Source organism: Blastococcus colisei (assembly GCF_006717095.1).
GTDB lineage: Bacteria > Actinomycetota > Actinomycetes > Mycobacteriales > Geodermatophilaceae > Blastococcus_B > Blastococcus_B colisei.
In genome coordinates this window covers 1-112,128 of the sequence record NZ_VFQE01000002.1, presented here as the reverse complement: position 1 = coordinate 112,128, position 112,128 = coordinate 1, and the positions used below count along the sequence as shown (strand labels likewise).

113 protein-coding genes and 4 pseudogenes (1 of these 117 only partly in view) are annotated in these 112,128 nt (G+C 72.3%); 72 read left to right on the top strand and 45 right to left on the bottom strand.

Translation table 11 applies throughout. The features are described 5' to 3' along the window. From FHU33_RS19975 to FHU33_RS19955, 5 genes are all read right to left on the bottom strand, one after another. Positions 1-238: the 5' portion of a 4a-hydroxytetrahydrobiopterin dehydratase gene (locus tag FHU33_RS19975; RefSeq protein ID WP_142027373.1), read on the bottom strand. It extends 56 nt beyond the left edge of the window; only the first 238 of its 294 coding nucleotides appear in the window; the start codon lies at positions 236-238; the stop codon falls past the left edge of the window. 85 nt (positions 239-323) lie between these two features. After that, positions 324-1,034, bottom strand: coding sequence for a phosphoadenylyl-sulfate reductase (locus FHU33_RS19970; protein WP_211355290.1), 711 nt, complete (start codon positions 1,032-1,034; stop codon positions 324-326). Further along, positions 1,031-1,201, bottom strand: coding sequence for a hypothetical protein (locus FHU33_RS19965; RefSeq protein WP_211355289.1), 171 nt, complete (start codon positions 1,199-1,201; stop codon positions 1,031-1,033). The genes FHU33_RS19970 and FHU33_RS19965 overlap by 4 nt, the downstream gene beginning before the upstream one ends. 10 nt (positions 1,202-1,211) lie before the next feature. Continuing rightward, complete coding sequence (locus FHU33_RS19960; RefSeq protein WP_142027372.1) at positions 1,212-2,885, bottom strand: nitrite/sulfite reductase; 1,674 nt, start codon at positions 2,883-2,885, stop codon at positions 1,212-1,214. Between the two features lie 252 nt (positions 2,886-3,137). After that, positions 3,138-3,611 (bottom strand): RrF2 family transcriptional regulator, encoded by a 474-nt coding sequence (locus FHU33_RS19955; RefSeq protein ID WP_142027371.1) that lies wholly within the window; start codon positions 3,609-3,611, stop codon positions 3,138-3,140. 80 nt (positions 3,612-3,691) lie between these two features. On the opposite strand from FHU33_RS19955, the gene FHU33_RS19950 reads away from it, so the two are divergent. Further along, positions 3,692-4,441 carry a (deoxy)nucleoside triphosphate pyrophosphohydrolase gene (locus FHU33_RS19950; protein WP_142027370.1) on the top strand — a complete coding sequence of 250 codons (750 nt, stop codon included), beginning with the start codon at positions 3,692-3,694 and terminating at the stop codon, positions 4,439-4,441. 129 nt (positions 4,442-4,570) lie between these two features. On the opposite strand, the gene FHU33_RS19945 is transcribed toward FHU33_RS19950, so the two are convergent. After that, positions 4,571-4,744 (bottom strand): CsbD family protein, encoded by a 174-nt coding sequence (locus FHU33_RS19945; RefSeq protein WP_142027369.1) that lies wholly within the window; start codon positions 4,742-4,744, stop codon positions 4,571-4,573. A 375-nt stretch (positions 4,745-5,119) separates the two neighbouring features. Here FHU33_RS19945 and FHU33_RS19940 point away from each other — a divergent pair, with 375 nt between their 5' ends. The 7 genes from FHU33_RS19940 to FHU33_RS19910 all read left to right on the top strand — a co-directional run bounded on the left by FHU33_RS19940 (position 5,120) and on the right by FHU33_RS19910 (position 12,499). After that, the gene (locus FHU33_RS19940; protein WP_142027368.1) at positions 5,120-6,772 is read left to right on the top strand and encodes a peptide ABC transporter substrate-binding protein; all 1,653 of its coding nucleotides are present in this window, start codon (positions 5,120-5,122) and stop codon (positions 6,770-6,772) included. Between the two features lie 157 nt (positions 6,773-6,929). Continuing rightward, positions 6,930-7,853 carry an ABC transporter permease gene (locus tag FHU33_RS19935; protein WP_142027367.1) on the top strand — a complete coding sequence of 308 codons (924 nt, stop codon included), beginning with the start codon at positions 6,930-6,932 and terminating at the stop codon, positions 7,851-7,853. Continuing rightward, positions 7,846-8,820 (top strand): ABC transporter permease, encoded by a 975-nt coding sequence (locus FHU33_RS19930; protein WP_142027366.1) that lies wholly within the window; start codon positions 7,846-7,848, stop codon positions 8,818-8,820. Before FHU33_RS19935 ends, FHU33_RS19930 begins: the two co-directional genes overlap by 8 nt. Further along, complete coding sequence (locus tag FHU33_RS19925) at positions 8,817-9,869, top strand: ABC transporter ATP-binding protein (RefSeq protein WP_142027365.1); 1,053 nt, start codon at positions 8,817-8,819, stop codon at positions 9,867-9,869. Before FHU33_RS19930 ends, FHU33_RS19925 begins: the two co-directional genes overlap by 4 nt. Before the next feature lie 172 nt (positions 9,870-10,041). Continuing rightward, positions 10,042-11,109, top strand: coding sequence for an ABC transporter ATP-binding protein (locus FHU33_RS19920; protein WP_246064020.1), 1,068 nt, complete (start codon positions 10,042-10,044; stop codon positions 11,107-11,109). A 47-nt stretch (positions 11,110-11,156) separates the two neighbouring features. Then, positions 11,157-12,053 carry an N-acetyl-1-D-myo-inositol-2-amino-2-deoxy-alpha-D-glucopyranoside deacetylase gene (gene mshB, locus FHU33_RS19915; RefSeq protein WP_142027363.1) on the top strand — a complete coding sequence of 299 codons (897 nt, stop codon included), beginning with the start codon at positions 11,157-11,159 and terminating at the stop codon, positions 12,051-12,053. An 11-nt stretch (positions 12,054-12,064) separates the two neighbouring features. Beyond that, a complete protein-coding gene (locus tag FHU33_RS19910) occupies positions 12,065-12,499 on the top strand; it encodes a hypothetical protein (protein ID WP_142027362.1) in 435 nt (144 codons plus the stop codon). On the opposite strand, the gene FHU33_RS19905 is transcribed toward FHU33_RS19910, so the two are convergent. Further along, entirely contained in the window at positions 12,496-15,348 is a 2,853-nt protein-coding gene (locus FHU33_RS19905; RefSeq protein ID WP_170182616.1) for a bifunctional diguanylate cyclase/phosphodiesterase, read from the bottom strand. The genes FHU33_RS19910 and FHU33_RS19905 overlap by 4 nt on opposite strands. Positions 15,349-15,541: 193 nt before the next feature. On the opposite strand from FHU33_RS19905, the gene fdxA reads away from it, so the two are divergent. Both fdxA and dapC read left to right on the top strand, forming a co-directional pair. After that, complete coding sequence (gene fdxA / locus FHU33_RS19900; protein WP_142027360.1) at positions 15,542-15,868, top strand: ferredoxin; 327 nt, start codon at positions 15,542-15,544, stop codon at positions 15,866-15,868. Further along, complete coding sequence (gene dapC, locus FHU33_RS19895; protein ID WP_142027359.1) at positions 15,865-16,980, top strand: succinyldiaminopimelate transaminase; 1,116 nt, start codon at positions 15,865-15,867, stop codon at positions 16,978-16,980. The genes fdxA and dapC overlap by 4 nt, the downstream gene beginning before the upstream one ends. A gap of 13 nt (positions 16,981-16,993) precedes the next feature. Here the strand turns inward: dapC and FHU33_RS19890 are convergent, their stop codons facing one another. After that, a complete protein-coding gene (locus tag FHU33_RS19890) occupies positions 16,994-17,503 on the bottom strand; it encodes a GGDEF domain-containing protein (protein WP_142027358.1) in 510 nt (169 codons plus the stop codon). A gap of 65 nt (positions 17,504-17,568) precedes the next feature. Continuing rightward, on the bottom strand, positions 17,569-18,255 hold the full coding sequence (locus tag FHU33_RS26310) for a hypothetical protein (RefSeq protein ID WP_211355288.1): 687 nt from the start codon (positions 18,253-18,255) through the stop codon (positions 17,569-17,571). A gap of 130 nt (positions 18,256-18,385) precedes the next feature. On the opposite strand from FHU33_RS26310, the gene FHU33_RS19880 reads away from it, so the two are divergent. After that, entirely contained in the window at positions 18,386-19,492 is a 1,107-nt protein-coding gene (locus FHU33_RS19880) for an alpha/beta hydrolase (protein WP_142027357.1), read from the top strand. 89 nt (positions 19,493-19,581) lie between these two features. Here FHU33_RS19880 and dapD read toward each other — a convergent pair whose 3' ends face one another. Then, the gene (gene dapD, locus FHU33_RS19875; protein WP_281281686.1) at positions 19,582-20,550 is read right to left on the bottom strand and encodes a 2,3,4,5-tetrahydropyridine-2,6-dicarboxylate N-succinyltransferase; all 969 of its coding nucleotides are present in this window, start codon (positions 20,548-20,550) and stop codon (positions 19,582-19,584) included. A gap of 83 nt (positions 20,551-20,633) precedes the next feature. On the opposite strand from dapD, the gene dapE reads away from it, so the two are divergent. The 8 genes from dapE (at position 20,634) to FHU33_RS19835 (ending at position 26,937) form a co-directional block, all read left to right on the top strand. Beyond that, complete coding sequence (gene dapE, locus FHU33_RS19870) at positions 20,634-21,767, top strand: succinyl-diaminopimelate desuccinylase (protein ID WP_142027355.1); 1,134 nt, start codon at positions 20,634-20,636, stop codon at positions 21,765-21,767. Then, on the top strand, positions 21,764-22,606 hold the full coding sequence (locus FHU33_RS19865; protein ID WP_142027354.1) for an LOG family protein: 843 nt from the start codon (positions 21,764-21,766) through the stop codon (positions 22,604-22,606). The genes dapE and FHU33_RS19865 overlap by 4 nt, the downstream gene beginning before the upstream one ends. Next, on the top strand, positions 22,606-22,995 hold the full coding sequence (locus FHU33_RS19860; protein ID WP_142027353.1) for a DivIVA domain-containing protein: 390 nt from the start codon (positions 22,606-22,608) through the stop codon (positions 22,993-22,995). Before FHU33_RS19865 ends, FHU33_RS19860 begins: the two co-directional genes overlap by 1 nt. Continuing rightward, positions 22,988-23,440 (top strand): SRPBCC family protein, encoded by a 453-nt coding sequence (locus FHU33_RS19855; protein WP_142027352.1) that lies wholly within the window; start codon positions 22,988-22,990, stop codon positions 23,438-23,440. Before FHU33_RS19860 ends, FHU33_RS19855 begins: the two co-directional genes overlap by 8 nt. A 65-nt stretch (positions 23,441-23,505) precedes the next feature. Further along, positions 23,506-24,411 carry a DMT family transporter gene (locus FHU33_RS19850; protein WP_142027351.1) on the top strand — a complete coding sequence of 302 codons (906 nt, stop codon included), beginning with the start codon at positions 23,506-23,508 and terminating at the stop codon, positions 24,409-24,411. Between the two features lie 46 nt (positions 24,412-24,457). Beyond that, positions 24,458-25,018: a DNA-3-methyladenine glycosylase I gene (locus tag FHU33_RS19845; RefSeq protein WP_211355287.1), complete on the top strand. Its 561-nt coding sequence runs from the start codon at positions 24,458-24,460 to the stop codon at positions 25,016-25,018. A gap of 126 nt (positions 25,019-25,144) precedes the next feature. Further along, positions 25,145-25,312: a DUF3117 domain-containing protein gene (locus FHU33_RS19840; protein ID WP_012947303.1), complete on the top strand. Its 168-nt coding sequence runs from the start codon at positions 25,145-25,147 to the stop codon at positions 25,310-25,312. A gap of 86 nt (positions 25,313-25,398) precedes the next feature. Next, on the top strand, positions 25,399-26,937 hold the full coding sequence (locus tag FHU33_RS19835) for a leucyl aminopeptidase family protein (RefSeq protein ID WP_142027349.1): 1,539 nt from the start codon (positions 25,399-25,401) through the stop codon (positions 26,935-26,937). Positions 26,938-26,956: 19 nt separating this feature from the next. Here the strand turns inward: FHU33_RS19835 and FHU33_RS19830 are convergent. After that, positions 26,957-27,403, bottom strand: a pseudogene (locus tag FHU33_RS19830) (DinB family protein); the annotation flags it as partial. 140 nt (positions 27,404-27,543) lie between these two features. Between FHU33_RS19830 and FHU33_RS19825 the strand changes: the two are divergent. After that, the gene (locus tag FHU33_RS19825) at positions 27,544-28,581 is read left to right on the top strand and encodes a class I SAM-dependent methyltransferase (RefSeq protein ID WP_142027347.1); all 1,038 of its coding nucleotides are present in this window, start codon (positions 27,544-27,546) and stop codon (positions 28,579-28,581) included. A gap of 6 nt (positions 28,582-28,587) precedes the next feature. Here the strand turns inward: FHU33_RS19825 and FHU33_RS19820 are convergent, their stop codons facing one another. After that, a complete protein-coding gene (locus FHU33_RS19820; protein ID WP_142027346.1) occupies positions 28,588-30,090 on the bottom strand; it encodes a phytoene desaturase family protein in 1,503 nt (500 codons plus the stop codon). Positions 30,091-30,203: 113 nt separating this feature from the next. On the opposite strand from FHU33_RS19820, the gene FHU33_RS19815 reads away from it, so the two are divergent. Together FHU33_RS19815 and FHU33_RS19810 are read left to right on the top strand one after the other, a co-directional pair. Continuing rightward, positions 30,204-30,590: a hypothetical protein gene (locus FHU33_RS19815; RefSeq protein ID WP_142027345.1), complete on the top strand. Its 387-nt coding sequence runs from the start codon at positions 30,204-30,206 to the stop codon at positions 30,588-30,590. Between the two features lie 94 nt (positions 30,591-30,684). Continuing rightward, positions 30,685-31,359, top strand: a complete 675-nt coding sequence (locus FHU33_RS19810; RefSeq protein ID WP_142027344.1) for a DUF6766 family protein — start codon at positions 30,685-30,687, stop codon at positions 31,357-31,359. On the opposite strand, the gene FHU33_RS19805 is transcribed toward FHU33_RS19810, so the two are convergent. Together FHU33_RS19805 and FHU33_RS19800 are read right to left on the bottom strand one after the other, a co-directional pair. Beyond that, positions 31,347-33,017, bottom strand: a complete 1,671-nt coding sequence (locus tag FHU33_RS19805) for a SpoIIE family protein phosphatase (protein WP_142027343.1) — start codon at positions 33,015-33,017, stop codon at positions 31,347-31,349. The two genes, FHU33_RS19810 and FHU33_RS19805, sit on opposite strands and share 13 nt — an antisense overlap. A gap of 111 nt (positions 33,018-33,128) precedes the next feature. Continuing rightward, entirely contained in the window at positions 33,129-33,551 is a 423-nt protein-coding gene (locus FHU33_RS19800; RefSeq protein WP_211355286.1) for a hypothetical protein, read from the bottom strand. Between the two features lie 59 nt (positions 33,552-33,610). On the opposite strand from FHU33_RS19800, the gene FHU33_RS19795 reads away from it, so the two are divergent. From FHU33_RS19795 to FHU33_RS19780, 4 genes are all read left to right on the top strand, one after another. Then, entirely contained in the window at positions 33,611-35,032 is a 1,422-nt protein-coding gene (locus FHU33_RS19795) for a recombinase family protein (RefSeq protein WP_142027342.1), read from the top strand. A gap of 152 nt (positions 35,033-35,184) precedes the next feature. Next, entirely contained in the window at positions 35,185-35,667 is a 483-nt protein-coding gene (locus FHU33_RS19790; protein WP_142027341.1) for a hypothetical protein, read from the top strand. A gap of 237 nt (positions 35,668-35,904) precedes the next feature. After that, entirely contained in the window at positions 35,905-36,780 is an 876-nt protein-coding gene (locus FHU33_RS19785) for a nucleotidyltransferase family protein (protein WP_170182614.1), read from the top strand. Position 36,781: 1 nt separating this feature from the next. Then, the gene (locus FHU33_RS19780) at positions 36,782-37,072 is read left to right on the top strand and encodes a hypothetical protein (RefSeq protein WP_142027339.1); all 291 of its coding nucleotides are present in this window, start codon (positions 36,782-36,784) and stop codon (positions 37,070-37,072) included. A gap of 522 nt (positions 37,073-37,594) precedes the next feature. Here the strand turns inward: FHU33_RS19780 and FHU33_RS19775 are convergent. Further along, complete coding sequence (locus FHU33_RS19775) at positions 37,595-37,984, bottom strand: spore photoproduct lyase family protein (protein ID WP_342778701.1); 390 nt, start codon at positions 37,982-37,984, stop codon at positions 37,595-37,597. 137 nt (positions 37,985-38,121) lie between these two features. On the opposite strand from FHU33_RS19775, the gene FHU33_RS19770 reads away from it, so the two are divergent. Continuing rightward, positions 38,122-39,309, top strand: a complete 1,188-nt coding sequence (locus FHU33_RS19770) for a zinc-dependent alcohol dehydrogenase (RefSeq protein WP_142027338.1) — start codon at positions 38,122-38,124, stop codon at positions 39,307-39,309. A gap of 83 nt (positions 39,310-39,392) precedes the next feature. Here the strand turns inward: FHU33_RS19770 and FHU33_RS19765 are convergent, their stop codons facing one another. The 5 genes from FHU33_RS19765 to glgA all read right to left on the bottom strand — a co-directional run bounded on the left by FHU33_RS19765 (position 39,393) and on the right by glgA (position 44,557). Continuing rightward, positions 39,393-40,124 (bottom strand): GAF domain-containing protein, encoded by a 732-nt coding sequence (locus FHU33_RS19765; protein ID WP_246064017.1) that lies wholly within the window; start codon positions 40,122-40,124, stop codon positions 39,393-39,395. A gap of 144 nt (positions 40,125-40,268) precedes the next feature. Then, a complete protein-coding gene (locus FHU33_RS19760; protein ID WP_142027337.1) occupies positions 40,269-41,078 on the bottom strand; it encodes an ABC transporter ATP-binding protein in 810 nt (269 codons plus the stop codon). Between the two features lie 8 nt (positions 41,079-41,086). Further along, positions 41,087-42,175 carry a FecCD family ABC transporter permease gene (locus FHU33_RS19755; RefSeq protein ID WP_246064015.1) on the bottom strand — a complete coding sequence of 363 codons (1,089 nt, stop codon included), beginning with the start codon at positions 42,173-42,175 and terminating at the stop codon, positions 41,087-41,089. 14 nt (positions 42,176-42,189) lie between these two features. Then, the gene (locus tag FHU33_RS19750; RefSeq protein WP_246064013.1) at positions 42,190-43,146 is read right to left on the bottom strand and encodes an ABC transporter substrate-binding protein; all 957 of its coding nucleotides are present in this window, start codon (positions 43,144-43,146) and stop codon (positions 42,190-42,192) included. Positions 43,147-43,366: 220 nt separating this feature from the next. Then, complete coding sequence (glgA, locus tag FHU33_RS19745) at positions 43,367-44,557, bottom strand: glycogen synthase (protein WP_142027336.1); 1,191 nt, start codon at positions 44,555-44,557, stop codon at positions 43,367-43,369. A 72-nt stretch (positions 44,558-44,629) separates the two neighbouring features. Between glgA and glgC the strand changes: the two genes are divergently transcribed. Continuing rightward, the gene (gene glgC, locus FHU33_RS19740; RefSeq protein ID WP_142027335.1) at positions 44,630-45,850 is read left to right on the top strand and encodes a glucose-1-phosphate adenylyltransferase; all 1,221 of its coding nucleotides are present in this window, start codon (positions 44,630-44,632) and stop codon (positions 45,848-45,850) included. 76 nt (positions 45,851-45,926) lie between these two features. After that, the gene (locus FHU33_RS19735; protein ID WP_246064011.1) at positions 45,927-46,409 is read left to right on the top strand and encodes a 2'-5' RNA ligase family protein; all 483 of its coding nucleotides are present in this window, start codon (positions 45,927-45,929) and stop codon (positions 46,407-46,409) included. A 114-nt stretch (positions 46,410-46,523) separates the two neighbouring features. Here FHU33_RS19735 and FHU33_RS19730 read toward each other — a convergent pair whose 3' ends face one another. Next, positions 46,524-47,180, bottom strand: coding sequence for an O-methyltransferase (locus tag FHU33_RS19730; RefSeq protein WP_142027333.1), 657 nt, complete (start codon positions 47,178-47,180; stop codon positions 46,524-46,526). Positions 47,181-47,414: 234 nt separating this feature from the next. Between FHU33_RS19730 and sigE the strand changes: the two genes are divergently transcribed. The 4 genes from sigE (at position 47,415) to FHU33_RS19710 (ending at position 50,610) form a co-directional block, all read left to right on the top strand. After that, positions 47,415-47,990, top strand: a complete 576-nt coding sequence (gene sigE / locus FHU33_RS19725) for an RNA polymerase sigma factor SigE (RefSeq protein ID WP_142027332.1) — start codon at positions 47,415-47,417, stop codon at positions 47,988-47,990. Further along, positions 47,987-48,574 carry an anti-sigma factor family protein gene (locus tag FHU33_RS19720; protein WP_142027331.1) on the top strand — a complete coding sequence of 196 codons (588 nt, stop codon included), beginning with the start codon at positions 47,987-47,989 and terminating at the stop codon, positions 48,572-48,574. The genes sigE and FHU33_RS19720 overlap by 4 nt, the downstream gene beginning before the upstream one ends. Positions 48,575-48,612: 38 nt before the next feature. Continuing rightward, the gene (locus FHU33_RS19715) at positions 48,613-50,151 is read left to right on the top strand and encodes a S1C family serine protease (protein WP_142027330.1); all 1,539 of its coding nucleotides are present in this window, start codon (positions 48,613-48,615) and stop codon (positions 50,149-50,151) included. A 90-nt stretch (positions 50,152-50,241) separates the two neighbouring features. After that, entirely contained in the window at positions 50,242-50,610 is a 369-nt protein-coding gene (locus FHU33_RS19710) for a twin-arginine translocase TatA/TatE family subunit (protein ID WP_142027329.1), read from the top strand. Positions 50,611-50,768: 158 nt separating this feature from the next. On the opposite strand, the gene FHU33_RS19705 is transcribed toward FHU33_RS19710, so the two are convergent. Further along, positions 50,769-51,920 (bottom strand): Mrp/NBP35 family ATP-binding protein, encoded by a 1,152-nt coding sequence (locus FHU33_RS19705; RefSeq protein ID WP_142027328.1) that lies wholly within the window; start codon positions 51,918-51,920, stop codon positions 50,769-50,771. Between the two features lie 154 nt (positions 51,921-52,074). Here FHU33_RS19705 and FHU33_RS19700 point away from each other — a divergent pair, with 154 nt between their 5' ends. Together FHU33_RS19700 and FHU33_RS19695 are read left to right on the top strand one after the other, a co-directional pair. Continuing rightward, the gene (locus tag FHU33_RS19700; protein WP_142027327.1) at positions 52,075-52,800 is read left to right on the top strand and encodes an AzlC family ABC transporter permease; all 726 of its coding nucleotides are present in this window, start codon (positions 52,075-52,077) and stop codon (positions 52,798-52,800) included. Next, positions 52,797-53,114, top strand: a complete 318-nt coding sequence (locus FHU33_RS19695) for an AzlD domain-containing protein (protein WP_142027326.1) — start codon at positions 52,797-52,799, stop codon at positions 53,112-53,114. Before FHU33_RS19700 ends, FHU33_RS19695 begins: the two co-directional genes overlap by 4 nt. A 72-nt stretch (positions 53,115-53,186) precedes the next feature. On the opposite strand, the gene FHU33_RS19690 is transcribed toward FHU33_RS19695, so the two are convergent. Continuing rightward, on the bottom strand, positions 53,187-53,705 hold the full coding sequence (locus tag FHU33_RS19690) for a DUF1003 domain-containing protein (protein WP_142027325.1): 519 nt from the start codon (positions 53,703-53,705) through the stop codon (positions 53,187-53,189). Continuing rightward, positions 53,698-55,005: a magnesium transporter MgtE N-terminal domain-containing protein gene (locus FHU33_RS19685; RefSeq protein ID WP_246064009.1), complete on the bottom strand. Its 1,308-nt coding sequence runs from the start codon at positions 55,003-55,005 to the stop codon at positions 53,698-53,700. Before FHU33_RS19685 ends, FHU33_RS19690 begins: the two co-directional genes overlap by 8 nt. A 129-nt stretch (positions 55,006-55,134) precedes the next feature. Between FHU33_RS19685 and FHU33_RS19680 the strand changes: the two genes are divergently transcribed. From FHU33_RS19680 to FHU33_RS26305, 6 genes and pseudogenes are all read left to right on the top strand, one after another. Further along, complete coding sequence (locus FHU33_RS19680; RefSeq protein WP_142027323.1) at positions 55,135-55,524, top strand: VOC family protein; 390 nt, start codon at positions 55,135-55,137, stop codon at positions 55,522-55,524. Positions 55,525-55,893: 369 nt separating this feature from the next. After that, on the top strand, positions 55,894-56,394 hold the full coding sequence (locus FHU33_RS19675) for a hypothetical protein (protein ID WP_142027322.1): 501 nt from the start codon (positions 55,894-55,896) through the stop codon (positions 56,392-56,394). Positions 56,395-56,418: 24 nt separating this feature from the next. Then, positions 56,419-59,010, top strand: coding sequence for a M48 family metalloprotease (locus FHU33_RS19670; RefSeq protein ID WP_142027321.1), 2,592 nt, complete (start codon positions 56,419-56,421; stop codon positions 59,008-59,010). 168 nt (positions 59,011-59,178) lie between these two features. Continuing rightward, positions 59,179-60,063, top strand: a complete 885-nt coding sequence (locus FHU33_RS19665) for a serpin family protein (RefSeq protein ID WP_142027320.1) — start codon at positions 59,179-59,181, stop codon at positions 60,061-60,063. Continuing rightward, a pseudogene (locus tag FHU33_RS26525) lies at positions 60,060-60,314 on the top strand (serpin family protein); the annotation flags it as partial. The gene FHU33_RS19665 and the pseudogene FHU33_RS26525, both read left to right, overlap by 4 nt. A 37-nt stretch (positions 60,315-60,351) precedes the next feature. Beyond that, the gene (locus tag FHU33_RS26305) at positions 60,352-60,444 is read left to right on the top strand and encodes a serpin family protein (RefSeq protein ID WP_281281685.1); all 93 of its coding nucleotides are present in this window, start codon (positions 60,352-60,354) and stop codon (positions 60,442-60,444) included. Positions 60,445-60,613: 169 nt separating this feature from the next. Here the strand turns inward: FHU33_RS26305 and FHU33_RS19655 are convergent, their stop codons facing one another. Continuing rightward, positions 60,614-61,015, bottom strand: a complete 402-nt coding sequence (locus FHU33_RS19655; protein ID WP_142027318.1) for a PIN domain-containing protein — start codon at positions 61,013-61,015, stop codon at positions 60,614-60,616. After that, entirely contained in the window at positions 61,012-61,269 is a 258-nt protein-coding gene (locus tag FHU33_RS19650) for a type II toxin-antitoxin system Phd/YefM family antitoxin (RefSeq protein ID WP_142027317.1), read from the bottom strand. Before FHU33_RS19650 ends, FHU33_RS19655 begins: the two co-directional genes overlap by 4 nt. 247 nt (positions 61,270-61,516) lie before the next feature. On the opposite strand from FHU33_RS19650, the gene FHU33_RS19645 reads away from it, so the two are divergent. The 3 genes from FHU33_RS19645 to FHU33_RS19635 all read left to right on the top strand — a co-directional run bounded on the left by FHU33_RS19645 (position 61,517) and on the right by FHU33_RS19635 (position 64,355). Beyond that, positions 61,517-62,389: a PhzF family phenazine biosynthesis protein gene (locus tag FHU33_RS19645; RefSeq protein WP_211355283.1), complete on the top strand. Its 873-nt coding sequence runs from the start codon at positions 61,517-61,519 to the stop codon at positions 62,387-62,389. 62 nt (positions 62,390-62,451) lie between these two features. Beyond that, positions 62,452-63,312: a DMT family transporter gene (locus FHU33_RS19640; protein WP_142027316.1), complete on the top strand. Its 861-nt coding sequence runs from the start codon at positions 62,452-62,454 to the stop codon at positions 63,310-63,312. Positions 63,313-63,401: 89 nt separating this feature from the next. After that, complete coding sequence (locus tag FHU33_RS19635; RefSeq protein WP_142027315.1) at positions 63,402-64,355, top strand: HpcH/HpaI aldolase/citrate lyase family protein; 954 nt, start codon at positions 63,402-63,404, stop codon at positions 64,353-64,355. A 48-nt stretch (positions 64,356-64,403) separates the two neighbouring features. On the opposite strand, the gene FHU33_RS19630 is transcribed toward FHU33_RS19635, so the two are convergent. From FHU33_RS19630 to FHU33_RS19620, 3 genes are all read right to left on the bottom strand, one after another. After that, a complete protein-coding gene (locus FHU33_RS19630; protein ID WP_211355014.1) occupies positions 64,404-65,672 on the bottom strand; it encodes an IS30 family transposase in 1,269 nt (422 codons plus the stop codon). A gap of 112 nt (positions 65,673-65,784) precedes the next feature. Continuing rightward, entirely contained in the window at positions 65,785-66,429 is a 645-nt protein-coding gene (locus FHU33_RS19625; protein ID WP_142027314.1) for a dihydrofolate reductase family protein, read from the bottom strand. Between the two features lie 83 nt (positions 66,430-66,512). Then, the gene (locus FHU33_RS19620) at positions 66,513-66,944 is read right to left on the bottom strand and encodes a DUF4190 domain-containing protein (RefSeq protein WP_142027313.1); all 432 of its coding nucleotides are present in this window, start codon (positions 66,942-66,944) and stop codon (positions 66,513-66,515) included. A gap of 143 nt (positions 66,945-67,087) precedes the next feature. Here FHU33_RS19620 and FHU33_RS19615 point away from each other — a divergent pair, with 143 nt between their 5' ends. After that, positions 67,088-68,287 (top strand): acyl-CoA dehydrogenase family protein, encoded by a 1,200-nt coding sequence (locus FHU33_RS19615; protein ID WP_142027312.1) that lies wholly within the window; start codon positions 67,088-67,090, stop codon positions 68,285-68,287. 59 nt (positions 68,288-68,346) lie between these two features. On the opposite strand, the gene FHU33_RS19610 is transcribed toward FHU33_RS19615, so the two are convergent. Continuing rightward, positions 68,347-69,048, bottom strand: a complete 702-nt coding sequence (locus FHU33_RS19610) for a DUF4230 domain-containing protein (RefSeq protein ID WP_142028057.1) — start codon at positions 69,046-69,048, stop codon at positions 68,347-68,349. Positions 69,049-69,202: 154 nt separating this feature from the next. On the opposite strand from FHU33_RS19610, the gene FHU33_RS19605 reads away from it, so the two are divergent. After that, complete coding sequence (locus FHU33_RS19605; protein WP_142027311.1) at positions 69,203-70,138, top strand: quinone oxidoreductase family protein; 936 nt, start codon at positions 69,203-69,205, stop codon at positions 70,136-70,138. On the opposite strand, the gene FHU33_RS26520 is transcribed toward FHU33_RS19605, so the two are convergent. Then, positions 70,128-70,535, bottom strand: coding sequence for a DNA alkylation repair protein (locus FHU33_RS26520; RefSeq protein ID WP_211355282.1), 408 nt, complete (start codon positions 70,533-70,535; stop codon positions 70,128-70,130). The genes FHU33_RS19605 and FHU33_RS26520 overlap by 11 nt on opposite strands. 103 nt (positions 70,536-70,638) lie before the next feature. On the opposite strand from FHU33_RS26520, the gene FHU33_RS19595 reads away from it, so the two are divergent. Together FHU33_RS19595 and FHU33_RS19590 are read left to right on the top strand one after the other, a co-directional pair. Further along, positions 70,639-70,959 (top strand): EthD family reductase, encoded by a 321-nt coding sequence (locus FHU33_RS19595; protein ID WP_142027309.1) that lies wholly within the window; start codon positions 70,639-70,641, stop codon positions 70,957-70,959. Continuing rightward, on the top strand, positions 70,956-72,503 hold the full coding sequence (locus FHU33_RS19590; protein WP_142027308.1) for an acetolactate synthase large subunit: 1,548 nt from the start codon (positions 70,956-70,958) through the stop codon (positions 72,501-72,503). Before FHU33_RS19595 ends, FHU33_RS19590 begins: the two co-directional genes overlap by 4 nt. Positions 72,504-72,572: 69 nt before the next feature. Here the strand turns inward: FHU33_RS19590 and FHU33_RS25160 are convergent, their stop codons facing one another. After that, the gene (locus FHU33_RS25160; RefSeq protein WP_170182613.1) at positions 72,573-72,710 is read right to left on the bottom strand and encodes a hypothetical protein; all 138 of its coding nucleotides are present in this window, start codon (positions 72,708-72,710) and stop codon (positions 72,573-72,575) included. A 145-nt stretch (positions 72,711-72,855) separates the two neighbouring features. Between FHU33_RS25160 and FHU33_RS19585 the strand changes: the two genes are divergently transcribed. Together FHU33_RS19585 and FHU33_RS19580 are read left to right on the top strand one after the other, a co-directional pair. Then, the gene (locus tag FHU33_RS19585; RefSeq protein ID WP_170182612.1) at positions 72,856-73,326 is read left to right on the top strand and encodes a YeeE/YedE family protein; all 471 of its coding nucleotides are present in this window, start codon (positions 72,856-72,858) and stop codon (positions 73,324-73,326) included. After that, positions 73,323-73,784: a DUF6691 family protein gene (locus FHU33_RS19580; RefSeq protein WP_142027306.1), complete on the top strand. Its 462-nt coding sequence runs from the start codon at positions 73,323-73,325 to the stop codon at positions 73,782-73,784. Before FHU33_RS19585 ends, FHU33_RS19580 begins: the two co-directional genes overlap by 4 nt. Positions 73,785-73,809: 25 nt before the next feature. Here FHU33_RS19580 and FHU33_RS25155 read toward each other — a convergent pair whose 3' ends face one another. Further along, positions 73,810-73,956 (bottom strand): hypothetical protein, encoded by a 147-nt coding sequence (locus tag FHU33_RS25155; RefSeq protein WP_170182611.1) that lies wholly within the window; start codon positions 73,954-73,956, stop codon positions 73,810-73,812. A 367-nt stretch (positions 73,957-74,323) separates the two neighbouring features. On the opposite strand from FHU33_RS25155, the gene FHU33_RS19575 reads away from it, so the two are divergent. Genes FHU33_RS19575 through FHU33_RS19555 form a run of 4 tightly spaced genes read left to right on the top strand, consistent with a single transcriptional unit; the run spans position 74,324 to position 77,724 of the window. Next, complete coding sequence (locus tag FHU33_RS19575; RefSeq protein WP_142027305.1) at positions 74,324-75,082, top strand: hypothetical protein; 759 nt, start codon at positions 74,324-74,326, stop codon at positions 75,080-75,082. A 20-nt stretch (positions 75,083-75,102) separates the two neighbouring features. Continuing rightward, positions 75,103-76,239, top strand: coding sequence for a sensor histidine kinase (locus FHU33_RS25150; RefSeq protein ID WP_170182610.1), 1,137 nt, complete (start codon positions 75,103-75,105; stop codon positions 76,237-76,239). Beyond that, on the top strand, positions 76,236-76,901 hold the full coding sequence (locus FHU33_RS19560; protein ID WP_142027303.1) for a response regulator: 666 nt from the start codon (positions 76,236-76,238) through the stop codon (positions 76,899-76,901). The genes FHU33_RS25150 and FHU33_RS19560 overlap by 4 nt, the downstream gene beginning before the upstream one ends. Positions 76,902-76,920: 19 nt before the next feature. Further along, positions 76,921-77,724 carry an alpha/beta hydrolase gene (locus tag FHU33_RS19555; protein WP_142027302.1) on the top strand — a complete coding sequence of 268 codons (804 nt, stop codon included), beginning with the start codon at positions 76,921-76,923 and terminating at the stop codon, positions 77,722-77,724. A gap of 3 nt (positions 77,725-77,727) precedes the next feature. On the opposite strand, the gene codB is transcribed toward FHU33_RS19555, so the two are convergent. Next, the gene (gene codB / locus FHU33_RS19550; protein WP_142027301.1) at positions 77,728-79,032 is read right to left on the bottom strand and encodes a cytosine permease; all 1,305 of its coding nucleotides are present in this window, start codon (positions 79,030-79,032) and stop codon (positions 77,728-77,730) included. Further along, positions 79,029-79,517, bottom strand: a complete 489-nt coding sequence (locus tag FHU33_RS19545) for a nucleoside deaminase (protein ID WP_142027300.1) — start codon at positions 79,515-79,517, stop codon at positions 79,029-79,031. Before FHU33_RS19545 ends, codB begins: the two co-directional genes overlap by 4 nt. Before the next feature lie 335 nt (positions 79,518-79,852). Here FHU33_RS19545 and FHU33_RS19540 point away from each other — a divergent pair, with 335 nt between their 5' ends. From FHU33_RS19540 to FHU33_RS19525, 4 genes are all read left to right on the top strand, one after another. Continuing rightward, positions 79,853-80,167 (top strand): hypothetical protein, encoded by a 315-nt coding sequence (locus tag FHU33_RS19540; RefSeq protein WP_142027299.1) that lies wholly within the window; start codon positions 79,853-79,855, stop codon positions 80,165-80,167. Between the two features lie 189 nt (positions 80,168-80,356). Next, positions 80,357-81,046: an alpha/beta hydrolase gene (locus FHU33_RS19535; protein WP_142027298.1), complete on the top strand. Its 690-nt coding sequence runs from the start codon at positions 80,357-80,359 to the stop codon at positions 81,044-81,046. A 138-nt stretch (positions 81,047-81,184) separates the two neighbouring features. Further along, the gene (locus tag FHU33_RS19530; protein ID WP_142027297.1) at positions 81,185-81,406 is read left to right on the top strand and encodes a hypothetical protein; all 222 of its coding nucleotides are present in this window, start codon (positions 81,185-81,187) and stop codon (positions 81,404-81,406) included. Between the two features lie 234 nt (positions 81,407-81,640). Continuing rightward, a complete protein-coding gene (locus tag FHU33_RS19525) occupies positions 81,641-81,964 on the top strand; it encodes a hypothetical protein (protein WP_246064007.1) in 324 nt (107 codons plus the stop codon). On the opposite strand, the gene FHU33_RS19520 is transcribed toward FHU33_RS19525, so the two are convergent. From FHU33_RS19520 to FHU33_RS19505, 4 genes are all read right to left on the bottom strand, one after another. After that, positions 81,938-82,924 carry a tyrosine-type recombinase/integrase gene (locus tag FHU33_RS19520; protein ID WP_246064005.1) on the bottom strand — a complete coding sequence of 329 codons (987 nt, stop codon included), beginning with the start codon at positions 82,922-82,924 and terminating at the stop codon, positions 81,938-81,940. The two genes, FHU33_RS19525 and FHU33_RS19520, sit on opposite strands and share 27 nt — an antisense overlap. Before the next feature lie 309 nt (positions 82,925-83,233). Next, entirely contained in the window at positions 83,234-83,923 is a 690-nt protein-coding gene (locus FHU33_RS19515; RefSeq protein ID WP_142027295.1) for a LuxR family transcriptional regulator, read from the bottom strand. Further along, positions 83,916-84,575, bottom strand: a complete 660-nt coding sequence (locus tag FHU33_RS19510) for a hypothetical protein (RefSeq protein ID WP_142027294.1) — start codon at positions 84,573-84,575, stop codon at positions 83,916-83,918. Before FHU33_RS19510 ends, FHU33_RS19515 begins: the two co-directional genes overlap by 8 nt. Positions 84,576-84,758: 183 nt before the next feature. Continuing rightward, positions 84,759-84,968: a helix-turn-helix transcriptional regulator gene (locus FHU33_RS19505; protein WP_142027293.1), complete on the bottom strand. Its 210-nt coding sequence runs from the start codon at positions 84,966-84,968 to the stop codon at positions 84,759-84,761. 1,045 nt (positions 84,969-86,013) lie between these two features. Between FHU33_RS19505 and FHU33_RS19500 the strand changes: the two genes are divergently transcribed. The 10 genes and pseudogenes from FHU33_RS19500 (at position 86,014) to FHU33_RS19460 (ending at position 99,686) form a co-directional block, all read left to right on the top strand. Further along, on the top strand, positions 86,014-87,138 hold the full coding sequence (locus FHU33_RS19500) for an ArdC-like ssDNA-binding domain-containing protein (protein ID WP_142027292.1): 1,125 nt from the start codon (positions 86,014-86,016) through the stop codon (positions 87,136-87,138). A 16-nt stretch (positions 87,139-87,154) separates the two neighbouring features. Next, positions 87,155-88,882 carry a ParB/RepB/Spo0J family partition protein gene (locus FHU33_RS19495; protein WP_142027291.1) on the top strand — a complete coding sequence of 576 codons (1,728 nt, stop codon included), beginning with the start codon at positions 87,155-87,157 and terminating at the stop codon, positions 88,880-88,882. A gap of 264 nt (positions 88,883-89,146) precedes the next feature. After that, entirely contained in the window at positions 89,147-89,635 is a 489-nt protein-coding gene (locus FHU33_RS19490; protein WP_142027290.1) for a hypothetical protein, read from the top strand. A gap of 514 nt (positions 89,636-90,149) precedes the next feature. Beyond that, positions 90,150-90,380, top strand: coding sequence for a hypothetical protein (locus FHU33_RS19485; protein WP_142027289.1), 231 nt, complete (start codon positions 90,150-90,152; stop codon positions 90,378-90,380). Positions 90,381-91,711: 1,331 nt separating this feature from the next. Next, positions 91,712-92,197: pseudogene (locus FHU33_RS26515) on the top strand (diguanylate cyclase domain-containing protein); the annotation flags it as partial. Positions 92,198-92,268: 71 nt separating this feature from the next. Then, positions 92,269-93,384 (top strand): putative bifunctional diguanylate cyclase/phosphodiesterase, encoded by a 1,116-nt coding sequence (locus tag FHU33_RS25140; protein WP_425456789.1) that lies wholly within the window; start codon positions 92,269-92,271, stop codon positions 93,382-93,384. A 58-nt stretch (positions 93,385-93,442) separates the two neighbouring features. Next, positions 93,443-94,393 (top strand): hypothetical protein, encoded by a 951-nt coding sequence (locus FHU33_RS19475; protein ID WP_142027287.1) that lies wholly within the window; start codon positions 93,443-93,445, stop codon positions 94,391-94,393. 394 nt (positions 94,394-94,787) lie between these two features. Further along, complete coding sequence (locus FHU33_RS19470) at positions 94,788-95,075, top strand: hypothetical protein (protein ID WP_246064003.1); 288 nt, start codon at positions 94,788-94,790, stop codon at positions 95,073-95,075. Positions 95,076-95,423: 348 nt separating this feature from the next. Continuing rightward, a complete protein-coding gene (gene mobF / locus FHU33_RS19465) occupies positions 95,424-99,095 on the top strand; it encodes a MobF family relaxase (protein WP_142027286.1) in 3,672 nt (1,223 codons plus the stop codon). 360 nt (positions 99,096-99,455) lie between these two features. Beyond that, positions 99,456-99,686 (top strand): hypothetical protein, encoded by a 231-nt coding sequence (locus FHU33_RS19460; RefSeq protein ID WP_246064001.1) that lies wholly within the window; start codon positions 99,456-99,458, stop codon positions 99,684-99,686. Between the two features lie 499 nt (positions 99,687-100,185). Here FHU33_RS19460 and FHU33_RS19455 read toward each other — a convergent pair whose 3' ends face one another. The 6 genes and pseudogenes from FHU33_RS19455 to FHU33_RS19430 form a co-directional block, all read right to left on the bottom strand. Then, positions 100,186-101,430 (bottom strand): McrC family protein, encoded by a 1,245-nt coding sequence (locus FHU33_RS19455; RefSeq protein WP_211355281.1) that lies wholly within the window; start codon positions 101,428-101,430, stop codon positions 100,186-100,188. After that, complete coding sequence (locus FHU33_RS26300) at positions 101,420-102,100, bottom strand: McrB family protein (protein WP_142027284.1); 681 nt, start codon at positions 102,098-102,100, stop codon at positions 101,420-101,422. Before FHU33_RS26300 ends, FHU33_RS19455 begins: the two co-directional genes overlap by 11 nt. A gap of 10 nt (positions 102,101-102,110) precedes the next feature. Further along, positions 102,111-102,620: pseudogene (locus FHU33_RS26295) on the bottom strand (AAA family ATPase); the annotation flags it as partial. A gap of 1,257 nt (positions 102,621-103,877) precedes the next feature. Beyond that, positions 103,878-104,558 (bottom strand): LuxR family transcriptional regulator, encoded by a 681-nt coding sequence (locus FHU33_RS19440; protein ID WP_142027282.1) that lies wholly within the window; start codon positions 104,556-104,558, stop codon positions 103,878-103,880. Next, entirely contained in the window at positions 104,551-105,207 is a 657-nt protein-coding gene (locus FHU33_RS19435) for a helix-turn-helix domain-containing protein (protein ID WP_142027281.1), read from the bottom strand. The genes FHU33_RS19440 and FHU33_RS19435 overlap by 8 nt, the downstream gene beginning before the upstream one ends. A gap of 172 nt (positions 105,208-105,379) precedes the next feature. Beyond that, positions 105,380-105,589: a helix-turn-helix transcriptional regulator gene (locus tag FHU33_RS19430; protein WP_142027280.1), complete on the bottom strand. Its 210-nt coding sequence runs from the start codon at positions 105,587-105,589 to the stop codon at positions 105,380-105,382. A 1,402-nt stretch (positions 105,590-106,991) separates the two neighbouring features. Here FHU33_RS19430 and FHU33_RS19425 point away from each other — a divergent pair. From FHU33_RS19425 to FHU33_RS19410, 4 genes are all read left to right on the top strand, one after another. After that, positions 106,992-107,747, top strand: coding sequence for an ImmA/IrrE family metallo-endopeptidase (locus FHU33_RS19425; RefSeq protein ID WP_142027279.1), 756 nt, complete (start codon positions 106,992-106,994; stop codon positions 107,745-107,747). A 16-nt stretch (positions 107,748-107,763) separates the two neighbouring features. After that, the gene (locus tag FHU33_RS19420) at positions 107,764-109,488 is read left to right on the top strand and encodes a ParB/RepB/Spo0J family partition protein (protein WP_142027278.1); all 1,725 of its coding nucleotides are present in this window, start codon (positions 107,764-107,766) and stop codon (positions 109,486-109,488) included. Positions 109,489-109,755: 267 nt separating this feature from the next. Next, positions 109,756-110,244: a hypothetical protein gene (locus tag FHU33_RS19415; RefSeq protein WP_142027277.1), complete on the top strand. Its 489-nt coding sequence runs from the start codon at positions 109,756-109,758 to the stop codon at positions 110,242-110,244. 513 nt (positions 110,245-110,757) lie between these two features. Further along, positions 110,758-111,009, top strand: a complete 252-nt coding sequence (locus FHU33_RS19410; RefSeq protein ID WP_142027276.1) for a hypothetical protein — start codon at positions 110,758-110,760, stop codon at positions 111,007-111,009. Positions 111,010-112,128 lie beyond the last annotated feature (1,119 nt).

The window sequence follows — 112,128 nt, the reverse complement described above, 5'->3', positions numbered from 1 at the left end:
CCCCGCCGGCGGAGTGGCTGACCAGCGTCAGGTGGAGGGTGCGCCAGCGCAGGTCGACGTCCGGGTGGTGGTCCATCTCCTCGGCGACGTCGGCGATCGACACGATCGCTGCGACCGCGTCCCGGAAGCTGGGCAGCTCGACGCTGCGGCGCAGACCGTCCGCATCGCCGGACCACAGGGGCAGGCCGCGCAGGGCGGCGGACAGTTCGTCGGGGGAGAGGCGCGGCGGTCGGGGCATCGCCCCATGGTGCCGTGCTGGAACGGCCTCGTCCCAGGGGCCCGCGGCGCGCGAAGCGTGCCGTGGAGTGGGACGAGGTCCTTCATCAGGTGTGGAGGCCGCACTCGGTCTTGCCACGCCCGGCCCAGCGCCCGGCCCGCGAATCCTCGCCCGGTGCGACCGGACGGGTGCAGGGCGCGCAGCCGATCGAGCCGTAGCCCAGCTCGAACAGCGGATTCACCGGCACCTGGTGCTCGGCGACGTAGGCGTCGACGACGTCCTGCGTCCAGGCCGCCATCGGGTTGATCTTCACCATGCCGCGCTTGGCGTCCCAGTCGACCAGCCTGGTGCCCGCACGGGTCGGCGACTCGTCGCGGCGGATCCCCGAGCCCCAGGCCACGAAACCGGCCAGCGCCTGGGCCAGGGGCTTCACCTTGCGCAGCTCGCAGCACAGGTCCGGGTCCCGCTCGTACAGCTTCGGGCCGAACGAGAGGTCCTGCTCGGCGACGGTCTGCGGCGGGGTCACGTTCACCAGCGTGATGGGGAGGACGCCGGTGATCCAGTCCCGGGTGCCGATCGTCTCGGCGAAGTGGTAGCCGGTGTCGAGGAAGACGACGTTGACCCCGGGGACGACGCGGCTGGCCAGGTGGGCGAGCAGACCGTCGGCCATGGACGACGTGACGGCGAACTCCGCGCCGAACGTCTCCCCGGCCCAGCGCAGGACGGCGAGCGCCTGCTCGACCGGGTCGGCGATGCCCTCGAACTGCGCATCGGCCGCGGCAGCCAGTTCCGGCGTCGGCCGGATGGCGATCGTCACTCGTTCACTCCCGTCGCGATCAGGCGGACCGTGAAGGCCCGCAGGCAGGCGCCGCAGCGCCACCCGTCGGAGCCGTCCCCGTAGGGGGTCAGCTCCTCGTCCCCGCAGTACGGGCAGTGGAACACCGGCAGTTGCCGGGACCTTCCACCGCCCGACTCCTCGGTCACAGGTGCCTCGTCACAGCAACCAGGCCTCCTCGGCGCGCGCGACGTACGCGGCGAAGGACTCGCCTGGCGTCCGGCGCTCCTGGAAGCCGAGCAGCACGCGCTCGCAGTAGTCGGCGGTCTCGGCCTTGGTCACCTTGTGGCCGCGGAACTTGCGTCCGAAGGTGGCCTCGACGCCGAGGTGCCCGCCCAGGTGTACCTGGAAGCCCTCGACCATCTCGCCGTTCGCGTCGCGGACCATCGAGCCCTTGAACCCGATGTCGGCGGTCTGGAACCGGGCGCAGCTGTTCGGGCAGCCGTTGACGTTGATGCCGATCGGCTCGTCGAAGTCGGGCAGTCGCTTCTCGAGTTCGGCGTAGAGGTCCTGCGCGTGCTGCTTGGTCTCGACGATCGCCAGCTTGCAGAACTCCAGGCCCGTGCACGCCATGGTGCCGCGGCGGAAGGCGCTGGGCCGCACCTGCAGGTCGTGCTCGGCCAGCGCCGCGACGAGGTCCTCGACCCGCTCGTCGGGGACGTCGAGGATGACCAGCTTCTGCTGCGTCGTGGTGCGGATCCGGCCCTGCCCGTACTGGTCGGCCAGGTTCGCGATCGTGGTGAGCAGCGAGCCGCTGATCCGGCCGGTGCGCAGCGCGAAGCCGACGGCGTTGCGACCGTCCTTCTGCTTGCTGACGCCGACGTGGTCGCGCTGGTCGTGCTTCGCCGGGGCGGGGGCCGGGCCGTCGGGGAGCTGCTCCTCCAGGTACTCGTCCTGCAGCACCTGCCGGAACTTCTCCGGGCCCCAGTCGGCCATGAGGAACTTGATCCGGGCGCGGTTGCGCTGCCGGCGGTAGCCGTAGTCGCGGAAGACGGCGGTGCAAGCAGCCCAGACGTCGGTCACCTGGTCGGGCCGGACGAAGACGCCGATCCGCTGGGCGAACATCGGGTTGGTCGACAGCCCGCCGCCGACCCACAGGTCGTAACCGGCCTCGCCCGCCTCGTTCACGACGCCCACGAAGGAGACGTCGTCGATCTCCGGCTCGGTGCAGTGGTCGACGCAGCCGGACATCGACGTCTTCCACTTGCGGGGCAGGTTGCTGAACTCGGGGCTGCCCACGTACTTCGCGACGGTCTCGGCGATGACGTCGGTGGCATCGAGCACCTCGTCCTCGAGGATCCCCGCCAGCGGGCAACCGAGCATCACGCGCGGCACGTCCCCGCAGGCCTCCATCGTGCTCAGGCCGACCGACTCGAGCCGCCGCCAGATCTCGGGCACGTCCTCGATGCGGATCCAGTGGTACTGCACGTTCTGCCGGTCGGTGACGTCGGCGACGTCCCGGCCGAACTCGGTGCTGATGCCGCCGAGGACCCGAAGGGCGTCGCTGGTGAGCTGCCCGCCGTCGATGCGGGCGCGCATCATGAAGTAGGAGTCCTCGAGCTCCTCCGGCTCCAGGACGGCGGTCTTGCCGCCCGGGATGCCCTGGGCGCGCTGGGTGTAGAGGCCCATCCAGCGCATCCGGCCACGCAGGTCACCGGGGTCGATGCCGTCGAAGCCCGTCTTCGAGTAGATGTCGAGGATGCGCTGCCGCACCTCGAGGCCGTCGGAGTCCTTCTTCATCCGCTCGTTGGGGTTGAGCGGCTCGCGATAGCCGAGGGCCCACTGGCCTTCCCCACGCTGGGGACGGCTGCTGACGCGGGTGGGGGTGGTCACGACGTACTTCTTCCTGCGCTCGCCATCCCCGCGGCGCCCGGCCGGTCAGGGAGGAGCGCCGATGATCGGAGGCGCAGCCGTGGCCGCGCGAGGTGGACCGAGCTCAGCGCTGAGCGCGACAGACGGCGCTGGAGACGAGCGCCAGGTCGATGTGCAGACGCGCGACGAGGAGGCTGCCGCGGTCGGTCATGCCGTCCATGGTCGCACAAGCCGACCGGAAGAGTGGTGTGAGCCGGGATACGCCGGACCCGGTCACGTGCCGGGGTCGTCGCCGAAGGAGCGCCAGGCGTTCTCGAGCGCGATCAGCTCGGCGGCGTGGGCGGGGAGCTCGCCGGAGATCACGTCGGCCAGCGTCACGCCTTCCAGCACCCGCCGGTAGCCCTCGCGGGCGGCCACCCAGACCGACGCCAGCGCACCGGCGGCACCCGGGTACACGACGTCTTCCGGGCGCTTGCCGTGCACCTCGGCGAGGAAGCCCTGCTCCACCCGCATGATGCGGGCGATGGAGATCTCCGACGGCGGGAGGGCGAGCCGGTAGCCGCCCTCGCGACCGCGCTGGCTGGTGACCAGGCGCGCGTGCTGGAGGTCGCCGAGGATCGTCTGCAGGAAGCGGGCCGGGATGCCCTGCGCCGTCGCGATGCGCTCGGCGGTCAGGGCCTCGGGCGCCACCGCGGCCAGCTCGAGGGCTGCGCGGACGGCGTAGTCCACGCGGGCGGTGATGCGCACTCTTCTCCTCCGCCGGGTCCTGCGGGTCCCCTCTGCCGGGTCCTGCGGGCCCATCCTGCCTGCTCTGGAAGGGTGGATCCGTGTTCCAGCTGCGATTCACCACCTTGGTGGAGGCGCCCCTCACCGTCGCCTTCGACGTGGCGAGGGCGCTCGGCCGCCCGTGGGGGACTCCGCTGGACGAGGTCGTGTCCCAGCGGCCCTGGCGGGACGTCTACGCCGCGGCACCCGCACCGGGCCGGCGCTGGCTCACGCACTCCCGCCGCTTCTCGGCCACCGGTGCGGGGACGCTCGTCGAGGAGCAGCTGGCATGGGACACCGGCGTCCTGGGCACCCTCCTCGGCCATGTGCTGCGCCGGCGGATCGTCCGCGCGATGCAGTCCCACCTGGACGCCTACGCCGCGGCGGCCGCCCGCCGCGCCCTCGACGTGCTGCAGGTGGTCGGCGCGGCCATCGTCGACGACGGCCGAGTCCTGGTCGCCCAGCGGTCGGGCGGTCCCTACGACGCGCTCTGGGAGTTCCCGGGAGGCAAGGTCGAGCCGGGGGAATCCGACCTGTCGGCGCTGGTGCGCGAGATCGGGGAGGAGCTCGGCGTCGCGATCGTGCCCCGGGCGTTCCTCGGCGAGGTGCTGCTCGACGGGGTGGTGGGCGGCGGTGCTCCCGGCAGCTCGACGTTGCGGGTCTGGGAAGCGCGGCTGACGGAGGGGACCCCGGTGGCCCATGAGCACGCCGCGCTCCGCTGGGTCCAGGAGGACGAACTGGAAGCCCTGGACTGGATACCTGCCGACCGTCCCCTCCTGCCCGCCGTCCGGGCCTCACTCCGACGCCACTGATCGTCCGCACCGGCGCCGGACAGAAAGACGACGGACGCCGCGGCTCGGGGGAGCGCAGCGTCCGTCGTCTCAGACCTCTCCCGAGCCCGCGCCGTGCGTGCGGGGGTGGGAGGGAAGGGGCCCCTTCCGCTACTTCTTGAAGGCGTCCTTGATGTTCTCGACGCCCTGCTTGAGGTTGCCCTTCGACTCCTCCTTCTGGCCCTCGGCCTGGAGGTCGCGGTTGTCGGTGGCGTCACCGACGGTCTGCTTGCCCTTGCCCGAGAGCTCTTCGATCTTGTTCGTCAGCTTGTCCGTGCCGCTCATGGTCTGCACTCCTCTGGTCGGCGGTGGTGCCTGTCCGGGCGGTACCCGGGCCGTCGAGCCCTGAACCCGCAGTGTCCATCCACCGCAAGCTGTCCGGCCGAGGGGCCCGATGAGAGGAAAGGCACGCCTGCTGACGGGCGGAAGAGGTGTCGAAGTTACGGTTGGGGCGCAGATCGCGAGTCCAGGTCACAACTCGATGACGTCCGTGGACACCCTCTTCGGGGCGTGCCTAGGGTCCATCCGTCGTACTGGGGAGGTCTGTACCGCCCGGGTGCGTTTCGCTCGTGACCAATCAGTCGTCCGACGGCCCAACTGCTGGCCGCGGACCGACCTGTCCGTTCCCCCCGCGCACGCGGGCTGAGGGAGGCCTTGCACGTGAAGTTGAGCAAGCGCAACAGTTCGCTCGTCGCGACGGCCATCGCCGCCGCGCTGGTGCTGTCCGCCTGTGGTGGCGACGACGCCGACAGCGGCGAGGCTGAAGGTGCCGCCACCGGCGGCAGCTACAGCGTCGCGCTCTACAGCGACCCGGAGAACCCGCTCGTCCCGAGCAACACCTCGGAGAGCGAAGGCGCGCAGGTGCTCGAGGCCCTGTGGACCGGCCTGATCCAGTACGCCGCCGACGGCTCCGTCGAGTACACCGGTATCGCGGAGTCCATCGAGTCGGAGGACAGCCAGACCTGGACGATCACGCTGAACGACGGGTGGACCTTCCACGACGGCACGCCGGTGACCGCCAACTCGTTCGTCGACGCGTGGAACTGGGCGGCCTACAGCGAGAACGCCCAGGGTGCCTCGTACTTCTTCTCGAACATCGAGGGGTACGGCGACCTGCAGGCCGAGACCGACGACGCCGGCAACGTCGTCTCCCCGGCGATCGCCACGGAGATGAGCGGGCTCGAGGTCGTCGACGACCAGACCTTCGAGGTCACGCTGTCCGCGCCGTTCGCCCAGTTCCCCGTCACCGTGGGATACAACGCCTTCCACCCGCTGCCGGAGGGATTCTTCGGCGACCCGGAGGCCTACGGTCGCCTGCCGATCGGGACCGGCCCGTTCAAGGCCGACGGCGAGTTCGAGCCGGGCCAGGGCATCACCCTGTCCCGCTACGAGGACTACGCCGGTCCGAATCCGGCACAGGCCGAGACGGTCGAATTCCGGGTCTACAGCGATGTCGACACCGCCTACCTCGACGTGCAGGGCGGGAACCTGGACGTCGCCCCGGACCTGCCGCCGGACGCCATCGCCTCGGCGCAGGACGTGTTCGGTGACGCCTACCTGGAGGCGCCGTCGTCGGGCTTCCAGTACCTGGGCTACCCCCTGTACGACGAGCGCTTCTCCGACCCGCGCGTGCGGCAGGCCTTCTCCATGGCCATCGACCGGGACGCCATCTCGGAGGCCATCTTCCAGGGCACGAAGCAGGCGGCGGACGCCTTCGTCGCGCCGATCGTCGACGGGTACCGCGAGGGGGCCTGCGAGTACTGCGTCCTCGACCCCGAGGCGGCCAACGCGCTGCTCGACGAGGCAGGGTTCGACCGCACCCAACCGATCGAGCTGTGGTTCAACTCGGGCGCCGGCCACGACGCCTGGGTCCAGGCGGCGGGCAACCAGATCCGGGACAACCTGGGTGTCGACTACGTCCTCCGCGGCGACCTCGACTTCGCCCAGTACCTGCCGCTCCTGGCCGAGCAGGGCGCGACCGGCCCGTTCCGGTTGGGCTGGTCGATGGACTACCCGAGCCCGCAGAACTACCTGGAGCCGCTCTACAGCCAGGCTGCTATCCCGCCGAACGGCTCGAACCGGGTCTTCTACACGAATCAGGAGTTCGACGCGCTCGTCCAGCAGGGGAACTCGGCCGAGAGCAACGAGGAGGCCATCGAGTTCTACAACCAGGCCGAGGACATCCTCAGTGAGGACATGCCGAGCATCCCGATGTTCTTCGACGTCGAGCAGGCCGTGCACGCCGACACCGTCTCGGACGTCGTGATCGACGTGTTCGGCCACATCCGCACCGCCGAGGTCACCGTCAACTGACGGTTCCCCACCGCACGAATCGCACCACCTGCCGCCGCCGGGGGTGCTGTCCCCGCGACAGCCACCTCCGGCGGCGCCCCATGTGTGGCACTGACAGCATGAGACACGGTGTCGCGGGACCGTCCGGTCACGCCGACCCGACGAACTGAGGGGGGACATGGGCCGCTACGTGGCGCGCCGCCTCTTGCTCACGATCCCGGTCATGCTGGGCGCATCGTTCTTGATCTTCGCGATGGTGTTCGCGCTACCGGGCGACCCGATCGCCGCCCTCGCGGGCGACCGGCCGCTCGCGCCCGCCGTGGCCGCGCAGCTGCGCGCGGAGTTCAACCTCAACGACCCGCTGTGGCTGCAGTACGTGAAGTACGTGGGCGACCTGTTCCAGGGCGACTTCGGCACCGACTTCGCGGGCCGGCCCGTCCTCGACACCATCCTCGATCGGCTGCCGGTGACCGCGAAGCTCGCCCTGGTCGCGATCCTGTTCGAGATCGTGATCGGCATCGTGGCCGGCGTCCTGGCCGGCATCCGGCGGAACAGCTTCTTCGACAACCTGGTGCTGGTGTCGACGACCATCGTCGTCTCGGTGCCGATCCTGGTGCTCGCCTTCCTCGCCCAGTTCGTGCTCGGCCTGAAGTTGGAGCTGTTCCCGATCGCCGGCGTCCGCGAGGGTTGGTACAGCTACCTGCTGCCCGGCCTGGTGCTGGCCGCCGGCTCGGTGGCGTACGTGGCGCGACTGACCCGGACGAGCATGGCCGAGAATCTCCGTGCCGATTACGTGCGGACCGCGCGCGCCAAGGGTCTCAAGCCCAGCACGGTGGTGGTCCGCCACACGCTGCGCAACAGCCTCATCCCGGTGGTCACCTTCATCGGGGCCGACATCGGCACCCTGATGGGCGGGGCCATCGTGACCGAGACGGTGTTCAACATCCCGGGCATCGGCCGCGCCGTGTTCGAGTCGATCCAGCGGCAGGAGGGGGCGGTCGTCGTCGGCATCGTCACGCTCCTGGTCTTCTTCTTCATCTTCTTCAACCTGGTCGTCGACGTGCTGTACGCCGTCCTCGACCCGAGGATCCGCTATGACTGACCGCCAGCTGAGCGACGTGGGCCACGACGAGGTCGGTGCCGGCCGGGTCACCGACGTCGCGGAGCCGACCGAGGTCGAGACGACCATCGGAACGCAGGGCAGCCTGTGGGGCGATGCGTGGAAGGCCCTCCGGAGGAGCGTGCTCTTCTGGCTGGGGGCGCTTCTCGGCGTGGTGTTCATCCTGATGGCCGTGTTCCCGCAACTGTTCGCCCGTGGCGCGAGCCCGCGCAACTGCGACCTGGCCAACTCGTCGAACCCGCCGTCGGCGGAGCACTGGTTCGGCTTCGACCAGCAGGGTTGCGACTACCTCGCCCAGGTGGTGTACGGGGCGCGCAACTCGCTGATCATCGGCGTCCTGGCAGTGCTGTTCATCCTGCTGCTGGGCGTGGTCGTCGGGGCGATCGCCGGGTTCTACGGCGGTTTCACCGACAGCGTGCTCTCGCGGCTCGCCGACGTCTTCTATGCGATGCCGCTGATCCTCGGGGCGCTCGTGCTGCTGCGGGTGGGGCCGTCCACGGACATCCCGGTCATCAGCGACCGTGGGGCGGGGGCGGTGGCCATCGCGCTCGCGGCCTTCGGCTGGATGACCGCCATGCGACTGGTTCGCTCGCAGGTCATCTCGGTGAAGAGTTCCGACTACGTTGCCGCGGCCCGGGCGATGGGTACCGGGGACGCCCGCATCCTGGTGCGGCACATCCTGCCCAATGCGGTGGCCCCGGTACTGGTCTACGCGACGATCACCGTCGGCATCCTGATCGCGGCCGAGGCGACGCTGACCTTCCTCGGCGTGGGCCTGCAGCGGCCGGCGATCTCCTGGGGTCTGCAGATCAACGAGGGTCAGAACCTGCTGCGTACGGCGCCGCACATCGTGCTGTTCCCGAGCGCCGTCCTGACCCTGACGGTGATGGCCTTCATCCTCATGGGCGACGCTCTGCGCGACGCCCTCGACCCGAGGCAGCGTTCATGAGCATCCTTCCCACCCCGGAGACGGCGCCACGGGGCAGCGCCGTCGGGTCGCCGTTGCTCGCCGTCGAGGATCTGCACGTGGAGTTCCGGACCGGCTCCGGCGTGGTCAACGCCGTCAACGGGATCAGCTATACCCTGGCGGAGCGGGAGACGCTCGCAATCCTCGGCGAGTCGGGTTCGGGCAAGTCGGTCTCCGCCCAGGCGATCATGGGCATCCTCGACACTCCGCCCGCCCACATCACCGGCGGCAAGGTCCTGTTCGACGGCCGCGAGCTGCTCACCCTGGAGCCCGAGGAGCAGCGGCAGGTCCGTGGCCCCGGCATCTCCATGATCTTCCAGGACGCGCTGTCGGCGCTGAACCCCGTGTACAGCGTCGGCTTCCAGATCGGCGAGATGTTCCGCGCGCACCGGGGCCTGTCCAAGAAGGAAGCCAAGCAGCAGGCCGTCGAGCTGATGGACCGCGTGCGCATCCCCGGCGCGGCCCAGCGGGTGAACGACTACCCCCACCAGTTCTCCGGAGGCATGCGGCAGCGCGTGATGATCGCGATGGCGATCGCCCTGGACCCGAAGATCCTCATCGCCGACGAGCCCACCACCGCGCTCGACGTCACGGTGCAGGCGCAGGTGATGGACCTGCTCAAGGACCTGCAGCGCGACACCGGGATGGGTCTGATCCTGATCACGCACGACCTGGGCGTGGTCAACGAGGTCGCCGACAACGTTGCCGTCATGTACGCCGGGCGCATCGTCGAGCGGGGCACCGTCGACGACGTCTTCGGCGACCCGGCGATGCCCTACACCGACGGGCTCATGACGTCGATCCCCCAGCTGGAGGCGAAGGGAGGCCGGCTCGTACCGATCGCCGGGCAGCCGCCGAACCTGGCCCGCATCCCGTCCGGCTGCCCGTTCCACCCGCGCTGTCCCCGCCGCCGGATCGGTGCCGAGGCGCCTCCCGGTCGCGACTGCGCGATCGACGTCCCGCCGCTGCGCCTGGTCGTCCCCGGGCGCGAGGCCGCGTGCCACTACAGCGAGGAGGTGCTCGGTGTCTGACGACAGCTCCGGGAGCATCGCAGGGAGGCCGGCACCGACAGGGAGTGAGCATCGCAGCGAGCGCCAGCGAGCGAGGAGCGGAGCGACCGCGGAGGGGGCGTTGGGCATGGAGCGAGGAGCGGACCGGGGCGCGGAGTCGGACCGGAGGACGCGGTCTGACCGGGACGACGAGGTGGCTCGCGCCACCCGGGCGGCGCGCACCGGCGTCGGCGGATCCGAGCACGGCGGCACGACGGCGTCCGAGCCCTTGCTGCAGCTCCGCGACCTCCAGAAGCACTTCCCCCTCAGCCAGGGAATCGTCTTCAAGAAGACGATCGGGCACGTCCGCGCCGTCGACGGCGTCACCCTGACCCTCGGACGCGGGGAGACGCTGGGCCTGGTCGGCGAGTCCGGCTGCGGCAAGTCGACGGTGGCGAAGCTGCTCGTCGCCCTGGAGAAGCCCAGCGACGGGCAGATCCTCTACAAGGGCCGGGACGTCGCACGCATGGGTCGACGGGAACTCAAGCAGTACCGCCGCGAGGTCCAGATCATCTTCCAGGACCCGTACGCGTCCCTGAACCCGCGGATGACCGCAGGCGACATCGTCGCCGAGGGCTGGTCCGTGCACAGCGACATCGCGCCGAAGAAGGGCCGGCTGAAGCGCACCCAGGAGCTGCTCGACCGCGTCGGCCTCAACCCCGACTTCGTCAACCGCTACCCGCACCAGTTCTCCGGAGGTCAGCGACAGCGCATCGGCATCGCGCGTGCCCTGGCGCTGCAACCCGAGGTCATCGTCTGCGACGAGCCGGTGTCGGCACTGGACGTGTCGGTCCAGGCGCAGGTCGTCAACCTGCTCGAGGACCTGCAGGCCGACTTCGGGCTCTCCTACCTCTTCATCGCCCACGACTTGTCGGTGGTGCGCCACATCTCCGACCGCGTCGCCGTCATGTACCTCGGCAGCATCGTCGAGGAGGGCACGGACGCCGACGTCTACGGCTCTCCGTCGCATCCCTACACCCAGGCGCTGCTGTCGTCGGTGCCCCTGCACGAGCCGCACCTGCGGGGGCAGAAGGAACGCATCCTGCTGGAGGGGGACGTGCCGAGCCCGGCCAACCCGCCCTCGGGATGCCGTTTCCGCACCCGGTGCTGGAAGGCGCAGGACATCTGCGCCGTCGAGCCCCCGGCGCTCGTCGACCGTGGCCAGGGCCACCCGGCCGCCTGCCACTTCGCCGAGGCCCGCCATGTGGTGCCCGCGGAGTGAGGGACTGCACCTGACGGCGCGGTCCGGACGACCGCGATGATGGAGCTGTGATCCCTTCCCGGCGACTGCTGCTGGTCCACGCCCACCCCGACGACGAGACGATCAACAACGGCGCCACGATGGCGCGGTACGTCGCCGAGGGGGCTCAGGTCACCCTGCTCACCTGCACGCTGGGTGAGGAGGGCGAGATCCTCGTGCCGGAGCTCGCCCAGCTGGCGGCCGACCAGACCGACCAGCTGGGCGGCTACCGGATCTGGGAGCTGCGCGGGGCGATGGACGCCCTCGGGGTCAGCGACATCCGCTTCCTCGGCGGCCCGGGCCGGTACCGCGACTCCGGGATGATGGGTGTGCCGGCCAACACCCACGCCCGTGCGTTCTGGAACGCCGATCCGGGCGAGGCGGTCGCGCACGCCGTCGCGGTGGTACGGGACGTCCGGCCGCAGGTGGTGGTCACCTACGACGAGAACGGCGGCTACGGGCACCCCGACCACATCCAGGCCCACCGGGTCGCGATGGGGGCAGTCGCTGCCGCGGCCGACCCCGCGTACCGGCCCGACCTCGGCGAACCCTGGTCGGTGGCGAAGGTCTACTGGTGCTGCGTGCCCCGGTCGGTCCTCCAGCAGGGCATCGACGCGATGGCTGCCGCGGGTGACGACTCGTTCTTCGAGGGCGTCACCAGCGCCGACGACATCCCCTTCGCCGTGCCGGACGAGGACGTGACCGCGGCCGTGGACGGCCGGGCGTTCGGGGGACGGAAGGACGCCGCCATGCGAGCGCACCCCACGCAGATCCTGGTCGACGGCCCCTTCTTCGCCCTCTCCAACAACCTCGGCCAGGAGGTGCTCGGCGTCGAGTACTACCGGCTCGTCCAGGGCGAGCGCGGGCCGGCCGGACCGGGTCCCGAGGGCTGGGAGGACGACCTCTTCGCGGGTCTGTCCGGATGAGGCCGCTGCCGATGAGGGCGGGCGGTGGACGGGTCGGCTGGGGCCTGGCCGCTGTCGTCGTCGCCGGCTGGCTGGCCCTGGTCGAGGTCTTCTGGCTGCCCCTGCGCGTGGGGGGGCTGGTGGTCCCGCTGTCCGTCGTCGCCGCGGTCGTCGGGAACCTGATGCTCCCCGCAGCGGCCCTGCGCCTCTCCGGGAGCCGGCTGGTCGCGGTGCTCCCCGCGGTCGTCTGGCTGGTGGTGGCCATCGGCGCGATGACCCGCCGCCCGGAGGGCGACCTGGTCATGACCGGGGGCGGGGCCACCGGGGTCGTCAACCTGGCGTTCCTGATGCTCGGCGTCCTCGCAGCCGCGTTCTCCGTCGGCCGGGTCCTCGGCGGGCCCCGCCGCCCGCCCGTGGACCCGCAGGCCGTACCGGCTCCCGACCCGGCAAGGAGTCCTGCTGCCTAGGACCGCTGGGGAATCCCGCCGCGCGGGACGAACGCCGGCTGGTCGGCCAGCCAGCTGAGGAACCGCTCGGCGGGCATCGGCCGCGCGATGTGGTAGCCCTGCGCGTAGTCGCAGCCCCAGGCGCGCAGCGCGGCGAGCGTGGCGGCATCCTCGACGCCCTCCACGACCATGCTCATCCCGAGGTCCAGGCTGAGCTGCAGCGTGCTGCGCACGATGGCGGCCGCCCGCTCGTCCGACGTCAGGTTGCTGGCGAAGCTCCGGTCGAGCTTGAGCTCGTCCACGGGGAGGGCCCGGAGGTAGGACAACGACGAGTACCCGGTGCCGTAGTCGTCGACGGAGAGCCGGACCCCGAGCTGGCGGAGCCCGGCCATCACCTGCTGGCTGCGGGCGGCGTCGGCCATGAGGACGTCCTCGGTGATCTCCAGGATGAGCGAGGGGGCCGGCACGTGGAAGGCGTCGAGCAGCATCTCCACCTGCTCGGGCAGGGCGACGTCCTGGAGGTTGGAGACCGACAGGTTGACGGCCATCGACAGGTCGAGTCCGCCGGCGCGCCACCCCTGCAGGTCGCGCAGCGACCGCTCCAGGACCCGCAGCGCCAACCGGCGCATCAGTCCGGCCTGCTCGGCGAGGGGCAGGAAGACGTCGGGGTAGAGCAGCCCGCGCTCGGCGTGGTTCCAGCGGACGAGGGATTCCACCCCGATGACGCCGCCGGTCCGCAGGTCCAGCTTCGGCTGGTAGTGCACGTCGAGCTCGTCGCCGTCCAGGGCGCTGCGCAGTTGCTCCAGCGTCTCCAGCCGGTCACGCGAGTCCGGCGTGCCGTCGGGCGCCCAGACCTCGAAGCCGCGCCGGCCGCGCTTGGCGACGTACATGGCGGTGTCGGCGCGGGCCAGCAGCAGGGAGCGGTCCCGGCCGTGGTCGGGGCACAGCGCGATGCCGATGCTGGCATCGACGTGCAGCGGCATGCCGTCGAGCACGAAGGCGTCGCGCAGTGCCGCGCCGAGGTGCCCGGCGACGTCGTTCGCGCGGGAGGCGTCGGCACCGGGCAGCAGGACGGCGAACTCGTCGCCACCCATGCGCGCCAGCAGGTCGCCGGGCTGCAGCGCCCGCTCCAGGCGGGGACCGACGAGGCAGAGCAGGTCGTCGCCGACGCTGTGCCCGAAGCTGTCGTTGATCTCCTTGAAGCGGTCGAGGTCGATCATCAGCACCGCGCAGTCGGCGTCTCCGGCGCGGTAGACGGTGGCCTCGAGCTCTTCGATGAACCTGCGGCGGTTGGCCAGTCCGGTCAGCGGGTCGTGGTGCGCCTCGGTCGCCAGCTGCTGGAGGCGCAGCTTCTCGACCGCGCGCAGTGCGGCGTTCTCGACGACCAGCGAGCCCTCGAGGGTCACCTGGCGCACGGCCTCCCGGACGTCGGGCGACCACGCACGCGCCTCGGAGGTCGAGCCGGTCACGACGAGACCGAGCAGCCGGTCGCCGGAGAACAGCGGCACCGAGACGTAGGACGCGAGGTCGAGGGCCTTCGCCAGCCGAGGGTCGAGCAGGTCGCTGCTCATGGTGTCCTCGACGAAGACGGGCAGTTTCTGCTCCGCGGTGAGCCGCCACAGGGCGACGTCGCCGGCCGGGCGGCCGATCAGCTGCGTCTGGATGACTTCCTTGTGCGCGTCGGCCCAGTCGACGTGGCGCACCTCGCCGATCCTGCCGTCGTCGTCGACGAGGTAGGCGGCGCTGCGGTCGGTGCCGGCCAGGCACTGGACGGCGCGGGAGAGCACCTCCGCGGCCTCGGCCACCCCGGTCGCTCCGGCGCCGTCCACCAGCATCTGCCGGACGACCCGCGCGGTGGCCAGGGAGGCCGCCCGTGCCTGGCTGGTCCGGGCCTGCTCGATGACACCGCCGAGGTGGGCGCCTGCGGCGGCGGCGAGCCGGCGGACGTTCTCCGAGAACGGGCGGACGACGGTGCTGTCGAGGGTGAGGACACCGGCCAGGTCGGGACTGCGCCCGATGGGCACCGCCATCCCGGAGGCGATGTGGAACGAGTCGACCCACCAGCCCGACAGCAGTCCGGAGTCCTTGTCGGCAGTCATCGGCTCGCCGGTGCGCAGCACCGTCTCGGCCAGCTGCAGGCCGACGGGCGCGTTGCGGAACTGCTCCCAGGTGGCGAGGTCGCGGCGCCCGTCGGCGTAGGCGGCCATCCGCGGCACGAGGCGGCCGTCCTCCAGCAGGAAGATGCAGGCTCGCTCCACCTCGCCGAGCTCGGCGAGCTGGCGGCACGCCGACCCGAGCAGGTGGTCCATCGACTGGGCCTTCGATGCGGACTCGATGAGTCCGAGCAGGACCTCGGCCTGCGCGGTGCGGCGCTTCTCCGACCGCCGGGTCCACGTCTCGGCGAGAGCGAGGGCGAGCTTGGGGGCCACCTGCCGGAGCAGGTGGGGAGCCGCTGCGGCGGCGGGCTCGACGGTGAGGACGCCGACGACCTCGCCGTCGACGAGCAGCGGCTCCCCGTGGGCGGACCTGATGCCGCGCTCGGCCAGTTCCTTGTCCGAGGCGCGGTGTCCGTCGGCCTTGGCGACGAGCGGCCGCCGACTGCGGATCACGGCGGCGAGGAACGGCGAGCGGCTGAGGGAGAGGGCAGTACGCGGGCTGGCCTCGGGCGCCTCGCGCGGGTCGGCCATCGACACCCGGAAGGGGACGGCCATGGCGGTCGACGCCTCGTGCACCCAGACCGAGACCCGGGTGGCGCCGGCGGATGCGCGCAGACGGGCGAGCTGGTTCTCCAGCGCCGCCTGGGCGTCGTACGGCGACGCCGGCGGCGGGGGCCGCAGCGTCGTCCCGTGGTGCGTCCACTCCTCTGACACGGGATCAAGATCGGCAATCGCTGTCGATGCTTGAGCCGCCACCTCCCACCACCCTCTTCGGGGGGAGCCGGGTTTCGCCGTCCGGGCACCCGTCGCGCCCGGGCCCCCGGGGGCGCGTCATACTGGGCGGGCATGATCGCCCCCTGGCTCCGGCCAGCGGTTACTGCTCCGCGTCCCCCGGGAGGGAACCACCGTGACCTACGTCATCACCCAGGACTGCGTCGACGTCCTCGACAAGGCGTGCATCGACGAGTGTCCGGTGGACTGCATCTACGAGGGCGAGCGGATGCTCTACATCCACCCCGACGAGTGCGTCGACTGCGGTGCGTGCGAGCCGGTGTGCCCGGTGGAGGCCATCTACTACGAGGACGACGTCCCGGACAAGTGGAAGGACTTCTACAACGCCAACGTGGAGTTCTTCTCCGACCTGGGCAGCCCGGGCGGCGCGGCCAAGACCGGGAAGATCAACAAGGACCACCCGCTGGTGGCGGCCCTCCCGCCGCAGGGTGAAGGTCACTGACGACCACGGCTGCGGGTTCGGCGCCCTCGCTGCCGGACTTCCCCTGGGATGCCCTGACCGGTGCACGCGCCCGCGCGGCGCAGCACCCCGGCGGGGTGGTCGACCTGTCGATCGGCACGCCGGTCGACGACACCCCCGCCGTCCTCACCGAGGCGCTGGCCGCTGCCGGTAATGCCCCCGGCTACCCGACGGCGCTGGGGACGACGGCGCTGCGCACGGCGGCTGCGGCGTGGCTGCGGCGCCGGCTCGGGGTGGTCGTGGCCGATCCGCTGGGTGCCGAGCCCTCGCTCGTCCCCACGGTCGGCTCCAAGGAACTCGTCGCCCTGCTGCCGACCCTGCTGGGTCTGCGCAGCGGCACGGTGATCGTCCCGGAGGTCGCGTATCCGACCTACGAGGTCGGGGCGGTACTGGCGGGGCTGGCCGTCCGCCGCACCGACGTGCCGCCGCCGGACGCCGCCGGGGTCGTGCTGGTCTGGCTGAACTCACCCGGCAACCCGCACGGCCGCGTCCTGGGCGACGACCGGCTGCGCGAGTGGGTCGCCTGGGGCCGGGCGCACGGCATCCCGGTCGTCGCCGACGAGTGCTACGTGACGCTGGGCTGGGACGTCGAGCCCCGCTCCGTGCTGCACCCGGCGATCGCGGGGGAGGACCACACCGGACTGCTCGCCGTGCACTCGCTGTCGAAGCAGTCCACCGCGGCCGGCTACCGCGCCGGTCTGCTGTCCGGTGACCCCGCACTGGTCCGCCCGGTCTGGGAGGTCCGGAGGCACCTGGGGTTGCTGGTTCCCGGCCCGGTGCAGGCAGCCATGGCGGCCGCCCTCGACGACGACGCGCACGTGGATGCCCAGCGCGAGCGGTACCGGGCCCGCCGGGAGACGCTGGCCGCCGCCGTCCGCGCGGCGGGCCTGCGCATCGACCACTCCGAGGCGGGGCTCTACCTGTGGGCCACCCGCGACGAGGACTGCTGGACGACCATCGACTGGCTCGCCGGCCTCGGCATCGTGGCGGCACCGGGCAGCTTCTACGGCCCGGCAGGGGCCCGGCACGTGCGGATGGCGCTGACGGCCACCGACGAGCGGATCGCCGCGGCCGCGGAGCGACTCGGGGCCTGAGCCGGACGGTGCCTCAGTAGGGCTTCCGGTGCTGGATGACCGTGCCGGCGCCGGCCCGTCGGGCGGCCGTCAGGCTCACGAGTCCACGGCGCAGCACCTCCGCGGCGTCGGCGTCACCGGTGAGGGCGGCGATCCCGGCAGCGGCGGTGAGGTCGGGGATGCCCAGCGCCGGGATGGTGCCCACGAGACGGGTGGCGGCAGTCCCCGCTGCGGTTGCCGGGCCCGCCAGGAGCACCACGAACTCCCCGGGGCCGGACTTGCCCAGCCAGTCGTCGCCGCGCAGCGAGCCGGCCAGCAGCATCGTGACCGCGGACAGGGTGCTCTGGGCGGTCGGCCAGCCGTCGTCGCGACGGAGCAGGCCGATGACCATCAGCGCGGCCGGTGCGGCCGCGGGCGTGGCCAGGTGCTCGGCGATGCGGTCGAGGACGGCTGCCCGCGAGGGCAGCAGGGTCGTCACGTCGGCGACCACGGCCTCGGCGGCGGGCGCAGCCGCGAGGGCAGGAGTGTTCGGCGCGATCGTCATGAGGACGTCGTCGGCCCGTGCCGGTCGATCGTTGAGCGAGTTCCCTCCGCAGAGGGACGGCGCCGCTAACCGCAGGCCGGGGTGCCCTGCCCGTCCGGTCCCAGGGCAGCCGTGAGCTCCACCGCCATCGCCTCGTGCTGCTGGTAGAGCTCGGGGTGTCCTGATCTCTGCACGGCCTGGGCGACATCGGTGAGCCGGCCGGTCTCCCAGGCCGGAACCTGCACGAGTCCGTCGTAGAACTTCCCGGCGGCGTAGACGGGGTCCTGCACCTGCGCCTCGGTGCCCCAGCCCTGCGAGGGCCGCTGCTGGAAGAGGCCGAGTGAGTCGCGGTCGCCGTAGTCGAGATTGCGCAGGCTGGACTCCTGCTGGGCGGTGGCCAGCGCGATGACGACGGCCCGGTCGGGCAGCCCCCGGTCGCGCCCCACCTGCGCGATGATCCGCGCGTTGTCGATCTGCTCGGCGGTCACGGCGACTCCGGACGCGGGCAACGCGCAGGCCTCCGACGGCGCGCCCTCCTGGTGATTCCACGCCACCCCGACCAGCACCGCGACGGCCACGAGCAGGGCGGGCCACCACCGTCCGGCGGTGGCGCGAATGGGGCGCTTCCGCTGTGCAGGCCGCCGCCGTCGGGGCGCGCTCCTCTTCGGTGCAGGTCGGCGGTTGGGGCGGGTGCGTCGTGCTCCGGTGGTCGCGCGGCGCGGGGCACTGCTGGCGACCCGGACCAGCACGGTGCGAGGGGGAGCGGTGGCCATCGCCCTCGACTGTAGGTGGGCGGTGCGACGTCGCCGCGGTGCCCGACGACCCGTCGGCGCGGCGCACGCCGTCCCACCGCTCTCCGACCTCGCTAGCCTGGGCGGCCCGTCCCCGCCCGGAAGGACCACCATGGCCGACGTCGCGCTGCCCGGCATCGCTGCCGGCCGGGTGCCGACCCACCGGCTCACCCAGTCGGTGCTGCATCTCGACGGCGTCGACCCCGCCGGGCCGGGTGAGGCCGTGGTCTTCGTGCACGGCAACGCGAGCTCCGCACTGTTCTGGCAGCAGGCCCTGCTCGACGTGGCCCGGACCGGCCGGCACCGCGCCCTCGCCGTCGACCTCCGTGGCTACGGCGACACCGACCCGTTGCCGATCGACGCGACGCGCGGTGTCCGCGACTGGGCGGACGACCTCGCGGCGCTGATCGGAACGCTGCAACTGGACCGCGTCCACCTCGTGGGCTGGAGCATGGGCGCCGGCGTCGTGCTGCAGTACCTGCTCGACGCCCCGGAGCGGGTGGCGTCGGTGGCGCTGGTCGCGCCGATCTCGCCGTACGGGTTCGGCGGGACGGCGGGACCCGACGGCGCTCGTCTCCACCAGGACGGGACCGGTTCGGGGGCCGGGGCGGCCAATCCGGACTTCGTGGCGGCCCTGGCCGCCGGCGACACCACGGCGGACAGCCCGACCAGCCCGCGGTCGATCCTGCGGGCCTTCTACGTCGCGCCCGGCTCGCTCCCCTTGGACCCGTGGCCGGAAGACGTCTTCGTGGCGTCGATGCTGAGCACCCGCACCGGGGTCGACCACTACCCGGGGGAGTCCGCCACCTCCGACGCCTGGCCGGGCGTCGCCCCGGGGACGTGCGGCGTGCTGAACACGATGGCCCCGACGGTCTTCGACGTGTCGGGGATCGTCGATCTGCCGACCAAGCCGCCGGTGCTGTGGATCCGCGGGGGCCTCGACCAGATCGTCTCCGACACCTCGGTGTTCGACCTGGCGTTCCTCGGTTCGGTGGGGGCCGTGCCGGGCTGGCCCGGCGCGGAAGCCTGCCCGCCCCAGCCGATGGTCACCCAGACCCGTGCGGTGCTCGACCGCTACGCCGCCACCGGGGGTGCCTACCGCGAGGTCGTCCTCCCCGATGTGGGCCACTCGCCGCACGTCGAACGGCCGCAGGAGTTCGCCGTCGCGCTGCTGGAGCACCTCGACGTCCCAGCCGAGGCCCCCGCCAACCTCACCTGAGTCGCCCAGGCATAGGAGGCTTTACCTACGTCTCGCCGGCCCAGAACGCATGTATAGCTTCCTATGCCTGTACGGGTCGGTGGGTTGGATCAGTTCGCGTGGAGCTCGGCGTTCAGGGCGCCCCAGTTGCCGTCGCGAGGAAGCGCCTCGAGCGCGCCGCTGACGCTGTTGCGGCGGAACAGCAGGCCGTCGCGGCCCGAGAGGTCCCGCGCCTTGACCACCGAGCCGTCGGGCAGCGTGACGCGCGAGCCGCCGGTGACGTAGCAGCCGGCCTCGACGACGCAGCCGTTGCCGAGGGAGATGCCGATGCCCGCGTTGGCGCCGAGCAGGCAGCCGGTGCCGATCGTGATGGTCTCCGTGCCGCCGCCGGACAGCGTCCCCATGATCGAGGCGCCGCCGCCGATGTCGCTGTCGGCTCCGACGACCACGCCGGCGCTGATCCGCCCCTCCACCATCGAGGGGCCGAGCGTCCCGGCGTTGAAGTTGACGAAGCCCTCGTGCATGACGGTCGTGCCTTCGGCCAGGTGCGCGCCGAGGCGCACGCGGTCGCCGTCGGCGACCCGGACGCCCGAGGGGATGACGTAGTCGAGCATCCGCGGGAACTTGTCGACGCCGTACACCGTCACGTGCCCGACGGCCGCACGCAGCCGGTGGGCGTTGAACCCGGCCGCCTCGACCGGCCCGGCGCTGGTCCAGGCCACGTTGGTCAGCAGCCCGAAGACGCCGGTCATGTCGGCGCCGTGCGGCCGGATCAGCCGGTGGGAGAGCAGGTGCAGCCGCAGCCAGACGTCGTGCGTGTCGACCGGCGGCTCCGACAGGTCGGGGATCACCGTGCGGACGGCGATGATCTCCACCCCGCGCGCCTCGTCGCGGCGCACGAGGCCGCCGTAGTCGGGCCCGAGTTCGCCGGAGAGCTCCAGCGCGCCGAGCCGGGTGGTGCCCGGCTTCGCGTCCTCGGGGGCACCGAGCCGGGGCTCGGGGTACCAGGTGTCCAGCACCGTCCCGGAGGGGGTGACGGTGGCCAGACCGGCGGCTACGGCGGAGACAGGGGCAGTCACGGGGACCAAGCTACCGAGGGACCACCGAGCGCCGTCCGTGCCGGGGCGGGCCGGGCCGCTGTCGCCCCCTAGGCTCGGCAGTCGTGACGGACCTCCCGCAGCTCGACCTGTCCGCCGACGTCCTCACCCTCACCCGGGCACTGGTGGATGCGCCCTCGGTGTCCGGCTCCGAGGGGCCGCTCGCCGACGCCGTCGAGGCAGCCCTTCGTGGTCTCGGGGGGCTCGAGGTCGAGCGGATCGGCGACAGCGTGCTGGCCCGGACGAACCTCGACCGGCCCTCCCGCGTCGTGCTCGCGGGGCACCTCGACACCGTGCCGATCGCCGACAACGTGCCGTCTGACCTGCGGCAAGTCGACGGAGTGCAGCGGCTGTACGGATGTGGCGCCAGTGACATGAAGTCCGGTGACGCGGTCATGCTGCGGCTGGCCGGCCGGTTCGGCGTCCCCGGCGGCGAGCCCGCGCACGACCTGACGTTCGTCTTCTACGACAACGAGGAGGTCGAGGCGGTCAAGAACGGCCTCGGCCGGGTCGCGCGCGAGCGGCGGGGCTGGCTGTACGGCGATCTCGCCATCCTGCTCGAGCCGACGGACGGCGAGATCGAGGGCGGCTGCCAGGGCACCCTGCGAGCCCGGCTGGAGACCACGGGCCGCAGGGCCCACAGCGCGCGCAGCTGGCTCGGGGTCAACGCCGTCCACGGACTGGCCGGGGCCCTGGCGACGCTGGCCGCCTACCAGCCGCGCGAGGTCGAGATCGACGGGCTCACCTACCGGGAGGGGCTCAACGCGGTGGGCATCTCCGGAGGCGTCGCCGGCAACGTGATTCCCGACGAGGCGTCGTTGACCGTCAACTTCCGCTACGCCCCCGACCGGGACGAGGACGCTGCCGAGGCGCACGTGCGCGAGGTCTTCGCCGACGCGATCGCCGCCGGGGTCACGTTCACCGTCACCGACAACGCGGGTGGCGCGATGCCGGGGCTCTCCGAGCCGGCCGCCGCCGCCTTCGTCGCCGCTGTCGGCCGGCCTGCGCGGGCCAAGCTCGGCTGGACCGACGTCGCCCGCTTCGCCGCCTTCGGCATCCCGGCCGTCAACTACGGTCCGGGCGATCCGCAGCTCGCGCACACCCGGGACGAACACGTCCTCGTCGACCGGCTCCAGCCGGCCGAGGACGCCCTGACCGCCTACCTGTCCGGCAGCCCAGTCGTGAGGAACCAGACATGACCCTTCCGCCGAGCTCCCAGCCCGACGGCCGCAGTTCCCGCCCCACCCGGCACCGGGGCCCGATCATGCTGCGCGGAGGCGAGCCGGACCCGCAGACGGTGGGCACGACGACCGACCAGCGGCTGCTCGACCGCCGGGGCCCCAGCGACTGGGTGCACACCGATCCGTGGCGCGTGCTCCGGATCCAGAGCGAGTTCGTCGAGGGGTTCGGGCTGCTGGCCGAGCTGCCCCGCGCGGTGAGCGTCTTCGGCAGCGCCCGCACCCCGCGCGACCACCCGCACTACGCCGCGGGCGTGGCCATCGGCGCCGCCCTCTCCCAGGCCGGGTACGCCGTCATCACCGGCGGCGGTCCGGGGGCGATGGAGGCGGCCAACCGCGGGGCCAGCGAGGCGGGCGGTCTCTCGGTCGGCCTGGGCATCGAGCTGCCGTTCGAGCAGGAGCTCAACGAGTGGGTCGACGTGGGCATCTCGTTCCGCTACTTCTTCGTGCGCAAGACCATGTTCGTGAAGTACGCCCAGGCCCTCGTCATCCTGCCGGGCGGCTTCGGCACGCTGGACGAGCTCTTCGAGGCGCTCACCCTGGTGCAGACCCGCAAGGTCACCCGCTTCCCGGTGATCCTCTTCGGCACCGAGTACTGGTCGGGGCTGATCCACTGGGTCCGCACGACGCTCGCCGGGACCGGCACCATCAACGCCGCCGATCTGGACCTGATCACGGTCACCGACGACATCGGCGAGGTCATGGCGGTGATCCAGGCGGCCGACCAGGCGCGGCGCACCGGCGACGGCGGTGGCGGCATGCAGCACGTGCCGGTCGAGCAGGGACCGCTCGAGGCCTGATGCTCTCGTTCGTCGCCTTCGTCGTCGGGGTCCTCGTCGTCGGGGCGCTGCTGTTCCTCGGTGCCTCGCTGCTCCTGGGCCGCGGGGAGACCCAGCCGCCGGCGGAGCCGGACCGCTCGCCGGTGGCGCTGCCCGGCGACCGGCCGGTCACCGCGGACGACGTCCGCGCGCTCCAGCTGTCGGTCGCTGCGCGCGGCTACCGCATGACCGAGGTGGACTGGCTGATCGACCAGTTCGCGCTGGTGCTCGAGGAGCGCGACGCCGAGATCAGCGCCCTCCGTGCGCAGCTGCCGGCGCATCCGGCGCCCCGGCCCGCGCCGAAGGGGGAGCAGGACCCGGGGTCGGACGACGCCCGGACCCCTGACGACGAGGAGTCGCCACGTGCCTGAGCTGGTCGAACGCATCGACATCGACGCCCCGCCCGAGCGGGTGTGGGCGGCTCTCACCGACTGGGAGAGCCAGGGGGAGTGGATGCTGGCCACCGACGTCGAGACCGTGGGCGGCCCGGCGCAGGGCCTGCACGGCCGGCTGGCCGCCCGCACCGGGTTGCCACTGCCGGGCGGACGGCGGATCGGCGTCCTCGACACCATGATCATCACCAAGTGGGAGCCGCCCCGGCTGGTCGAGGTGCAGCACACGGGCCGGCTGATCCGCGGCCCGGGGATCTTCGAGATCCACCCGCGCGGTGACGGATCGACCTTCGTGTGGACCGAGCGGCTCTACCTGCCCTACGGCTACCTCGGGGTCGTGGGCTGGTTCCTGGTGCGGCCGTTCGCCCTGCTCGGGATCCGGCGCTCGCTGAAGCGCTTCGCAGCGGTCGCCGCCCGCGGCTGACACCTCGCGGGTGTGCACGGGGCCGTGCGTCAGGATGCACCGGTGACGACGGAGAGGCCCCGGCCGTGAGCCGGCGCGGGTGGGCGCTGTTCCTGGCCATGTCGGTCATCTGGGGCATCCCGTACCTGCTCATCAAAGTGGCCGTCGACGAGGTCTCGCCCGTCGTGGTCGTGTTCGCCCGCTGCGTCGTGGGCGCCGCGCTGCTGCTGCCCTGGACGATCGCCAGGGGGCAGCTGCGGCCCGCGCTGCGCCACTGGAAGCCGCTGCTGGGATTCACCGTCCTGGAGATGACCGGACCCTGGCTGCTGCTGTCCTACGCGGAGCAGTCGTTGTCGAGCTCGCTCACCGGCCTCCTCGTCGCGGGCGTGCCGTTCGTCGCCGCGCTCGCCGCCCGCCTGGCGGGGGAGGAGGAGCGGTTCACGCCGGTCCGCATCGCCGGCATGTGCCTCGGGGTCGTCGGCATCGTGGCGCTGCTCGGCCTGGACGTCGAGGGTGCGCAGCTGCTGCCGCTGGTGGCCGTGGCCCTGGTGGTCGTGGGCTACGCGACCGCGCCGCTGATCGTCAGCCGCAAGCTGCCCGACGTGCCCGGCGTCGCGGCCAGTTCGATCGCGCTCTTCGTCACCGCCGTCGTCTACGCGCCCTTCGCCCTGCCGCGGGCCGGTCAGCTCGGGGACGCGTCGGCCGAGGCAGCGGTGTCACTGGCGACGCTCGGTGTGCTCTGCACGGCCGTGGCTCTGGCGCTGTTCTTCGCGCTGATCCGCGAGGTGGGCCCGCAGCGCGCCCTGGTGATCACCTTCGTCAATCCCGTCGTCGCCGTGCTCCTGGGGGTGGCGTTGCTGGACGAGCCCTTCACCCTGGGCATCGCCGTCGGGCTGCCGCTGGTGCTGGTCGGCTGCGTGCTGGCCACCCGGCGCAGCCCCGTGCGCACCCGGCCGTCGGAGCTGTCGGACGTCGACGCCGCCGTTCCCTGACCCGACCGGCCGTGAGGTGTCGGACGCACGCGTTAGCGTCCCCGCCGTGGAAGCCGAGCGGTCCCGCTGCGCGTGGGCCAACAGCGCACCGGAGTACGTCGCCTACCACGACGAGGAGTGGGGGAGGCCCCTCCGCGGGGACGACGCGCTGTTCGAACGGCTCTGCCTCGAGGCGTTCCAGTCCGGGCTCTCCTGGATCACCATCCTGCGCAAGCGGCCCGCCTTCCGTGCCGCCTTCGCGGGGTTCGACATCGCCACCGTCGCGGAGTTCACCGGGGACGACGAGGCCCGGCTCATGGCCGACGCCTCGATCGTCCGCAACCGGGCGAAGATCGCGGCCTCCGTGCGCAACGCCCGAGCGGCGCAGGAGCTGCCGGAGGGGCTCTCGGCACTCCTGTGGTCCTTCGTACCGACCGGTCCGCGGGCCCGCCCGGCGACGCTCGCCGACGTGCCGGCCACGAGCGCGGAGTCGGTGGCGATGGCCAAGGAGCTCAAGCGTCGAGGCTTCGTCTTCGTGGGCCCGACGACCGCCTACGCGCTCATGCAGGCCACCGGGATGGTCGACGACCACGTCGTCGACTGCTTCCGGGTGGGCGCGTCGGAGTGACCCGCGGGGACCTCATGTTGGACGGAAGCGGCTCATACGGGATCATTGGCGCAGAGCGCACAGCAGCGACGGACGCCGCACCACTTCTGCCCCGGCGGGAGTGGTGGGCCGATGAAGGAGGCACGCATGGCGGCCATGAAGCCGCGCACGGGTGAAGGTCCCCTCGAAGTGACCAAGGAGGGGCGCGGCCTGGTCATGCGCGTACCGCTCGAGGGGGGCGGTCGCCTGGTCGTCGAGTTGTCGCCCGACGAGGCGGCGGCGCTCTCGGAGGCACTGAAGGGCGCGACCAGCTGAACACGTTCGCGAGCCTGCCCCCGGGCAGCCCCGCGAACGACACGGCCCCGGCCGCCGGCAGCTCGCCGGCGTCCGGGGCCGCGCCGTTGCCGCGGGTCGAGATCCTGTCCGAGATCCCCACCCTGGGCCCGGACGACGTCCTCGCCGTGCCGGTGGGCAGCGGGGGCGCTCTGCCGCCCTGGCTGGACGGGGCGTCCGCGCCCCCGGTCAGCCCCGAGCTGCTCACCGGCGCCCTGGCCGACACCGGGAACAAGGGGTCGGCCGGTACGCACACCTCCATCCCGGTCGCGGGGCGGCGGCCGCGCAGCGTCGTCGCCGTGGGCGTCGGGGCGGGCACCCTCCCCGATCTCCGGAACTACGTCGCCACCGCGGTCCGCCGCGCGCAGGCGCTGGCCGAGCACGGTGCGCGGCGGCTGGTCCTGCCCCTGGACAGCACCGTCGCCCCGGCCGGTGCGGTCGAGGTGCGCGCCGCGGTCGAGGCCGCCCTGCTGTCCGGCTACCGGTTCCGAAAGCTGTCCAGACCGCACCCCCCACGGCTGGAGACGGTCACCGTGGTCGCCGCCGATGCCACCGACCCGGCCGTCGTCGCCGCGGGAGAGGCCGGCCGGATCTCCGCGGACGCGGTGGCCTGGGCGCGAGACCTGGTCAACACCCCGAGCAACGAGAAGAACCCGGCCTGGCTGGCGGCGCAGGCGGTCGACCGGCTCGGGTCCCGGCCGCACGTCACGGTGGACGTCCTCGGCCCGGAGGAGCTGCGCGCGGGCGGGTTCGGCGGCGTCCTGGCCGTCGGGGGCGGCTCGGCGTCCCCACCGCGGGTCGTGGTGGCGAGCTACCGCCACCCGGAGGCACCGCCTGCGCACCCGGTCCTGGTCGGCAAGGGGATCACCTTCGACACCGGCGGGCTCTCGATCAAGCCCAACGCCGGCATGCGCGAGATGAAGACCGACATGGCCGGCGGTGCCGCTGTACTGGCGGTCGTCGACGCCGTCGCCCGGCTGGAGCTGCCCATCGCGGTGACGGCGGTGGTCCCCGCGGCGGAGAACGCCGTCTCCGGCTCCTCCTACCGGCCGGCCGACGTCGTCCGGCACGTCGGCGGGCGGACCACCGAGGTGCTCAACACCGACGCCGAGGGCCGCATGGTCCTGGCCGACGGGCTCGCGTACGCGCGCCTGGAACTCGGTGCGACGGTGCTCGTCGACATCGCGACGCTGACCGGGGCGATGAAGGTCGCCCTCGGCGTGAAGACGGCCGGGCTGTTCGCCACGACCGACGGGCTCGCGGACGCGCTGCGCACGGCGGGGGCGCAGGCGGGTGAGCCCGCGTGGCGGATGCCGCTGCTCGAGGAGCACACCGACCTGCTCGACAGCGCGGTGGCCGACGCCAACAACGCCCCCGGCGGTCCGGGCGGCACCACGGCCGCACTGTTCCTGCGACCGTTCGCCGGCGACCTGCCGTGGGCGCACCTGGACGTGGCGGGGCCGGCGCGGGCCGGCTCCGACGACGCCGAGGTGGTCAAGGGCGGCACGGGTTTCGGCGCGCGCACCCTCCTGCACTGGCTGGAGGCAGGGGCACCGGTCGACCGGGTCGAGACGGTCCTGGACTCATCGGTGGAGGGCGGCCGGTAGCCGGCCGCCCTCACCGCGGCTACTCGCCGGTCGTCCCGTCGATGGCCTCGCGCAGCAGGTCGGCGTGGCCGGCGTGGCGCGCCGTCTCCTCGATCATGTGCAGCAGGACCCACCGCAGGTCCCAGCGCCGGCCGGTGTGCCGGGACATCCCGGCGGACAGCTGATCCATGCTCTCCGCGCCTCCGACGACCACCCGGCTGCGGGCGCACGCATCCGCGTACCGGACCCGGAGCTCTTCGGGAGCGAGGTCGTGCGCGGTGCGGAACTCCATGTCCCGATCGGCATTCCAGTCGTGCCCAGCCCAGAGCTCGTGCGCGGGGAGGCCGGCGAAGCGCACGCGAAACCAGGTGTCCTCGACCAGCGCCAGGTGGTTGAGCAGCCCGGCCAGGGTCAGGGACGACGACGAAATCGTCCGGACGAGCTGCTCGGCGGTCAGGCCGTCGGTCTTGAGCAGGACCGTCTCGCGCTGGTAGTCGAGTTAGGCGGCCAGCAGGTCGCGTTCGGGGCCGGAGTCCGGCGGATCGGTGCGCACGCGCCCGACCCTGGCATCCACGAAGCCGAGCCGCCACAGTGTCGGAAGGAACGGCCGCTGCAGGGAGTCCGCACATGTCGATGGTCAACGCCGGAGCCCTGTGGAAGGTGGCGTCGGGGGGCAACCCGCTGGCGCGGATCCGGGCGACCCGGGACGGACTGGCCGCGGTCCGCGTCAACGTGGGCGCGGCCGCGGTGCACACCGGCCTGCTCGATGTCCTGGCCGGCGGCGACGCGACCACCGAAGAGCTCGCCCGTGAGCTCGGCGCCGTCGACGAGGCCCTGCTCCTCGCCTTCCTGCGCGTCACGGTCTCGGTCGGGCTGTTGAGCCGCGGCGAGGACCGGCCGTGGCACCTCACTGCCCGCGGGCGGGCGCTCGTCGACGACGACGTGGTCCGCGCGGGCTACGAGGCTTTCGCCGGGCTGCACACCGCTCCCTACCGGCAGACGGCCGCGATGCTCGGCGGCGGCCCGCGTTGCCGGGACATGGCCGACCAGGGACCGCTCATCGCGCGGCTGTCGGCCGCCATGGAGCCGCTCGTCATGCACGAGCTCACGCGCACTGTCCGGGAGCGCCGTCCCCTCCGGGTGCTCGACATCGGCTGCGGGGCCGGGCTGGAGCTCGCGGCCATGCTGGACGCTGCCCCGGAGGCCCAGGGCGTCGGTGTCGACCTCGACGAGGGTGCCGCCGCACTGGCCGGGCGGACGCTGCACGAGCGCGGTCTCACCGGGCGGGCCACCGTTCTGCAGGCCGACGTGCGGCAACCTGCCGGTGGCCGGACCGGCCCGCTCGCCGACACGTTCGACTTCGCGCTCCTGGCGAACGTCATCTACTACCTGCCGATGGCTGAGCGTGTTCCGCTGCTGCGCGAGATCGCCGGCCTGCTGGCCCCTGAAGGAGTGCTGTTCCTGGTCTCGACCGTGGCCACCCGGCAGTTCTTCAGCCGGCACCTCGACCTGCTCCTGCGCTGCCAGGGGGACGGACACATGGCGATCACCGACGTCGCTGGGCTCGTCGGGCAGCTGACGGAGGCAGGCTTCCGCGCGGACACGCCCCGTGCGGTCGCGCCGGGCGCTCCGGTGGTCACCGTCACGGCTACCGTCCCCGGCTGAGGGTCGTCAGGCCGGACCGACGAGATCCGCGACGATCTCCGCGGAGAGCGCCACGAGGGGGAGGCCGCCCCCCGGGTGGGACGAGCCGCCGACCAGGAACAGGCCCGGCACCGGGGAGGCGTTCGCCGGACGCAGGAAGGCCGCCCGGGTGCCGTTGCTCGAGGAGCCGTAGATGGCCCCGCCCACGCTGCCGGTCTCGCGGGCGAGGTCGGCCGGCGTCCGTACCTCGCACCAGCGCAGCCGGTCGCGGACGTCGAGGCCGCGCCGGGCGAGCACGTCGAGGAGCTCCGCGGCGTAGCGGGCGGCGAGGCCGGGCTGGTCCCAGTCGACGCCGCCGGAGGGGTCGTGCCGCGGCGCGTTCACCAGCACGAACCACGACTCGCTGTCCTCGTCCGGCCGCAGGTCCGGGTCGTCCGGGGCGCTCACGTAGACGGTCGGGTCGGCCACCGGGCGGGGGGCGCCTTGAAAGCGACCGGTGCCGAACACGGCGTCGAACTCCGCGTCGTAGTCCTCGGGGAACAGCACGGTGTGGTGGGCCAGGCCCGGGGTCCGGCCCCGCAGCGCGAGCAGGAGGACCACGCCGGAGAGCGACGGCGTGACCCGGGCCAGGTCGCGGCGGATCCCGCGGGTGCGCCGGTCGGGGGGCAGCAGGTCGGCGTAAAGCGCGGCGGCGTCGACGCCGGAGACGACGACGTCGGCGGGCAGGCGCTCACCACCGGCGAGCTCGACCCCGGCGGCGCGGCCGCCCTCGACGAGCACCCGGTGGACACGGGTTCCGGTACGGAGCACGGCGCCGTTCCTCGTGGCCCGCTCGGCGACCGCCGACGCCAGCCGGTGCAACCCGCCCCGGACGTACCAGGAGCCGAACGCCTGCTCGGCGTACGGGACGGTGGCCAGCACCGCGGGAGCCCGCCGGGGGTCGGAGCCGGAGTAGGTGGCGTAGCGGTCCAGCAGCATCCGCAGGCGGGCGTCGTCCAGCTGCCGCTGCCCCAGCCCACGCAGCGTCTGCCACGGGGCGATGGTCGCGACGTCGGCGGGGTTGCGCGCGAGGCGGGCGAGCGTCGCCGCACCCTGCAGCGGTCGGCGGAGGAAGGGTTCTTCGCTGGCCCGCCACATCGCCGCCGCGCGGTCCAGCAGTGCCGACCACTGCGCACCGGCCCCCTGGCCGAGGGCATCGGTGAGGGCCTGCGGGATCTCCGACGGGGCGCCGGGCACGGTGAGCCGGACGCCGTCAGCGAACCGGTAGGCGACGGCGGGGTCCAGGCGGACGAGGTCGACGGCCTCCTCGAGGGGCCCGCCGGTCGAGTCGAACAGGTCGCGGTAGACCTGCGGCATGGTCACCAGGCTCGGGCCGGTGTCGAACACGTGGCCGTCGCGTGCGTACCGGCCGAGCTTTCCGCCCACTTCCTGCCCCTGCTCGAGCACGGTGACGGAGTGGCCGCCCGCGGCCAGCCGCGCCGCGGCCGACAGCCCGCCCACACCTGCGCCGACCACCGCCACCCGAGCCACGCCGCCACGGTAGCCGCGACGGGTCCGCCGTTCGGGGGATGATCGTTTGTCCGTCGCTCCGAGCTGGGTAGTCGGCCGACCACGCATTGCGACGGGATGGAGAGGAGTCAACGGTGACCACTCGCTTCGGACTTGCAACCGTGGCCCTGGCGGTCGCGGTGCTGACCGGCTGCGGCGACCTGTCCGCCGACGAGGTGGAGGACCTCGCGACCACCTTCGCGCGAGCCGACGACGATCCGGGGACCCGCTGCGAACTCCTGGCGAGCACCACGCTGGCCGCGGTGCAGCAGGACGGGCCCTGCGACGACGTGCTCGCCGAGTTGCCCCTCGGGTCCGGCGACGTGACCGCGATCGAGGTCTGGGGCGAGGAGGCACAGGTGAAGCTCTCCGACGACACCCTCTTCCTGACCCGGACCTCGGACGGCTGGCGGGTCAGCGCCGCGGCCTGCACACCGCAGGGCGCCGACCTGCCCTACGACTGCGACGTGGAGGCGTCGTGAGGGGCGTGCGGGCCGTCTACGTGGTCTACCTGGCCGTCATCCTCGCCGGGATCGCGTTCTTCACCCTCATCGGCCTCCTGGGGCGGTGACGGGCGTGCGCCGCTTCCTGTTCCTCAACGGGTTGAGCCTCGCCTTCGGCGGGCTGTTCCTGGCCAGCCTCGTCGGCCAGGCCTTCGCCGGCGTGGCCGACGTCAACGACCACCGGCTGTCGGAGGGGCTGGAACCGATCTCGCTGGCCCGGTTCGTCACCTCGTCGTCGTTCGCCGTCGACGTGATGGAGAACTGGCAGTCGGAGTACCTGCAGTTCTTCCTCTACGTCTTCGCGACCGTCTGGCTGGTCCAGCTGGGTTCCGCGGAGTCCAAGGAGCCGCACAAGGTCGGCCGGGAGTCCGACGAGCAGCAGAGCCTGGGCAAGCACCTGCGGAAGGATTCCCCGGCATGGGCCCGTGCCGGTGGGGTGCGGACGGCGCTCTTCTCCCGCTCGCTCGGCGTCGTCATGGGCACCCTGTTCCTGCTCACCTGGGCGGCCTCCTCGGTGGCGGGCTGGTCGGCCTTCAACAACGAGCAGCTGATGGGTCGCGAGGACCCGGTGAGCTGGGTCGGCTACCTGGGGCAGGCCGAGTTCTGGAACCGGACACTGCAGAACTGGCAGTCGGAGATGCTCGCCGTGGGGTCGATGGCCATCTTCAGCGTCTACCTCCGCCAGCGGGGTTCGCCGGAGTCCAAGCCTGTGGGGGCCGCCCACCACGACACCGGTCAGACCGGCTGAGCCGACGGCACTGCCAGTGCGAGGACGGCGAGGTCGTCGGCCTCGTGCCGGGACCCGAGCAGCTGCCGTTCGACGGCGGCGGCGACCGTGTCGACGGTGGTCTCGGCGTCTCCCGACGGCAGCCCCTCGAGCAGGCGGATCAGGCCGTCCTCGCCGAACTGGACTCCGGAGTCGTCGCGCGCCTCGGTGACGCCGTCGGTGTAGAGCACCAGCGTCGCCCCGCGCGGCACGACGACGAGCGCCTCGTCGACGTCGACGTCGGCATCGATGCCGAGCGGCCGGCCGGGCGCACCGACCTCGGTCACCGAGCCGTCGGGCGAACGCAGCAGGGGGAGCGGATGGCCGGCGACGCTGACCCGCACCCGGTATCCCCGCTCTGCGGGTTCCAGCACGAGGCAGCAGGCGGTGACGAAGCGGAGCGGGCCGGTGGACTGCTGCTGCAGCAGAGCGGTGTTGACCGCACCCAGCACCTCTCCAGGGCTGCCCGCCGACGCTGCTGCCCGCGCCGTGTGCCGGGTCAGCGCCGTGACCGCCGCCGCCTCGGCCCCGGTGCCGCACACGTCGGCGATCAGCACCATCCACCGGCCGTCGGGCAGCGGCATGACGTCGTAGGTGTCGCCACCCACGAGGCCCGAGCCGCCGCCGGGGCGGTAACGGGCCGCCAGCCGGACGCCCGGGATCGTGGGCAGGTGCGAGGGCAGGAGGCTCCGCTGGAGCGTGTCGGCCAATCCCCGCACCTCCGACTCGGCGCGCAGGCGGGCGAGGAACTGGCCGATCTGCCGGCCGGCGTGGGCCAGCACGTCCAGGAGCTCGAACGGGACCGCCCGCTGCTCGTGCGAGAAGAGCTCGCAGACCGCGAGCAGGGTGTCTCCGCTCATGACGGGGAACGCCACGCCGGTGCGGAGGATGTCGGCCCGGGCGGCGTCCGGACGGAGGAAGCGTGGATCGGTCCAGAGGTCGTCGATGACGACGGGTGCGCGTTCCTGCCAGGCCAGGCCCGGCAGGCCCTCGCCCCGGGCGAACGTGCGCCCCAGCGCGGCGGCGGCCAGGGCGGGGACGGACTCGCCGAGGGCGGTCCAGGTGCCGGCGTGCACCAGACGGCCGCCTTCGCTCACGGGCTCCCAGAGCGCCGCGGCGTCCCAGTCGAGCTCGGTGCAGAGCGTCGGCAGGAGCTGCTGGAAGGCCACGTCGGAGTCCGGCGCCTGGGTGAGGGCCGCGGTGACGCGGAGCGTCGCGGTCAGGTACCGGCTGACCTGCAGCTGCCGCTCCAGCAGGATCGTCGTGGCGGCGTCGCGGAGGACCGCGACCACCACCGCCGCGTCCGCCCCGCTCCCGGGTGCCGGGTCGAGCCTGGCGAGGGTGAGGTCGATCGCGATCTCCCGGCCGCTGGCGTGCAGGGCGGGGACCTGGGTGGTGGCGCCGACCAGCTCGCCCTGCCCGGTGAGCCGGAATCGGGAGAAGCCGGCGCCGTGGGCGCCGCGGAAGCGCTCGGGCATCAGGACCGTCAACGGCCGGCCGAGGAGGTCCGCCGGATCGTGACCGAGCAGGGTGGAGACCGCCGGGTTGATGTAGGAGATGCGGCCGGCGGCGTCGGCGACGACGACCGTGTCGGGCAGGGCCTCGAGCAGCGCGTGTGCGGGCAAGGCGGGGTTCAGCATGGGTGCCGGTCTCCCCCCGCTGGTCGGCCTGGGCTGGAGGAACAGGGTCGCATACGGTTCGTCAGCGGGCGGCGACGAAGTGTCGACATGTCGCCATGTCAACGAGGCGACTCAGAAGGCGTAACGCACGGTGAGCCACGGCGCGTGGGCCGCGATCAGCAACTGCAGCCGCGCGACGCCGGCCCGCTTGACGTCGTTCCGGTAGCGGACGTTCTCCTGGCCGTTCCCGCTGCGCTTCGGCTGCTGGATCTCCGGGCGCCAGAGCAGCTCCTCGGCCCGGGGATGCCAGCCGAGGTTCACCTCGTGCAGGTCGCGGTTGTGCGTGAGCAGGATGACCTCCGCGGCGGCCTGCCGCTTGGCAACGGGGGAGAGCACGTCGTCGAGCTGCCGCAGCAGCGCCGTCCAGTCCGCCTCCCACCCGTCCCGCAGGACGACGGGGGAGAGGTTCAGGTGCACCTCGTACCCGGCCGCGACGAAGTCGTCGACGTTGGTGAACACCGTGATGGGATTGGCGTACCCCTTGCGACGCGGCACGTAGCAGTCGGCACACCAGACTTCCTATAAGTGCACGTATTCGAGGTAGTCTTGTCGGCATGGGGACACGGAACGCGCAGGTCAGGGCGGTTATCTACGCCCGGCAGAGCAAGGACAACGCGGACGGCATCGACCGCCAGATCGAGGACTGCCGCCGCCTCCTCGTCCGGGAGGGCATCAACCCGGACGCGGCACGGGTGATCGTGGACAACGACACCTCCGCCAGCAGCAAGAAGCCGCGCCCCGGCTACAACGGTGAGTTGCTGCCCGAACTCGAGGCCGGCGGCCGGTCGGTCCTCGTCGTCGCACAGACCCAGGACCGCCTGCTCCGGCAGCTCGGCGAGATGGTCGAGTTGGTGGACCTCGTGGAGCGCACCGGCGCCCGGGTCATGCTGGTGCGCGCCATGTTCGACCTCACCACGGCGATGGGCCGCGCCGCCGCGTGGCAGGCCGCCGTGTGGTCCCGTCTGGAGGTCGAGCAGAAGGCCGAGCGGCAGCGCCGCCAGGCGGTGCAGGCCGCCGAGCGGGGCGAGTGCCCCTCCCGCCGGGCGTTCGGCTACCGGCCGGGCGGGAAGATCGACCCTGAGGAGTCGGCGGTCGTCCGCGACGCCTTCGACCGCCTGTTCCGGGGCGAGTCGCTGGTGCGGATCACCGAGGCGATGAACGCCGCCGGGCTCCCCAGCGTCCGGGGCAACCGCTGGTCACGGAAGGGTGTGGCCTACCTGCTGCGGTCGCCGCGCTACGCGGGCTGGCGGGTGTACCACGCCGGGGCCGACGACGAGCTCCGTGTGCGGGGCGAGTGGCCGCGCATCGTCTCCGACGCCGAGCATGAGAAGGCCGTGGCCCTGTTGACTGACCCGGTGCGGAAAGTCAACACACTCGGCACCGCCCGGCGCTGGCTGGGGTCCGGACTGTTCGTCTGCGGCCGATGCGACGCCGCCGGGGAGGTGGACGAGCACGGGCAGCCGGTGACCATGCGGACCGGCCGCCGGACGCAGGGCAACGTCCGCACCTACATCTGCCGCCAGCACGGGCACCTGTCCCGGGCGGCCGAGCCGGTGGACCGGTACGTGGCCGACGTGATCGAGGAGCGGCTCGCCCAGCCAGACGTGGCCAGCCTCCTTGCCGGTGCCACCCCCGAGGTGTCCGAGCTGCGGCAGGAGGCCGACGTGATCCGGGGCAAGATCGACCGGGCTGTCCGCGACTACGACGACGAGGTGATCGACGGGGCCACGCTGAAGGCGGTCAAGGCCCGGCGCACCGCCGAGCTGGCCGTCGTCGAGCGGAAGATCACCGCCGCCGCCCGATCCTCCCGGCTGGCGACGATGGCCGCCGCGCCGGACCCGGCCGCGGCGTTCCGGGCCGCCGACCTGGCGGTGCAGCGGGAGGTCGTGGACGCCCTGTGCGCCGTCGTGCTGCTGCCGTCGCCTCGGGGCGCGTCGTCCTTCGACCCGTCGACGGTGGACATCCGCAGGCGATAGGTCCCCCACCCCTTCACGGGGCCTACTGCGCCGCCGCCACCATCGGCACGGCAAACGGGAACCTGCACGAAAGTATGACTCCGAACACAACTTCGGAATATCTACCCGCCCGGTACACCGCAAGCGTTGTCCTTCTCCCTCAGGCTTATGACGTGACGGTCGAGCTAGAGGAACGACAGCAGTCGCCCGGCGCCGTGCCGCGGCTCAAGAAGAAGCTCACAGACCCTTGGGTGATCGCGATTGTGGCACCGCTGCTGATCGGTTGGGCCATGGCCATGACCCCGGCCGATTGGCCCGCGGTAGTGCGTAACACCGTGGCGGGTGCGCTCCTTCTCGGGATCTGGGGGATCTGGAACGCGGCGAAGGCGACCTTCGTGTACAGCGCCGCTCTTCGGGCCGCTCCTCGGCCCCGGCACAGCTGGTCTCGAATACCGCGCCCGCAGTCGCGGCGACGGCGACCGCCGTACACGGGGCATCGCTCGGCCTACGCACTAGGGATCGCAACTATCGCGACTATGGCCATCGTGGACCTCATGGCACCGTCGCAGGACCAGGCACCGGAGCAGGAACCCCGGCCGGTGAAGGAGATGACGACCCCCGGCGATTTCTGGACCCCGTTCTATGCCGGGTACTAGGGACCGCTGTTGGTCCATCGGGGGTCGCCACGTCCTGATGCCCACTTTGTTCCTTTCGGCCTTCGGCCAGCCGAAGGCCCCTGCCGACGATGACCAGCAATGTGCAGGGAAGGATCTAGAATTGCCAGCCAGGAAGGTTGCAGCCAGGACGGGAACTGCCAGCAAGTTAGGCGTGGGCAGAGCCGTTGGCGGACACGTGTGCGTCCCCCCTTGGTCATGCCTGGCAGGGTTTGTCGTGTGGAGCACCCGGGGATCAAGCTGCCCGCCAGCCGAAGCCAGTTAGCGCGGCTGGGTGAACGTCTTGCCCGTGACGAGGAACGGTCCGGCGATCTCGACCTGTATGAGGAGACCCTTGACGCTTACGACCAGGCCCAAGTATTTGTTAAAGAAATCCTGGATAACACTGACTGGTCAGCGGCTGTCGGTGGGCTCGCTGTAACGGGCCGAACGAAGTCTATCGACACGCTCCTGCAGAAGCTGCAGCGCACTCCAGGTCTGCGGCTTCCTTACATACACGACATCGCCGGAGTCCGCGTCGTCGCTGACTTCACCCTGACGACTCAGGGAGTATTCGCACGGGGGCTCTGCGGCTCGTTCGACGTCGAGGACAAACTAATCGACCGCATCAGGAGTCCTCAGTCGGGTTACAGGGCCCTCCACTTAGTCACCTTCGTGTCCGGCATTCCAGTTGAGATCCAGCTCCGCACCCGACTTCAGAGCCTGTGGGCTGACGTGTTTGAGAGATTGGCGGATAGTGTCGGTCGCCAAATTCGATACGGCGAGCCGCCGGACCATGACGCTGACGACGATGCGGACAAGACCGTCGAAATCGTGGAGGGGCTCGAGCTGCTCTCGACCGGGGTGATCGCCGAGGTTGAGAAGTTGGACGACCAGTTGGCCCCCCTTCGTCCGCTCTTGGAGCAAGAGCGACTGGGACCCCTGCTGGAAGCTGTCGACTTCGAGGATGCGGGGATACCGCCAGGAACCGATGTCCTTGCATGGGTCGCCGACCTGGAGCTCCGCGCACGTGAGGCCAAGGAGGAACTGGAGCGGCAACTCCTTAGGGTCGCTGAGGTCCTTCAGAGGCCCTCGGCCGAAGGCGAAGGTGCGTAGGGTGTTCGGCATGGCGTCCCCGCCCCGGAGCTTCCTACTCCTCTACAACCGACGCTCAGGCGCGCTCGCGGTGCAGGAGTTCTCTGGCCCGGACAGTCGTGCGAGGGCGCTCAGGGAGCGGTTCCGTGAAGAGCGCGCCAGAACGGACAAGGATCTTGAGGTCGTTGTGGTGACGGCGGAGACGCTTGACGAAGTCAAGAACACCCACGGCCGCTACTTCATGACGACCGAGGACCTGACCCAACGAGCGATCAAGTCAGGATTCATCCGAGGTCAAGGTTCTCTGGCCTGAGCAGGACTAAGGATCGGGCGCGACGACCCCTTCGGGGTCCTTGTGGGGGACCGAAGGCCCTGCTGTGTTGTGCTTGCCTCGGATGGGCCGCGCCAGTTGCCTAGGCTCCGTTGCGACGGACGGATCGATCCGTAGACCTCCTCCCGCAATTCGGCCAGCAAGTCTGCCGGCAGGTGGGCCAGTCCGTCGCCGGCGGGTCCGATCACGGTCCTGTCGGCGATCAAGGCGAGCAGGCGAAGTCGCCGGGCTGCGTCCGCTTCCAGCCGGGTCACGGCGGCGATGATCTCGGCGGCTCCCGGGGTTAGGTCGCCGCTGTCAGTAGGTCGATCATGGTCCTCACCTCTTGCGCAGGTCGGGGTCGAATCGGTCGTCGGTGTTCGCGCAACCCGGCGGCGTCGGCGTGCCCGTTGTTCGGGCCGTTCCGGCGGTGGCCGGTGGTTCACGATGGGGTCCCGGGTTTTGTCGCCGCAAGAAATGGGGCCGACTGAATTGCCTCGTCAGCTGGTCGACTTGTTCAGACGGCTAGGTCAACCGGGTGCGACACGGATACCTGCACATCCGGGAAGTAAGGGCCATCGCGCACCCGTTGGCCGTCGACGGCGCGATCCAGTTCGCCGAGCGCTCGTTGGGCCGGGCGGAGAGCGACTTCTTCACCCCGAGGACGAGGGTCTCGGTCTTCACCCGCACCCAGCGGTCGACGTTGCCGGCGCTGCCGTGCAGCTCGGGGATCTGCCAGTGCGAGGGGACCTCGACGACCTCGGCGTCCGGGAAGCGGGCGATGACCTGCCGGCCTCGCGGCGAGGAGGCGGCGGCCGGTTCGGCGTAGATCTGCCGCACCCGCAGCAGCCGGTCGTCGACCGGCACATGCGGCGGCTCGGGCTCGTCGAAGAGGGTGAGCGCGTCGCCGGCCATCACGACAGGCGCAGCGTCCGGACCCGGCCGGCCATTCCGTCCGCTCGGCCGGGTCACGAGCCGTTTCGGCTCCGCGGCCACGGGCACTTCGCCGGGGAGCCGTGCTCAGCGAGGGCGCGCACGATGATGGGAGCCCCATGAAGGCAGTGACCTGGCACGGACAGCGCGACGTACGCGTCGAGGAGGTGCCCGACCCCTTCGTGCAGGAGCCGACCGACGCGGTCATCCGCGTGACGACGACGAACATCTGCGGCTCGGACCTGCACCTCTACGAGCCGCTGGCGCCGTTCATGGGCGTGGGCGACGTCCTCGGTCACGAGCCGATGGGCCAGGTCGTGGAGGTGGGTTCGGAGTGCGGCGACCTGAAGGTCGGCGACCGGGTCGCCATCCCGTTCCAGATCTCGTGCGGGCACTGCTGGATGTGCAACCAGGGCCTCTACACGCAGTGCGAGACGACCCAGATGCGGGACACGGGCATGGGCGCACAGATCTTCGGCTACTCGAAGCTCTACGGCCAGGTGCCCGGCGGGCAGGCGGAGTACCTGCGGGTGCCGCAGGCCCAGTTCACCCACATCAGGTTGCCGGAGGGACCGTCGGACGACCGGTTCGCCTACCTCTCCGACATCCTGCCCACCGCCTGGCAGGGCGTCGAGTACGCGAATGTGCCGGAGGGCGGCACCCTCGTGGTCCTGGGACTCGGGCCTGTCGGCGACTTCGCCTGCCGGATCGCCCAGCACAAGGGCTATCGGGTGATCGGCGTGGACATGGTGCCCGAACGCCTCGAGCGGGTACGCGCGCGCGGGATCGAGGTGGTCGACCTGCGCGAGCACGAGAAGGACCTCGGCGACGCCATCCGGGACATGACCAGCGGCCGTGGGCCGGACTCCGTGCTCGAGGCAGTCGGCATGGAGGCGCACGGATCCCCCGCGACGACGTTCGTCCAGAAGGCGGCCGGTCTCCTGCCCTCGGCGGTTGCCGCCCCGATCCAGAAGGCAGCCGGTGTGGACCGGCTCAACGCGCTGTACTCGGCGATCGACATCGTTCGTCGCGGCGGCACCATCTCGCTGTCCGGCGTGTACGGCGGCGCGGCCGATCCCATCCCGATGCTCACGCTGTTCGACAAGCAGATCGCGCTCCAGATGGGGCAGTGCAACGTCAAGCGCTGGATCCCCGACATCATGCCGCTGCTCGGCGACGACGACCCGCTGGGTTGTGACACGTTCGCCACCCACCGGGTGCCGCTGTCGGAGGCTCCCGAGATGTACAGCAAGTTCCAGCAGAAGCAGGACGGCGTCGTGAAGGTGCAGCTCAAGCCGGAGCTGTGACCTCCCGGGTGCGGGCGGCGCTGGCGACGCGGGAGTGGCGCTCCGCCCGCTCGCCCGCTCGCCCGCTGAGCAGGGGGGCGGGGTCAGCCGTCGCCCGGGGCCAGGTCGACCGCCCGGACGGCGCCGGCGAGCAGGTCGGCGGCGACGTCGTCGATCGCCGTGCCCCTGCTGTACGCCGACGCCCGCATCAGGTCGAGCGCCGCCGGGGTGTCGACCTCCAGTTCCACGCTCACCTTGCCCATGGCCTCCCACACCGCTGCCCGGCGCCGAGGCGCTGGACCCTGGAGCCAGTTCGGCCCCTCGGCGGGCGACCATGACGACCAGACCGCGGCCTCGCTGAGTGCCGAGGTCACCAGCTCGCCCACCGCCAGGGCCTCGAAGACGTCGAGGTCGGGGACGTCGTCGGATCTCCGGAAGTACAGGTCGATCGCCCCGGCCCCGGCCAGCGCCGGCTGCAGCGGAAAAGCGACCACGGCCTGGAACGGCGTGGAGCCGAGCAGCAGCTCGGTGAAGACGGGCCACCGCCGCCGCAGGTCGTCCTCGACGGCGAACACCGGCTGGCGGATCTCCTGGGCGGTCATGCACGGCCCGGCGCCGACGGTGAACTGGAGTCGTTCGGCGATCGCGGCCTCGTCGGAGCTCGCACCCAGCGGTACGCGTTGCTGTGCCGCGTCGACGACGCTGATCCCCGCGCCGTCGACCCGGAGCGTCCGGGCGCACGCGCGCGCCAGCCGGACCGGCAGCAGTTCCGGCCCGCGCAGGTCGGGTTCCTCCACGTCGTCCAGCGCGGCCTCGAACCGGCCGGCGATGGTCACGGCTCCATGATCGGCCGTCGGGCCGCGGTCCGCCTGACGTGCGGCCCAGTCGCGCGCGGCCGTGCGGGGGAATCACCATGTCCTCGTCCCACGGCGGCGACTGTCCCCGGGGGATCCGGTGCGCTTCCGGCCGGCGCGCTGCGCTCAGTCGGCGGAACGGACCGGCAGCACCGCCGGCCCGGACGGCCCGTGGACCACCTCGGCGCGCGCGCCGTAGTGCGTGCTCAGCGCCTGGGCGGTGAGGACCTCGGCGGGGGCTCCTTGCGCGGCGACGCGGCCGTCGGAGAGCAGCGCCAGCCGGTCGGCGTACTGGCCGGCCAACGTCAGGTCGTGCAGCGTGCTCACCACGGTGAGCCCGTCCTGCCGGCGCAGCCGGTCGACGAGGTCCAGCACCTGCTGCGCATGTCCCAGGTCCAGCGCGGCGGTCGGCTCGTCGAGCAGCAGCACCCGCGGCTGCTGTGCCAGCGCCCGGGCCAGGACGGCGCGCTGCTGCTCACCGCCGGAGAGGGTGGTCAGCTGCCGGTCGGCCATCGGGGCGAGACCGAGACGGTCCATGACGTCGGCGACGACCTGGCGGTCCACGCCACGCGGCGCGGCGAGCAGCGGTCGGTGCGGGGTGCGGCCGAGGGTGACGTAGTCGCGGGCGGTCACGCCCTCGGGCAGGACCGGGGTCTGCGGGGCGTAGGCCATCGACCGGGCCCGTTCCCGGCGTGGCATGCCGGTGGTGGGGACGCCGTCGATGCGCACCTGGCCGTCGTGCGGGTGGAAGCCGAGCACCGAGCGGAGGAGCGTGGACTTCCCCGAGCCGTTGGGTCCGATGACCGCCAGCCACCCGCCCGGCTCGACGGTCAGGCGCACCGAGTCGAGGACCCGCGTGCGGCCGTAGCCCGCGGAGAGGCCGACGACCTCCACGCGGGCACCGCCCCCGGCAGGGGGCGCGGGGTGTCCGGGCATCCGCGGGCTCATCGGCGTCGCGCTCCGACCCAGAGCAGGCCGGCGAAGAAGGGCGCCCCGATGAAGGCGGTGACCACGCCGATCGGCAGCTCGGCGGGGGCCAGGACGACGCGGGCGACCAGGTCGGCGAGGACCAGGAACGCGCCGCCGACCAGCAGGGACATCGGCAGCACGCGGGCGTGCGAGCCGCCGACCAGCTTGCGGACGATGTGCGGCACGACCAGCCCGACGAACCCGATGAGGCCGCTGACGGCCACCGCGGCGGCGGTCACGAGGGAGGCGGCGAGGATGACCACGAGCCGCAGCCGGCCGGGGTGGACGCCGAGCGAGCTCGCCTCGTCGTCCCCGACCGCCAGGACGTCCAGCGCCCGCCCGCAGAGGAGCAGCACGAGGCCGGCGACCCCGAGGTAGGGCAGGACGAGCACGATGTCGGACCACTGCGAGCTGCCGAGCTGGCCGAGCAGCCAGCCGTAGATCTCGCGCAGGTCCTCGGTGTTCTGCTGCTGGACCAGGGTCTGGGCCGCGGCCAGGAAGGCGGCGACGGCGATCCCGGCGAGCAGCAGCGTGGGGCTGTGCGAGCCGCCGGCCGCCGTCCCGAGGACCAGCGCGCAGCCCACCCCGACGAGCGCCCCGGCGAACGCCGCGAGGGGCACGATGCCGACCGGGCCCACCGACTGCACCGGTGAGTAGGCGATGACCAGCGTCGCACCGAGGCCGGCGCCGGCGGCCGCGCCCAGCAGGTAGGGGTCGGCCAGTGGGTTGCGGAAGACGCCCTGGTACGCCGCGCCGGAGATGGCCAGGCCGGCCCCCACGAGGGAGGCGAGCAGCACCCGCGGGAGGCGCAGCTCCAGGAGGACCGCGGCCTGCGTGCCCTCGAGAGCGCCGGGGACACCGATCCCCAGCGGCGAGAGCAGCCGGTCGAGCAGCGTGACGACGACGGCGCCGGGCGGGAGGGGCAGCGCGCCCACCCACACCCCCGCGAGCATGGCGAGCACCAGGGCGAGGAACGCCCCGCCCAGCGCCAGCCCGGGACGGCGCCGGGCGCGCGGAACGGCCACGGCCGTCCGCGCGGCCCCGCCGCGCGCCGTCGTCGTCATCGGTGTGCCCTTTCTCAGCCCTGCAGGGCGGCGGCCACGGACTCCGCGAAGTCCGCGATCCGCGGACCCCAGCGCGACGCGATGTCGTCGTCGGCCTCCAGGATCCGGCCCTCCTGGACGGCCGGCAGGGTGCCGAAGGCGGGGCGCTGGGCGACGGTCTCGGCGGACTGCTCGCAGCACACCGTGTCGGCGAGGACGATCAGCTCCGGGGCCTGCCCGGCGATGTACTCCGCCGACAGCTGCGGGTAGCCGCCGGCCGCGTCCGGGGCGCCGTCGGCGATGTTCTCCAGCCCGAACATGCTGTAGATGCTGCCGATGAAGGTGTCGCTCGTCGCCGAGTACAACTCCGGCCCGAGCTCGTGGTAGACGCTCATCCCCTCGACGTCGGTCGACACCGACTCCACCGCGGCCGCGATCCGGTCCTGCACATCAGAGATCACCTCGTCGGCCTCCTCGGCGTGTCCGGTCGCGTCGCCGAGCGTCTCCAGCTGCTCGTAGGTGTCGTCCAGGGTCTCGGCGGCCGGGAGGAGCAGCGTCGGGATGGAGAGGGCGTCGAGGGCGTCGACGATGCCGTTCTGGTCGTTGCTCAGGACCACCAGGTCCGGGGCGTACTCGGCGATGGCCTCGGCGTTCGGGGTGAAGGCCGACAGGTCGGTGGTCGGCGCGTCCTCCGGGTAGTTCGAGTTGTCGTCGACGGCCTCGACCTGGTCGCCCGCGCCGATGGCGAAGAGCATCTCGGTGGACGACGGCGACATGGACACGATGTTCTCGGGCTGCTCCTCGAGGGTGAGCTCGCCGTCGGCTCCGGTCACGGTGACGGGGAAGGCGCCGTCGGCCGACGACGAGGGCGCGGCCTGCTCGTCATCGGAGGCCGAGTCGCCGCACCCGGTCAGGACCAGGGCCAGGGCCGCCGGTAGGGCCAGGAGGGCGGGCGACGTCGACCGCGTCGCGCAGTGAGAAGAGCCGAACACGGAGTGCCTCCAGCGGAGGCGGCGAGCGTCGCCCACGAGCTGACCCGACGCTCGATGCGCGACCCTTACCGCGAGGGTCGGTTGCATGGCGCAGGGCAGGCGATCTGGCTCAGGCCGCGAGCGGCCATCACAGTTACGGGATAGCGCCGGCATCTCACCGGACTTCGCTGCCGTTGCGTCGCCGGCGCACGGGCCGGCGCGCCGAAGGTACCAGCGGCTCCTACGGGCGGGCAGCGAGCACGGTCGAGTACACCTCGACGGTCTGCTGCGCGATGGCCGGCCAGCCGAACTCCGCGAGCACCCGCTCCCGGCCGGCTGCGCCCATGGTCGCCGCCCGCGCCGGGTCGGCGAGCAGCTCGGTGATCCGCGCGGCGAGCCCGTCCCGGAAGGCCGCGACGTCAGCGGGGTCGTAGGGCACCAGGAGGCCCGTGCGGCCGTCGTCGACGACCTCGGGGATCCCGCCCACGGCGCTGGCCACCACCGCCGTCCCACACGCCGCGGCCTCGAGGTTCACGATGCCGAGCGGCTCGTAGACCGAGGGGACGACGAACACGGTCGCGCCGGTGATCAGCGGCACCAGCTGGTCGCGGGGCAGCATCGCCTCGATCCAGACCACGCCCCGCCGGAGCCGCTGCAGGGCCTCGACCGCCTCGGCCACCTGCTGCCGCTCGGCGGGGGTGTCGGCGGCGCCGGCGCACAGCACCACCCCGACGCCGGCCGGCAGCTGCTCGGCCGCGGCCAGCAGGTGCAGAACCCCCTTCTGCCGGGTGATGCGCCCGACGAACAGCGCGTACGGCCGGTCGGGGTCCACCCCGAGCCCACGGACGACGTCGGGCGCGTGGACGGGGCGATAGGCCTCGGCGTCGACCCCGTTGCCGACGACGTGCACGCGGTCGGGGTCGAGTTCGGGGTAGGCGTCGAGCACGTCGGTCCGCATCCCGTGGCTGACGGCGATCACCGCGTCGGCCGCGAGGTACGCGCTGCGCTCGACCCACGACGAGAGGCGGTAACCGCCGCCGAGCTGGTCGGCCTTCCACGGCCGGCGGGGTTCGAGCGAGTGCGCGGTGACCACGTGCGGGATCCCGTGCACCAGTGCGGCCAGCATCCCCGCGCCGTTGGCGTACCAGGTGTGGCTGTGCACGAGGTCCGCGCCGCCGAGGGCTGCGGCGATCTCGACGTCGACGCCGACCGCCTGCAGGGCCCCGTTGGCGTTGCGCAGTCCCGGGGGGACGGCGTACGCCGTCGCTCCGTATCCCGCCATGCCTGGGCCCCGGGGCTCCCCGAAGCAGTGCACATCGATGTCGGGGCCACCCGGGAGTGACCGCAGCGCCGCGACGAGATGCTCGATGTGGACGCCGGCGCCTCCGTAGACGTCCGGCGGCCACTCCCGGGTCACGATGCCGATGCGCACGCCGCTCACCCTAGGGGGCGGTTCGGGCGGCGGCAGGGCGCGGAAGCACAGCTCAGCGGCTACCTTCCACCCATGCGCGGCGGTCCACGGGTTCTCGGCATCGTCCTCGCGGGCGGCGAGGGCAAGCGGCTCTCGCCCCTGACGGCGGACCGCGCGAAGCCGGCCGTGCCCTTCGGCGGCAACTACCGCCTGATCGACTTCGTCCTCTCCAACCTGGTGAACGCCGAGATCCGGCAGATCGCCGTCCTCACCCAGTACAAGAGCCACAGCCTGGACCGGCACATCACGCAGACCTGGCGGATGTCGCAGCTGCTCGGCAACTACATCACCCCGGTGCCGGCCCAGCAGCGGCTCGGGCCGCGCTGGTACACCGGCAGCGCCGACGCGATCTTCCAGAGCCTGAACCTGATCTACGACGAGCGGCCGGAGATCGTCGTCGTCTTCGGTGCCGACCACGTGTACCGGATGGACCCGGGGCAGATGGTCGACCAGCACCTGCAGACCGGCGCGGGCGTCACCATCGCCGGGTTGCGGGTGTCGCGTCGGGAGGCGACGGAGTTCGGCGTCATCGATGCCGATTCCGACGGGAAGGTGCGGGGATTCCTGGAGAAGCCCGCCGACCCGCCCGGCCTGCCGGACTCGCCCGAGGAGAGCTTCGCCTCCATGGGCAACTACGTGTTCACCACCGACGCCCTGCTCGAGGCACTGCGGGCCGACGCCGAGGACGAGAACTCCGTCCACGACATGGGCGGCTCGATCATGCCCATGCTCGCCGACGCGGGAGAGGCGTGGGTCTACGACTTCTCCACCAACATCGTGCCGGGCGCGACCGAGCGCGACCACGGCTACTGGCGCGATGTCGGGACGATCGACGCCTACTACGACGCGCACATGGATCTCGTGTCGGTGACGCCGGTGTTCAACCTCTACAACGACCGCTGGCCCATCTACACCCTGCCGCCGCAACTGCCCCCGGCGAAGTTCGTCCTCGGCGGCCGCGCGGAGGAGTCGATGGTCAGCGCCGGCGCCATCATCGGCGGCGGGTCGGTGCACAACTCGGTCGTCTCGCCCGGCGTCCGGGTCGAGCGCGGCGCGCGGGTCGAGGACAGCGTGCTCATGGACGGCGTGCACATCGGCGAGGGCGCCTACGTGCGCCGGACGATCCTGGACAAGAACGTCGTCGTGCCACCCTGGGCCCGGATCGGGGTGGACACGGTCACCGACCGCGAGCGCTACCACGTGAGCGACGGCGGCGTGACCGTCCTGGGCAAGGGTGCCCGCGCGATCGTCTGAAAGAGGACCCCGTCGCCCCCCACCGCTCGCAAGCTCGCGGCGGGCCCCTGCGACGGGGCCGTTCCAGCCGCTCGTGGTGACGCTGCTGCTGGACGACGGCGCCCAGCAGTTCTTCGACTGGCTGCGAACCGAGCACTTCCCACCGGAGCGCAATCACCTGGCAGCCCACGTCACGCTCTTCCACGCGCTCCCGGGGGAGCGCCTGGAGGAGGTGTCCGCCGACATCGGGGCCGCCGCTGAGCGGAGCCCGTTCGACGTCCGCGTCACCGGCGTGCGGTTCCTCGGCAGGGGCGTGGCCTACGCGCTCGACGCCCCGGAACTGACGGTGCTGCGCGACCGGCTGGCGGCAACGTGGGGGCCGTGGCTCACGCGCCAGGACCAGCAGCGGCACTCCCCACACGTGACGGTGCAGAACAAGGTGGACCCTGCCGTCGCCCGGGCGCTGTACGACCGGCTGAGTGCGGACTTCGTGCCGTACGCCGTCCGGGCCCGCGGTCTGGGACTGTGGCGCTACCTCGGTGGCCCCTGGGCGCTCGTCGCGGAGTCGCCGTTCCGCTGACCGGCAGCCGCGCCCGGTCAGCGATGTCCTCCGGGCGGACATTCTCCCGGTCGGAATGTCCTGCCGGAGGACATCGTTCGGCGCCGCCCCCCGGAAGCCGCTGCGGAATCCGGGTCAGCCGCGCTTGCTGGCGACGAGCAGGCCGTCGCCGATGGGCAGCACGGCCGGGAGCAGCGTCTCGTCCTCGCGGACCATGCGGGCGATCTCCCGCGCGGCGACGATCTGCGGATCCCGGGCGGTGCGGTCGGCGATCCGGCCACCTGCCAGGAGGCCGTGGCAGGTCAGCGTGCCGCCGACGCGAACCAGATCGAGCAGCGCCGGCAGGTGCTCGGCGTACTCCCGCGGCGGTCCGTCGCAGACCACCATGTCGTAGGCGCCAGGGGAGAGGCGGGGGAGCACCTCCGCCGGCGTGCCGAAGATCAACCGCGCCCGGCTGGCTGCGACGCCGGCGTCGGCGAACGCCTGACGGGCGGCGCGCAGCTGCTCCGGGTCGCCGTCCAGGGCGGTGAGGACGCCGTCCTTCCGCATCCCGCGGAGCAGCCACAACCCGGCGAGCCCGCCGCCGCTGCCGATCGACACGACCGAACGCGCCTCGACGCCGGCCGCCAGCACGGCGAGGGTCGCACCGACCGCGGGGCCGACCGGCGGGGCACCCGGCAAGTGGCCAGTGCGGGCGCGGGCCGCGACCATCTCGGGGGTCTCGACGGCGAACCGGTCGGCGTAGGCGGCGCCCTCGGGGCCGCCTCCCGGCGGCGGCTGCTCGGCGCTCATCACCGGCCGAGGGTAGTGGTCCGGGCGTCGGCCGCGGGTCGCGCGCCCGGTCGGGGGTGTCGGGCGGACCCGCCGTCGGGCCCCGACCTGTGGGTTTCCTGCGAGCCGGTGTGGGCGGGAACACCGGCACCACCGTCGTCCGTTGATCATCATGTGCGCCTGAAGCGACCCGCGACCGCCGATCCCACCCACGCCGGGGAGGTGCCGAACCGCCCGGTCTGCGATCCTGAGGGCGTGTCCGAGCCCGCCGTCCGCCCCGAGACAGATGTCTGGGTGGCCCCCACCTGGGAGCAGGTCGTCCGCGACCACTCCGCCCGGGTCTACCGGCTGGCCTATCGGCTCTCGGGCAATCCGCAGGACGCCGAGGACCTGACCCAGGAGACGTTCGTCCGGGTCTTCCGCTCGCTGGCCGACTTCTCGCCGGGCACCTTCGAGGGCTGGCTGCACCGCATCACCACCAACCTCTTCCTGGACATGGTGCGTCGCCGCCAGCGCATCCGGTTCGACGCGCTGCCCGAGGACACCGAGCGCCTGCCCGGCACCGCGCCCAGTCCCGAGCAGGTCTACGCCGACACCCACCTCGACCCGCAGGTGCAGGCGGCGCTCGACGCGCTGTCGCCGGAGTTCCGCGTGGCCGTCGTCCTCTGCGACATCGAGGGCCTGACCTACGAGGAGATCGCGGCGACCCTCGGCATCAAGCTCGGCACCGTCCGCAGCCGCATCCACCGCGGTCGCGTGCAGCTGCGCCAGGCGCTGGCCCACCTCGCCCCGGGCCGTTCCGCCCTCGAGACCGGAGGCGCGCCGGCATGAGCATTCCGGTGAGCCACCTGGCGCAGGAGGCGATCGCCGCGCTGGCGGACGGCGAACTGCCGTCCGGCCCGGCCGCCCGCGCGGCCCGCCACCTCTCCGGGTGCCTCCAGTGCCGCCTGGCCGTCGAGGCGCAGCGCGAGGCGAAGGAGGCGCTGCACGGGTCGCGGGACGTGGCCGTGCCCGGTGACCTGATGTCGCGCCTCTGCGCCATCCCCTTCACCACCGATGTCCCCGGTTCGGGTGGCGACGGTCTCGGGAACCTGACCGCGGGACCTGAGGGGCTCACCGTCAGCGGCACGTCCGGTGCCTGGTCGGTCGATCTGCAGCCGGAGAAGGTGGACCACCGTTCGGGGCATGCGCGCTGGCTCCGCCGGGGGCTCGCCGGCACGATGATCGGTCTGGGCGCCGGTGTCACCGCGCTCGCCCTGACCCTCCCGGCGAGCGGTGCGCCCGGCCCCGAGCCGCGCGGTCCCGTGGCCGGGCCGTCCACGCCCGAGCAGCACACCGAGATCATCCCGCCCATCGTGCGCACGGTGACGGTCGGGACCAGCGCCACGACCACGGCCCCGGGCGGGACCCCCTGAGCGCCTCCGGCGACCGCCCGTCCGACGAGTCCGGCCCGGTGGCCGACAGCAGCGCTCCACGCGAGGACGCCGTCTTCGCCCGGCCGCCGGGAGCGACCGGTGCCTTCGCCGACGTCCCCGACCGGCTCGCTCCCCGGCCGGTGTCGGCTCCGCAGCCGTCGGCCGGACAGCAAGCGGCGTTCGGCCGGCCGACCACCGCCGTCGGCGGCTTCGCCGACGGACGACCCACGCCGCCGCCCCGACCCGTGCCGCCGCCCCCGGCCGAGGCCCTGCTGCGCGCCTTCGGTCCGAAGGGCACCGGGCAGCGCGGGCTCCAGGAACCTCCCGGTGGACGACTCGGCCGCCGCCGCACCGCCACCGGACCCTGGTGGAAGTCCGACGCCCGCAGCGATCCCTGGCGCGACCCGTACGCCCCGGTCGCCCTCGGCGCCCCGGCCGTGTACGACGAGGAGACCCAGCCGGGTCCCGTCGTGGTCGACCCGCAGGGCCGCAGGAAGCTGCGGCTGCGCGACCTGTCGGTCCGGCTGTCCGTGCTGGCGCTGCTCGCCGTGCTCCTCGTCGGCGCGGTGGGCGGCGGCATCGGCTGGTACCTGACCAAGACCAACGACGAGTCGCCGCTGCTCGCGCCCGGCACCCAGCTCTCCGAGGTCGACCCCGGCATCACCCGGGAACCCGGTTCGGTGTCGCAGATCGCGGAGACGGTCATGCCGTCGGTCGTCTCCATCGAGGTGCGGGTCGGACAGGCCGGCGCCACGGGCTCCGGCGTCGTCATCGACGGCGCGAACGGCTACATCGTCACCAACAACCACGTCGTCTCCGGCGCCGAGGGCATCGAGGGCGCGGAGATCCGGGCGGTCTTCGTCGACGGCAGCGGCTCGGCGGCCCGCATCGTCGGCCGCGACCCGGCCAGCGACCTCGCCGTCCTCAAGGTGGAGAAGCCCGGCCTGGTGCCCGCCGCCCTGGGCAGCTCCGACGACGTCGTCGTCGGCGACCCCGTCGTGGCGATCGGCTCGCCGCTCGGGTTGGCCGGGACCGTCACCAGCGGCATCGTCAGCGCGCTCGAGCGACCCGTCCGGCTGGCCGGCGAGGGCAGCGACACCAACGCGGTGATCAGCGCCGTGCAGACCGACGCGCCCATCAACCCGGGTAACTCCGGCGGCGCGCTGGTCGACGCCAGCGGGGCGCTGATCGGCATCAACACCGCCATCGCCTCCACCGGGGCCGGCGGCTCGATCGGGCTGGGCTTCGCGATCCCGGTCGACACCGTCCGCGACATCGCCGAGCAGCTGATCTCCACCGGCTCGGCCGTGCACTCCTCGCTCGGGGTGAACACGCGCTCGGTGACCGACGGCACGCGCGACGGCGCCCTGGTGCTGAACGTCGAGCCGGGCAGCGCCGCCGCGTCGGCGGGCATCCGCGAGGAGGACGTCGTCATCGCCGTCGAGGACGAGCGGGTCGGCAGCTCGGAGGAGCTCGTCGTCGCCATCGACGCCTTCGACCCGGGTGACACGGTCACCATCGAGGTCGTGCGCGGGAACGGGTCCGTCGAGGTCGAGGCCACGCTCGACGCCGCCTGACGGCACCCCTGCCACCGCCACTCGCACGCTCGGGGCGGGACGCTGCAGTGGGCCGCTTACGCTGGGGGTGGACGGAGGAGGGGGGCGGCGGTGTTCGACTCGATCGGCTGGGGCGAGATCATCGTCCTCGCGCTGGCCGCGCTGTTCATCTTCGGCCCGGAGCGGTTGCCGGACCTCGCCAAGGACGCCGCCACCGGCCTCAAGCGGGTGCGCGCCGCGGTCACCGGGATGCGCGAGCAGGTGAACGAGTCCCTCGGTGACGACCTACCCCAGCTGCGTGACCTCGATCTGCGCAAGTACCACCCCAGGACCTTCATCCGCAGCCAGCTGCTGGGCGACGAGGACGGGCCCACCGTCCACCGGGGGAGCGCCGCCGCTACCGCCGCTGCCGCCGCGCCCGTCGTCGCGCGACCGCGGGACCGCGCCGTCCCGCCCCCGTTCGACCCCGACGCGACGTGACGCCGAGCGGGGGGCCGGAGGCTCCCCCGAGGCGGCACGTCACAGGTCGCACCGAGCGGGGGGCCGGAGGCTCCCCCGAGGTGTGACGGGCAGGGCTCAGCGCAGGCCGGGTACGGCACGTGGCCGCGGTGTCGCCCGGAGGGCGACAGACAGCACGGTCAGCGCTTGACCGGGGTGAGTCCCAGCGACATCCCGGAGAGCCCGCGCTGGCGGACGGCGAGCCCGTCGGCGATCTTCTCCAACGCCTGCGCGGCCGCCGACTCGGGCTCGGCGAGCACGATCGGCGCACCGGCGTCGCCGGCCTCGCGCAGCCGGGTGTCCAGCGGGATCTGGCCGAGCAGGGGAACCCGAGCGCCCAGGGTGCGGGTCAGCGCGTCGGAGACCGCCTCGCCGCCGCCGGCGCCGAAGACCTCCATGCGGGAGCCGTCGGGCAGCTCGAGCCAGGACATGTTCTCGACGACCCCGACCACCTGCTGGTGGGTCTGGGTGGCGATCGCGCCGGCCCGCTCGGCCACCTCGGCGGCGGCCAGCTGCGGCGTCGTCACCACGAGGATCTCGGCGTTCGGCACCAGCTGGGCCACCGAGATCGCGACGTCGCCGGTACCGGGGGGCAGGTCCATGAGCAGGACGTCGAGGTCGCCCCACCACACGTCGGCGAGGAACTGCTGCAGCGCGCGGTGCAGCATCGGCCCGCGCCACACGACGGGCGTGTTGCCCGGGGTGAACATGCCGATCGAGATGACCTTCACGCCGTAGGCCTGCGGCGGCATGATCATGTTGTCGACCTGGGTGGGCTTGTCCTCGACGCCGAGCATGCGCGGCACCGAGTGGCCGTAGATGTCGGCGTCCACGACGCCCACCGATAGGCCGCGCCTGGCCAGCGCCGCCGCGAGGTTCACCGTGACGCTGGACTTGCCCACGCCGCCCTTGCCGGACGCCACCGCGTACACGCGGGTGAGCGAGCCCGGCTGGGCGAAGGGGATGACCGGCTCGGCGGCGTCGGACCCGCGGACCACCTTGCGCAGTTCGGCGCGCTGCTCGTCGTTCATCACGTCCAGCACGACCGAGACCGAGGTGACGCCGGGGACGGCGGAGACGGCCTGGGTGACGCGGGTGGTGATGGTCTCGCGCATGGGGCAGCCGGAGACGGTCAGGTAGACCTCGACGCGGACGGAGCCGTCGCCGCCGATCTGCACGTCCTTGACCATGCCCAGCTCGGTGAGCGGGCGGTTGATCTCCGGGTCCTGGACCGTGGCCAGAGCGGCGGTGACGGCGTCGAGCGCCGGCGAGCCGGTCAGCGTGTCGGACATCGTTGCGTGGGTCTCCTTCGACGGGGGACCCCGGTCGGCGGCAAGCTTCACACCTGCACGATCGGGTCGCCTGCCACTGTACGGCGGACCGCGGGCGGTCCCGCCGGCCGGAGGGTGATCCGGGACGCAGGCGGCGGTCACCTAGGGTCGCCGGGTGTCCACCCGTGGCCGAGATCCAGCCCGGTCCGCCACCCTGCGCGACGCGATCGGGCTGGGCCTGGCCGTCGGTCTCTACGGCGCCGCCTTCGGGGCGGCCGCCGACGCCGCGGGGCTGGACCTCTGGCAGACCGTCACCCTGTCGGCGCTGATGTTCACCGGCGCCTCGCAGTTCGCGCTGGTCGGCGTCCTCGGGGCCGGTGGGAGCGCACTGGCCGCCGTCGGCAGCGCCCTGCTGCTGGGCACCCGCAACACCGTCTACGGCGTCCGCCTGGTCCCGCTCCTGCGGCCGCACGGGGTCCTTCCGCGGCTCGGGACGGCGCACTGGGTGATCGACGAGACGACGGCGCTGGCCATCGCCGCGCCGGATCGCGGGCTGGCGCGGCTGGCGTTCCTGGCCGGTGGTGCGTCGATCTTCCTGACCTGGAACCTGATGACCGTCGTCGGCGCCCTCGGCGCCGCTGCCTTGAGCGGCCCGGCACTCGCCGCGCTCGACGCGGTCGTCCCCGCGGCCTTCCTGGCGCTGCTGTGGCCGCGGCTGCGGAAGGGGTTCCCGGAGGCGGAGGCGCAGCGGCGGGTGGCCGCCGGGGGCGCGGTCGTCGCCCTGGCGCTCACGCCCTTCGTGCCCGCCGGGGTCCAGGTGATCGCCGCGGTGGTGGCCGTCGCGCTGGCCGGGCGGCCGGGACGGGCCCCGCGGCCCACCGCGGAGGAGGAGATGGCGTGAGCGGCACGACGCTCTGGATCGCGGTGATCGCGGGGTCGGTCGGCTGCTACCTGCTCAAGCTGGCCGGCCTGTCGGTCCCCGCCTCGTGGGTGGAGCAGCGGTGGGTGGCCCGCGTCGTGGACTTCGTGCCGGCCGCGCTGCTCGCGGCGCTCGTGGCGGTCCAGGCGTTCACCAGCGGGCAGGAGCTCGTGGTGGACGGGCGGCTGGCCGGGCTGGCCGTTGCGGCGGTCGCACTCGCGCTGCGGGCGCCGTTCATCGTCGTGCTGGTCCTCGCCGGCGCCGCGGGTGCGCTGGTGCACGTCGTCACCGGCTGACGCTGTGCGCGGATCGCCAGATCCAGGCGCCGGAACCGACGATCCGCGCACACCGATCGCGCGGGGAGGGCCTCAGGTGACGGGGTCGCGCCGCTTCTTGGCCTTCTTCTCGCGCTTGTCGCCGTCGTCCGCGGTCTCGTCGGTGAGCCGGTTGAGCTCGCTGCGGATGAAGTCCCGGGTGGCCAGGTCGCCGACGGCGACCCGCAGCGAGGCGAGCTCGCGGGCCAGGTACTCGGTGTCGGCGCGCACCGCGGCGGATCGCGCCCGGTCCTCCTCGGCCTGGACGCGGTCGCGGTCGGCCTGCCGGTTCTGGGCCAGCAGGATGAGCGGCGCGGCGTAGGCGGCCTGGGTGGAGAAGGCCAGGTTCAGCAGGATGAACGGGTAGGGGTCCCAACGCAGGCGGACGGCGAAGACGTTCAGCAGGATCCAGACCGCGACGAGGATCGTCTGCACCGCCAGGAACCGGCCGGTGCCGAGGAACCGGGCGATCGTCTCGGCGAACGCGCCGACGGCGTCGGGGTTCAGCCGCAGGAAGCTGCCGAACCGGCGGGCCTGTCCCCGCGGGACGTCGAGGCGTGGGGCGTCAGCCACGACGCGCCCGCTCGCGCCAGTCGTCGGGCAGCAGGTGGTCGAGGACGTCGTCGACGCTCACCGCACCCACGAGGCGGCCCTGGGCGTCCACCACGGGAGCGGCCACGAGGTTGTAGGTGGCGAAGTAGCGGGTCACCTCCGCCAGCGGCGCCTCGGGACGCAACGGTTCGAGGTCGTCGAGCACGCCGCTGACCAGGGACGACGGGGGTTCGCGCAGCAGTCGCTGGATGTGCGCGAGCCCCAGGTACCGGCCGGTGGGTGTGGCCGACGGCGGGCGGCAGACGTAGACCTGGCTGGCCAGGGCCGGGGTGATCTCCTCCTCGCGCACCCGGGCCAGCGCCTCGGCGATCGTGGCGTCCGGGGCCAGGATCACCGGCTCGCTGGTCATGATGCCGCCGGCGGTGTCCTCGGAGTACTTGAGCAGCTGGCGGACGGGCTCGGCCTCGTCGGGCTCCATCAGCTCGAGCAGCCGGTTGCGGTCGACGTTGGAGAGCTCGGAGAGCAGGTCGGCGGCGTCGTCGGGGTCCATCACCTCGAGCACGGCGGCGGCGCGCCGCTCGTCGAGGGTGCCGAGGATGGTCACCTGGTCGGCCTCGGGCAGCTCACCCAGCACGTCGGCCAGCCGCTCGTCGTCCAGCGCCTCGGCCACCTCGTGCCGCCGCTTGATCGGCAGGTCCTGGAGGGCGTGCGCGACGTCGGCCGCGTTGAGGTCGCGGTAGGTCGCGATCAACGTCTCCGCGCCCTGCCCGGCCTGGGGAAGAGCCAGCCCCTCGACCTCGTCCCAGGCGAGCTGGTGCAGCTGGCCCCGTCGTCCCAGCCGCCCCGGCTCCTGGACGGCGAGACGGGAGAGCACCCAGTCACCGGTACGCGTCTGCTCGATGCCGGCGTCGACGACGTGCGCGGGCTTCCCGGACTCGGCGATCCGGACGGTCCGGTCGAGCAGCTCGCCGAGGACGAGCGTCTCGCCGGCCCGCTGCTCGAAGCGCTTGAGGTTCAGCGTGCCGGACGCGAGCATCACCGCACCCGGGTCGACCGCCGTGACCCGGCCCATGGGCACGAAGATCCGGCGCCGGGCGACCACCTCGACGACGATGCCGAGCACCCGCGGCGTGGCGGTGCCGACCCGCAGCGCGATGACCACGTCGCGCACCTTGCCGACGCGGTCGCCGTTGGGGTCGAACACGGTCAACCCGGCGAGCCGGGAGACGTACGCCCTGCTCGCCGTCGTCACGGTGAGGAAGGCTACCGCCGCCGGATCGCGGAGTCGGTCGACCGCGCTGGTGCTCGCGGGAGGCTCCACGGCGTCCCGGTTGCGTGGGCGGCCGGGTCTGGTACCGCGTCCGGCAATCATCGCCCCAAGCGGCCCACTCAGGGACAGTTCTTCGACAACACACTGACCGGCTGCGTTCCGCATGCCCAACCCGACCTCGTGTTTGTCGACGAGGATGCTGGCGTGTCGATTCGAGGCTTGACCTTCGTCGGTGTGCGGACCGAGCGGTTCGCCGACGTGTGCGCGCTGTACCGAGATGTGCTCGGCATGGCGATGATCAGGGACGAGCCACAAGCCGCGTGGTTCGTCACGCCCACCGGTGATGAGGTGCACGTGTACGGCCCTGATGACCACGACCACGACTTCTTCTTGCAAGGACCTGTCGTGGGGTTGCAGGTGGACGACTTCGCCGCTACGCGCGCCGCCATGGTCGCCGCGGGCATCCGTTTCATCGGTGAGCCGCAGACCTCCGGTGGCGCAATCTGGAATCACTACTACGGCCCTGACGGGAACGTGTACGAGATCATGCAGCGGCCAGGCGGCGCTTGACCTGCCCTTGTCCCTGCAGCCGCCCTCAGGGACAGGCCGGAGGCCTCAGTCCGCCGTCACCAAACAGGGATCCCCTGCGGAACGCCGGCGCCGCGAAGATCGAACCGCCGCGATGTTGCCGTAGCGGGTTGCCAGTTCTCAATGGGGGTGCGTCCGACTGGGATCACCGCCCGCTGAGGCTCACGCTCGGCTGCCTACGGAGACAACGCGTGAGGACGCGCCCGACACGAGCGCCGCCGCGCCGAGTGAGACGGCGCGAGTGCTGTCCCGGGACCAAGGACGGTGATCGGGGCCGATCCGGATCACTAGCGTTTCCCGCATCGCCGAGCCGGGCGCCGAGGTCGCCCGGGTGCCTTCAGGGGAGCCATCGTGACCTACGGATCGCCATCGCCGCTGTCGCCAGCCGAGCACCGGGCGCTCGTTCAGGACCTGGCAGCCGCGGTGGTTGAGGAACTCGACCCGGACGAGATGGCGGTGTTCGAGGAGACAGCGGACGAGTACTTCCGCGATCCGCAGGCCGTCCTGAACCCGAAGCGCCGGGATGAGGCCGTCGGGTTCGGTATTGAGGCGGCGCTGATCACTCCGATCGTGCTGGCGGTCGCCGGTCCGGTCGTCGAGTTCCTCACCACCGTCGTGGTCCAGGCCGCGGGGGAGGGCGTCAAGCCGACACTGGTACGGATCCTCCGCCGCGTGCTGCGGCTGAAGGACGCCGACGCGTCCTCGCCCGGCGAGGCGCCGCGGCTGACCCAGGAGCAGGTGGAGCACGTCCGCGCGATCGCCTACGCCCGGGCCTGTGACGTCGGACTGGAGGAGAACAGGGCCCGGCTGCTGGCCGATTCGGTTGCCGGTGGGGTGCGGGTCAGCGCCTGACTCGCGACGCCGAGGGAGTTCGCCATGAGCACGGCGACCGTCCGGGAGCCCCGCGTCGACGTCCTGGCCTACCCGGCGCCGACCACGGCGCGTTTCGTGCTCGTGGTCACCAGCCTCCTGACCGCCGGCCTCTTCCTCGGCACGTGGCTGCACAACGCCGGTCCGGTCGGGCAATCCTGGTCGGAGGCGGTGACCGCCTGCCGGCAACAGACGCTGCCCGACCCCTCCGACCCTGCTGGGGGCCTCGGGGGCTTGGCGCGGACCGCGGAGTTCGCCGCCTGCACCGGCCCGGTCGAGAACCGCCGTGCCGTCTACTCGCTCGCCGGCCTGGCCGCGGGCGCACTCGGCGCGTTGGTGCTCCTGTACGCCGCGCCGGTCCTGATTCGTCGGCGGCGCCAGCTCGTCGAGCCCAACCCGAAGCTCGATCGAGCCCGCGAGCGGTTCGCGGAGATGGCCACGGAGGCCGGCGTCCGCCCCCCTCGGCTGGCTGTCGGCAGCACGACTGTCGGTGACGCTTTCAGCTTCGGGACCCCGGGGCGCTACACGGTGGTGCTGCCCAAGGCAGTCGTGATCAAGCTCGGGAAGTCGCAGACCTACGAGCCGTTGATCCGGCACGAACTGGCGCACATCTCGGCGAGGGACGTTCCACTTGCCTGGACCGCCTCCTCGCTCTGGTACGCCGTGGCGACCCTGCTCCTAGTCCCGGTCGCCCTTGCCCCGGTCTACGGCGACGCCTCGGTCCTCCCTGACTACCTGTGGCGCGCGGCCCTCCTGACGGTGGTGGCCCTCCTGGTCTCACGGGCAACGCTCCGCTCCCGCGAGTTCGACGCCGACCTCCGCGCCGTCGCTCGCCAGCCGTCGGGCGCGCGACCTCTGGTGGACCTGCTGCGCCGGTCGGTGCGACCCCCGGCACGCCGCGGTTGGCGGCAGATCCTCTCCAACCACCCGGACCCGCTCGCACGGGCCCGGGTCGTGGAGCGCCCGGAACTTGCAGCGGCCGTCACATTCCTCGACGGTCTGGTCGCCGCCTTTCTCGCCTCTCTTAGCGCACCGCTGCTGGTGAGCCACCTCACCACGGTGCTTGCTCCCCTCGGCGGCACCGACGTGGCCAACGTGCTCCCGTTCCTGCTGGTCGGACCGCTGCTCGGCGCCACGGTCGGCCTGGGGTTGTGGCGCCAGGCGCTGGTCGCGAGGGTGACCGGTGGACGACCGGAGGTGCTCCCGGTGGCTCTCGGCATCGTCGTCGGCCTCACCGTGGGACAGATGGCGTCGCTGGCGAACGTGGCGCTCGGCTGGCAGCCGCCGCATCCCGGCGAGTTCGCCGCCGTCACCGCGTTGGCTCTAGGGGGCACCTACGTCGTGGCGGGCCTCGGCGAACTCTGGGCCGACGCGAGCCCGCGGTTCCGCCGGAGCCGCGCGGGCTGGGTCGGGGCAGTCACCATGAGCAGCATCATCTTCGCGCTGGTGCTATGGATGTCGGAGTCGCTCAGGCAGGCATTCGAACTCGGCGGCTGGCTCCTCGCAAGCGGCGTGTTGTTCAGCGCAGGTGGCGGTCTGGTGCCCGGAGTCATCGCGCTGCTGCTCGCAGCGGCCGTCCTCTGGGCGGTGCTGGCCGCTCGCCGCTGCACGACGGCTCCCTCCTGGCTGGTGGAGGAGGGCGTGGCGGATTCCTGGGCCCGTCCCCACCGACCGCTCCTGGGCCCGACCCTTCTGGCCGGGCTGCTAGCTGGTCTGGTCGCGGCATTGACCGTGATGGGAGACCGCGCCCTGGCAGCCGAATCGGCCACGCCGGAGGGCGTCTTCCGATACCTCGCAGTGGCCGCGGCGGGAGCCGGCGGCGCGGCACTGGCGCTCACCGTCCTGGGGGGCCGGCGGGGGCCGGGGCTGGTACTGCTCGCAGTCCCGCTGGGTTCGCTGGTCGCCGCCGCAGGACTGGTGGTGGTCGGGGCAGCGTCGGGCGGCTGGACGTCGGCGCTCTGGGGGGCGGTCGTGCGGCCCACGTTGGGCTTGGGACTCATCGTCGCCCTGGCGGTCGCGGGCGCGGCCCTCGCACGGCCACTGTTCCGTGGCGCTCCCAACGCAGCTATCCCCGCAGCGAGTGCCCTTCTCGCGGCGGCGATGAGCCTATGGGCTCTCGTCGGAGGGGCAGTGCTGACGCCCTTCACCGATCCGTCGCGGCTGGAAGCCGACATCGCCGAGATCGAGGGCGCCATAGAGGCGCTCACCTACCTCGACACGATCCGGCCCGACGCCGGATCGCGGTACCTCGACGCCGCCGAGGAGACCGTGCGGCTCACGCAGGACAGTTCCCTGGATGCCGGGGAGGTCGCCGACCGGCTCACCGCGGGACCCATCGCCCAGCTTTCCGAGCTCGCCCAGGACATGGCTGACGTCGCCGTCCACGACGCCCAGGTCCGCGCCGTGCATGACGAGCTGCTCGCCGCAGTGGAAGCCAAACTGAGCTCAGTGGAAGCCATCGTCGCGTACGCCCGAACCGGGGACCAGGCGTACGTCGAGGACTACCAGCGGTTCCAGGCTCAGGCCGATGCGCACGTCGGGGCCTGGAACAGCGGCGCGGACGAACTCTCCAAGCGCAGCGACGAGGAACTCGATTGAGTCGTGTGGCCCCGCGGACACCTCAGCCGCAATCCGCCGGGCACATCGCCCGGCAGTCCCGGTGGTGCCGCCGACAGTGGACGATCGCTCGGACCCAGTTGTGCGGGCACCCACGGCGAGCTACTTCCGCCGCTTCGGTGCCTGCAGAGCGTGTGAGATCCGGCGAGAGTGTCGCGACAGCCACGCGCAGATCCCGGAAGCGACAGTCGTCCAGGACGCGACTCAGTCCGGGTCGCGACACTCGGCGTCCAGGTCGCGGCACTGGCCGTCCAGCATGCGGCACCTAAACACCGCGCCGCAGCGCACGGCGGGCCTGGCTACCGTCCACCGGCACCTGCGCCTCCTCTGCGAAGAGCTGAAGCTGGTCTGGCCGCCCCAGCTCTTCGCAGAGGAGGCGCAGGTGCTTCTGGTGGTCAGCGACTCTCCCCGACCTCGGCGGCAGAGGCCCTGAGCCTGCTGTATCCGGCCAGCGGCGGGGAGACCGCGGAGGCTCTCCGGACCGTGCTGCACCTGCCGGAGTGGTCGGCCGACGTCGTCGCAGCGCTGCGCGACCACACCCGTTCGCTCGACGGCCTCCGGTACGACGGCGACCTCGACGACGAAGGGGCCCCGGATTCCCTGCAGATGAGCAACCGGCTCTGGACCGCCACCGGCCTGGAGCCGGACCCGCGCTACCTGGATGACATCGCCACGGCCTTGGACGCCGACGTGCGTGCGCTGGACTTCGCCGCCGACCCCGGCGGGGCGACCGACCGGATCAACACGACGGTCGCCGAGGACACCCGAGGGCTCATCGAGGAGCTCTTCGACGAGGCTGTGCCCCCGGCAACCAGGGCCGTGCTGACCAACGCCCTGCACCTGAAGGCCCGGTGGGCGGCCCCGTTCACCGACATCCAGCCGGCTCCGTTCACCGCCCCGTCGGGCAAGGTGGACGTCGACATGATGAGCGGTGCGACAGGCGCCGGCCGGAGCGTCGACGGGTGGCAGTCGGTCGATCTGCCCTACCGCGACGGCACCCTGAGCGCCATGCCGTCCTGCCCCCCGAGGGCATGAACCCGTGCGGAGTGGATGCCGCCACGCTCGCCGGCCTACGTGCCGCCGAGCGGGAGGAGGTGGGGGTGCGACTGCCCCGCATGAGGATCGAACAGAAGCAGGCGTTGCTCGAGCCGCTGGCGCGCCTGGGGTTACCGATGGCCGGGAGCTTCCCGGCCCTCGGCGGGCACCTGGAGATCTGGGATGTCGTGCAGAAGACGTTCCTGGAGGGGGACGAGGATGGCACCGAGGCGGCGGCCGCCACGGGCATCGTCATGGGTGCCTCAGGGGCGGTGCCCGCGGCAGGCGGTGTCCTTCGACAGCCCCTTCCTCTTCCTCCTGACCGACACCCAGACCCGCTCGCCGCTGTTCGTGGCCGTCGTCAACGACCCGTCGGCCTGAGCAGGGTGGCAGAACACCGACCCGGCGGTGCCGTCGAGGTGATCGCTGAACCGCGGATTCGAGTCCCGGGCGCCACGAACGGCGTGATGGCGCGGACTTCCCGACCTCGTCCGTCGTTCGCCGTAGAGGTCCCGCGAGCCGATCGTGTGCGGACGCAGACCTGCTGCCTTCACACTCTGATGACCGTGGGTCCACCTACGCTCTCGATGGCGTCGAAGTCGCTGTCCTGGCTGACGACATCCATCCCGTTGGCCGCGGCCACTGCCGCTATCCAGAGATCGTTGATCTTCGCCGTGCGGCCTTCTTCTGCCAGTCGCACCCTCAGGCTCGCCCACTGACGGGCCGCCGCGGCGGTGACCGGCAGCGCCTCCACGACGGAGACCGCATCCAGCGTCGCCAGGCGGCGCGCACGAGTACTCGTCTCGGTGGCGGCCAGTACGCCTGCGTGCAGTTCGGCGAGAGTCACGACACTCACCGCGGTCTGCTCGGGCAGGGACCCGGTATCGAGGGGACGTCCGCTCTCTCCAGCGATCAGAACGCTGGTGTCCAGAAGTGCGGGTCGAGAGGTCATAGCGGATCGAGGTCGTCGGTGGTCTCCCCGGCGAGCGTCGCAAGGTCGTCACCCAGCCCGGCATCAGCCTGCCTCCCAGTCATGATCTCGATGAGATCGGCCTTGGACAGGAACTGCTTGCGCGCGGAACGGATGGGGCTGATCTCGGCTACCGGCAAGCCGTTCACGGTGACCGTGATTTGCGTTCCGCCGGCCACCTGACGCAGGACGTCAGCGGTGTGGTTCCGCAGGTCGCGTGACGCGATCGTGGTCATGTGCGAAATCGTAGCATTCTTGCCACAGTGGCTTCCCTGATCTGCGACGCCACCTGGCTGCCGTCGAACCGCTCGATGACCAGCCCTGACGTTGTTGTCGAACACGCATCGTCGAGGGCTCATGCCGAGCAGCTGACGATCGTCGCATCGACCGGCGTATGGCCGACTACGACCTGGAATCCGTCGACGCAGGGTGAATGTCGGTCCGGTCGCCACGATCGGCAACAGGACCACTAGCGTCGTCGCCGTGCCGTCCCGGGATGAGCTGGACTACGAGATCGTCGACGTCTTCGCCCCCCGTGCCTTCGCCGGCAATCCGCTGGCCGTCGTGCTCGACGCCGACGACCTCTCCACGGCGCAGTGCCAGGCGCTCGCGTTCGAGTTCCACCTCTCGGAGACCTCGTTCGTCTGCGCTCCGACCGGGTCGGGCGCGGACTACCGGGTGCGGATCTTCACCCCCTTCGCCGAGCTGCCGTTCGCCGGGCACCCGAGCGTCGGTGCCGCCCACACGCTGGTCCGCACCGGCCGGTTGACCGCGGGCACCGTGCGCCAGGAGTGCGGGGTCGGGGTGCTCGACCTGGTGGTCGACGACGACGGCGCGCAGCTCTCCGGAGGCCAGCCGACGCTCGAGGACGGTCCCGCGCCCGCCGAGCTCGCGGCGGCCGTGGGTCTGGGCGAGGCCGACGTCACCGGTGTCCCCGCGGACGTCGCCGGGTGCGGCCTGCCGTTCGCCTACCTCTCGGTGCGGCCCGACGCGGTGGACCGGGCCGTTCCCGACCAGCGGGCACTCGACGCGCTCGGCGTGGGGGAGGGGGTGTCGGTGCTCTCGTGGGACGCGGCGACCTCGACCGCCTACGCCCGCGTGTTCGCCGGCGACCTGCGCTGGGGCGAGGACCCGGCCACCGGGTCGGCCGCGCTCGGGACCGGCGTCTGGCTCGTCGAGAGCGGCCTGCTGGCGGGCGACGGCACGTCCTCCTACGTCGTCCGCCAGGGCGAGAAGCTCGGCCGGCCGTCGCTGCTCGAGTGCACCGTGACCGCCGCCGGCGACACGGCCGTGGCCGCGACCGTGCGCGGAGCCGTGGTGCCGATCGCGCGCGGCCGGATCCGGGTGCCGTCCTGAGCACGTCGGCGCCCGCTCAGGCGTGGGCGCTGCACCGCCCCACCGGCCGCGACGTCACCCTGATGGGCGTCGCGGTCGTCGGTGTCTCGTTGTCGGGACCGCTCACCGCGCTGGTGGTCGCCCCCGTCCTCGCCATCGCGTTCTGGCGCAACGCCGTCGGCGCCGCCGCCATGCTCCCGGTGCTTCTCGCGCGGGAACGGTCGACGCTGCACGGCCTCCGGCTGCGCGATCTGCGCAGCTCGGCAGTGGCCGGGCTGTTCCTCGCGGCCCACTTCGCCGCCTGGTTGCCCAGCCTCAACATGACGACGGTCGCGGCCTCGATCGCCCTGGTGACGACCACCCCGATCTGGACGGCGCTGGCCGCCCGCATCGTCGGGGTCCGCCTCCCCCCGGCGGTCTGGTGGGGCCTGGTCCTGGCCGTCCTCGGTGCAGGCCTGATCGCCGGTGTCGACGTCACGGTCAGCTGGCGCGCCGTCGCCGGTGACGGCCTGGCCCTGCTGGGCGCCATCGCCGCCGGCGGCTACGTGCTGGCCGGGGCGCGGGCGCGCGAGCGGCTGGCGACGTCGGCCTACACCGTCGTCTGCTACTCGGTGTGCGCGCTGGTCCTGGCGGTGGCTGCGCTGCTGGTCGACGTGCCGCTCTGGGGGTTCAGCGCCCGCGACTGGTGGCTGATCGCTGCGATCACGTTCGTCGCGCAGCTGCTCGGCCACACGCTGTTCAACCTGGTGCTCTCGTCGGTCGGCCCGACGGTGGTCAGCCTCGCGATCCTGCTGGAGGTGCCCGGGTCGCTGATCGTCGCGCTGGTGCTGCTGGACCAGGCGCCGCCGCTGCTCGCTCTGCCGGGCATGGTCGCCGTCGTCGTCGGCGTGGCCCTCGTGGTGCGGGCCAGTCGGCCCACGACGCTGGTCGAGCCGGCCACCTGAGGGGTTGATCACTCCGCGGCGCGACCGGGAGGCGCCGTCGCTACCCTCCGGTAGCTGAAGACGCCGTCGTCTGCACGAAGAGAGGCACCGTGGCCGAGCTCCGATCCCGTCGTTCCAACCTGGCCGTTCCCGGCAGCAACCCCCGGTTCCTGGAGAAGGCCAAGGGCCTCCCGGCGGACCAGGTCTTCCTCGACCTCGAGGACGCGTGCGCGCCGCTGGCCAAGCCCGGCGCCCGCAAGAACATCGTCGCGGCGCTGAACGAGGGCGGCTGGGGCCAGAAGATCCGTACCGTCCGGGTCAACGACTGGACGACGGAGTGGACGTTCCAGGACGTGCTCGAGGTCGTCGGCGGGGCGGGCGCCAACCTCGACTGCATCATGCTGCCGAAGGTCCAGGACGCCGCCCAGGTCAAGGCGCTGGACATGCTGCTGACCCAGATCGAGAAGGCCAACGGCCTCGAGGTCGGCCGGATCGGCATCGAGGCGCAGATCGAGACCGCGCAGGGTCTGATCAACGTCAACGACATCGCGTTCGCCAGCGACCGGATCGAGACGATCATCTTCGGCCCGGCCGACTTCATGGCGTCGATCAACATGAAGTCGCTGGTGGTCGGTGCGCTGCACCCGGACTACCCGGGCGATCCGTTCCACTACATCCTCATGCAGATCCTCATGGCCGCCCGCGCCCGCGGTGTGCAGGCCATCGACGGCCCGTTCCTGCAGGTGCGCGACGTGCCGGCGTTCGAGGAGGTGGCCAAGCGCTCGGCGATGCTCGGCTTCGACGGCAAGTGGGTGCTGCACCCGGGCCAGATCGACGCGGCCAACGAGATCTACGCGCCGTCGCAGGAGGACTACGACCACGCCGAGCTCATCCTCGACGCCTACGACTGGGCGACGTCGGAGGCCGGGGGCAAGAAGGGCTCGGCGATGCTCGGCGACGAGATGATCGACGAGGCCAGCCGCAAGATGGCCCTGGTCATCGCCGGCAAGGGCCGCGCCGCAGGCATGGGGCGCACGTCGTCCTTCACCCCGCCCGAAGCCTGACTCCTCATCAGGCATAGGAACCTTTACCTGCGTCTGGAGGCGGCGGATTCAACTGGTCGTCGCAACACCAGCTTGTTGATCTTCGGAGAGTAGCTGGGCGAAGGCTTCGGCGGGGGTCTTGAAGCCGAGGGTCTTGCGGGGTCGGCCGTTGAGTCGGGTCTCGATGGCCTCGAGGTCGGCGATGGTGTGCACCGAGAGGTCGGTGCCCTTGGGCAGGTACTGGCGGAGCAGGCCGTTGGTGTTCTCGTTGGTGCCGCGCTGCCAGGGGCTGTGCGGATCGCAGAAGTAGATCGGCAGGTCGGCCGCGATGGTGATCTCGGTGTGCCTGGCCAACTCGATGCCCTGGTCCCAGGTCAGCGAGCGGCGCAGATGTACCGGCAGCGTGGCGATTTTGGTGGTGATGGCGTCGCGGACGGCTTCGGCACCGTGATCGGCCGGCAGGTGCAGGAGCATGGTGAACCGGGTGGTGCGCTCGACCAGGGTGCCGACCGCCGAGCCGCTGTCCTTGCCGACCATCAGGTCGCCTTCGAAGTGGCCGGGTACGGCGCGGTCGTCGGCCTCGGCGGGCCGCTCGGAGATCATGACTTTGTCCTTGATCCGTTCCCGGCGGCCATCGACACGACGGCGGGGCTTACGCAGCGCCCGCCCGGTGCGCAGGTGCTTGGTCAGCTCCCGGTTCAGCCCACCGCGGCCCTGGACGAACAGGGCCTGGTAGATCGCCTCATGTGAGATGCGCATCCGTTCATCGTCGAGGAAATCCACGACCAGACGGCCGGTGATCTGCTCGGGGCTCCAGCCCTCCTTCAACTGCCGCTGCACGTAGGCCTGCAGCTCGGGGAACTCGGCGATCTTGCTCGGCTTCGGGCGGCGGCCCCGCGCCTCGGCCTTGGCTTGCGCCGGCGCGGCCCGATAGCGCAGCCGTGGGCGCCGTCCCGGGCCCTGAGTCCCCGGCGCCGGCCCGGGGCGGTGCCGCTGGCCGACGGGCAGCGGCGGACGCCGCGGATAGCCCTCGAGTCGATTGCGGCGCAGCTCGCGGGAGACCGTCGAGGGATGCCGGCCGATCTCGCGGGCGATGTCGGCCTGCGGCCAGCCCTCGGCCCAGCACAGGTCGATCGTCTCCCGCTCGGCCACGGTCAGGAATCGGTCGCTGGGCTCGGTCAATGCCATCGGCGCCATGCCGCCACCGTCGCGGAACCACCGCTGCCCAGTGTCGGCCGACACGCCGACCGCTTCCGCCGCCTGCTCCGTCGCCGATCCCGCAGCGATCAGCCGCCAGAACCTGCGCTCGATCTCCTTCGGCATCCGCGGACGCCCCATCGACACCACCCCACTTCACCGCGGAGTGTTGCATCGACTCCTTGAACCCAAGGGCCCCAGAACGCAGGTAAAGGTTCCTATGCCTGGCGGGGGCGGCGGCACGTCCCGGCGGTCACCTGCGCCAGAACAGGTGGTGCGTCACGCCGCTCGGACTCGGCACGACGTCGCAGTGGAAGCGGTCGAGCAGCTCGTCGGGCGACTCCCACAGCCGCACGCCGGAACCGAGCACCACCGGCGAGACCGCCACGTGGAGCGTGTCGACGAGGTCGGCGTCGAGGAACTCCCGGATGGTCGTGGCGCCGCCACCGAGTCGCACGTCCCTGCCCTCGGCCGCCGCGCGCGCCTGGGCGAGGGCCGTCGCGGGGTCGACGTCCACGAAGTGGAACGTGGTGTCGGAGAGCGCGAACGACGGACGCTCGTGGTGGGTCAGCACGAACACGGGCGTGTGGAACGGGGGCTCGTGGCCCCACCAGCCCTGCCACTCGAGGTCCTGCCACGGGCCGCGCTGGGGGCCGAACTTGTTGCGGCCCATGATCTCCGCGCCGATGTTGTGGGCGAAATCGCGCGTGAGGTAGTCGTCGAGACCCCGGCTTCCCCCGGGGTCGGTGCGGTTGGGCCAGCTGGCCGTCGCGCCGGCCCAGGCCATCAGCGCCCCGGGGTCGGCGTGGCCGAATGGTCTGTCCAGGCTCTGGTGCTCGCCTGCACCGAAACCGTCACTCGAGACGGTGAAGTTCTGGACTCTCAGCAGCTGGCTCAACGGGCACTCCTCGTCGGGTCGGGTGCCAGTTCGACCGCCGGAGCGCGCAGAACTCATCGCCCCGGCCTGGCGGTGTCGCCGGCTCAGGGGCCGAAGGACCCGCTGTTGGCGAAGGCGGCGAACGCGATGATCCAGAGCACGATGATCAGGACGAAGATCGTCGTCACGATGCCGCCGACGATGATCCCGGCCAGGGCGAGACCGTCGCCGTCCTCACCGGTCCGACGGATCTGCTTGCGCGCGACGATGCCGAGGATCAGCCCGGCGGGAGCGAAGACGAAGGCCATGACCAGCGCGAGGACCGCCGTCGTGTTCGTGGGCAGGGGATAGGCCGGCGGATAGCCGGGCGGAGGACCGTAGCCGGGCGGTGGCCCGTATCCGGCCGGCGGGTACCCCGGTGGTCCGTATCCGGGCGACACGTAGCCGGGAGCCGGCTGGCCGTACCCGGTCGACGGGATGCCCGGCGGCGGGGGCGGCGGATCGCCCCGGTAGAGGTTGTCGTCGTTGCTGCTCATGCGTCCCTCCTGTCCGGCGGCGCCGGTGGCCGTACTCCACCACGGCGCTGGACGGAGCGTGAGCAGGCACACGCCGGAGGGTGGCCGGGCGTGGCCCATACTCACCGGTAACTCGGACACCGGAGTCCCGAAGGAGTGGACCGTTGACCCGCTTGGCCCAGACCGCTGATCTGACCGACATCCAGCGCGAGATCCTGTCGACGGTCAGGAGCTTCGTCGACCGCGAGATCATCCCGAACGCGCAGGAGCTCGAGCACGGCGACATCTACCCGCAGAAGATCGTCGACGGGCTCAAGGAGCTCGGCATCTTCGGCCTGATGATCCCCGAGGAGTACGGCGGCCTCGGCGAGTCGCTGCTCACCTACGCGCTCGTGGTCGAGGAGATCGCCCGCGGCTGGATGAGCGTCTCGGGCGTCATCAACACCCACTTCATCGTCGCGTACATGATCAAGCAGCACGGCACGCAGGAGCAGAAGGAGCACTTCCTCCCGCGCATGGCCACCGGCGAGGTGCGTGGTGCCTTCTCGATGTCCGAGCCGGGGCTGGGGTCCGACGTCGCCGGCATCCGCACCAAGGCGACGAAGCAGGCCGACGGCGGCTTCGTCATCGACGGCCAGAAGATGTGGCTGACCAACGGCGGCAGCTCGACGCTGGTGGCCGCGCTGGTGCGCACCGACGAGGGCGCCGAGAAGGCCCACCAGAACCTGACGACCTTCCTGGTCGAGAAGCCGGCCGGCTTCGGCGAGGTGAAGCCCGGACTCACCATCCCCGGGAAGATCGACAAGATGGGCTACAAGGGCGTCGACACCACCGAGCTGGTGTTCGACGGCTACCGGGCCGAGGCCACCGACATCCTGGGCGGGGCGTCCGGCAAGGGCTTCGCCCAGATGATGGACGGCGTCGAGGTCGGCCGGGTCAACGTCGCCGCCCGCGCCTGCGGCATCTCCATCCGCGCCTTCGAGCTCGCCGTCGCCTACGCCCAGCAGCGGGAGACCTTCGGCAAGCCCATCGCCGCGCACCAGGCGATCGCCTTCCAGCTGGCCGAGATGGCGACCAAGGTCGAGGCCGCCCACCTGATGATGGTCAACGCCGCCCGCCTCAAGGACCGCGGCGAGCGCAACGACGTCGAGGCCGGCATGGCGAAGCTGATCGCCAGCGAGTACTGCGCCGAGGTGACCACCCAGTCCTTCCGGATCCACGGCGGCTACGGCTACTCCAAGGAGTACGAGATCGAGCGGCTCATGCGCGAGGCGCCTTTCCTGCTCATCGGCGAGGGCACCAGCGAGATCCAGAAGACCATCATCAGCCGCGGCCTGCTCAAGGAGTACAAGCTCAAGGGCTGACGCCGCACGTACCTCGGCCCCGGTCCCTCCGCGAAGGACCGGGGCCGACGCATGCCCGTTCAGCCGGTGCGGTCGGCGGGCTCGTCGAAGCGGACCTCCACGTCGTCGACGCCGAGGGAGCGGGCCAGGCCGGTGAGCATCGCGCGGGTGTTGCTCTCGGCGCGCTCCCGGAGGTCGCTGCCCGCGGCGGCCGCGGTCAACCGCTCCTCGGCCACCGCGTAGATCTCGCTGTCGTCGACCGGGTCGTCACCGAGGGCGTCGCCGATCCGCTCGAACATGCCCCGGTCGCGGTCGAGGACGCGGCTCTCCGCCGGGTCGATCCGCACGTCGTCCAGGCGCGGAGCCGGCAGCGCGATGGTCGCGGACGTGCCGTCGGCGGAGAGGGTGACCCGTCCGGCCTCCAGGCCGGTGAAGTCGACGTAGGCGTCGGCCGTCCCGGTGGCGAGGAACTCGACGCGCTCCCCGCTGATGGCCGACGGCACGTAGCGGGTGTCGAGCTCCCGGTCGACCACGACCTGGAAGGTGCCGGTGGCGGCGTGGTACTCGTGCAGGTCCTCGAGAGCCAGCAGCAGCGGGGTCGTGCTCCGGTCGACGACGTCCTGCCCGAACGGGTCGTCGGGCAGCCAGTCGGCGACGTGCGCGCCGACCGGCACGAGGACGGCCAGTCCGATCCCCGCGGCGGCGAGCCGGCGGGGGAACCGGCGACGGCGGGACGGGGCCGGCTCGACGGCAACGGGGCGGGACGACAGCAGCGTGGGCATGCGCGGCCTCTCGGGCGGGGAGGAAGGAGGGGCGGTGCTCGGCGGATCCAGCGACCGGGTGAGCGCTGCCATTCCCGACACGCCCGGACGGTGTCCGCCGCTCGGCACTCCACCCGCCGCACGTCGTCCGGGTGCCGCCGTGTAGTCACGGAGCATGCGCGCGGCCGGAGTGACCGAGTTCGGGGGGCCCGAGGCCCTGCACGTCGTCGACGTCCCGGCGGAGCCGCTGGGTGCGGGCCAGGTGCGGCTCCGCGTGCAGGCGGCGGCGGTGAACCCGACCGACACGCACGCCCGCTCGGGTGCCTACGCCGATCGTGACCCGGTCACGACCCCGCCGTGGGTGCCCGGCATGGACGTCGCCGGTGTCGTCACCGAGGTAGGGGAGGGCGTCGAGCACCTGGCGGTCGGCGACGCGGCGATGGGCATCGTCGTCCCGTTCGGTCCGCACGGGGGTTACCGCGAGGACAAGGTGCTGCCGGGCGACTCTGTGGTGCGGTCACCCGAGGGCGTCACCGCCGTCGAGGCCAGCACGCTGCCGATGAACGGCCTCACCGCGCGGTTCGCCCTCGACCTCATGGCTCTGGCCCCGGGACAGGTCCTGGCGGTGACCGGCGCGGCCGGGGCCTTCGGCGGCTACGTCGTGCAGCTGGCCAAGGCCGACGGGCTGACCGTGATCGCCGACGCCTCGGAGGCCGACGAGCACCTGGTACGCGACCTCGGTGCCGACGTCGTCGTCCGCCGGGGCGACGACGTCGCCGACCGGATCCGCGAGCACTTCCCGGACGGCGTGGACGGCCTGGTCGACGGCGCGGTGCAGGATGCGCTGGTCCTCCCGGCGGTCAAGGACGGCGGCGCCGTGGCGACGGTGCGTGGCTACCGCGGCGACGGGCAACGGGGGCTGCGGCTCTTCCCCACGCTGGTGCGCAGGGTCGCCGAGGACCGGGCCGCGCTGGACCGGCTGCGGCAGCAGGTCGAGGACGGCGTCCTGACCCTGCGGGTGGCGCGGACCCTGCCGATGGAGGAGGCCGCCGAGGCTCACCGGCAGCTCGAGCGCGGCGGCGTCCGCGGCCGGCTGGTGCTCACGTTCTGACGCACGTCACCGGAGGTGCCTCGTCGCCTCCCGACGGGAGAGCGGGCTCAGCGGATGGTCGTGGACGAACGCGGCGACCCAGTCCACGGCGGCCTTCGCGTAGTCGCGCAACGCCCACCCGATAGGCGGCCTCGAGCCAGAGGCGGCCGCCGGCATCGAGCACGTCGGCGACCGACGCGGGCGGACGGTCGGCGGCGGCCGCGTGGGTCAGCCGGCGGACCTCCGGCAGGCGGACGCCGAGGCACGGCTCCGTCGTCTTCAGGTAGGCCTGCATCCCGGCCGCCCGCTCCGGATCGGCGGAATCGCGCAGCGCCGTCCGGACGGCGGCGATCAGTGCGGTCACGGTCGCGTCGTCGGGCACGGCAGCGTCGTCGGGCACGGCCGCGTCGCCGGGCACGGCAGCGGAGTCTGCCGGAGCCACCGCTGGATTCGCGCGGTCGCGCACCCTCCTGATTGGCTGGGTGCCCAGGCAGCGTCGCCCGACCCCGGAGGCAGGACACATGGTGCATCGGCTCGTCGTCAGCTACGGACAGCCGGCGGACCCCGCCGCGTTCGACGCCTACTACCGGGAGACCCACACCCCGCTGGCACTGAGGCAACCCGGGCTGGTCCGGCTGACGTTCGGGCACGCCACCTCCCTCGACCCCGCCCAGCCGGCGCCCTACCTGGTGGCGGAACTCGACTTCGACTCGGAGCAGGCGATGGGGGAGTCCCTGTCGTCGCCGGAGGGCCGGGCAGCCGGGAAGGACCTCGCCAACTTCGCCACCGGTGGGGTCACCTTCACCCACTTCGAGGTGCAGACGGCGAGCTCGGGCAGGTGAACGGCGCGCAGGCCCTCATCCGGACCCTGGTCGACGCGGGCGTCGACGTCTGTTTCGCCAACCCCGGCACCTCGGAGATGCACTTCGTCGCCGCGCTCGACGACGTGCCCGACATGCGCGCCGTGCTCACCCTCTTCGAGGGGGTGGCGACCGGCGCGGCCGACGGCTACGCCCGGATGGCCGGCCGCCCGGCGGCCACCCTGCTGCACCTCGGCCCGGGGATGGCCAACGGACTGGCGAACCTGCACAACGCGCGGCGCGGGCGGACGCCGCTGGTCAACGTCGTCGGCGACCACGCGCGCTCGCACAAGCGGCTGGACGCGCCGCTGGAGTCCGACATCGACGCCGTCGCCGGGACGGTCTCCGGCTGGGTGCGGCGGTCCCTGGCGCCGGCGGACGTCGCGGCCGACGCGGCGGCGGCGGTGGCGGCCGCGACGTCGTCCCCCGGCGCGATCGCCACCCTGATCCTGCCCGCGGACGTGTCCTGGGAGGACGGCGCCGAGGTCGCCGAGCCGGCGCCTGCTCGCCCGGCACCGCGGGTCGCTCCCTCGGTCGTGCAGGACGTCGCTGACGTCCTGACCTCCGGTGAACCGGTCGTGCTCTTCCTCGGCGGAGACGCGATGACCGCCGACGGTCAGCTCGCCGCGGCCCGGGTGGCCGCCGGTACGGGCGCCCGGCTGATGTCGGAGACCTTCCCGCCCCGGGCCGCCCGCGGCGCCGGGATGCCCGACCTCACCCGGCTGCCGTACCCGCCCGAGATGGCCATCGCCGCCCTCGCCGGGACGAAGCACCTGGTGCTGGCCGGCGCGGAGGCGCCCGTGCACTTCTTCGGCTACCCCGACGTGCCCGGGCACCCGGTGCCCGAGGACTGCGCGGTGCACGTGCTCAGCGCGCCGGGGGAGGATTCCGTCGCCGCGCTACGGGCGCTCGCCGAGCGGGCGGCGCCGGACGCCGAACCCGTGCTGCTGGAGACCGAGCGGCCCGAGTTGCCCAGCGGGGTGCTGACCCCGCGCAGCATGGCCGCGGTCATCGGGGCGCTCCTCCCGGAGCGGGCGATCGTCGTCGACGAGGCGCTCACCTCGGGGGTGGGACTCATGGAGCTCACCTCGGGCGCGCCCCGGCACGACTGGCTCGCCCTGACCGGTGGCGCGATCGGCGACGGGCTGCCGATGGCGCTCGGCGCGGCGCTCGCCTGCCCGGACCGGCCGGTCATCGGCATCCAGGCCGACGGCAGCGCGATGTACACGATTTCGGCGCTGTGGAGCTACGCCCGCGAGCAGCTCGACATCACCACGATCGTCTGCGACAACGGCTCTTACGCGATCCTCCAGCACGAGCTGGAGCGGGTCGGGGCGGCCAGCGACGGGAAGCGGGCCGGGCAACTGCTCGACCTCGGCGACCCGGACCTCGACTTCGTCGCCCTCGCGACGGGGATGGGCGTGCCGGCGACCCGGGCGACGACCGCCGAGGAGCTGGCCGACCAGCTGCGCCGTTCGCTCGCCGAGCCCGGGCCGCACCTGATCGACGCGGTGCTGCGGCGCTGACCGTCGCCCGGCGTGGCCCCCCAGGACTGACGGCGGGCCGTCCGGTCGTGAGCCGGCCGGCCCGCCGGCTCAGTGCTTCTTGCCGTGGGTCAGGTTGTCCATCTGCGACGTGGTGTCGTGCTTGGCCTTCTTGTCGATCCGCTTCTCCTTGATCGACTTGCCGCTGGCCTTCTTCGTCATCGACTGTCTCGGGGACTTGTCACCCATGGTGTGAACTCCCTCATCGGGAGCCTGAACGGCTCCGTGCGCCGGACGCTACGCGGAATCGGGCCCCGTTCGGCGTGTCCGTTCACCGGTCGCGCGTCGTCCGGACATGCCACCATGTCGGCCCGTTCTCCGTCGGAGGGACGCCATGCTGGACTGGATCGCCGCGCAGTGGCCCTGGTGGGTGACGGGGCCGGGGGTGGGGCTGTGCGTGGTCGCGCTCTACGGGCTCGTCAACGCACGGCTCGGGGTGTCGGGGGCATGGCTCGCCACGATCGCGCCGGCCGAGGGCTGGCGCCCCGACCCCTGGCGGCGGACCTTCCTGCTCGCGCTGGTCGGCGGCTCCGCGGTCGCTGCCCTGCTGGGGCCACCGGTGGTGGTGCACGGCTACGGCCGGCTGTCGGAACTCCTGGGTCCGGCCGTGCTCGTGCCGGTCCTGCTCCTGGTGGGTGTCGCACTGGGCTATGGGGCACGCTGGGCCGGGGGCTGCACCTCGGGGCACGGCATGTCCGGCTGCGCGGCGGGTTCTCCGGACAGCCTCGTGATGACGGCGACGTTCTTCACGGTCGCGGTCCTCGTGACGCTGGCTCTGCACGCGCTGACCGGCGGCCGATTGTGACGCGCGGCCTCCGCTGGTCGGTGCTGGCCGTCGGCGCGGCCTTCGGCTTCCTGCTCACCGTCAGCGGGCTGGGCGACTACGACACCATCCACCACGGTCTGCTGCTCGAGAACCCTTACATCTTCCTGATGATGGGCAGCGCGATGGCGGTCGCCTTCGTCGGTCTCGCCGTCCTGCGCCGGCTCGGGCGGACCCGGTACGCCGGCCCGCTGACCCTTCCTCACGCCCGGGTCGAGCGCCGCCACGTCTACGGGGGCGCCGTCTTCGGGGTGGGCTTCGGGGTCGGCGCCACCTGCCCGGGAATCACGGTCGTGATGACGACGACCGGCGGGCTCTACGGCCTCGTCGTCCTGGTCGGGCTGCTGGGCGGCCTGTGGCTGCGCGGCCGGGTGGAACGGCGTCAGCGTCAGCCGCCGAGCACCGAGCCGACGCCGCCGGTGGCCGTCGTGCGGCCCTGAGAGCCGGACGCACGGCGTCCGGCTCTCAGCCCTTCCGCTTGGCCGTCTCGGTCAGCCGGGTCATCTGCGACGGCGTCATCTGCTCCTTGGCCTTGCGCTCGGCGCGCTTCTCCTTGATCGACTTCGCCGACTTCTGCGAGTGGTGGGCGTCGTGCGGGGACTTGTCGCCCATGGCGACCTCCCTCGTCGAGGACGGAACCGATGGGCCGGACGCTACGCCCGGACGGCCGCGAGTTCGAGGGTGTCTCCGATGGTCGGGATCGGACCTCTCCACTGCGACGGACGGGCAGCCGGGCCGGCCGCCGACGGGCCTCGAGCTGAACGCGCCGCTCTGGTACGCAACGGGCTTCGGCGAAGGGCTCGCTCTGGGCCTGGCGCCGCGCCGCGGGACGGCGGGGCTGAGCTTCCGCCGGGTCGTCACCTGACGGGTCCTGCGCCGGTCGGCCGCGCGGCCGAGGGGCGAATCGGCGGCTCGGCCGATGTGCTCGAGGCCCCGGCTCCGGGACGGTTCGTCCGACGTCCCGATCCCAGGAGGCCCGATGAACCACAGCACTGCGACCACGACGACAGGCATGGCCGCTCGTCCCCGCACCGACGAGGAGCCCGGCCGGTCCGCCCGCGCGGCGCGGCGCTGGGTCCTGATCCTCGCGCCCACCGTCGCCGGCCTGCTGGCGATCGGCGGCGCCGTCGCCGATCCGGCCGTCGACCTGGAGGGCCGGGCGCTCTACGAGCTGTACGCGGCCAACCCCGAGCCGCTGCAGTGGAAGTCGGTGCTCTACCACTTCGCGTACGCCGTCTGGGGGCTGGCGGCGCTGATGCTCGTCGGCGCCGTCCGCCGCCGGGGCAGCTGGCTGGCCAACGTCGCCGGGCTGCTCGCGTTCCTGGGCATCAGCAGCCTGCCCGGTTTCCTGCTCGCCGATTTCTACGACTCCGCCATCGGCCAGGTGCACGGCGTCGACGGCGCGGTCGCCGTGGAGCAGGCGATGGGGGACATGTGGGGGCTCGGCGTCATGGGCTTCACCGGCATCGTCGGCTTCCTGCTGTGCCTGCCGGTCGCCGTCCTGGCCGCCTGGCGGGCCGGTCTGCTGCGGTGGTGGGCTGCCCTCGCGCCGATCGCCGGCCTGGCGGCGGGGTTCTTCTTCCTCGGGGCCAACGTGCCGGGGTGGGCGGTGACGACCGTCGGCTTCGTCGTCCTGTCGGTCGGCCTCGCGCGTGCCGGACGGGACCCCGAGCAGGTGCCCGACGAGCCGGCCCGGAACCCCGGCCGGCCGTCGCGCGCCGTCCCGCTCGACGCCTGATCCCGCTAGGTTCCGCAGTCATGGCCACGCTGCTCGGGCGGTACCCCCGACTGCTGGACGTCGGCATCGCGGCGACACTGGTGATCGGGGGGCTGCTCGAGGGCGTGGTCACGGACGTCGACCGGCCGTTGTGGGTGCACCTGACGCTGACCGTCGTCGTCATGTCGGCGGTCGCCCTGCGGCGGCTCTTCCCGCTCGGCACGCTCGGGTTCGTCGTGCTGGGCATGATGGCCGTCGATCCGAGCGGGCAGCTGTCGATCTTCGCGGCCCTGGTGATCGTCAGCTTCACCGCCGGTCTCGAGGTCGATCCGCCGCGCGCCTACTGGGGCCTGCTCCTGGCGACGGTGCCGTTCTACGTCGGGTACTCGTTCAGGGAGCCGCTGGTCAGCGACTACGTCGCCGTCACCGTGCTCTACGGCGGTAGCTGGGCGGTGGGCCAGATGGTGCGCCAGCGCACGCAGCAGGCGGCCGAGCATGCCGCCCGTGCGGACCGGGCCGAACGGGAACGCGAGGAACGCGCCGCGCGGGCGGTGGCCGAGGAGCGGGCACGCATCGCGCGCGAGCTGCACGACATCGTCGCCCACTCGATCAGCGTCATAACGGTCCAGACGCAGGCCGTCCGGCGCCGGCTGGATCCCGGGCAGCAGCGGGAGATCGACGATCTGCGTGCGGTCGAGTCGACCGCCCGCCAGGCGATGGCGGAGATGCGCAGGCTGTTCGGCGTGCTCCGCGCCGAAGGGGAGCGGCCGGCGCTGTCGCCGCAACCGGGGCTCGACCAGCTCGGCCGGCTGATCGCCGACACCCGGGCTGCCGGGGTCGAGGTGTCACTGGCCGTGGAGGGGCCCGCGTCACCCCTTCCGCCCGGTCTCGACCTGGCCGCGTACCGGGTCGTCCAGGAGGCGCTCACCAACGTGCGCAAGCACGCGCCCGGCGGTCGGGTCACCGTGTGCGTCCGGCACGGCGGGGGCGGCCTCGACATCGCGGTGGAGGACACCGGCGGGGTGCCGCCCGGAACTGCCGACGGCGCCGGCCTCGGGCTGGTCGGGATGCGGGAGCGGGTGGCCCTCTACGGCGGCACGGTGGATGCCGGCCCACGTCCGGACGGCGGCTTCGCCGTGCGGGTGCGGCTGCCCTTCCGCGAGGGAGCTGCGGCGTGACCGCGACCGTGGTCATCGCCGACGACCAGCCGATGGTGCGGGCGGGGCTGCGCTCGCTGCTCGAGGGGGAGAAAGGCGTCGTCGTGGTGGGGGAGGCCGTGGACGGCGAACAGGCACTGGCGCTCGTCGACCGGCACCGACCCGACGTCGTCCTGATGGACATCCGGATGCCCGTCCTCGACGGGCTGGAGGCGACCCGGCGGCTGGTCGCGCAGCAGTCGCCGGCCCGCGTGCTGGTGCTCACCACGTTCGACCTCGACGAGTACGTGTTCGAGGCGCTCCGAGCGGGCGCGAGCGGCTTCCTGCTCAAGGACGCCACCGCCGAGGAACTGATCGGTGCCGTCCGCACGCTCGCGGCCGGGGACGCGATCCTGGCGCCGGCCGTGACGCGGCGGGTCATCGAGGCGTTCGGGGACGTGCCGCACATCGATCCACGGGTGGCGGGCCGCCTCGATCTGCTGAGCGCCCGCGAGGTCGAGGTGCTGCGGCTGCTGGCGCGCGGGCTGTCCAACGCCGGCATCGCCGCCGAGCTGTACATCAGCGACGCGACGGCCAAGACCCACGTCAGCAACGTGCTCACCAAGCTCGGTCTCCGCGACCGGGTGCACGCGGTGATCTTCGCGTACGAGAGCGGCCTCCTCCGCCCGGGTGGCGTCGGTTAGGTCGCGTCATCATCGAGGGGTGGTCCGGTCGGCTCTGGTGGCGGTGGCGGTCCTGCTCCTGGTGCTCACGGTGATCACCGCCCTGCTGTGGGGCTTCCAGCGGAAGCTGATCTACCTGCCCGACGCCGGGCCGGTGGGCCACGCCGGTGACTTCCTGCCCGGTGGCCGGGACGTCGTCCTGCGCACCTCGGACGGGCTGGACCTGGCCGGGTGGTACGTGCCGGCCGGCCGGGACGCCGCGACGGTGCTGGTCGCCAACGGCAACGGTGGGCACCGGGGGTTGCGGGCGCCGCTGGCCGAGGAGCTTGCCGACGCCGGCCTCGGCGTCCTGCTGTTCGACTACCGCGGCTACGGGGGCAATCCCGGCAGCCCGAGCGAGCAGGGGCTGGCCCGCGACGTGCGGGCGGCACGGCAGTTCCTGCTGGACGACGGTGTGGACCCCGGCAGGCTGCTGTACTTCGGCGAGAGCCTCGGCGCCGCCGTCGTCACCGAGCTGGCGACCGAGCACCCGCCCGCGGGGCTGGTCCTGCGGTCGCCGTTCGTCGACCTCGCATCGGTCGCCGCCGTCCACTACCCGGTGCTGCCGGTGCGGGCGCTGCTGCGCGATCGGTTCCCGGTGGCCGAGCAGATCGCGCGGGTCGACGTCCCCACGACCGTCGTCTACGGCAGTGCCGACTTGATCGTGCCGCCCGAGCAGAGCCGGGCGGTGGCCGACGCCGCGGCGCACCTGCACCGGCTGGTGGAGGTGCCCGGCGCCGACCACAACGACCCGGTCCTGCTGGACGGCGACGCGCTGGTGAAGGCCGTCCTGGAGCTGGCGTGAGCCTCAGCCGACCGGCTCGGCCACCGGACGTCGTCCCCGCTGGACGGCCAGGACCGCGACGACCGCGACCACGACGCCGACGACCGGGGGGATGAACCAGCCGGCCTCGTTGCTCCACCAGGCGGCCACCGCGGCGACGACGTAGGCGCCGAGGTTGCGCCACTCGAACGCCGGCAGGACCGACGCACTCGGCATCCCGCCGCGCCACCGGGCCAGGAAGTCGCCGATGACCACGCCGCCGAGGGGCGGGATGAGGATGCCGAGCCAGACCAGGTACTCGATGAGGTTGTCGTAGATGCCGGTGATGGCCAGCAGCGTGCCGAGGACGACGCCGCCGATGACGAACGGCTTCTTGGACCGGGAGTTGGCGATCTCGGCGCCGGCGACGCCGAAGTTGTAGGCGGTGTTGTCGTTGGTGGTCCACAGGTTGGCGACGAGGAAGACCAGGCCCCAGCCGACCAGCCCGAGCTGGTAGAGGACGAGGACGAAGTCGCCCTCGCCGAAGGAGAGCGCGCCGATGGCGCCGAACCCGAGCATGAGCAGCTCGCCGATCAGGAAGGCCACGAGGCAGGCCCAGAAGCCGGCCGACGGTGTCCTGGCGAAGCGGGTCCAGTTCGGGGCCTGGGTACCGCCCGACGCGAACGTGCCGACGACGATCGTGACCGCGGCGGCGATCGACATCGTCTCGCTCGGCACGATCGCGGTCAGGCCGCTCCAGCCGCCGACCTCGTCCAGCGAGCGCCAGGTCACCCAGCCGGCGAGGACCAGCAGCAGCGGTACCGAGACGATCGAGAGGGCGTACATCCCCTTGTAGCCGTAGTAGGCGGTGACGCCCATGACGGCGCCGCCGGCGATCATCAGCGCGATCTCGATGCCGCGGCCCGACCAGTCCAGCGCGCTGGCGGTGAGGCCGGCCAGCGTCGCGACGGTGACGCCGTACCAGCCGACCTGCGTGCCGCCGAGCAGCAGCGAGGCGAACTTGGCGCCCGTGGTGCCGAGCGAGTACCGGCACATCATCACCGTGGTCAGGCCGGTGCGGGCGCCGATGCCGCCGATGACGGCGACATAGACCCCGAGGACGGCGCTGCCCAGGATCAGCACCCAGATGAGGGTGCCGACGTCGAACGCCGCACCGATCTGGGCGCCGGCCAGCATCGTCGGGGTGAAGAAGGTGAAGCCCAGGAGCACGATCGCCAGGGAGAACAGCGACTTGCGGGCGTGCCTCGGGACCGGGTCGATCGGGTAGTCGGGGTCGATCTCGCCGGCCACCTGCGCGACGTCGTCACGGCTGCTGGTGCTGCTGCTCATCTGCCTGCCTCCTGGACGGGCTGGTCTTCCCCGATGTCCTCGTTCCACAGGGCCGGGTGCGCGGCGATGAACTCCTCCATCATCTGCACGCACTCCGGGTCGTCGAGGACCATCACCTCGACGCCGTTCTCGGCTAGCCAGTCGTGCCCGCCGTAGAAGGTGCGGGCCTCGCCGACGACCAACCGCGAGATGCCGAACTGGCGCACCAGCCCGCTGCAGTACCAGCAGGGCGACAGCGTCGTGACCATGGTCGTGCCGCGGTAGGTCGCCTGGCGGCCGGCGTTGCGGAAGGCGTCGGTCTCCCCGTGCACCGACGGGTCGTCGTCCTGCACCCGGCGGTTGTGCCCGCGGCCGAGGACGGTCCCGTCCCGCCCGATGAGCGCGCCTCCGATCGGGATGCCGCCCTCGGCCAGTCCGGCCCGGGCCTCCTCGATCGCGACCGCCAGCCACTTCCTGGCCGTCGCGTCGTCCAGTGGAACCGTCATCCGGCGCCGTCCTTCCCCGTGTTCGCGCGCTGCGTCGCGCCGACCCTGGCAGAGATGGTTCCGCCGCGTCGATGCCTTGGGCGTTCCCGTGCGGTCACGTTTCGGTCCCGCCGCACACCGCCGTCCGGGCGGCCTTCGCAGGGGACGGGTGATGTCGGGACGACCGGGCGGTCCAGCCGCTGCCGAGCAGCCTCGCCGCGTCGCGTGCGAAGGTCCGTGTGGAACGGCGCCGATGATCGGTCACACGATGTCTCCCACTCCTGCTGCGGACCCTCTGTCGGGTGACGGACGGTCCGGCGTCCCGTGCCGGTCCGCCGCCTCGGGAGGGAGTCGTCATGGCGGACGGGATCGCACCCGCGTACGGGCAGCTGTTGCAGGAGGCGCGCGAGCTGGGACGGGCGGACGGCATGTTCGCAGCGGCCTTCGAAACCCCGGGGATCTCGCCCGGACGCAGCGAACGCTGCATCGGCCGGACGCCCGCTGAATTCGCCCGGTTGCTCTGGGAGGGCCGCCCGGGGACGCCGCCGATCGGGCTCGAGGTCAACGCACCGCTGTGGTATTCGACGGGTTTCCACGAGGGGCTCGAGGCGGGCGCGCCGCACCGGCGGGGAACGACGGCGGCCCTGCAGTTCCGTCGGGTGTTCGGCTGAGGAGCCCGGGCCGGGCGACCCGGGACCGGATGGCCGGATCCGCCTTCCAGTGTTCCGGCCGGCGGCTGCAGAGGCGTGCGACCCCGGAGCCGCCTCCTGCTTGAGACCCCGTGCCTCCCCTGTCAGACTCCGCCGCGGTCGGCGGCCGGACACGGTGCCTACCGGCCCTGACCCGACGGAGGCGATCCGATGACTCCCACACTGGTCCTCGTCCACGGTGCCTGGCACGGCTCCTGGTGCTGGGAGCCGCTCGCCGACGCGCTCGGCGACGTGCCGCTCCAGACCGTCGACCTGCCCAGTGCCGGGGACGACCCGGCCGCACTGGGTGACCTGTACGCCGACGCAGCGGCAGTCCGCTCGGCCCTGTCCGGCATCGACGGGCCGACGGTCGTCCTGGGCCACTCCTACGGCGGAGCGGTGATCACCGAGGCGGTCACCGCCGACAGCGGCGTCGCGCACCTGATCTATCTCTGCGCCTTCCTCCTGGACGAGGGCGAGTCCCTGGCCGGCGCGGTGGGTGGCACCCCACCCCCGTGGTGGGACGTCCGTCCCGACCACGTGCTGGTGCACACGCCGGCGGAGGTCTTCTACAACGACGTCCCTCCTGAGCTGACCGCGCGGTCGGTGCCTCGCGTCTCGGCGCACTCGCTGGCCGCCTTCGGGCAGCCGCTGACCAACGCCGGCTGGAAAGCCGTGCCCAGCACGTACGTGATCTGCGAGCAGGACCAGGCGATTCCCCCGTTCGCACAGGAAGCGATGGCTCAGCGGGCCGGCGAGGTGCTTCGGATGGACACCGGGCACTCGCCCTTCCTGTCGCAGCCCGAGGCGCTCGCCGGGCTGCTGCGCCCGATCCTCCACCGGGCGCTACGTGGAGGCTGACGGCCGGGCTCGACCCGGCCGGAGCATCGCCGACCCCCACGTCGGGACCGGGACCGGGACCGCTGTGAGCCGTGGAGCGGAGCCGGGCAGCGGCGTCGACGGGCCAGGACGCGCGACAGCGTGGTATCTCTCCTGACCATGAGCGGCAGCGAGTACGTGGTCGGTCGTCGGGCGGACGCGCAGGGTGAGCCGACCGGCGAGCGTCATGCGGTGATAGCCGTCGCGACGCGGAAGGAGCCACCCTTCCGCGCGGAGTGCGGCGCGAAGGTCGATGTGCTGGACGGGAACTGGCCGCCCGCAGGCGGCGAGGAGCACGCCTGCCCGGTCTGCAGCCGGGACACCAGCGCGCCCTGGGCGTGAGGCGCCCGACCGGCCCGGCGACGGCGGCGGGTGCCGGGAGATGCCACGCGTGATGTCTGCCCGAGCCCCGGGCGTCCCTCCGTCGGCGCAGGCCGTTCACCTGACCGGGTGGACCTGCCTCCCCGTGGCGTCGCATTGTCCACAGAACGGCTGATCCGGCCCCGCGGACCGATCCGTTTCCTTACAGTCCCGGCTGATTCGACGACTTGTTCCACCAGGCTCGACGGGGGTGCCGTGCCGACCGCTCTGGACGTCGTGGACGGCGAGGTCCGGGAGCTCATCCGGCGTCGCGGCCTCGACCCGTTCACCGACCCCGGACCAGTCCGGCTCCTGGTGCGCGACGTCGTCGCCGACTACTCCGAACGCTCGCTGACCTCGGCGCTGCCGCCGATCGTCGACCCGGAATCCGTCGTCCGCGACGTGCTGGACCGGGTCGCCGGGTTCGGACCGCTGCAGCGCTACCTCGACGACCCCGAGATCGAGGAGATCTGGGTCAACGAGCTAACTCCCCTGAATCTGCAGATCAGCGCCTCAATCGTGTTCCTCGGTCCGCACTGAGTCCGCAGCAGCGTCGAAAACCAGATCCGTCAGACCGGCTGCGCCCGCCCGGGTCCGGTCCTCCGCCGAGGGCCACAGGTGGGAGTAGGTGTCCAGGGTCGTCGACGGCGACCGGTGCCCCAGGGCCCGCTGCACGGTCACCACGTCGCAGCCCGCAGCGATCAGGCCCGAGGCGTAGAAGTGCCGCAGCCCGTGCAGATGCAGGACCGGCGTGCCGGCAGCCCGGACGGTCGACTGCCACCACGAGTTGACGGTGCTGGGTGGAAGAGGACGGCCGTCGGCGGTGTGGAACAGCCACCCCTCCGTCGCGGTCCCGGTGCGCTCGACATGCCGGGCGAGCATCTCGACCAGCCGGTCGGGCAGATAGATCGTCCGCTCCGATCCGTACTTGGGCTGCCGTAGTTCGGCGGGGCCACCCCGGCGGCGCTGCACCTGACGGCGCACGTGCAGCCGCCTCCCGAGGAAGTCGACGTCCTCCCGATTGATCCCGGAGGCCTCGCCCAAGCGCAGGCCGGCGAAGGCGCAGACCCCCAGGTAGGCCCGCATGCTGGGGCGGGAGCCATCGATCAGCGCTCGAATCTGGTCCGGTGTCGGGATCTCCATCGCGTGCTCTGCCCGTCGTCGAGCAGGCAGCCGGAGCCCAACGGAGGGATCAACGGCGATGACCCGATCCCGCACGGCGGACTTGAGGACCGCCCGGACGGCGTTGACCCGGGTAGCCACAGTGTTGGGCGCGTACCCGGCGGCCACCATCGCCTTGACCCAAGTCTCGAGGTGCGAGGCCCGAAGCGACGCGATGGGGACCGAACCGAAAGTGACCTTGCGCCGCGCCAGGTCCATCGACACCTCGGTCATGGGCGCCCACACCTGGCGCTCCGCCCAGCCTCGGAAGTACGCGTCGAAAGTCGTCCGCCCGGCCCGCGGATCCACGTAGCTGCCGGTGACCACTGAAGCCGTCACTTCGTCGAGCCACCGCTGAGCGTCGGCCTTTCGCTTGAAGTGGCGAGCGTGCTCCTTGCCGTTCTCGTCCCGGTACCGCGGCCGATACGTCCCATCAGGCCTCTTCGCGATCGACGCCACTTCGCATCGCCTCCCTCTGTCTTTAGTTTGGGGGCCTTGGCCGCTTCAGTGTGGGAGTCTCCACCGACTGAAAGGCCATCAACCCGACTGGCCGCCATCGGTCGAGCACAGATCGGCTGGCCGGCCTGCCCGACCTCGGCTGACCTGGTTCGCGACCGACGAACCGGTGCGGGCTGGGCGTTCACCGGTTCAGTAGAGGTAGCGGTCGATGCCGGAGCCGTGCGCCCAGATGTGGTTCATGCGGTCGGCGGTGCGGGCGTGGGCGGCTTCCTCGGCGTCGCTGAGCACACAGTCGGTGCCGGGCGGGGTGGCCCGCAGCCGGGCGGTGAGCAGTCGGGTGTCGTCGGTGTGGGCGAGGTCGAGCAGGCCGGCCAGCCGTGCGAGGAGTGAGACCAGGTCTGTGCGGCCGGCCGGGCGGCAGCCGCCGGCGAGCGGCTCGGCGTGGGCGTCGACCACGTCGGCGATGTCGGCGTCCAGCCGAGGGTGGCCGAGGGCGGCGGCGGTTGCGGAGAGGAGGTCGATGTCGGCGGCGGGCAGGGTGAGGGCGGTCATCGGCGCGTGCTCGTAGCGGCCGTCCGGCGCGAGCAGCCGGCCGCACCCGGGTCCCCGGGACTGGGTGGGCGTCAGGGCGCTGAGTAGCTGCTGCACGGCGGCGAGGGCGATCCGGTCGGCCAGTGGTGGTGGCAGCCGCAGCGGCTCGGTGTCGGTGCCCGGATCCCGCCGGTCGTCGTCCTCCCACGTGCCCAGACACAGCAGGATCTCTTCCAGGGCGCGCAGCGGCGCCAGCGGCTCGCCGTCGAGGTCGACGACGAGCACCGTCCGCTCCCTTGGCGGGGCTTCCTCGCCCGGTCCGGGGTGGCCGGTCGGCTGCTCAGTCACTGGCGGACCACCGCTCGGTGGCCGACCGGCCGGTCATACCGGCGGCCCGGCCGATGTCGGCCCACGACGCCCCGGCCACGAGTGCGGCACGGACCGCCTGGTCCAGCGCGCGGGAGGCGGAGGCCTGCCGGGCGGCGGCCGCCTCGACGTCCTCGAGGGCTTGCCATCCGGCGATGTGGCGGTGCCATTCCTGCCGCACTCGGTTCTCGTCGGCGGCCTCCAGGTCGGCCCATGGGCCGGCGGTGGCCAGCTGCCGCGCCGCGGGGTCGGCCAGCTCCGGTCCGGGCACCCGGGTCCAGGCGGTGCCGCGCCAGCCGCAGGTGCAGCCGGCGACCCAGCCGACGACCGCGGCGTTAGGGCGCCAGTCCTCGGCCTGTTCGATCACCTCCAGGCGAAGCTGGCCGCTGGTGTGGGAGTGCACGAGCCCGTCGCCGCGGAGAAGCGCGCCGTCCTGCCAGATGCCCTCGGCGGTGGAGCCGTCGCGGTAGATCAGCCGCACCCGGTCGCCGTTGCACGGCCCGTCGTCGAGCCGGCGGGCCACCAGCAGACCGCGGGCGCTGCTGGTGCCGGCGCCTTGCGCGCCGTCGGCGAACAGCGGCACCACCCAGCCTTCGTGCTCCTGGTCGTCTACGACCGGGCCCATCCATCCCATCGCTCCTCCTCTCGATGCGTGTGAACAGCGTCGCCGTTGCGGCGCTGCCGCTGGCCTGTCCCGGTCGGTTCTGGGGACGACCCGTCGTTGTCCACAGCCGGGGCTGGCCACAGGGCCTCACCGTGTGCCCGGAGTCGGAAGGGGCCCCGGGTCCTTTGCAACCGCTCTCCGGAGGTGCGGCGGCTATCGGCGCGGGGACTGGGCTGCTTGTGCGTCGATCCAGGTACGCAGGTCGGCGCGGCGGTAGAGGACGCGCCGGCCGAGTCGGAAGCTGTTCGGGCCGGTGCCGAGGTGTCGCCAGTACCGGAGGGTGGCGACCGGGGCGCGGAGCACGTCCGCGGCCTCGGTGATGGTGAGCAACTCGGGCTCGTGGTCGGCGGTGGGGTCGGGCATGGTTGGCTCCCGGGGGTCGTCGGTGGCGGTGCCTTCACCACAGAAGGCGCCATTTCGGGCCCGGTGGTGACACTTCACAGCCAGCCTTGTCTGACGATCTCCGGTTGTTCTCCTGTCACGGCCGCCGCTGGGGCGTCACCTGCCGGCGATGGAAGCCGGTCCTCTGCTGGCGTCGGGGGTGGGTTGGCCGGGACCGCCGGACGACCCCCGTGCTCCGGCTGGGTTCGGCCCGTCCCGACAATCAGGCTGCCGGGCCGTCTCCTGTTTTTCTCCGGCCGGTGCGCGGTTGTTCTCCGCGACGCTGTCGGTGACCGACCTGGGCCACCCGCGCTTGTGAAGCACGTTCTCCGGTAGGCCGACGACAGTCGAGGGACCAGTGGGCCCACTGAGACTGGAGAATTACTGGAGGTCCGCTGCTGACCTGGGGTTCCTCCTGTTGTCCTCCTGCTTGCCGATGCAGGCCGTGAGCATCGGGGTGCTCCTGCGCAATTGGTCCCTGTGGACGAGGGAGTCTGTCCACAACATCCGGACAGACTCCCTCGGGCGGGCGCTGACCTGGCCACGCTCGACTCATGGCGCTGGACACCGCACCCCGAGTACGGCGAGACCGCGGACCCCGTGACCGGTCCGCCAGGGCCCCCCGCGACGTGTCGGGTGATCGAGACCCCCAATCCGGTGGGCGCGACGTCGACGTCCCCGCGCCGCGACCGTTGGGGCGGGCCAGGAGCACCCTTCGGGCCACGCTGCGCGTGGCGCCGGCTGCGCCGTCGTCACGGTCCGCCTGCGGCGGGCTGTGCCTGGTCCCCCGACCCGTCCGGCAGCTCAGCGTAGGGGCCTCCCGCGCCGTCTCCTCCCGACCGGACCAAGATCCTTCCGCCCTTCGGGCGCTCCGCTGCGGAAGCAGTCTTGGTCCGGTCGTCCCCCGCCGTCGCTCCCGGCCCCTGAGCAGAGCTCTATGCCGGACGGGCCGGGGGAATGGGTGGCAGGACACCTGTTCCGCAGTTCCTCCCGTGCCGGCTTCGGCTCCAGTTCCGGGAGGGTCCAGATGACCAGCACCAACAGCACACGCAGCAGCGCGGCCAGCGGCACGAGCAGCAGGGGGAGCCGGAGCCGGCGGCCACAGCTCAGTCCGGCGCAGCGGGAGGCAGCCGACGCCGCCCGTGCGGCGAAGATCGCCGCCCTGCACGACCAGATCGGCGAACAGGTGGAGGCGCTCACCGCCGATCCGCAGTGGCGGGCGATGCTGGATGCCGCCGCGAAGTTCCACACCTACAGCGTGAACAACCAGCTGCTGATCGCACTGCAGGCGGCGCGGCTGGGCATCAGCCCGACCCGGGTCGCCGGTTTCGGCACCTGGAAGGCGCTGGGCCGCAGCGTGGTCAAGGGCTCCACGGGGCTCGCTGTCCTGGCTCCCTGCACCTACACCCCCAAGGACGCCCGAGCCGGCACCGGCACCGGGCAGGACACCCGTCGGGCCGCGCCCGCCGCCACGACAGCGTCAGGGAGGGCGGAGACGGCGGGGGAGCCGGCCAGCGGGGACGCCGACCAGTCGGCGCGGGGGCGGGTGCTGCGCGGGTTCCGGGTCGCGCACGTCTTCGACATCTCCCAGACCGAGGGCTACCCGCTGCCCGACGTTGTGCCGGAGCTGCTGACCGGTGACGCCCCCGCCGCGCTGTGGGACGCACTGGCCACCCAGGTCGCCGCGCACGGCTACACGCTCACCCGCGAGGCCTGCGGGCAGGCCAACGGCGTCACCGACCCGGCCGCCCGCACCGTGCGGGTCCGCCCGGACGTCGCCGACGCACAGGCGGTGAAGACCCTCGCCCACGAACTTGCGCACATCGAGTGCGGGCACACAGCCGACGGCTTCGACTACCGGGGCTGCCGCGGGCAGGCGGAGGCCGAAGCCGAGTCGGTCGCCTACATCGTCACAGCCTGGGCCGGACTGGACGCCGGCGCTTACACCGTCCCCTACGTCGCCGCCTGGTCGGCCGGGGACACCGACGTCGTCTGCGCCGCCGCGACCACGGTGACCGCCGCCGCCCGCCGCATTCTCGACCACCTCGACGGCGCCGAGGCCACCGAGACCCCGCCGGGGGATGGGGACGACGCCCCGCCCGCCGGACCGGCCGCGCAGCCCGGGGGCGCCCGCGTCCTCGCCACCGCCTGAGCGGGGAGAACGCGACATGCCCGCCACCAGCACCCCCGCCGACAACACCCCCACCGAGAACACCGCCACACAGAGCAGCGCCACCCCGCAGAGCATCGAAGGAGAACCCGCCATGACCACGACCACGACAGTCACCGCCCTGAACACCCGCCGGGAGAGCACGCCCGACGAGCCTTCCGCGACCAAAAACGCTCAAGGTGCCGGGATCGAACAGCGCGAGACCGAGCACGTCGACCTGGCCGGCACAGGCAGCGCACGCGCCGGAACGGCCGACGACAGCGGCCGGGCACACCGGCTGGTGTGGCTGGACCCCCGGGTGCTGGCCGTGCACCCCCGCAACATCCGCGACGACCTCGGCGACCTGTCCGGGCTGGCCGACTCCATCGCCGCCCAGGGCGTGCTGGAGGCCCTCACCGTGATCCCGCACACGGCCGCCGACGGCACGCCCGGCCATCAGCTGGTGGCCGGGCATCGCCGGGCGGCCGCCGCGGTCCTCGCCGGACTGACCGCGGTGCCGTGCGTGCTGCGCCCCGACCTCGCGCTCGACGGGAACGCCGCCGACGGCGACCGGGCCGCCCAGGCCGGGCACGTCGGCGCGATGCTGGCCGAAAACCTGCACCGCCGGGGCCTGTCCGCGGTGGAGGAGGCCCGCGGGGTGCAGGCGATGCTCGACCTCGGCGTGCCGCTGGCCAGGGTGGCCAAGTCCACCGGGCTCGGCCGCAAGCGGGTCGCCAAGGCCGCCGGCGTGGCCCGGCTGGACGGCGACACCGCCGCCGCGGTCGCCGGTGCCGGACTGACCCTGGACCAGGCCGCCGCCGTCGCCGTCTACGCCGACGACCCCGACACCACCGCGACCCTGATCGCGGCAGCGGGAGAGGGGCCCGGGCAGTTCGCCCACGCACTGACCCGCGCCAAGCAGGCCAGGCAGGAAGCGGAGCAGGCCGCCGCCCTGCTGGCGGAGCTGATCGCCGCCGGGCGCACCGTTCTGGACGAGGACACCGGCCGCGCCGCCACCCGGCTGGCCGACCTCGAGCACGACGGCCGGCCGCTGGCCGCCGACGGCCACGCCGGCTGCCCCGGTGCGGCGGTCTACGTCGCCACCACCGGCTGGCAGGGGCCACAGGTGATCGAGGTGTGCACCGACCCGGCCGGCAACGGCCACCGCGACCGCTGGACGGCCACTGTCCTACCCGGAGGCGCAGCGGGCGAGGACCCCGGCGACGCCGAACGTGAGGCCGCCGCGGCCGAACGGCGGGCCACCATCGAGAACAACAAGGCGATGGCGGCCGCCAACGAGACCCGCCGGGAGTGGATCAAGGGCCTGCTGCAGCGCAAGACCGCGCCCAAGGCGGCACTGCGGTTCACCGTCGAAACCCTGGCCGCCGACCCGCGGGCGCTGTCCCGCTGGCTGTCCGGGCAACCCAACCGCGCCCAAGATCAAGCGGCCGCCGACCTCGGCATCGACGCCCCCGGCCAGTGGTGGACCACCCGGGACAAGCCCGCGCTCACGCTGACCAGCGGCGAACAGGTGCCCGACGCCCGGCTCGCCGTGGCACTGCTGGCCCACGTCGCCGGCGCCATCGAGTCCGGGCTGCACCGCCAGTCCTGGCGCAACCCCGGCGCCGGCGACGCCCGCTGGCTGCGGTTCCTGGCCTCCTGCGGCTACACACTCGCCGACATCGAACGACAGATCGTCGACGCCGCCGACCAACCCACCGCCGACCCCGCACCCGACGCAACCTGACCGGCGTCCGGCCGCCCCCGCACCCCCGGGGGCGGCCACGCCGAGGCGGGGCTCGTTCAGTGGCCGGCCGGCGGCGGGGGGCGCGCGAGGCCCCGCCGCTGGCGCGTCGAGGCCCACCGTCAGCACGCTGCCGGCGGGCCTGCCGGCCCGACGCGCTCACCAGCCACGCGACCGCCGCCCCACACCCGTCACCGGCCGCGCCTGTCACACCCCAACGGCACACTCACCCCCGACCGTGGAGGCCGGGAGGCAGGGAGGAACCCGATGATCTTCGAACCCAGAGCCGCCGACCTCGACCCCGTCGACATCGAGAACGCCCTTCTGCGCGCCGCCCTGGGCGACTACTGCGACGAGGCCGCGATCCTTCTGCTGATCACCTCCGGCCACTGGCTACCGCAACTGCAGCACGCCGGTCTGATCACCGTCGACGGGAACGTGGAAGGGGAGGGACTGTGGGCCCACATCTACTGGCCAGACCTCGACGGGGCCCTGCACATCGGCACCATCATCGGCAGGAGCAGTGACCATCAGATCCTGCGGGCAGCCGCCAGCATCGCCGACGGCCACCCCGTCGACCTCGGCGACCTCGCCACCGGCCTCGACCGCCACGCCCTCACCCTCGTCCTCGCCGCAATGGCCCACGCCGCCGGCAGCCACGAAGAACCTCGCATCGCCCGAGGCCCTGGCGGCGTTCCGCACCCGGGTGGCCGGCTGCCGCCGCTGGTCGCCTGGCCCCAGCCGAACCACCCGTGAACCGCCCAGGAAGGGGCCCGGCGCCGGGTGCGGGGCAGGCGTGCTCACCAGCCCCTCATGCCGAGGGCGGAATGTCGGGCCGCGGGCTTGTGGCAGGTGGGGTCAGACGCTGCTCGACGAGGCGTGGCGTGCCGCGTCGACGCCCCGGCTGGCACCCACCGCTGCGCGGAGGGGGCCGTGGCCTTCCGGGAACACGCTCGCCACGCTTCTTGTCTCGTACGCCGATCACCTGGGTGGCGGCCTTCACGTCGGGGCCCGCCGCTCCCTGCGTACCGTCCTGGTGAACCCCACTTGTTCGCTGTGACCTGAATCACAGTTCGCCCAAGGCGCGCGTCGTACCGAGGGGTAGCCCCTACCGTTCCGTGGGACGGCGCCGCCTCCAAGGGCAGTGGAGACGGCACCGCCACGGCAAGGTCTACTCCCAAATTCATCCAACAGCGCTGAGTCTCGCCGCGGAGTGTCGAACGGGGCCTTCCCTGGCGGCTGCCCGGGAGCAGCCACGGGGATACCGTCCATGCCCAGCTACCGCCTCCTGGCCGGCAGCGCCACGGTCCTTGAGGTCTTCGACATGGAGGACGACCGCCAGGCGATCGACTACGCCCGCCAGCTCTCGGTCGCCTTTCCATGGGAGCCGCGGACCTTTCGAGTCCGGTGGGGCTACTTTCAGCTCGAACGGCGGGACGGGTACCTCTGGCAGATGCTGTTCGCCTGGGTCCCGCAGGGCCAGAGCTCGAACGTGTCCTGAGCGGCCTGAGCGCGGGTCGTAGCGGGTCGGCTACCGTGCGCCCGGGCCGACCTACCCGCTCTCGTAGCGGCAGGTGCTGCCTGGAGTCTGTGGGGGCAGGCGATGATGCTGGGACCCGGGGGAGGGGAGTCGGCGTGCTGCACGTCCGGCCGGGGCGTCGCTGGGGTCGGTGGCGGTTGGATTCGACAGCGTCAGAGGGCGCTTCGCCGGTAGGCCGCGGGGTGGTCCGGTGATCACCTGATCGGCCCGACCCTCCGGTGGCGAATCAGGCCGCGGCCGGCGGGGGGAGCGGTAGCCGACGATCTGACGGCGGCGAGTTGGTCCTCGAGGAACCAGTGATGGGGCTGCCGTCCGTAGTTGTCGAGGGGCATCCAGAGCACCTGCCCTGGGTTTCTCATCGTTTCGCCGAAGCCGGATTCGTGAGACCGGAGATATGTGACGTGCCCAGGCGCGAGGATGTCCAGGCGTGCGCACGTGCCGTTCAATTCCCGACGACTGGTGGTAGCGACGATAAAAACCAGCTGGTCATGGACCGAGGGCTCGTGGCACCACCATGACCAGACTCGAAGGGCGCGGGGAGTGGCTGCAGCGGCATATCTGTGCTCTGCATCTGGCGGGGTGCTATCGGCTTGTGCGGTCCCGTCACTTGTGAGGCTCATGCGCCCGGAATCGGTTGCAACGACCGCGACCTAAAGGGAACGCAGGGCAACTTCCTCTAATGGGGAGGTGTCTCGTGGTTGGTGACCCGATGAACAACCTTCGCCTTGCTGGATGCCGGTCGGGCCGTACGCACGCCACTCCGCCGCAGGTGGCCACAGGCCGGTGCGGCCCACATTTGGACAGGCCTGACAAGGAGCGAGGCGCGTGTGCCGTGTGGTGGCCGGGGCTGCGGACGATCACGTGGACATTCCACTGCCACCGCGTGCGGTTAATCATTCAACAGGGGCGCTACTGACCTCCCACCCGAATGGGTGCACGCCGCCTCCACTCGCTCAAGGCTGCCGCTTAATGAAGTCGATATGGTTAAAGTGATCGTTGGCCGGAGGGAATTTCGGGTACGCCGCATTCTTATGTCGCGGCTGCTTTCTGCTCGTTGTCATCACCCTGGTTCTGGGCGCCATGGCCTGGCTGATCCAGGGACTCGAATCCCGGGGCCAGGAACGCGCCGATACCCAGGGCGCGACGACCGCCGAGGTCATCGCCGCCACCGTCGTCCACCCCCGTCTCGGCGCGAGTGACCTCGCCAGAGGTACAGTTCTCCGCCGAGGACCTCGCTGGGCTGCGTGATGACGTCGATCAGCTGCGCGATGACGGACAGTTGCTGGGCCTGAGTGTGTGGAGCCTGGACGGCACCTCCCTGTTCGACGGTCCCCCGGCCTCCGGCGCCCTCCAGCCCTCGGACAGCGACCTCGCACGCGCCCGGCAGGGGAAGTCGTGGGCGGCGTCCGGGCAGGCCGCGGACGGGCAAACCCAGCTGCGGGTCTATCTCCCCCTGTCGACCGCGGAGCAGAACGCGGGCTCGCGCGGGGCGCTGGTCCAGGTGGTGCTCCCGCACGGGGACCTCACCGCGGCCGCAGCAGGACCGACTGCTGCGCCAGCAGGCATCGGTCGTCGTGATCTTCGGGCTGGTCATCGTCGGCCTGGTGTGGTTGCGACACCGCCTGCTGCGGCGCGAGCGGCACGCCCGCCACGACCCGCTCACCGGATTGCTGAACCGCCGCGCCCTGTACGAGGACGCCCGCGGTCTGCTGGCCAAGGCGAGCTTCAAGCGTCCGCTGGCGTTTCTCCTTCTCGACCTCAGCGAGTTCAAGTCCGTCAACGACACTCTGGGTCACACCGCCGGCGACCTGCTGCTGCAGCGCGTGGCCGGCCGACTCTGCAGGCCGCGGTGCGGCCGGAGGATCTGGTGGTCCGCCTCGGTGGGGACGAGTTCGGCTGTTCTGCTGACCCACCTGCCCGACACCGGCAGCGGCGCAGGACCGGGCCGAGCAGCTGCCTCCGCCGGCTGCGGGAGGCCCCTTTCACCGTGGAGGGTGTCGACCTGTCCGTCGACGCCAGCATCGGCGTCGCGCTGGCCCCCGAGCACGGCAGAACGCTGCCCGAGCTGCTGCAGCGCGCCGACGTCGCCATGTATCAGGCCAAGCGCAGCCGCCGCGGCACCACGGTCTATGACCCCGCGACCGACCAGCACACCGTCGGGCAACTGGCCATGGTCACCGAGCTGCGCCGGGCCCTGGACAACGACGAGTTCGTGCTGCACTACCAGCCCAAGGTCTCCCTCGGAAACCTACAGGTCACCAGCGTGGAGGCGCTGGTGCGCTGGCAACACCCCACCCGCGGGCTGCTGCCGCCGGGGGAGTTCCTTCCGGTGCTGGAACGCAGCGGACTGATGCAGCAGCTGACCCGCTGGGTGCTCCGCACTGCCATCCAGCAGGCCGCCAGCTGGCGTCGGGCCGGCATGCCGCTGCAGGTGGCCGTCAACATCAGCCCCCGCAGCCTGCTGCAGGAGGACCTGCCCGCCCGCGTGCTGGCCGCGCTGCTGGCGGCCGAGCTGCCGGCGTCGCTGCTGCAGCTGGAGATCACCGAGACGGCGGTGATGACCAACCCCGAACGCGCCGCCTTCGTCCTGACCCAGCTCCAGAGTCGGGGCGTCGAGGTCGCCATCGACGACTTCGGCGCCGGCTACACCAGCCTCGCGTTCCTCCGCATCCTGCCGGTCGCCGCGCTGAAGATCGACCGCAGCCTGATCAAAGACATGCTCGACCACGACGAGGACGAGGCGGTCACCTCGGCAGTGACCGACCTGGCCCACCGGCTTGGTTTCAGCGTGATCGCCGAAGGCGTGGAGACCGAGGCGCTGCTCGATCGGCTCGCCGCCCTGGGCTGTGACCAGGTGCAGGGGTACGTCATCAGCGCGCCGCTGCCTCCCGCCGCCCTCGAAGGCTGGCTCGCCGACTGGCAGACCCGCAGAAGCACGCCCGTCGAGACCGCTGCGGCCTCATAGGCGCCTCATCAAGAATTCAGCGCCTCTTGTGCGGGAAGGGCTCAAGGTGTCACCCCGAATGGCCGACATACTCAGAGTGGAGCTTCGCGGGCGCCTGACACCCCTCCTCGGGGGTGCCGCCCGGCATGTCGCGCGTCGCGGCCGCGATGCATGGCACTCACGCAAGCCGATCTGGATGCCGAAGCTTCGGCGTGCAGGCAAGACGGTGGCGGTGGCGGCGGCGATAGCGGCACTGCTCACCCTCGGCGTGACGGGACAGCTCAGCAGGCAGCTGGCTGGTGCGTCCCCACTCGCCTCCGGACCAGTGGCGGAGACCGAAGGCAGCAGCGCATTCGTTCCCCTACCGTCCCCGTGGGATGTCGCCATTGACAAGGTCCGCGACGTGGCTCCGGCTATCTCGCGGCCACACATCGGCTTCGTGCCACTGGGCGATCTGTCGCTCACCCCGGAGCCCGACGCTGACACCGGTGGGGCGTCGCGGGCAACGACGGCGGGTCAGAGCGGTCAACCCCAGCTCATGAGCACTCCGTCCGCTCTTGCCGTGGCGGTGGCCGTGGCGGTGGCAGTCGGCGTCGGCGTGGTGCGGCGGATGCGTCGGGACGGCAAGGATCGGACCTCCCACGGCGACGTCGATCTCGCCGCGGACGCATCGGACATGGACGCGCCGACGCGAGACCCGAAAAGCGCGGTCACAAACCAGAGCCGGTCGCCTGCAGACGGGAACACAAGTGGACAACAGGTACCCCGGCCCCCAGTCGACCCACGTCGCGACGAGAATGGTGACGGCCAATCCCGGCACGTGCCCGAGGCCGCAGGCCTCACCACGCAAGCGGTCGCATCGACGGCGACGGGCGAGAGACCCGGCAGTGCCGCAACTGCTGCTCAGGAGAGCGCCCGCACCGGCACCTTGCCAAGCAGGCGCACCCAGCCGACGCCTCAGGTAAGAACACGGGTGCGCGCAGAAGACTCGTCCAGCCGCGTCGTGCTGTTCACCGCAACGAAATGGTAGGGGGTCAAGCGCCCGACGCGCGGGCCGCGCCGTCGGCATCCGGGTGACCTGGGTTCGCACCCGCGAATGGCAGTCGGTCCCCGTGCGGGCTTGCGCCTCAGCCCAGTCAAGTTTCAGGGCTGAGCCACGAGGCGCCCCAACGGACCCGGCCCCATGGCGGCGGTGACGTCCGGCCCGATTCGCGACGAGCGATACTTCGGCGAACAACTAAACAATGCCCACCAGAGGCATTTCGCTCGCGCCCCGGAGACTGTTGCGCAAGACACTCAACTATTGCTTCAGTTTCCCGCAATATGCGCCGATGTGCCAGGAGAAATGGAACTGTACAGGTCGAGCGAGGGAGCCTCGAGTGATTGTCAGCTGCCGGGCGAGGACGCCAGCCACCGACCTGCAGGTGGCCGCCGGTGTGTCGGACGTCCTAGACCGCCGGGCCGCGCTGAAGCGACCGCCGACCACACTGGTCGTCTCTGATGCCATCGCCCTCGGGATCGCGGGACTCTTCAGCAGCGCGACCCCGTCCGGCCGCGTGCTCGAGCACTTCTACAGGCGCGGCTCGATAGACGGCGCGGACATGATCGAAGCGGCACGAGTCGAGCAAGGCTTCGCCTCACCCGAGGGACATGCGGCGCTGCACTGCCTCATCGGGTGGATACGGAGTCGCGTGAATGATCAGATCAACTAGAAGGCTGCGTGCCGGCGACCACTTGAGCCCCACGGGGGAATCGCCCGCAGAACCTAGCCCCAGCGATCGTTAAGCGTCCCGCCAAGTGTCAGTCAAGCCGATAGCCAACCAAGAGACGCCCGCGAGTACTAGCCCGGCGAAGCCCTACCGTGATCACCCAACGATGCGGTTATCCCGCCCGGATACACGGTGATCGCCAGTACGGGTCATCACCGTCCAAGGCCTTACTGAAGAACGGCACGCATGCTACCTTCGGAGGTAGTTCGGGCCCCGCTTCGCGGGGCCCATCGCCGTTTCTAGGGGTGACTTGTTGGTCATTGTTGGGTGGCGTTGAAAATGCACGGAGGAATGAAGGTGTACGCCGGTTCGCCGGCCGCGGCCCGGCAGTACCTGGAGGCCGGCTGCGGCCGGGCCGATGACTACTACCTGGCCGAGGGAACGGGGTTCGCCCGCCGCTTCACCGCCACCGAGGGAGGCGTGCGGGAGTTGCCGCCGCTGACCGGCGACGCCTACGAAACGTGGGTCGCCGGCCACGACCCGGCAACTGGGGAACCACGCGGGCAGCTGCGCACCGACGAGCACGCGGTCCGGTTCGTCGAGGTGGTGGTCAACGGCCCGAAGACCTGGTCCTTGGCGGCCGCCCTGCACCCGGACGTCGCCGCGGCGTACGAGGCCGCGCAGGACCGCGCCGCCGGGCAGATCGTCGCCTGGCTGGCGGAGCACGCCACCACCCGGGTCGGGCCGCGCGGCGGTCAGGTGCAGGTGCCGCTGGAGGTGCTGGAGGCCGTGACCGTGCGGCACTACACCTCCCGCGCGCAGGACCCGCACCGGCATCTGCACCTGCAGCTGCTGGCGCGGGTGTTCGCCGCCGGGAAATGGCGGGGCCTGCACACCGTCGGTGTCCGGGATTCGCTGAATGCGATCAACGGGCTCGGGCACGCCGCGATGGCCTGCGATCCGGAATTGAACGCCGCGTTCGCCGCGCACGGATACACAAAGGACACCACCGGAGAAATCCGAGAGCTCTCCGAGTATGTCGGCCCGTTCAGCGCGCGGCACGCGCAGATCGCCCGGAATGTGGACCGCTACGAAGCCGAGTGGACCGCGGCGCACCCCGGCGACCACCCCGGCCCGGCGTTGCGCCGCGCGTGGGACGCGCGGGCGTGGGCCGACGGGCGCCCCGACAAGGTCACCCCGCAGCCCGGAACGAAGCTGGAGGAACGCTGGCAGGCCGAGTTCGACGCCCTCGGCTACCGGCCCCGCGACCGCCCCGTCGCACTGCACCCGACGCCGATCGGCGCCCTGGATCGACCGGCGGCGGTGGAGCGGGTGCTCGCGAGGCTGGCCGCCGGCCGCTCGGCGTGGAACGCCGCCGACGTGCGCGGGGAGGTGGAGCGGCGGATCGCCGCCGCAGGTGTCGTGGCCGACGCAGCGGTCCGCATCGAGCTCGCCGAAGACCTCACCGCCCGCGCCCTGTCCCGGTGCGTGCCGCTGCTGGACCGCGGCGGGGTGCCCGAGCACATCCGGGCCTGGACCTCGGCGCCGGTGCTCGCGGTCGAGGCCGACCTCACCGCCCGCCTCGCCTCCCGCGCCACCCAGCGCCCGGCCGGCGCCCCTGGCCCCGACCTGCTACCACCGGTCGACATCGCAGTGGGTGCTCCGCGGCTGGATCCCGGGCAGGCCGCGGCGGTCGCCGCGCTCGCCGGCCGGCGGCGTCTGGTCGTGATCGAGGGCGCGGCCGGCGCCGGCAAGACCACTACCCTGGCCGCCACCAGGACCCTGCTCGCCGAACAAGGGCGCCGGCTGGTGGTCGTCACCCCGACGCTGAAGGCGGCCCAGGTCGCCGCCGCGGAGGTCGGCGCGGTCGCCGGATCGGCGGCCCGGCTGGCCTACCAGTACGGCTGGCGCTGGAATGACGACGGCGCGTGGACCCGCCTGCCCGTCGGCCACACCGACCCTGCCACGGGCCGCATGTATGCCGGACCCACTGACGGGGCGCGGCTGCGGGCCGGTGACCTCCTCGTCGTGGACGAGGCGGGCATGCTGGATCAAGACACCGCCCGGGCCCTGCTGAAGATCGCCGACGAGTGCGGTGTGCGCGTCGCCCTCCTCGGTGACCGGCACCAGCTCGCGGCGGTCGGCCGCGGTGGCGTCCTCGACCTCGCCGCGGCCCAGGTCGACCCGAACGAGCACCTGACCCTGATCGGGGTGCACCGCTTCACCCGCACCGACGCCACCGGCGCCACGACACCGGACACCGACTACGCCGAGCTGACCCTGGCGATGCGCGCCGGTGAGAACCCTGGGGCGGTGTTCGACGCGCTCCTGGCGCGCGGGCAGATCCGGCTGCACCCCGACGTGCAGGCGTTGCGGGAGGCGCTCGCCGCCGGCGCGGCCGACGGCTACACCGCGGGCGAGTCTGTGGCCGTGGTAGTCGCCACCCGGGAGCAGGCCGCCGCGCTCAACGCCGCCATCCGGGACCGACTCGTCACCCAAGGCCGGGTCGACGACCGGCGCGTGGTGGTCACGGGGGCCGGGGAGCGGATCGGCGCCGGCGACCGGATCGCCACCCGCCGCAACGACCGCGACCTGGGCGTGGCCAACCGCGACACCTGGACGGTCACCGGTATCGACCGAGACGGCGCACTGCTCGTCACCCCCGACGGCACACCGCATGTCACCCCCGCCGGCGGCGAGGCGGCCGCTGTCACCCCCGCCGTCACCGTCGACGTCACCCAGGACGGGAACGGGGCGCGGGTGCTGCCCGCCGACTACGTCACCGCGCACGTGGAACTGGCCTACGCGACCACCGCGCACGGCACCCAAGGCGACACCGTGACCGCCGCGCACCTGGTGGTCGGCGAGGACACCGGCGCGGCCGTCGCCTACGTCGGGATGACCCGCGGCCGTACCGCAAACACCGCCCACCTCGTCGCGGCCGACCCCGCCGAGGCGCGGGAGCAGTGGCTCGCGGTCTTCGCCCGCGACCGCGCCGACCTCGGCCCCGCGTACGCCGCCCGGCTGGCCGCCGCCGAGGCCGCCCGCTACGCCCAGCCCCGACCGCTGGAACAGGCGCTCGCCGACCTGCACTCGGCGTGGACGGCCGAGCAACGCTGCCTGGATCGGCTCGCCCACGCCGAACCGCGCCGGGACGCGCTGCGCGAGATCGTCGCGCTCGAGTCCGCCCACGCCGACCAGCTCACCGCGCTGGAAGCCCGGTACGAGGAGACCGGGATCGGCGCCCGCCACGCCACCGCGCGGGCCGACGCCGGCGGCGCGGTCGTCACCGCCGAGACCGACCGGATCCGGGACACGCTGCTCGGCAGCTGGGACACCGGGCGTGACGTCGCCCGCCAGGCCGCGCAGGTCGTGCTCGACGGTCCCGGCCGGCTCCGGCTTCGGCAGGCCGCCGTCGCCCGGGCCGTCGAGCAGCTGCTCGACTGGGCCGACGCGTGGCGGCCCTACCTGCCGGGGATGCCCACCGACCCGCAGCAGATCGCGCGGCTGGCTGACCGGTCCGACGACCGACCGCGGCTGTGGACCGCCTTCGACACCTACGCCCGCCACCACGCCGAACACGCCCACCCCGAGCGCACTCAGCTGCGCGCGACCGCAGCCGCTGCCCAGGAGGCCCACCGGAACGCCGGAGCCGCGGTGACCGACGCCCGCCGTCAGCACGAGGACCGGCTCTCCCGCTTCGGGTCCCTCGCCTGGACCCCTGACCCGGCGGAGCGGCTGGCCGACACCGACCGGGACATCGCCGCCGACCACACAAAACTGGCCGCCGTCCGCGCTCGCATTGTGCGACTGACGGCCGAGCCAGCTCTCCTCACCCAGTCGGCCGACCGCCTTGGCCACGAGCGGGACACCTGGCGCGCACTCCAGGACGCAGACCCGACTCCACACCGATCGGCCCCCACGCTGCTGACCGCCCCCGAACCGGGTGTCAACCTCCCACGCCCCGAGGACCTCGCAGCGCTCACCCGGCGCACCGCCGCTGGTCCAGGCATCGGGCGATGATGCCCACGCGTGGCGCCCCGCAAGCCACGCGGAGGCAGCTCTGCGCCCGACAGCCGGAGCGGAAGCCGGACAGCAAGGCTGCGCCCGGAGGGGCAGCGTCCGGCCTGGCTGGCCAGCCTGCGCCGCTCGGCAATGCTGATCCGGGGGAATACGGAGGCGTGTCTCGAGAGAGATGAGAGGACTGGGACGCACGCGATCTTGGTCCGCAGCCAGTCCGCAACTAGTCCGCAGAATGGCCAGTCACGGCACTCACCAGCTAGCGACTACAGACGGCAAAAGTCCAGCTCAACGATATTTTCCGTCGACGTCCGTCCGTGGTCAATCGGCCGGGAGTAGTTCTGGGTCAACGAGCCCGGCCGGGTGTTCATCGCCCGCCGGGGCCGCAGCGAGCTGACCACGACGATCCTGGCGCCGGGGGAGCTGGCCGACCTGGTCGAGCGGATGCTGCGCACGTCGGGTCGACGCATCGACATGTCGACACCGTTCGTCGACGCGACCATGCCCGACGGCTCCCGGTTGCACGTCGTCATCCCCGACATGATTGACGGGTTAGCGGCTTACCTGCCCAGACCACTTCAGCTAGGGTCGTGACCTGCGTTTATGGGTAAGTGAGGCGGTTGGCTCTCGTTGGTCTGATACGGGCATCCTGCGGACTTTTTGCGGACTCGGTGCGGACTCCGAGCAGGTGCTGGCGCGGCCGTGCCCAGGGCTTGGCCAGCCCGCGCGGGTCCCTGCGCGGACCGCGCGGGATGTCCGGGCGTCCAAGCCCTCGGCTTGTGACGGCCCCGCTGCTAAGGCGTACGCGAGCGGCAGCGCTGACGGGCTGGCCCGACCTGTGGATAGCCGCGCAGCCGCCGCGGCCGTCTGCTTGGCTGGTCGTGCTGGTCGGGTGTGATCCACCCCTGCGGGCGACCTCCTCATGGCGTGGGAGCCCCGTGCCGTCAGGGCGAAGGAGCCCGGCCAGCCCTGCGCTCGATCAGTGGCTCTACGAACTTGAGGGGACGAAAGGACCCTTATCGACCCTGCTGTTGCCCCCCGGCGTCGGGCCGCTCCAGTCCGCTGCCTGTTGTTGACTGGGGCTCGACGGTCCTCACTCTTCAGACGCCCCTGGGCCTGGCTTGCGGTCATTCCCCAGGTGCGAGCGAAAGTCTTGGACGTCGCCCACCGTTGCGGCGATTCGCTTTATCTGTCGGAGGAGACTGTCGGGTGCCTGGGCGAGGTCGAGGACGTGCTGCACGATCTCCACGCCTTTGCCGCGGATGACGTGCCGCCGTTCGGTCTCCCCGGATCCCTTCGCGTAGACGAGGTGTCCGACCGGCAGGTCCAGGGCGGTGCAGTAGGCCAACAGCTGGTAGAGGTCGGCCTGCGGGAAGCCGGCGGGCTTCTCTGCCTTGTACTTGGCGTCGATGACCCCGCGGGGGGCGCCTGCTGCCGACGTCCAAACGAGGTCCGGCTTCATCCTCACGGAGTCTGCTTCATCAAGCCAGGTAGGCGCTTGCCGGTGCGTCCGACCCCCGAGCCGCTCGATCTCCTCGCCGAGCGCCACGGTCACGAAGTCCTCGAACAGCTGCGGCATGTTGACCAGGAAGCCATCGACCTGCAGCACGCCCGGAGACAGCTCCATGGAGGTAGCGCGCAGCACCATCTCCGCCAGTCGCACCGCGGCGTGGTAGCGGGCGTTGAGCCGTGTCGGCCTCCAGGTCGGCAGCGGCCGGCCGGCCGCTGCCGGAGTGACTCCGTCGAGGCGGCCGGCAACACGGAGGAGCCCGTGCCGGACTTCACGCGACAGCCGTGGCAGGCGTTGCAGGCGACGCGTGGCGGTAAGCAGCAACTGGTTCTCGGCGATGTCGACCGTGAACTCGTCGAAGCGCACCTCCAAGGGCACGGGGAAGCCGTAGCGCCGGCGGAGCTGGTCGGACTCCCGGATGCGCCCACGGAGCACGGGGAGGCTGGCCTCCACTTCGCGGTATCCGTGCAGCACACCTTCGCGGAGCGCGCGGTCGGCCTGGCGCACGAAGGCCTCAGCGACGGCCGGCAACAGGTCCGGCTCCTCGGCGAGGGGGACGTGGGTGTCCTGCCACCTCTTGCCCGACAGCGCGTACCCGAGGAGGAACAGCAGCCGGTCGATCGCCACCTTGGGCCTGATCCACACCTCGATACCGGCGACCACCGCGACCCCGACCAGGTTGGCCGGCCGCACGAGGTAGGCGTCGCCGTGCAGTAGGCGCTCGACGGTGACGACGCCTGACGCCGACAGCGTCTCCGCCACTGGGCCTGGGAGCTGGACTTCCTGGGCGTCTCCCAGTTCCACGAGTTCCAGGCGCTCAGGAGTCAATGGCGTCTCCCGGCTCTGCCGGGGGTTCGCTCTGGCCTTCTTCGTCCGTGTGCTGGCCCGCCACGGCGGTGCGGAGGCCAGGTAGGCCATACCGTCGATGGACGTCCACGCCGTCCCCGTAGTGGTGCTCCTCCAGCAGCGGCAGGATCGCCGTGCGCCATGCCCGTTCCAGACCGCCCTCCTGGTGCGCCGCAGGACGCATGAGATAGGACGGCCCGACCTTGAACTCGGGGTCGGTGATCCGCCGATTCAGCTCGGTGAGCAGGCGCGCCGCCTCGTCCTTCCTGCCCTCACGCTCCAGCCAGCGGCCGAGCAGGGAGCGGATCGGTTCCTCCTCCGGGTGCAGGGACAGGAAGTTGAAGCGTCGCCGCATCGCGGCGTCGACCAGAGCGATGGACCGGTCGGCGGTGTTCATCGTCCCGATGACGAGCACGTTCGGCGGCAGCGTGAAGGCCTTGTCATCCCCCGAGGCGTAGAGGAGCTCGATGGCCTCGTCCCGGTACTCGAGCAGGAAGTAGAGCTCCCCGAAGATCCGGGCGAGGTTGCCGCGGTTCATCTCGTCGATGATGAGAACGAACGGCTGTTCCGGGTGCTGGAGGGCCTGGTCGACTACCCGTCGCAGCGGCCCCGGCCGGAGCCTGAAGCCCCACCGTCCCAGCCTCGCCTGCAACGGGGCGGTAGCCCTCGAAGAAGTCCTCGTAGCTGTAGGCGGGGTGGAACTGCACGAGTGTTGTGCCCTCGGTGCCGGCGAGGTGGCGGGCCAGCTTCTGGGCCAGGTATGTCTTGCCGGTGCCGGGTGGGCCGTAGAGGACGAGCTGCGGCCGGTCGCGCAGCAGCTCCACGCACTCCTGCAGCCAGGAGCGCGGAATCAGCAGCTCGTCGGCCAGGTCGTCGGTCACGTCGGGCAGGACGAACGTCGCCACGGGGGCGGCCGCCTCGTTGCGGTCGACGAGCCCCTCCAGCTCGGACAGCTGGGCCGTGAGGTCGAGCAGCTCGTGCGGGCTCTGCAGCTTCGCGCTGAGTGTGGCCGGTAGGTCGGCGAAGTCGACGCCCTGCCCGGCGTTGTCCCACCTGACCGGCCTGCGGAGCCTCGACAGCACCTCCGCGGACCGGTACTCGGCGTCCCCGTCCACCTCACCGACATAGAGAGCGCCCTTGTCGGTGGTGGCCACGAGGTCGCCGGGCTGCATGCGGGTGAGGAACGCGTGAAATTCGTCGACCTTCTGGTCGCGCTGGCTGTACGAGACGTGCCCGTAACTGTCATCGACGAGGCGCTTGAGCTGCTCATGAGCCGTCCCGCCATCGACCCGTGGCAGGTGGGTGGCGGCGAGGCTGATCCAGCCTTCCGCCAGCCAGGACGGGACGAGGCTCGTGCCCTGAACGCTCGCCCCCCGGACTAGCCACGCCCTCCGGGGCGGGGCCGGTGCGGTGGCGCTCTCGTTCTGTGTTTGCGGCAGCCACTGTTGGCCGTACGGCGGCTGGTACCAGTCGAACGGCTCGCCGGTCGCCTGCTCGAAGTGGTCGCGCAGCGCCAGCAGGTCCCGGTCCAGGTCGCCGGTTGGTGCGACGACGTCCGCGAAGGCCGACCGGATTCTCCGCTTGTGCTGGTCGTTGATGATCGGTTCGAAGACGTCGGGGAACGCGAGGTAGGCGAGGGCGTGCCGCTGCCCGGCCGGCTTGGAGCCGGGTGTCGACTGGAGCAGGTCCCGGAACGCCCAGGGGTCGCAGGCCAGTCGCTGGCGCTCCGCTGCGGGCAGCTCCGTCCAGGCACGGACGAAGGAGATGAGGACCCCGAACTGGTTCCAGACCTGGACCTTGTAGCCCATGCCGCCGTTGAAGACGCCGCTGCTGAGAGTCGCGTCAAGGTGAGGCGGCACCGCAACGGGCTCGGCCATCATCGAGAGCGGACGTCGGATGCGATCCCGCTTGGTGTCCACTTTCAGGTCGTCAAGCGGCAGGACCGACAGGTACTGCAGCTCTGCGGCGAGCTGGAGCGCGGTCGGCGAGCAACCGGCCAGCTGACTCCGCAGCTTCTCCAGGAAGCTCCCTGGGCCGAGGTCGGGCTTGTCCACGAAGGCCCGTTCGAGTTCGGCGGCGGCCTCAGCGGTCCACACCGGCGAGCCGGGGGTGAAGGCGGAGTCGCCGTCCACCAGCCCGAGCTTCAGCACGGTGGCTGCAGCCTCCTGCACCTTCTCCTCACCGCGCTGGTTGCGGTTGCCGTGCTCGCGTCGTGGCCGTTCCCCGATGCACTTCGTGGCCATCCGTGCCTCCCCGTTTCACTCCCGCGGTGGCCCGAGTCTTGCCTGCGCGTGGGGCTCGTGCACACAGCGGCCAGTGAAGAGGAGCAGGACGCCCAGGAGGTGACATCTACGGCGACGCTGGGCAGTCCTCTCACGTCGAGGCTGCTCACGGCGACGATTCGGGGCGGCGGCCCGGGCGCCCCCGGTTCAGTAGAGGTAGCGGTCGATGCCGGAGCCGTCCGCCCACAGGCAGTTCATGCGGTCGGCGGTGCGGGCGTGAGCGGCCTCCTCGGCGTCGCTGAGCACGCAGTCGGTGCCGAGCGGGATTGCCCGCAGCCGGGCGGTGAGCAGGCGGGTGTCGTCGCTGGGAGGGAGGTCGAGCAGGCCCGCCAGCCGCGCGAGAACCGAGACCAGGTCGGTCCGGCGGTAGCCGGGGTTGAGCTGCTCGGCGTGGCCCGCGACCAGGTCGGTGATGTCGGGGTCCAGCCGTGGGTGGCCGAGGGTGGCGGCGATGGCGGCGAGGAGTTCGATGTCGGCGGCGGGCACGCTGAGCACGGTCATCGGCGCGTGCTCGTAGCGGCCGTCCGGGGCGAGCAGCCGGCCCTGCGTTGCTGCCCGGGACTGGGTGGGCGCCAGGGCGGTGAGCAGCCGCTGCACGGCGGCGAGGGCAACCCGGTCAGCCAGCGGCGCCGGCAGCCGTAGCGGCTCGGTGTCGGCGCTCGGTCCCTGCCGGTCGTCGTCCTCCCACATGCCCAGGCGCAGCGGGATCTCCTCCAGGGCGCGCAGCGGCGCCAGCGGCTCGCCGTCGAGGTCGACGACGAGCACGGCCCGCTGTCCCGGCCGGGTCTCCTCGCTCGGTTCGGGGTGGCTGGTGGCCTGCTCAGCCACGGTCAGACCACCGCTCGGTGGCCGACCGGCCGGTGAAGCCGGTGGCCCGGCCGATGTCGGCCCACGAGGCCCCGGCCGCGAGCGCGGCGCGGACCGCCTCGTCCAGCGCACGGCCGGCAGCGGCCTGCCCGGCGGCGGCCTCCTCGACGGCCTCGAGAGCCTGCCATCCGCCGATGTGGCGGCGCCATTCGCTGATCACCAGGTGCTCGTCGGCGGCCTCCAGATCGGCCCACGGGCCGGTAACGGCGAGCCGCCGCGCCGTCGGGTCGGCCAGCTCCGGGGGTACGCGAGTCCAGGGGGCGCCGCGCCAGCCACAGGTGCAGCCGGCGACCCAGCCGACCACCTCCGTGTCCGGACGCCACTCCTCGGCCTCCTCGATCACCTCGCAGTGCACCTGGTCGCCAGGCTCGGCGGGCATGATCCCGTCACCGCCGATGACCGTGCGGTCCTGCCATATGCCCTCGACGGTGCAGCCGTCGCGGTAGGCCAGCCGCACCTGGTCGCCGTCGCGGGGCCCGTCGTCGGGCCGGCGGGCTATCAGCACGCCGCGGGCGCTGGTGGTGCCGGCTCCTTGCGCGCCGTCGGCGAACAGCGGAACCACCCAGCCCTCGTGCGCCTGGCCGTTCACGACCGGGCCCATCCATCCCATCGCTTGCTCCTTTCGGTGTTGAGAGCGTCGCCGTTCCGGCGCTGCCGGAACCGGTTCTGTTCGGCTTCTGTGGAGGACCGTCGTCGTCCACAGCCGGGGCTGGCCGCCGGGCCGCACCGTGTGCCCGAGTGCGCATCGGTCCCGTGTCCGGTCCCGCGCTCTCCGGTGGCGGCTATCGGCGGGGGGACTGGTCTGCTTGTGCGTCGATCCAGGTGTGCAGGTCGGTGCGGCGGTAGAGGACGCGCCGGCCGAGTCGGAAGCTGTTCGGGCCGGTGCCGAGGTGTCGCCAGTACCGGAGGGTGGCGACGGGCGCGCGGAGCACGTCCGCGGCCTCGGTGATGGTGAGCAGCTCGGGCTCGTGTTCGGCGGTGGGGTCGGGCATGGCTGGCTCCGGGGGGGGCGTCGGTGGTGGGCGGTGTCTTCACCCCAGAAGGCGCCATTTCGGGCCCGTTGGTGACACCTCACAGCCAGCTTTCTCTGACGGTCTCCGGTTGTTCTCCTGTAGCGGCGTGGCGCACAGGAGCTGGCCGGGCGTGACCCTTGCCAGCGACGGAGGCCCCTTCACCTACCGGCGCCGGGGTCGGCGCCGGGACAGCCGGTGGACACGGCCCCGGGTCCCGTGGCTGGATTCGACCCCGTCCCGGCAGGCGGTCTCCCGTGACCGCCTGCAGTTCGTCTCCAGGCGATGCCTGGTTGTCCGCCGCAACCGGGACCGTGAGCAGGACCCGCGCTGCCCGCGCTTGTGAAGCAATTCTTCGGGAGGCCGTCGGCACCCGGGCGACCCGGGCACCCACAGGACTGGAGGTCCGCTGCCAGGGTGACGGCTTCTCCAGTAGTCCTCCTGTTGTTCTCCAGTCCCGCCGAGGCAGGCCGCCCGCATGGGGGCGCTCCTGCGCAACTGGTCCCTGTGGACAACAGCTTCTGTCCACCAAGTCCGGACCGACGCCCTCGGTCGAGCGCCGGCCTGGCCACGCTCGCCCCATGGCCTTCCACGACGCACTCAGGGCACGGCGAAACCGCGCGGCTCGTTCCTGGTTCGGCAGGGCCCCTCGGGAGGTGTCGCGTGACCGGGGCGCGCGATCCGGTGAGCGCGCCGTCGAGGTTGTCGCGCGCCGGCCCGTGGGGCGGGCCAGGAGCACCCTTCGGGCCACGCTGCGCGCGGCGCCGGCTGCGCCGTCGTCAAGGTCCGCCTGCGGCGGGCTGTCCTTGCTGGTCCCCCGACCCCGTCCGGCAGCTCAGCGTAGGGGCCTCCCGCGCCGTCTCCTCCCGACCGGACCAAGATCCTTCCGCCCTTCGGGCGCTTCGCTGCGGAAGCAGTCTTGGTCCGGTCGTCCCCCGCCGTCGCTCCCGGCCCCTGAGCAGAGCTCTGTGCCGGACGGGCCGGGGGAATGGGTGGCAGGACACCTGTTCCGCAGTTCCTCCCGTACCGGCTTCAGCTCCAGTTCCGGGAGGGTCCAGATGACTAACACCAGCACCAGCAGCACGGCAAGCAGCAGCCGCACCGCCACGGGCGGGCGGGGCAGGCGCGCCCGCCTCAGCGCCGCGCAGGCGGAAGCAGCCGACGCCGCGCGGGCAGCGAAGATCGCGGCCCTGCATGACCAGATCGGCGAGCAGGTGGAGGCGCTGACCGCCGATCCGCAGTGGCGGGCGATGCTCGACGCGGCCGCGAAGTTCCACACGTACAGCCTCAACAACCAGCTGCTGATCGAGTTGCAGGCCGCGCGGCTGGGCATCAGCCCGACCCGGGTCGCCGGTTCGGCACTTGGAAGGCGCTGGGCCGCAGCGTGGTCAAGGGGGCCACCGGGCTCGCGGTTCTGGCCCCCTGCACCTACACGCCCAAGGACACCCCCACCGACCAGGCCGTCCCCGCCCCCGGGACGGGGACGGCGGGTGAGTCGTCCGGCGGGGACGCCGACCGGCGGGCGCCGGGGCGGGTGTTGCGCGGGTTCCGGGTCGCGCACGTCTTCGACGTCTCCCAGACCGAGGGTGACCCGCTGCCCGACATCGTCCCCGAGCTGCTCATCGGCGACGCGCCCGCCGCTCTGTGGGAGGCGCTGGCCGCCCAGGTCGCCGCGTACGGCTACACGCTCACCCGCGCGGACTGCGGGCAGGCCAACGGGATCACCGACCCGGCCGCCCGCACCGTGCGGGTCCGCCCGGACGTCGCCGACGCGCAGGCGGTCAAGACCCTCGCCCACGAACTCGCGCACATTGAGTGCGGGCACACCGCCGAGGGCTACGACTACCGCGGGTGCCGCGGGCGGGCCGAGGCCGAAGCCGAGTCGGTCGCTTACATCGTCACCGCCTGGGCCGGGCTGGACGCCGGCGCCTACACCGTCCCCTACGTCGCCGCCTGGTCGGCCGGGAAACCCGATGTCGTCCGCGCCGCCGCGGCGACGGTGACCGCCGCCGCGCGCCGCATCCTCGACCACCTCGACGGCGCCAAGAGCACCGAGCATCCGCCGGGGGACGGGGAGAGCGCCTCGCCCGCCGGACCGGTCGCGCAGCCCGAGGGCGCCCGCGTCCTCGCCACCACCTGAGCGAGGAGAACACGACATGCCCGCCACCACCGCCACCGAGACCACCGCCACCGAGACCACCGCCACCGAGACCACCGCCACCCCGCAGAGCATCGAAGGAGAACCCGCCATGACCACGAGCACGACAGTCCCCGCCCTGAACACCGGCCGGGAGAACCCGCCTGACGAGGCTTCCGCGACCGAGAACGCTCAACGTGCCGGGATCGAGCGGCGCGAGACCGAGCACGTCGACCCGGCCGGCACCGGCAGCGCAGGCGCCGACACGGCCGAGGACGGCGGCCGGGCACACCGGCTGGTGTGGCTGGACCCCCGGGAGCTGGCCGTGCACCCCCGCAACATCCGCGACGACCTCGGCGACCTGTCCGGGCTGGCCGACTCCATCGCCTCCCAGGGCGTGCTGGAGGCCCTCACCGTGATCCCGCACGCCGCCGCCGACGGCACGCCGGGCCATCAGCTTGTGGCCGGGCACCGCCGGGCGGCCGCCGCGGTCCTCGCCGGACTGACCGCGGTGCCGTGCGTGCTGCGCCCCGACCTCGCCCTCGACGGGAACGCCGCCGACGGCGACCGGGCCGCCCAGGCCGGGCACGTGGGGGCGATGCTGGCCGAAAACCTGCACCGCCGCGGCCTGTCCGCGGTGGAGGAAGCCCGCGGAGTGCAGGCGATGCTCGACCTCGGCGTCCCGCTGACCAGGGTGGCCAAGTCCACCGGGCTCGGCCGCAAGCGGGTCGCCAAGGCCGCCGGGGTCGCCCGGCTGGACACCGACACCGCCGCCGCCGTCGCCGCTGCCGGGCTGACCCTGGACCAGGCCGCCGCCGTCGCCATCTACGCCAGTCACCCGGACACCACCGCCGCCCTCGTCGCGGCCGCGGGGGAGGGGCCGGGGCAGTTCGCCCACGCGCTGACCCGCGCCAAGCAGGCGAAGCAGGAAGCGGAGAAGGCCGCCGCCCTGCTGGCTGAGCTGGCCGCCGCCGGGCGCACCGTCCTGGACGAGGACACCGGCCGCGGCGCCACCCGGCTGGCCGACCTCGCCCACGACGGCGCGCCGCTGACCGCCGACGGCCACGCCGGCTGCCCCGGCTCGGCGGTCTACGTAAACACCAGCGGCTGGCAGGGGCCGCAAGCCGTGGAGGTGTGCACCGACCCGGCCGGCAACGGCCACCGCGACCGCTGGACGGCCACTGTCCTACCCGGAGGCGCAGCGGGCGAGGACCCCGGCGACGCCGAACGTGAGGCCGCCGCGGCCGAACGGCGGGCCACCATCGAGAACAACAAGGCGATGGCGGCCGCCAACGAGACCCGCCGGGAGTGGATCAAGGGGCTGCTGCAGCGCAAGACCGCGCCCAAGGCGGCACTGCGGTTCGCCGTCGAAACCCTGGCCGCCGACCCGCGGGCGCTGTCCCGCTGGCTGTCCGGGCAACCCAACCGCGCCCAAGATCAAGCGGCCGCCGACCTCGGCATCGACGCCCCCGGCCAGTGGTGGACCACCCGGGACAAGCCCGCGCTCACGCTGACCAGCGGCGAACAGGTGCCCGACGCCCGGCTCGCCGTGGCACTGCTGGCCCACGTCGCCGGCGCCATCGAGTCCGGGCTGCACCGCCAGTCCTGGCGCAACCCCGGCGCCGGCGACGCCCGCTGGCTGCGGTTCCTGGCCTCCTGCGGCTACACACTCGCCGACATCGAACGACAGATCGTCGACGCCGCCGACCAACCCACCGCCGACCCCGCACCCGACGCAACCTGACCGGCGTCCGGCCGCCCCCGCACCCCCGGGGGCGGCCACGCCGAGGCGGGGGCGGTTCGGGTGGCCGGCCCCGGCGGCGGGGGGCGCGCGAGGCCCCGCCGCTGGCGCGTCGAGGCCCACCGTCAGCACGCTGCCGGCGGGCCTGCCGGCCCGACGCGCTCACCAGCCACGCGACCGCCGCCCGACACCCGTCACCGGCCGCGCCTGTCACACCCCAACGGCACACTCACCCCCGACCGTGGAGGCCGGGAGGCAGGGAGGAACCCGATGATCTTCGAACGCAGAGCCGCCGACCTCGACCCCGTCGACATCGAGAACGCCCTGCTGCGCGCCGCCCTGGGCGACTACTGCGACGAGGCCGCGATCCTTCTGCTGATCACCTCCGGCCACTGGCTACCGCAACTGCAGCACGCCGGTCTGATCACCGTCGACGGGAACGTGGACGGCGAGGGACTGTGGGCCCACATCTACTGGCCAGACCTCGACGGGGCCCTGCACATCGGCACCATCATCGGCAGGAGCAGTGACCATCAGATCCTGCGGGCAGCCGCCAGCATCGCCGACGGCCACCCCGTCGACCTCGGCGACCTCGCCACCGGCCTCGACCGCCACGCCCTCACCCTCGTCCTCGCCGCAATGGCCCACGCCGCCGGCAGCCACGAAGAACCTCGCATCGCCCGAGGCCCTGGCGGCGTTCCGCACCCGGGTGGCCGGCTGCCGCCGCTGGTCCCTTGGCCCCAGCCGAACCACCCGTGAACCGCCCAGGAAGGGGCCCGGCGCCGGGTGCGGGGCAGGCGTGCTCACCAGCCCCTCATGCCGAGGGCGGAATGTCGGGCCGCGGGCTTGTGGCAGGTGGGGTCAGACGCTGCTCGACGAGGCGTGGCGTGCCGCGTCGACGCCCCGGCTGGCACCCACCGCTGCGCGGAGGGGGCCGTGGCCTTCCGGGAACACGCTCGCCACGCTTCTTGTCTCGTACGCCGATCACCTGGGTGGCGGCCTTCACGTCGGGGCCCGCCGCTCCCTGCGTACCGTCCTGGTGAACCCCACTTGTTCGCTGTGACCTGAATCACAGTTCGCCCAAGGCGCGCGTCGTACCGAGGGGTAGCCCCTACCGTTCCGTGGGACGGCGCCGCCTCCAAGGGCAGTGGAGACGGCACCGCCACGGCAAGGTCTACTCCCAAATTCATCCAACAGCGCTGAGTCTCGCCGCGGAGTGTCGAACGGGGCCTTCCCTGGCGGCTGCCCGGGAGCAGCCACGGGGATGCCGTCATGCCCAGCTACCGCCTCCTGGCCGGCAGCGCCACGGTCCTTGAGGTCTTCGACATGGAGGACGACCGCCAGGCGATCGACTACGCCCGCCAGCTCTCGGTCGCCTTTCCATGGGAGCCGCGGACCTTTCGGGCCCGGTGGGGCTACTTTCAGCTCGAACGGCGGGACGGTTACCTCTGGCAGATGCTGTTCGCCTGGGTCCCGCAGGGCCAGAGCTCGACGTGCCCTGAGCGGCCTGAGCGCGGGTCGTAGCGGGTCGGCTACCGTGCGCCCGGGCCGACCTACCCGCTCTCGTAGCGGCAGGTCTGCCTGGAGTCTGTGGGGGCAGGCGATGATGCTGGGACCCGGGGGAGGGGAGTCGGCGTGCTGCACGTCGGCCGGGGCGTCGCTGGGGTCGGTGGCGGTTGGATTCGACAGCGTCAGAGGGCGCTTCGCCGGTAGGCCGCGGGGTGGTCCGTGATCACCTGATCGGCCCGACCCTCCGGTGGCGAATCAGGCCGCGGCCGGCGGGGGGAGCGGTAGCCGACGATCTGACGGCGGCGAGTTGGTCCTCGAGGAACCAGTGATGGGGCTGCCGTCCGTAGTTGTCGAGGGGCATCCAGAGCACCTGCCCTGGGTTTCTCATCGTTTCGCCGAAGCCGGACTCGTGAGACCGGAGATATGTGACGTGCCCAGGCGCGAGGATGTTCAAGCGTGCGCACGTGCCGTTCAATTCCCGACGACTGGTGGTAGCGACGATAAAAACCAGCTGGTCATGGACCGAGGGCTCGTGGCACCACCATGACCAGACTCGAAGCGCGCGGGGAGTGGCTGCAGCGGCATATCTGTGCTCGGCATCTGGCGGGGTGCTATCGGCTTGTGCGGTCCCGTCACTTGTGAGGCTCATGCGCCCGGAATCGGTTGCACCGGCAGCGACCTAAAGGGAACGCAGGGCAACTCCCTCTAATGGGGAGGTATCTCGTGGTTGGTGACCCGATGAACAACCTTCGCCTTGCTGGATGCCGGTCGGGCCGTACGCACGCCACTCCGCCGCAGGTGGCCACAGGCCGTGCGGCCCACATTTGGACAGGCCTGACAAGGAGCGAGGCGCGTGTGCCGTGTGGTGGCCGGGGCTGCGGACGATCACGTGGACATTCCACTGCCACCGCGTGCGGTTAATCATTAACAGGGGAGCTACGACCCCCACCCGAATGGGTGCACGCCGCCTCCAGTCGCTCAAGGCTGCCGCTAATGAATCGATATGGTTAAAGTGATCGTTGGCCGGAGGGAATTTCGGGTACGCCGCATTCTTATGTCGCGGCTGCTTCTGCTCGTTGTCATCACCCTGGTTCTGGGCGCCATGGCCTGGCTGATCCAGGGACTCGAATCCCG

What these genes read in the sequence shown, in the direction of transcription:
- FHU33_RS19620 (WP_142027313.1), bottom strand. Translation starts at nt 66,944, where the DNA reads ATGAGCAGCAACGACGACAACCTCTACCGGGGCGATCCGCCGCCCCCG.
- glgC (WP_142027335.1), top strand. Translation starts at nt 44,630, where the DNA reads ATGCGCGGCGGTCCACGGGTTCTCGGCATCGTCCTCGCGGGCGGCGAG.
- codB (WP_142027301.1), bottom strand. Translation starts at nt 79,032, where the DNA reads ATGAGCAGCAGCACCAGCAGCCGTGACGACGTCGCGCAGGTGGCCGGC.
- FHU33_RS19510 (WP_142027294.1), bottom strand. Translation starts at nt 84,575, where the DNA reads ATGGGATGGATGGGCCCGGTCGTAGACGACCAGGAGCACGAAGGCTGG.
- FHU33_RS19540 (WP_142027299.1), top strand. Translation starts at nt 79,853, where the DNA reads ATGGCGGACGGGATCGCACCCGCGTACGGGCAGCTGTTGCAGGAGGCG.
- FHU33_RS19500 (WP_142027292.1), top strand. Translation starts at nt 86,014, where the DNA reads ATGACCAGCACCAACAGCACACGCAGCAGCGCGGCCAGCGGCACGAGC.
- FHU33_RS19755 (WP_246064015.1), bottom strand. Translation starts at nt 42,175, where the DNA reads ATGACGACGACGGCGCGCGGCGGGGCCGCGCGGACGGCCGTGGCCGTT.
- FHU33_RS25150 (WP_170182610.1), top strand. Translation starts at nt 75,103, where the DNA reads ATGGCCACGCTGCTCGGGCGGTACCCCCGACTGCTGGACGTCGGCATC.
- FHU33_RS19825 (WP_142027347.1), top strand. Translation starts at nt 27,544, where the DNA reads ATGTCGATGGTCAACGCCGGAGCCCTGTGGAAGGTGGCGTCGGGGGGC.
- FHU33_RS19640 (WP_142027316.1), top strand. Translation starts at nt 62,452, where the DNA reads ATGGGCGTCGCGGTCGTCGGTGTCTCGTTGTCGGGACCGCTCACCGCG.
- FHU33_RS19420 (WP_142027278.1), top strand. Translation starts at nt 107,764, where the DNA reads ATGCCCGCCACCACCGCCACCGAGACCACCGCCACCGAGACCACCGCC.
- FHU33_RS19575 (WP_142027305.1), top strand. Translation starts at nt 74,324, where the DNA reads ATGAACCACAGCACTGCGACCACGACGACAGGCATGGCCGCTCGTCCC.
- FHU33_RS19945 (WP_142027369.1), bottom strand. Translation starts at nt 4,744, where the DNA reads ATGAGCGGCACGGACAAGCTGACGAACAAGATCGAAGAGCTCTCGGGC.
- FHU33_RS19530 (WP_142027297.1), top strand. Translation starts at nt 81,185, where the DNA reads ATGAGCGGCAGCGAGTACGTGGTCGGTCGTCGGGCGGACGCGCAGGGT.
- FHU33_RS19585 (WP_170182612.1), top strand. Translation starts at nt 72,856, where the DNA reads ATGCTGGACTGGATCGCCGCGCAGTGGCCCTGGTGGGTGACGGGGCCG.
- FHU33_RS19610 (WP_142028057.1), bottom strand. Translation starts at nt 69,048, where the DNA reads ATGCCCACGCTGCTGTCGTCCCGCCCCGTTGCCGTCGAGCCGGCCCCG.
- FHU33_RS19795 (WP_142027342.1), top strand. Translation starts at nt 33,611, where the DNA reads ATGGGGACACGGAACGCGCAGGTCAGGGCGGTTATCTACGCCCGGCAG.
- FHU33_RS19720 (WP_142027331.1), top strand. Translation starts at nt 47,987, where the DNA reads ATGAGCATTCCGGTGAGCCACCTGGCGCAGGAGGCGATCGCCGCGCTG.
- FHU33_RS19930 (WP_142027366.1), top strand. Translation starts at nt 7,846, where the DNA reads ATGACTGACCGCCAGCTGAGCGACGTGGGCCACGACGAGGTCGGTGCC.
- FHU33_RS19890 (WP_142027358.1), bottom strand. Translation starts at nt 17,503, where the DNA reads ATGACGATCGCGCCGAACACTCCTGCCCTCGCGGCTGCGCCCGCCGCC.
- FHU33_RS19490 (WP_142027290.1), top strand. Translation starts at nt 89,147, where the DNA reads ATGATCTTCGAACCCAGAGCCGCCGACCTCGACCCCGTCGACATCGAG.
- FHU33_RS19430 (WP_142027280.1), bottom strand. Translation starts at nt 105,589, where the DNA reads ATGCCCGACCCCACCGCCGAACACGAGCCCGAGCTGCTCACCATCACC.
- FHU33_RS19545 (WP_142027300.1), bottom strand. Translation starts at nt 79,517, where the DNA reads ATGACGGTTCCACTGGACGACGCGACGGCCAGGAAGTGGCTGGCGGTC.
- FHU33_RS19860 (WP_142027353.1), top strand. Translation starts at nt 22,606, where the DNA reads ATGCTCTCGTTCGTCGCCTTCGTCGTCGGGGTCCTCGTCGTCGGGGCG.
- FHU33_RS19655 (WP_142027318.1), bottom strand. Translation starts at nt 61,015, where the DNA reads ATGACCTCTCGACCCGCACTTCTGGACACCAGCGTTCTGATCGCTGGA.
- FHU33_RS19925 (WP_142027365.1), top strand. Translation starts at nt 8,817, where the DNA reads ATGAGCATCCTTCCCACCCCGGAGACGGCGCCACGGGGCAGCGCCGTC.
- FHU33_RS19485 (WP_142027289.1), top strand. Translation starts at nt 90,150, where the DNA reads ATGCCCAGCTACCGCCTCCTGGCCGGCAGCGCCACGGTCCTTGAGGTC.
- FHU33_RS19840 (WP_012947303.1), top strand. Translation starts at nt 25,145, where the DNA reads ATGGCGGCCATGAAGCCGCGCACGGGTGAAGGTCCCCTCGAAGTGACC.
- FHU33_RS19410 (WP_142027276.1), top strand. Translation starts at nt 110,758, where the DNA reads ATGCCCAGCTACCGCCTCCTGGCCGGCAGCGCCACGGTCCTTGAGGTC.
- FHU33_RS25160 (WP_170182613.1), bottom strand. Translation starts at nt 72,710, where the DNA reads ATGGGTGACAAGTCCCCGAGACAGTCGATGACGAAGAAGGCCAGCGGC.
- FHU33_RS19705 (WP_142027328.1), bottom strand. Translation starts at nt 51,920, where the DNA reads ATGTCCGACACGCTGACCGGCTCGCCGGCGCTCGACGCCGTCACCGCC.
- FHU33_RS19535 (WP_142027298.1), top strand. Translation starts at nt 80,357, where the DNA reads ATGACTCCCACACTGGTCCTCGTCCACGGTGCCTGGCACGGCTCCTGG.
- FHU33_RS19630 (WP_211355014.1), bottom strand. Translation starts at nt 65,672, where the DNA reads ATGGGGCGTCCGCGGATGCCGAAGGAGATCGAGCGCAGGTTCTGGCGG.
- FHU33_RS19505 (WP_142027293.1), bottom strand. Translation starts at nt 84,968, where the DNA reads ATGCCCGACCCCACCGCCGACCACGAGCCCGAGTTGCTCACCATCACC.
- mobF (WP_142027286.1), top strand. Translation starts at nt 95,424, where the DNA reads ATGAAGGTGTACGCCGGTTCGCCGGCCGCGGCCCGGCAGTACCTGGAG.
- FHU33_RS19730 (WP_142027333.1), bottom strand. Translation starts at nt 47,180, where the DNA reads ATGAGCGCCGAGCAGCCGCCGCCGGGAGGCGGCCCCGAGGGCGCCGCC.
- FHU33_RS19910 (WP_142027362.1), top strand. Translation starts at nt 12,065, where the DNA reads ATGAGGGCGGGCGGTGGACGGGTCGGCTGGGGCCTGGCCGCTGTCGTC.
- FHU33_RS25155 (WP_170182611.1), bottom strand. Translation starts at nt 73,956, where the DNA reads ATGGGCGACAAGTCCCCGCACGACGCCCACCACTCGCAGAAGTCGGCG.
- FHU33_RS19495 (WP_142027291.1), top strand. Translation starts at nt 87,155, where the DNA reads ATGCCCGCCACCAGCACCCCCGCCGACAACACCCCCACCGAGAACACC.
- FHU33_RS19670 (WP_142027321.1), top strand. Translation starts at nt 56,419, where the DNA reads ATGAGCACGGCGACCGTCCGGGAGCCCCGCGTCGACGTCCTGGCCTAC.
- FHU33_RS19770 (WP_142027338.1), top strand. Translation starts at nt 38,122, where the DNA reads ATGAAGGCAGTGACCTGGCACGGACAGCGCGACGTACGCGTCGAGGAG.
- FHU33_RS19805 (WP_142027343.1), bottom strand. Translation starts at nt 33,017, where the DNA reads ATGCTGAACCCCGCCTTGCCCGCACACGCGCTGCTCGAGGCCCTGCCC.
- FHU33_RS19760 (WP_142027337.1), bottom strand. Translation starts at nt 41,078, where the DNA reads ATGCCCGGACACCCCGCGCCCCCTGCCGGGGGCGGTGCCCGCGTGGAG.
- FHU33_RS19595 (WP_142027309.1), top strand. Translation starts at nt 70,639, where the DNA reads ATGGTGCATCGGCTCGTCGTCAGCTACGGACAGCCGGCGGACCCCGCC.
- FHU33_RS19650 (WP_142027317.1), bottom strand. Translation starts at nt 61,269, where the DNA reads ATGACCACGATCGCGTCACGCGACCTGCGGAACCACACCGCTGACGTC.
- FHU33_RS19415 (WP_142027277.1), top strand. Translation starts at nt 109,756, where the DNA reads ATGATCTTCGAACGCAGAGCCGCCGACCTCGACCCCGTCGACATCGAG.
- FHU33_RS19605 (WP_142027311.1), top strand. Translation starts at nt 69,203, where the DNA reads ATGCGCGCGGCCGGAGTGACCGAGTTCGGGGGGCCCGAGGCCCTGCAC.
- FHU33_RS19435 (WP_142027281.1), bottom strand. Translation starts at nt 105,207, where the DNA reads ATGGGATGGATGGGCCCGGTCGTGAACGGCCAGGCGCACGAGGGCTGG.
- FHU33_RS19865 (WP_142027354.1), top strand. Translation starts at nt 21,764, where the DNA reads ATGACCCTTCCGCCGAGCTCCCAGCCCGACGGCCGCAGTTCCCGCCCC.
- FHU33_RS19775 (WP_342778701.1), bottom strand. Translation starts at nt 37,984, where the DNA reads ATGGCCGGCGACGCGCTCACCCTCTTCGACGAGCCCGAGCCGCCGCAT.
- FHU33_RS19935 (WP_142027367.1), top strand. Translation starts at nt 6,930, where the DNA reads ATGGGCCGCTACGTGGCGCGCCGCCTCTTGCTCACGATCCCGGTCATG.
- FHU33_RS19475 (WP_142027287.1), top strand. Translation starts at nt 93,443, where the DNA reads ATGGCCGACATACTCAGAGTGGAGCTTCGCGGGCGCCTGACACCCCTC.
- FHU33_RS26310 (WP_211355288.1), bottom strand. Translation starts at nt 18,255, where the DNA reads ATGGCCACCGCTCCCCCTCGCACCGTGCTGGTCCGGGTCGCCAGCAGT.
- FHU33_RS19880 (WP_142027357.1), top strand. Translation starts at nt 18,386, where the DNA reads ATGGCCGACGTCGCGCTGCCCGGCATCGCTGCCGGCCGGGTGCCGACC.